Source organism: Kitasatospora sp. NEAU-69 (genome assembly GCF_057158765.1).
On sequence record NZ_JBWXUE010000004.1, the window covers coordinates 169965 to 285307 of the forward strand.

The window sequence follows — 115343 nt, forward strand, 5'->3', positions numbered from 1 at the left end:
CAACTTTTCGGGGGTGGGGGGACTGGGGGAACCAATCCAAGAAAAAAACCCCCCCCCCCCCCCCCCCGCGGCGTGCCCGGAGGTCGGTGCGCCCGGAGCCGGTCTGCCCGGAGAGTGAGACGCTCTTGTGAGACACGGTGTCAGGGCGCCAGCATGGACGGCATGACCTCGCACACGTGGCTGAGCCGTCGACTTCACGTCGACCTGGCGCTCGCGTGCTCGGCGATCTGTCTCCGCGCCCACTGAGCGCGGTGGCCCGCCCGGCTGTGCCGGGTCTCTTCTTCTCGTCCGGTGGGGCGGGGTGCACCGCTGCGTGCCGGTCTCCTTCCGCACCCTCACCTGTGAACCCTCACCCGACGGGATCCTCCATGCGCCTCGCGCTGCCATCTCGTGTCCTCGCCGCCGCGCTGCTCGCGCTCGCGGCGGCGGCACTGCCCGCACCCGAACCCGCGCACGCCGTAGCTGCGGCGGCCCCGGCGGCGGCACCCGCCCCCGTGCCGCTGCCGCCGCACAACCCGTACGCCGGGCCGGACGGCACGGCGACCATGCACGGCGACACCGGCTCCTCCGACGCGACCGAGCTGCCCGGCCCGGGGGCCGGGCAGCTGAGCTCGCACCGGGCGGCGCTGGCCTCGGCCTGCCCGACCGTGCTGGTCGGCTACGACGGCTACCCGGTCGCGCTCTGCACCGCGATCTTCGGGCTCACCCCGACCGTGCACCTGCTCGACCCCGCCACCGGCGACTCGATCGACGAGCTCCCGATCGCCAAGGGCTCGCTGCTCGGCGGTGTCTACGCGTACCTGGACGACCAGGACCGGCTGGTCGTCGTGGACGGCAACCAGCACCTGCTGCGGATCGGGCACCACGGCGGCAAGCTCACGGTGGACAGCGACCTGCCGCTGGGGATCTCCGACCCGGAGGTCGGCCTGGCCCCGGACTGGCAGGGCCGGGTCTGGTTCGCCACCGCGAACGGCACGGTCGGCACCGCCGACGACCGCACCGGCACCGTGCGCACCATCGCGCTGCCGGCCGGCGAGCAGGTCGCCAACAGCATCTCCACCGTGCCCGGCGGCACCGCGGTGGCCAGCACCGCCGCGCTCTACCTGTTCCGGGCCGGTCCCGACGGTACCCCGCAGCTCGTCTGGCGCCAGGCGTACGACCGCGGACCGGGCCGCAAGCCGGGTCAGCTGAGCTGGGGCACCGGCTCGACGCCGACCTTCTTCGGCCCGGCCACCGGCGCGGACTACGTCACGATCACCGACAACGCCGTGCCGCACGAGCACCTGCTGGTCTACCGCGCCGACACCGGCGCCCAGGTCTGCGAGGTCCCGGTGCTGCTGGCCGCCGGCAGCGAGAGCGGCACCGAGAACGCGCCGATCGGCGCCGGTGACGCGGTCTACGTGGCGAGCACCTACGGCTACCCGTACCCGAAGCTGCCGGCCGGCGCCGGGCCGAGCGTGCCCGCGTCGGCCGACTTCGCCGGCGGTCTGTCCCGGGTGGACGTGCGCCCGGACGGCTCCGGCTGCGACCTGACCTGGGACACCACCACCCGCTCGGCGGCCGTGCCGAGGCTCTCGCTCGGCGACGACCTGATCCGCACCGTGCTGCGCGAGCCGCTGATCCCGGGCACCGCGGGGACCTCGATCCTTGACCCCTACTACTACGCCGAGATCGACCCGCGCACCGGAGCCGTGCTGCGCACCCGGTTCCTGGGGGCGGGCTTCCTCTTCGACCCGCTCCAGATGGCCGCCACCGTCGCACCCGGCGGCGTCTTCTACCAGGGCACCACCACCGGTGTGGTGCGGGTCACGGCCACCGGCTGACCCGTGCGCGGGGGCGCGTGCCGTGCCGTGCCCCCGCGTGCCCGGGTGCCCGGGCGGCGCGCGGAGCGTGGCTGACGGCGTATCCGGGGAGTCGGGTGACGGGCCCTCGGGGACTCGTGCGAGACTGCGCCAATGCCGTCGCCTACACAGAAAGCCCTGGCCAAGGTGCCTGGGCCGCTGCGTCCCTTCCTGGTGCAGCACCGCAGCCTGGTGAAGTTCCTGCTGGTGGGTGGCACGTGCTTCGTGCTGACCATGGTGATCAACTACGCGCTGAAGTTCAGCGTCTGCGGGAACAAGCCGGTCGTCGCGCTGACCGTCGCGACCGCGCTGGCCACCGTGGCCTCCTACGTGCTGAACCGGCAGTGGTCGTTCCGCTCGGAGGGCAGCCACAAGGAGGCGATCCCGTTCATCGTGGTGAGCGCCATCGCGGTGGGGGTCAACGACCTGCCGCTGCTGGCCAGCCGCTACGTCTTCAACCTGCGCGAGCCGCACGTCACCCACTTCACCCAGGAGACCGCCGACTTCGTGAGCGGCATCATCCTGGGCACGCTGATCGCGATGGCGTTCCGCTACTGGGCCATGAAGAAGTTCGTCTTCACCACCCAGCGCGCGGACGAGGAGTCGCAGGCGGCCGTCGAGCCGCCGGCCCGGGTGCGCTGAACGGAGTTCCCCGACACGACGACGGCCGCCGACCCCGCTGAGCGGGGACGGCGGCCGTCGGTGCGTCAGGCCCCAGGAGTTCTTCGGGTCAGGCGTCGACCGGCTCGGGCTCGACCGGGGCGACCGCCGTCCGGCCGCCACGCGGTCGCAGGCTGACCGCGGCCATCGTCACCGCGAGCCCGGCGAGTGCCCAGCCGACCAGCACCAGCAGCGGGACGAGCACGTTCGTGCCGTTGAAGTAGTTGATCGAGCGGGCCACCTCGGTGCCGGCCCCGTTCGGCAGCCACGGGCCGATCGCGCGCCAGAACGGCGGCATCAGCGGCGGCGGGTAGACCCCGCCCGCGCTCGGGTTGCCGAGCACCACGAAGATCAGCACCGCGAGCCCGATCCCGACCACGTCGAACAGGCACTCCAGCGCCATGGTGATGGTGCCGACCGCGAAGACCACCAGGCTGCCCAGGCCCCAGAGCGGCAGCAGGCCGCCGGGCAGCGCGTTCAGGATCGGGCCGGTGATCAGCGCGCCGCCGATGCCCGCCGCGATCGAGTAGAGCGCCAGCACTCCGGTGCGGATCACCGCGCGGTTGCGGTTGGCCGGGCGCGAACCGGCGCTGATGCCCAGGATCGAGGCGACCAGGTAGCCGCCGACGCACCAGCCGACCACCAGGTAGAAGGACGAGAGGCCGTTGGCGTCGCCGGCGGCCAGCGGGACCACGTCCTGCACCTGTACGGTGCGGCCCTGCGACTGAGCGACCGCGGTGACGATGGTCTGCGCGGCGCGCGCGGCGGACGGGCCGCGGGCGTTGGCGACCAGCAGCGTGTCCTGGGTGCCGGACGGGTTGAAGACCACCGCCGCGTACAGCTTCTGGTCCTTGAGCTGCTCGATCGCGGCGGCCTGGTCGGCCACCGGCCGGGCGGCCACCGCCTCCTTGGGCACCTGGTCGAGCCCGGCCACCAGCTTCTCGCTCACCTGCGGCGGGGCGACTACGCCGATCGACAGCCGGTGCGGGGTCGGGTCGTGCAACGCGCCCACGTAACTGGCGATGAAGCCCAGCTGGAGCAGCAGGACGCCGATCACCAGGACCGCCGCGCGGCCGGTGACGGCGTCCTTGAGCTCGGCGGCGAAGCCCGGCCCGGGGGTGTGCTGATCTCGGTCGTACGCGGACATCGGCGGTCTCCTCCGACGATCGTCTGAAACGGACCAATCGGATACTTAATATCATGAAATAAATTGCCCGAGCAGGAGGCGGCACCGGCCCGCCGGATGCGCGGGGCGGGCTGCACGTGCTGGTGGATACTGATCGCGCGCCGAGGGCCGGCGCCGGACCGGCGAGCGGTGGTCGATGTGGGCGAGGACCTGATGGGCAAGGGCCTGATGGACGAGGGCGAGGGGTCGGGTTCCGCGCAGGAGCAGGTCTTCCGGGCGGTGGAGCGCGAGGTGGCCGTGATGTTCCGGCGCGGCCGGGCCCGCTCGGCGGCGATGTCCCGCCTGGTGCACCCGAAGCTGGAGGGGATGGCGTACAGCCTGCTGGCCCACCTCTACGACACCGGCCAGGTCCGGGTGACGGACGTCGGGGCGCACTTCGGCGTCGGCAAGGCCACCATCAGCCGGCAGATCAAGACGCTGGAGGAGCTCGGCCTGGTCGCCCGCGAGCCGGACCCGCTGGACGGCCGGGTCTCGCTGGTCTCGCTCACCGAGGACGGTGCGAGCCGCTACCGGCGGGCGTACGACGCCCGACTGGCCTCGTTCCGCGCGATGCTCGGCACCTGGGACTCGGCGGACCTCGCGCGCTTCGCCGAGCTGCTGGCCCGGTTCAACGACACGGTCGCGGTGGTGGAGAAGCAGCAGGCCGGCCGGGTGGAGTAGCCCGCGCGACGGCGGCCGCGGCGAGGGCGGGCCGGGCCGAGGGGCTGCGCGAAGCGTGAAAAAGGTTGCCTGGGTCAACCATCCCTGATTATAGTTGCCTGAGGCAACTAAAAATCGCTTCGAAGGACCGCCATGACCCCCAGCTCACCAGCCCGCACCCACCACGGTGCCGCCGCCGACCGCCCGATGACGCACCGGGAGATCCTCGAGGCGCTCTCCGGGCTGCTGCTCGGGCTCTTCGTGGCAGTGCTCTCCTCGACGATCGTCTCCAACGCCCTGCCGACCATCCTGGGCGACCTGCACGGTGGCGAGTCCGCCTACACCTGGGTGATCACCGCGGCGCTGCTCTCGCTCACCGCCTCCACCCCGATCTGGGGCAAGCTCTCCGACCTGGTGAGCAAGAAGCTGCTGGTGCAGCTCGCGCTGGTGATCTACATCGTCTCGTCCACACTGGCCGGGCTCTCGCAGAACACCTCCGAACTGATCGGTTGCCGGGTGCTCCAGGGCATCGGCGCCGGCGGTGTGGTCGCGCTCGGCCAGATCTGCCTGGCCGCGATGGTGCCGCCGCGCGAGCGCGGCCGCTACAGCGGCTACTTCGGCGCCGTCTTCGCCCTGGCCACCATCGGCGGGCCGCTGATCGGCGGCGTCATCGTGGACACCCACTGGCTCGGCTGGCGCTGGTGCTTCTACGTCGGCATCCCGTTCTCGGTGATCGCCATCATCGTGCTGCAGCGCACGCTGCACCTGCCGGTGGTCAAGCGGAAGGCGAAGATCGACTACCTCGGCGCGGTGCTGGTCGCCGGTGCCGTCAGCCTGCTGATGGTCTGGGTCACGCTGGCCGGCAAGAACTACGCCTGGGGCTCCTGGCAGACCGTGCTGATGGTCGGCGGCGGACTGCTGCTGGCCGTGCTGTTCGTGCTGACCGAGCGCCGGGCCGCCGAGCCGATGATCCCGATGACGCTCTTCCGACACCGCACGGTCAGCCTGGCGGCGATCGCCAGCGCGTTCGTCGGGATCGGGATGTACGGCGCGACCACCTTCCTCAGCCAGTACTTCCAGCTGGCCAAGGAGAAGACGCCGACCATGGCCGGCATCATGACGCTGCCGATGATCCTCGGGCTGGCGGTCTCCTCCGCCGTGGCCGGCCGGCTGATCACCAAGTACGGCAAGTGGAAGCGCTACCTGGTCGCCGGCACGTTCCTGCTCGCGCTCGGCTTCGTGCTGCTCGGCACCGCCCGGGTGAACACCGGCTACGGCCTGCTCGCGGTCTACATGGCCTGCACCGGCGTCGGGCTCGGCCTGACCTCGCAGAACCTGGTGCTCGCGGTGCAGAACACCGTGCCGGCCAAGGAGCTGGGCACCGCGAGCTCGGCCGTCACGTTCTTCCGCACCATGGGCGGCGCGATGGGCGTCTCCGCGCTCGGCGCGCTGCTCGGCACCAAGGTCACCCACTACCTGACGCAGAACCTCAGCGCCGCGCACATCCCGGCGGCCGGCGCCAAGGCACTGGGCGGCGGCGACCTGCCGGACCTGCACACGCTGCCCGCACCGCTGGTCCCGCTGGTCACCGACGCGTTCGGGCACGGCGTCGCGACGGTCTTCCTGGTGGCCTCGCCGTTCGCGCTGCTGGCGTTCCTGGTCGTCCTCTTCATCCGCGAGGTCCCGCTGCGCACCACCGCGCAGACCGTCCCGGCCGCCGCCGATCCGGCGGTGGAGCCGAGCGTGGCCGCCTAGGGCCTGTCCGGCGTTGATCGCTGCGGGTGCTGCGGGTGCTGCGGGTGCTGCGGGTGTGGTGGGTGTGGTGGGCCGGCGGCTCGTGATCGGGCTGCGGTGCGGGCCCGGGTCAGTTCGCGGCGTGAGCCCGGGTCAGCCCGCGATCAGGCTCAGGCCGTAGCCGACCGCCGCCACGCAGGCGGCGAAGCAGACGCCGGCGCCGGCCAGCGCGAGCGTGCCGCGGCCGCCCCCGGCCTGGCCCGCGCGGGCGGCCTCGACGGCCGCCTCGCGGCGGGAGACGGCCAGGATGCCGAGTGCGAAGGCGCTCACCACGACGACCGTGACGACGAAACTGACGCCGGCGGTGTCGGCCAGGGCGCTCCAGTTGATGTGCATGACCGGGCTCCTCAGGCGGCGACGGTAGTGGTGGGGTTGCCGGCCGCAGCGGTCGGCTCGGCCGGGGTGGCCACGGTTGCCGGGGCAGCCGGGGTGGCCGACTCGACCGGGGTGGCCGGGGCGGCCGTCACCGGGGTGACCTCGGTGACGGTCTCGACGTCGTTGACGTTGTCGGCGGTCACCGGCTCGCGGCGGGAGAGCAGCCACATCGCCGCCGAACCGCCGGCCAGCGCGATGCCGACCAGGACGACGCCCCAGGTGCCGCGGGTCGCGACGAAGGCGGCCAGGCCGGCCACCGTCGCGGCGGCGGGCATCGTCAGGCCCCAGGTGTAGACCATGCGGCGGGCCATGCTCCAGTGCACCTGGGCCTTCGGGCCGCCGAGGCCCGCGCCCATGATGCCGCCGGAGACGACCTGGGTGGTGGACAGGCCGTAGCCCATGTGCGTGGAGGTCAGGATCACCGCGGTGGTCGAGGCCTCGGCCGCGAAGCCCTGCGGCGCCTGGACGTCGGTCAGGCCCTTGCCCATGCTGCGGATGATCCGCCAGCCACCCATGTAGGTGCCGAGCGCGATCGCCAGGCCGGCGCTCGCGATCACCCAGGTGGGCGGCAGCGCGTGCTTGGGCAGCGCACCGACCGAGACCAGGGTCAGCGTGATGATGCCCATGGTCTTCTGCGCGTCGTTCGTGCCGTGCGCGAGCGAGACCAAGGAGGCGGAGAACATCTGGCCGACCTTGAAGCCCTTGGTGGTGGTCTTCTCGTTGCCGCGGCGGGTGATCAGGTACGCCATCTTGGTGGCGCCCCAGGCGGCCAGTCCGGCGACGATCGGCGAGGCGACCGCGGGGATCACGATCTTGGTGACGACGGTGCTGAAGTTCACCGCGTGCAGCCCGACACCGACGATGGTGGCGCCGATCAGGCCGCCGTACAGCGCGTGCGAGGAGCTGGACGGCAGGCCGCGCAGCCAGGTGACCAGGTTCCACAGGATGGCACCGGCCAGTGCGGCGAAGATCACCGCCGGGTGGATGCCGGCCTTCTCGCTGACGATGCCGCCGGAGATGGTGCTGGCGACCTTCACGGAGAGGAAGGCTCCGGCGAAGTTGAGGATCGCGGAGATCGTGACGGCGACCTTGGGTCGCAGGGCGCCGGTCGCGATCGAGGTGGCCATCGCGTTGGCGGTGTCGTGGAAGCCGTTGGTGAAGTCGAAGGCGAGCGCCGTGACGATCACCACCGCCACCAGGAACGTGATGTGTTCCATTAACCAAACATTCGTCGTAGTTGGTCGTAGCTGTCGGACAGGCGCGTTCCCAGCCGCCGTCAGTCGCGACGGTAGGGATGGTGAGTGAACGGGAGGTTAACTGGCCCCGTCCTCCTGGCTTCGTTCGTGTCCGAGGGCTTGATTCAAGACATACCGAAGGTTGACAGTCCCAGTCTGACCTGGCGCTCCGCCGGGATCGTCCGGATTGCTGCCGGATTCGTGAGATCTGCGTCACGACGAGCCGTCAGCTGAGAATTAATCAGCTGATCCGGGGGCGGTCTGCCGCAGGGGGGCCTACCCATGGCAGGATTCGGCGCGGGTGCGGACGAGAGTGCCTGCGTGTCGCTGCGTGTTGCTACGGATACCCACGGGCGGGACTTCTCCGGTGGGACAAGCAGATGGGACGAGGGGGAGGCGGACCGATGCCGATCGCGCTGCGCGAACGAATGGTCGGAAACCAGCCATGGCTACGGGCCGCACTGCGCTGCGGCGCGGTGCTCGCGCTGGCCGCGCTCGCGCTGCCGACCGCGGCGGGGGCCGCGCTCGCTGCGCCGTCGCCCGCCGCCACACCGTCGGCCACCGCCTCGCCCGTGCCCGGAGCCCCTGCGCCCGGGGCACCCGCGCCCGCTTCCGGAGCTCCCGGGGCCGCTTCCGGAGCCCCCGCAGCCCCGGCCGCTGACCCCAACGACCCGCTGGCGGCGGCCACCGCCACGCTCCAGCCGCTGCTGGACAAGATCCACCTGCTCTACCAGAACGCCGAGGGCGCGACCGAGCAGTACGACGCCACCGCCGCCAAGATCGCGACGCAGCAGAGCGCCGTCACGGCCGCCAATGCGAACCTGGCGCAGCAGCAGAAGGTGGTGGACACGGGTCTGGACGTCGCCGCCGAGCTGGCCGCCGACCAGTACCAGAACGGCAACCTCTCCGAGTACGGCCAGCTGCTGCTCACCCAGGACCCGTACGAGGCCGTCCACCTGGCCGACCTGCTGTCCGCCGCGAGCCGCTCGCAGGCCGCCTTCCTGAGCCAGCTCAAGACCGAGCGGGCCAAGCTGGAGCAGCTCAAGACCCAGGCGGCGGCCGCCCTGGCCGACTCCAAGGCGCTGCTCGCCCAGCAGGACAAGGCCAAGCAGGACATCGCCAACCAGCTGGCCGGCGTCGAGCAGGTGGTCTCCTCGCTCACCGGCGTCCAGCAGGCCCAGCTGGAGCAGCTGGAACAGTCCCAGGTCAACCAGGCCCAGGTGGCGTTCCTCGCCTCCGGCGCGCTCGGCCAGGGCGAGCGGACCCCCTCGGTCGCCGGCCGGGCCGCCGTCGCGTACGCGCTGGCGCAGCTCGGCAAGCCGTACGAGTGGGGGGCGACCGGCCCCGACAGCTTCGACTGCTCCGGCCTCACCTCTCAGGCGTGGCTGCACGCCGGCCTCACGATCCCGCGGACCAGCGAGGACCAGTGGGCGTCGCTCCAGCACATCCCGCTGAACCAGCTGCGCCCCGGTGACCTGGTCGTCTACTACCAGAACGCCGAGCACGTCGCGATGTACATCGGCGGTGGACTGGTCGTGCAGGCGCCGCACACCGGCGCCGTGGTCCGGGTCTCGCCGATCGACATGGCGCCGATCCTGGGCGCGGTCCGCCCGGATCCGCAGAGCCCCTCGGACAGTCAGGGCGGCGCCTGGAAGGTGCCGGACGTGCTGCAGAGCCTGCAGACCGTCACCCCGATAGCCCCCGACCTGGCCTCGGTGAGCGGCCTGCCGCCGGCCGCGCCGTTGCCCGCGGCGCCGGCTCCGCTGGCCCCGCTCTCGCCGCTCGCGCCCAGCGCGCCGGCGAACAGCCCGAGCGGGACCACCGGCGGGCCGTCGCTGCCGTGGGCGGCGCCGACGCCGTCCACCACCGGGCCGTCCGCCGGCGCCGGCTCCACCCCGCCGGGGCTGGGGACGCCGAGCGGCTCCCGCCCGCCGACGAGCGGCGCGACCCCCACCGGCTCGCCGACCGGCGGCGGTTCGCCGCAGCCGACCACCAGTGCCGCGGGCACCATCACGGTCGGCGGCGACGGTTCGACCAAGCCGACGCCGACGGGGACGGTGACCGGCACCCCCACCCCGACCGGCTCGGCGACCGGCCTGCCGGCCTGCCCGCTCCCGGGCACGCCGACCCCGGCCCCCACGGCGACGGTGACGGCCACGCCCACCCCGTCCGCCACCCCCACCTGCGCGCCGGCCCCCGACGCGACCCCGGCGGCCCCGGGCACCGGCACGCCGATCCGCTGACCGACGATCAGCCCGCGCACCTGTGCCCCGCGCCCCCGCGCCCCCGCGCTCACCCGAGCTCGGGGGCGCGGGGCTGCGGGTCAGGCTCACTCCTCGCCCGAGTCCGGTTCGAAGCGGATCACCACGGCCTTCGAGGTCGGCGTGTTGCTGATGTCCGCCGTCGAGTCGAGCGGGATCAGCACGTTCGTCTCCGGGTAGTACGCCGCCGCGCCACCCCGGGCGACCGGGTAGTGGACGATCCGGAAGTGCCGGGCCCGGCGCTCCACGCCGTCGCGCCACTCGCTGACCAGGTCCACGTAGCCGCCCTCGACCAGGCCGAGGTCCTTCGCGTCGGCGGGGTTCACCAGCACCACGCGGCGCCCGCCCTTGATGCCGCGGTAACGGTCGTCCAGGCCGTAGATCGTGGTGTTGTACTGGTCGTGCGAGCGCAGCGTCTGGAGCAGCAGGCGCCCGTCCGGGACCTCGGGCGCGGTCATCGGGTTGACGGTGAAGTTGGCCTTGCCGGTCGCGGTCGGGAAGCTGCGGCTGTCGCGCGGGCCGTGCGGCAGCGCGAAGCCGCCGGCCTTCCGCACCCGGGCGTTGAAGTCGGTGAAGCCGGGGATCACCCGGGCGATCCGGTCGCGCACGGTGTCGTAGTCGGTCTCGAAGTCCTCCCACGGCACCTGGTCGGTGGGGCCGAGGGTGGCCCGGGCGAGGCGGCAGACGATCGCGGTCTCGGAGAGCAGCTCGGGGGCCGGCGGGCGCAGCCGGCCCTGCGAGGAGTGGACGATGCCCATCGAGTCCTCGACCGTGACGAACTGGTCGCCCTTGGAGGTGCGGTCGCGGTCGGTGCGCCCGAGGGTGGGCAGGATCAGCGCGCGGGCGCCGGTGACCACGTGCGAGCGGTTGAGCTTGGTGGAGACGTGCACGGTGAGCCGGCACTTGCGCATCGCGGCCTCGGTCACCAGCGTGTCCGGGGTGGCCGCGACGAAGTTGCCGCCCATCGCGAAGAAGACCCTGACCCGGCCGTCGCGCATCGCGCGGATCGTCTCCACCGCGTCGAAACCGTGCTCGCGCGGTGACTCGAAGCCGAACTCGCGGTCCAGCGCGTCCAGGAAGGCCGCGGCGGGCCGCTCGAAGATGCCCATGGTGCGGTCGCCCTGCACGTTGCTGTGCCCGCGGACCGGGCAGACGCCCGCGCCCGGCCGCCCGACGTTGCCGCGCAGCAGCAGGAAGTTGACCACCTCGCGGATCGTCGGCACGGAGTGCTTGTGCTGGGTCAGGCCCATCGCCCAGCAGACGATGATCTTCTGCGAGCCGAGCACCAGCCGGCCCAGCTCCTCGATCTGCTCCCAGGGCAGCCCGGTCGCGGCCAGCACCTCCTCGCGGCTGGTCTTGCCGGCCTCCTCGGCGAACTCCTCGAAGCCGTGGCAGTGCTGCTCGACGAACGCCCGGTCCACGCCGCCCTCGGCGCGCAGGATCAGCTGGTTGAGCGCGCGGAACAGCGCGAGGTCGCCGCCGAGCCGGATCTGCAGGAAGAGGTCGGTCAGCTTGGTGCCCGAGCCGACCAGGCCGCGCGCGTTCTGCGGGTTCTTGAACCGCTCCAGCCCGGCCTCCGGCAGCGGGTTCACGCTGACCACGGTGGCGCCGGCCCGCTTGGCCCGCTCCAGCGCGGAGAGCATCCGCGGGTGGTTGGTGCCGGGGTTCTGACCGGCCACGATGATGAGGTCTGCCTGGTAGAGGTCCTTCAGGCTGACGCTGCCCTTGCCGACGCCGAGCGTCTCGACCAGCGCCGAGCCCGAGGACTCGTGGCACATGTTGGAGCAGTCCGGCAGGTTGTTGGTGCCCAGGCGCCGGGCGAAGAGCTGGTAGGTGAAGGCGGCCTCGTTGCTGGTGCGGCCCGAGGTGTAGAAGGCGGCGCCGTCCGGCGTCTCGAGGGCCTTGAGCTCCTCGGCGACGATCGCGAACGCGCGCTCCCAGCTGACCGGGGTGTAGTGGTCGGCGCCCTCCTCCAGCAGCATCGGCTCGGTGAGCCGGCCCTGCTGGCCGAGCCAGTAGCCGGAGCGCTCGGCCAGCCCGCTGACCGAGTGCTCGGCGAAGAACGCCCGGGTGATCCGGCGCTCGGTGGCCTCCTCGGCCACGGCCTTGGCGCCGTTCTCGCAGAACTCGGCGGTGTGCGGCTTGTCCGGCTCGGGCCAGGCGCAGCCGGGGCAGTCGAAGCCGCCGTGCTGGTTGACCTTGAGCAGCGTGGCGGCGGCGCGCAGCGGGCCCATCTGCTCGTTCGCCATCCGCAGGCTGTGCCCGACGGCGGGCAGTCCGGCGGCGGCGTTCTTCGGTGCGCCGACCGCGGGCGCGTCCTGGGCCGGGTCGCTCTGCGGGGCCTGCTTGGCCATGACTGCCACACCTCCGTGCTGGGATCAGGGCCGCGCCGTCGACAACCCGGCCACCATCCTCGCACCTGCGGCTTCCTCTTCCGCTTCTCCTGCTTCTCCCGCTTCTTCTCCCGACAGCGCCCGCAGCAGGCTGCGGGCGGCGGCGTCGTTCTGCCGGAACCCCGGGGCGTTGGTGCGCGGGCGGGAGAACGCGGTGACGGCGCGGCCGTTGGTGTGCGGGCCGAGGGCGAGGCGGCGCGGGTGCGGGGCGCCGTCGAGGGTCGGGTCGAGCAGCCGGCCGTCGGCGGGGGCGGTGCCGATCAGGCCGGAGCGGTGCGTGAAGCCGGAGTCGGCGACCACCTCCTCGCGTAGTTCGCCGGTCCGCAGCAGTGCCGCCAGCAGCTGGTCCTCGGTGCGGTCCACCACGGCGCGCGGCAGGTGGGCCTCGATCAGCGCGGTAGCGGCCACCTGGTGTCCGGGCAGGCTCGGGCTGCCGGCCAGGAAGCGGCCGCTCGCCTCGTCCTCGGTGATCAGCAGGTCGGCGCCGAGGAAGCGCAGCACGCCGGCCTCGGAGAGCGCGAGCAGTTCGCGCAGCCGGAAGCCCGGCGGACCGGAGGCCAGGCAGTTGAAGAACCCCTGCCACCAGCCGTCCAGCTCGCGCGCGGTCGAACGGGCGCTCAGCCGACCGGAGTTGGTCAGCCTTGGCAGCTGGCCGTAGAGCGAGAGCAGGGCCAGGAAGGCGCCCAGGTCGGCGCTGTACCCGGGGTCGGCGCGGCGGTCGGCATCGGCCCGGATGTAGCCGCGCAGGTGCTCCTGCAACTGCTCCGGTTCGGTGAACTCCAGCCCGGCGAGCGGGCGGTCCAGCTGTTCGAAGTCGAGCCGGTCGGCGGGCTCGGGCACCGCGCGCTCGATGAGCGCGGCCAGCTCGGGCGTGTACCAGTCGAGCCGGTCGTACGCCTCCAGGAAGGCGGGCCAGGCCAGCGCGGTCCGTTCGGGGTGGGCGTGGAAGAGCTCGTGGTAGTAGCCGAAGCCGACCTCCTTGGCCATCAACGGCCAGGCGTCGCGGCGCAGTTCCAGTGGGCCGGGGCGGGCCAGCAGCTCGTCGACGGCGGCCGGGCCGAAGTACCGGGGCAGCGGAGCGGGCGGGCCCTGCAGGCCGTAGCCGGTCTTCGAGTGGTACGGGACGCCGCGCCGCGAGCCTACGTGGATCACCGGCTCGCGGCCGGACGGGTGGTAGCGCTTGCCGCCGTCCGGCAGGTCCTCGAAGCGGCCGCCGCGGCCCTCGGTGAGCAGCGCCACCAGATCGATGAAGGCGAGTCCGAAGCCGCGCAGGACCAGCTGCTCGCCGGGCGCCACGGCGTCGAGGTCGGCCTCCGAGGAGAAGGCGGACGGCAGGTGGAAGAGTCCGTGCCGGGCGGCGAAGCGGGCGGTGGCGGTCTGGCGGTCGTCCGGCGTGGTGCCCAAGTGGCCGAGTGTCAGTACGACTTGGTCAACGGACAGCTGCGCTCCGGAGCCCAGGGTGACCAGTTGCGGCCCGTCCGGCGGGCCGTCCAGGGCGATGGCGGTGTCCCGGTGCACGGTGACCGTGATCCGCTCCGGCAGCTCGGCCAGCGTGCGGCGCAGCACCCAGTCCAGGTAGGCGCTCTGGGCGCGCCGGGTGGGGAAGTCGGTGGGCGCGAGGGCCGCCAGTTCGGCCCGCTGCGCGAGGTCCTCGGGCTCCCGGTACGGCGCGAACTCGCGCGGCGCGCGGGCCCATTCGGCGAACGAGGGGCCCGGGCGGACCGGTCCCTCGATCACCGAGCGCTCGTCGGTGAACATCGTGACGTCCTGCGCCATCGAGTTCATCCGCAGCAGCGGGGACTGCGCCTCGCGCCAGATCCGGCCGCCGCCGGGCGGGTAGGGGTCGATCAGGTGGATCCGCAACGACCGGTCGGGCGGCAGCAGTTCGGCGGCGTTTGCGGAGATCCGCTCCAGCAGCCCGGTGCCGCGCGGGCCGGCCCCGATGATCGCCAGCACACTCATGACCGGCGCACTCGTGACCGGCGTGCCCATGCCCAGCGCGCTCATGCCCAGCGCGCTCACCGGGCGGCCTGCGGGGTGCGGGGTCGCGCCGGCGCGTCCACGGCGGTGCGCAGCCGGTGCAGCGCGGCGCGGGCGCGTTGCAGCGGGGTGGGCGGTGGCGTGCCACGGGTCGAGCCGCGCGAGAAGCGCCGCTCCAGGTAGTACTGGCCGACCGAGAGCAGCGTGGTCAGCAGCAGGTACCAGAGCGTGGCGACCAGCAGCAGCGGCACCACCTGGTACGTCTGGTTGTAGACCAACTGCACGGAGTACAGCAGGTCCTGGACCGCCAGCACGCTGACGATGCTGGTGCTCTTGAGCAGTCCGACCAGCATGTTCCCGGCGGTCGGCACGATCGAGCGCATCGCCTGCGGCAGCACGATCCGGCGCAGCACGCGCAGCCGGCCCAGGCCCAGCGACTGGGCCGCCTCCAACTGGCCGTGGTCCACCGAGAGCAGGCCGCCGCGCACCACCTCGGCCGCGTAGGCGGCCTCCAGCAGGGTCAGCCCGATCACCGAGGTGAGCACCGGACCGAACAGGTTGACGGTCTTCACGGTGAGGAACTGCGGGCCGAACGGGACGCCCAGGCCCAGCGTCGGGTAGAGCGCGCCGATGTTGAACCAGAGCAGCAGCTGGACCAGCGGCGGGATCGAGCGGAACAGCCAGACGTAGGCCCAACTCAAGGTCCGCAGCAGCGGGTTGCCGCTCAGGCGGACGGCCGCCAGCAGCGTGCCGAGGGCGAAGCCGAGCAGCATGGTGGCGGCGGTCAGCCAGAGGGTGAGGGTCAGTCCGTGCAGCACGGCGGTGGTGGTGAGGTAATCGCCGACCACCCCCCACTGGAAGCGCGGATTGCGGACCACCGAGCCCAGCACCATGGCGAGGATCAGCAGGGTCAGCGCGGTGGCCAGCCACCGGCCGGGGCGCCGGCGGCGGACGATCACCGGTTCGGCCCCGGTGGGTGGGGAGGCGGCGGGCGCGGGCGGGGTGGTGGGCGGGGGAGTGGCAGCGGGCAGGACCTCGGGCGGCGTGGCCATCGAGTGGGCTCCAGGACAGGCATGCGGAAGGGGGACGGGCTCGGACGGGCCCCGAGGGCCTGTCGTCGAACCCCCTTCTGCTCGGCGACGCCATGCACGCACTCTCGGCGCACCGGGCACAGGCCCAAGTACGTCCAGTACGAGGGCCTGTGCCCGGCACGCCGAGAGCACGCGCCTGACGCCGCCAAGCCGCCCTGCGGGCGACGAAGGGGGTTCGACGACAGGCCCTGGGCCCGGAAATCGCCGTCACACGGCCGCGTCCCTCAACGCGGCGGGCACAACTGTCGCTCCGTCGGCATCGTACGCAGGCCCGGGGAGCGGCTGTCAAGGATGGCTGTGCAGTACGCCCGCCGGTGCACCCGGTTCCGGATGGTGGTTGACGAACTTCGCTCCGCGCTGTTCAACTTGGGGCATGAACGCCGCGCAGCCCCTGGTCACCCGCGACCACATCGACTTCGGTCGGGTGTGGTCCGCGGCGTGTCGCGGCTGACCCGGCAGCGGGCCGTCTGACCGGCCCTTCTCTGCCCTGCGGGGCCTCCTCCCTCGGCGCCCCGCGCTGGGCCGCAGCCTCCTTCGTCGCAGCCGCCTAGGCACCGCACCGGTACGTCACCGCGATGCCCGCCACGGCCCGACCGACGGCTGCCCGGCCGCTCGCTGCCGCCGCTCCGGCTGAACCGCCTTCACACACACCGCCGTTCTCCGCTCCTTTCTTTCTCTCCACCTACCTCCACCTACCTCTACCTGCCTCCCGTTCCGCCGCGCCGCCGGCTGCTTCGCGCTGCCCGCATGCCCGCCCGCGCGGCCGCTCCACCATTTGAGAGGTCGTCAGCCATGCCCGTCGAGTTCCCCGGTATCGCACGCGCTCCAGGCACGAGGGCGCTGAAGGCGCTCGCCGCCGCACTGCTTCCGGTCCTGGCGCTGACCGCCTGCGGCTCGGGCGGATCGACCAAGGCCGCGCAGCCCGTACCGGCCGCTCAGGGCGTGGACCCGAGCCGCGACGTGCTGGGGCAGCTGCGCAAGGTGGACGCGATCGCCGCGCTGCTGCCCGCGGACGTCCGCGCGGCCGGCGGCATCAGGGTGGGCAGCTCCGTCGGCACCCCGCCGAGCGCGTACTTCCCCGACCCGGCGAGCCGGAAGCCGGCCGGCCTCGACATCGACTTCACCGACGCGGTGGCCAAGGTGCTCGGCCTGACGGTGAACCGGGAGGACGCCGCGTTCGAGACGATCCTGCCCGCCCTCGGCAGCGGCAAGTACGACGTCGGTACCGGCAACTTCGGCGTCACCACGGCCCGGCTGAAGTCCATCGACTTCGTCACGTACATCGACGACGGTCAGGGCTTCGCGGTCCGCAAGGACAACACGAAGCTGACCGAGGTCAAAGACCTGACACAGCTCTGTGGCCTGACGATCGGCACCGGCGCCGGCACCACCTTCGAGACCACGCTGAACAGCAGCAAGAACGTCTGCACCGACGCCGGCCGGCCCGCGTACACGGTCAGGTCGTTCTCGGACAACGCGGCGATCCTCACCAGCCTCCAGCAGGGCCGGATCGACGCCGTGATGAGCACCATCAACGGGCTGCGCTTCCAGGCCGCGCAGCCGGCGGCCGGCACCAGGTTCGTCGGCGAGTTCCACCGTCTCGACGTCGGCTTCGCGTTCAAGAAGGGCTCCGCGCTGGCGCCGGCCTTCCAGGCCGCGGTCAACGAGCTGATCAAGGACGGGACGTACCAGCAGATCCTGCAGAAGTGGGGCACCAGCGGCTCCGCGATCAGCACCTCACAACTCAGCCCGCCGGAGCACACATGAGCGCCCCCACGAACTCCATGGTCGAGGTCCGAGGCCTGCACAAGAGCTTCGGCGAGCTGGAGGTGCTGCGCGGCGTGGACCTGGTCGTCCCGGCCGGTTCGGTCACCGTGATCCTCGGCCCGTCCGGCTCGGGCAAGTCCACGCTGCTGCGCAGCATCAACCACCTGGAGCGGCCCGACCGCGGCTTCGTCACGGTGGACGGCGAGCCGATCGGCTACCGGCGTGCCGGGGAGAAGCTGTACGAGCTGCGCGAACGGGAGGTGCTGCGGCAGCGGACCCAGCTCGGCTTCGTCTTCCAGAACTTCAACCTGTTCCCGCACCTGACGGTGCTGCAGAACGTCACCGAGGCGCCGATCAGCGCGCTCGGCCGCCCGAAGGCCGAGGCCGAGCGGACGGCGCTGGAGCTGCTCGGCCGGGTCGGGCTGGCCGACCGGGCCGACGTCTACCCACGCCGGCTCTCCGGCGGGCAGCAGCAGCGGGTGGCGATCGCCCGGGCGCTGGCGCTGGAGCCCAAGGTGCTGCTCTTCGACGAGCCGACCTCGGCGCTCGACCCGGAGCTGGTCGGCGAGGTGCTGGACGTGATCAAGGACCTGGCCGGCTCCGGCACCACGATGATCGTGGTCACCCACGAGATCGGCTTCGCCCGCGAGGTGGCCGACACCGTGGTCTTCATGGACGGCGGCGTGGTGGTCGAACAGGGTCCGCCGGCCGAGGTGCTGGAGCGCCCGCAGCACCCGCGCACCCGCGCCTTCCTCTCCAAGGTTCTCTAGGTCAAGGTGCTCTAGCCGCCACGTTGTTGGTCACGGGAAGTCGGCTACCCCGACTTCCCGTGATCGCTACCCTGACTCCGGGATGTGCCACGGGCCCGAGTTCCTTGGGGGAGACATGGAAAGCGGCGACACGCTGGGGGATCGGTACCGACTGATCAAGGTGCTGGGCCGGGGCGGCTTCGGTGTGGTCTGGCTCGCCGACGACCTGCGGCTCGGCCGCCGGGTCGCGGTCAAGATGCTGCGGACCGGCCGGGCCGGAGCCGGCCCCTCGGACCTGGCCCGGCTGCGTCGCGAGGTCGAGGTGCTGGCGCGGCTCGCGCACCCCAACGTCGTGGTCGTCTTCGACGTCGGTGAGGCGTCCGCCGCGGGCGAGGCGCACCACTACCTGGTGATGGAGCTGCTGAGCGGCCCGACACTGGCCGAGGTGATCGCCGGCGGCCCGGTCGAATTGGCGCAGGCACTGGACTGGGCCCGCCAGCTCTGCTCCGCGCTCGCCGCCGCGCACGCCGGGCAGGTGATCCACCGGGACATCAAGCCCGAGAACATGATGTTCACGACGCACGAGCGCGAGCTGCTCAAGGTGCTGGACTTCGGGATCGCGCAGATCGGCGACAACAAGGACAAGCTGACCACCGAGGGCTCGGTGATCGGCAGCGCCCGCTACCTGGCCCCCGAGCGCTGGCGGGGCGATCCGGGCACCGTCCGCTCCGACCTCTACGCGGTCGGCTGCGTGCTGCACGAGCTCTTCACCGGCGCCCGCCCGTTCAACGCCACCAACCAGTACAGCCTGCTCGCGCAGCACGTGGACGAGCCGGTGCGCTACCCGGCCGCGCTGCCGACCGAGCTGGCCGAGCTGGTCGTCCAGCTGCTCGCGAAGGACCCGGCCGGGCGTCCGGCCGACGCCGTCGAGGTGGGCCGGCGCCTCGCCGCGGCGGCCGAGTCGGTCCGCGGGCTGCGGAGCCGGGCGGACGCGGCGTTCCAGGCCGTCCTCGACCGCCGGCCCGAGGCGCTGCGCGAGCTGCGCGCGCTGCTGCCGGAGTTCACCCGGGCCTTCGGCCCGTCCGACGGCCGGACCCTGCGCACCTGCCACGACCTGGTGATCGCGCTGCACCGGGCCGGCGAACGGGCCGAGGCGTTCGCGCTGCTCACCGAGCTGCTGGCGGCCGCGACCGCGGCGCTCGGCGCGGGCCACCCGGACACCGAGGACCTGCGGCGCCGGCTGGACAGCCTGCCACGCCCCGAGCTGCCGTCCCCGCCGGGGCGGCTCGCCGCGGCACTCGGCGGCGCCGGCGCCGGGATCGGTGACTGAGACCGACCGGGGCGGGATCGGATCTGTCAACCGTGCGGCAACCCGAGCGGACCCCCTGCGCGATTGGACGAATTGATAGGAACTCGTCGAGACGCGGCCCCTGGTTGGCTTCTACATTTTGTTGATATACCTCGTCTGCACAGGGCGCGGCGGTGTGCGGCCGCCGTGCGAGCTGCGAGACCACAGGTGGTGATGGGCAGATGAAGCTCCTCCGTGTTGGCCCGGCGGGTGCCGAGCGTCCGGTCGTACTCGGCCCGGACGGCACCGCGTACGACCTGTCGGGGCGCACCCCCGACATCGACGGCGCGTTCCTGGCCGGGCTGGATCCGGCCGAGCTGGCGGGTGCGGTGGCCGCCGGTGAGCTGCCGGTGCTGGACATCGCCGGGCAGCGCACCGGCGCGCCGGTGGTCCGGCCGGGCAAGGTGGTCTGCGTCGGCCTCAACTACCGCGACCACGCCGCCGAGGCGGGGGCGGCGATCCCGACCGAGCCGGTGCTCTTCCTCAAGGCCAGCAACACCGTGATCGGTCCCGACGACGAGGTCCTGGTGCCGCGTGACAGCACCAAGACCGACTACGAGGTCGAGCTCGCGCTGGTGATCGGCCGGACCGCCCGCTACCTGGAGACCGACGCCGAGGCCGCGGCCTGCATCGCCGGCTACACGATCTCCAACGACGTCACCGAGCGGGCGTTCCAGCTGGAGCGCGGCGGCCAGTGGGACAAGGGCAAGTGCTGCGAGACGTTCAACCCGCTCGGCCCCTGGCTGGTCACCCCCGACGAGGTCGGCGACCCGCAGGACCTCGCGCTCAAGCTCTGGGTCAACGGCGAGCTGCGGCAGGACGGCAGCACCCAGCAGATGATCTTCCCGGTGCTGGAGACGGTCCGCTACATCAGCCGGTTCATGGTGCTGGAGCCGGGCGACGTGGTGACCACCGGCACTCCGGCAGGCGTCACGATGGGCCGCCCGGGCACCCCGTTCCTGCAGCCCGGCGACGTGCTGGAGCTGGAGGTCGACGGTCTGGGACGGCAGCGCCAGGTGCTCGGCAAGGCCTGACCGACGGTCAGCCGGTGCCGGGCGGGCTCGCGGTCAGCCGGTGCTGAGCCCGCCCAGGCGGCCCAGCAGCCGGGCGGCCGAGCCGTCCGGCGTCTCCAGCGCGAGCAGCCCGGCCAGCACCTCGGCGGTCTGCGCGTCGTGCGCCGCGGTCGTCGCGGTCATCGCGACGAACTCGTCCACCAGCCAGTCCCGCAGCTCGGTCTGCGGGATCTGCCGGCCTTCGTCCAGCCAGCTGAGCGAGGAGGCCTCGACGACCGAGATCCAGGAGCGCACCAGCAGCGTGAGCCGCGGCCCGGCCTCCCGCACGCCCATGTAGCGCAGCGTGCGCCGTAGTGCGGCCCGGCGCACCTCGTCCACGATCGCGCTGGTGCGCGCCGTCTCGACCACCGAACCGCCGCGCAGTAGCGCACCGTAACCGGCGTCGTGCTCGGCGACGAACGAGAAGTAGCCGTCCAGGACGGCGGCCAGCTGCTCGGTCGGGGTGCCGCGCTGCGGCACGCTGAAGCGGCTGGTCAGCTCCTCGGCCGCGCTGCGCAGCGCGGCCTCGTAGAGCTGCTGCTTGCCACCCGCGAAGTACCGGTAGACCAGTGGCCGGGAAGCGCCCGAAGCCTCGGCCACGTCGTCAAGACTGACCTCCTCCGGCGCTCTGGTGCTGAACAGCGCGAGGGCCACCGCGATCAGCTGCTCGCGCCGCTGCTGCACCGGCAGCCGCCGGTAGCCGGCCCGCCGCGGCCGCCCCGCCGCCGCGGGTTCATCGGTGACTGCCGGTGACGGTGCGGGCTGCTCAGGGGCTTCCATGCCGGTCAGCGTAGTGGCCCGCCGCCGAGCGGGACCCCGCTCTGTGGTCACAGATCGCACTCGGGCTTCCGGAAAGGGGCTTGCAAAGAGCGCGAGCTGCGAAAAGATGGCCGAATGGCTTCCGAACCGAATACCGCCGCCGACACGGGCACCGCCGCTGCTACGGCCAGTGCCGCCGCCACGGCCGTCGCCGACCCGGCCGCTGCCGGCAACACCCCGCGCCGGATCGCGGACGCGTACGTGATGGCGCTCGCCGAGCTCGACCCGCTGGCCGCCGTCTACCTCGGCCTCAACCCCGAGGACGACCGGCTGCCCGACCTCTCCCCAGCCGGTTACGCGGCCCAGGCCGCGCTCGGCCGTCGCACCCTCGCCGAGCTGGCCGGGGCGGAGGCGGCCGGCGTGATCGAGGCCGCCGAGAACCCGCTGGCCGAGCAGCGCTGCGCCCGGCTGCTGCGCGAGCGGCTGACCGCCGAACTGGCCGTGCACGACGCCGGTGAGGACCTGGTCGCGGTGCGCAACCTCGGCTCGCCGCTGCACAACGTGCGCGAGGTCTTCACGCTGCTGCCGACCGGCACCGAGGCGGACTGGGCGCGGCTGGGCCGCCGGCTGGCCCGGTTCCCGCTGGCCGTCCAGCAGTACCGGCAGACCCTCGAAGCCGGCATCGAGCAGGGCAAGCTCTCCGGTCCGCGGCAGGTCGAGACGGTGATCGGGCAGCTCGCCGAGTGGCTGGCCGTCGACCCGGAGGCACTCGCCGGCGCCGAGGCGGCCGGCTGGTTCGGCGCGCTGGTCGCCCCGGCCCCCGGGGCGCTGCGCGCCGAGCTGACCGGCCACGCGCTGGCCGCCGCCGAGGCGCTCGCCGAGCTGCGCGACTGGCTGGCCGCGGTCTACGCGCCGGCCGTCGCCGGTACGCCGGACGCCGTAGGCCGGGAGCGCTACGCCCGCTGGGTGCGCTACTGGACCGGCGCCGACCTGGACCTGGACGAGGCCTACCAGTGGGCCTGGACCGAGTTCCACGACATCGAGGCGCAGATGCGCGTCGAGGCCGAGAAGGTGCTGGCCGGCAGCACGCCGATGGAGGCGATGCGCTGGCTGGAGAGCGACGGGCCGTCGATCACCGGCGCCGAGGCGACCCGCGAGTACCTCCAGGGCCTGATGGACCAGGCGGTCAACGACCTGCAGGGCGTGCACTTCGACCTGGCCGAGCCGATCACCCGGGTCGAGTCCAGAATCGCGCCGGCCGGCAGCGCGGCCGCGCCGTACTACACCGCGCCCTCGCTCGACTTCACCCGCCCCGGGCGGACCTGGCTGCCGACCCTGAACCGCGAGCAGTTCCCGGTCTGGGACCTGGTCAGCACCTGGTACCACGAGGGCGTCCCCGGTCACCACCTGCAGCTCGCGCAGTGGAACTACGTGGCCGGCAGCCTCTCCACCTACCAGGTCAGCGCGGGCGGGGTCAGCGCCAACATGGAGGGCTGGGCGCTGTACGCCGAGCGCCTGATGGACGAGCTGGGCTACCTCACCGACCCCGGGCACCGGCTCGGGTACCTGAACGCGCAGATGATGCGCGCGCTGCGGGTGATCGTGGACATCGGCATGCACGTCGGCCTGGAGTTCCCGGCCGACTCGCCGTTCCACCCGGGCGAGCCGATGACGCCCGAGCTCGCCCGTGAGTTCTTCGGCGCGTACTGCGGGCTGGCGACGGCCTTCCTGGACAGTGAGCTGGTCCGCTACCTGGGCCTGCCCGGCCAGGCGATCGGCTACAAGCTCGGCGAGCGGGCCTGGCTGCTCGGCCGGGCGGCGGCGCGGGCGGCGCACGAGTCGCGCGGCGAGGAGTTCGACCTGAAGGCCTGGCACATGGCGGCGCTCTCGCAGGGCTCGCTCGGCCTGGACGACCTGGTGGCGGAGCTCTCCGCGCTCTGAGTCCGCCTATTGGGTGTGTGGGGTCCGCCGGTTCGGCGGGCCCCACGCGCGCATCGTTAAAGCTTGTATAAAATAACCACTTTTGTCCGCCTCTGACACGATTTTTGCTTGCCTCCCTCCGGGCCGCGAGCTTCCCTTGAGAGAAGTGCCGCCTGCGCACGCCGGCCGCACCCTCGTCCGGAAGGCTCCTCCCGTGTCCGCCCCATACGACGCGATGGCCGACCGCGACCCGGACCCCCGCCGCTGGCGGGCCTTGGCCGTGATCGCCCTTGCTCAGCTGATGATCGTGCTCGACATCACGATCGTGAACATCGCGCTCCCCTCCGCTCAGAAGGACCTCGGCATTTCCACCAGTGACCGCCAGTGGGTGGTCACCGCGTACACGCTGGCCTTTGGCGGCCTGCTGCTGCTCGGCGGCCGGCTCGGCGACCTGTTCGGCCGAAAGCGCACGTTCATGATCGGCCTGCTCGGCTTCGCCTTCGCCTCCGCGCTCGGCGGCTTCGCAGTCGGCCCGACGATGCTGTTCGCCGCCCGTGCGCTGCAGGGCAGCTTCGGTGCGCTGCTCGCACCGTCCGCGCTCGGACTGCTCTCCATCACGTTCAACGACGCGCGCGAACGGGCCACCGCGTTCGGCATCTTCGGCGCGATCGCGGCCGGTGGCAGTGCGATCGGGTTCATCGCTGGCGGTCTGCTGACCGAGTACCTGAGCTGGCGCTGGTGCCTGTTCGTGAACGTCCCGATCGCGCTGGTCGCGGCGATCGGTGCCTACACGCTGCTGCACACCGACCACATCGGCAAGGGCAAACGGATCAAGCTCGACCTGCCGGGCGCGCTGCTCGGCTGTGGCGGCCTGCTGGCGATCGTCTACGGCACCTCGGAGGCCGCGACCCGCGGCTGGTCGGACTGGCTGGTGCTGTCCTGCCTGGCGCTCGGCGGCGTGCTGCTGACCGTCTTCGTGTTCGCCGAGAAGCACACCTCGCATCCGCTGCTGCCGTTGCACATCGTCGCCGACCGCAACCGCGGCGGCGCCGCGCTCTCGGTCGGCCTCTCGGTGGTCGGCCTGTTCGGCCTCTTCCTCTTCCTCACCTACTACCTGCAGCAGATCAAGGGGTACTCGCCGATCCTGACCGGCGTCGCCTTCCTGCCGATGACGGTCTGCATCATCCTGAGCTCGACCGGCATCGCCGCCCGGCTGATGACCCGGGTGCCATCGCGCAACCTGATCGTGCCCGGCCTGCTGCTGGCCGCCTCCGGCATGGCCTGGCTGACCCAGCTCAAGGTGGGCAGCGCCTTCGCGACGAGCGTGCTGCCGGCCGAGATGCTGCTCGGCTTCGGCATGGGCCTGGTCTTCATGCCCTCGATGAACCTGGCCACGCTCGGCGTCGCACCACAGGAGACCGGCGCCGCCTCGGCCACCATCAACAGCGCCCAGCAGGTCGGCGGCTCGATCGGCACCGCGCTGCTCAACACGATCGCGGCCAGCGCGACGGCGACGTACCTGGTCGGAAGGGACGCGGCGAACAAACTCGTCCAGGCGACCGGCGCCGTGCACGGTTACACGGTGGCCACCACGGTCGCGCTGGGCATCCTGGTGGTCGCGGCGGGGATCGCGTTCGCGATGATCAACCACCGCCCCGCGCCGGGTGAGGCCGAAGGCCTGCCGGCGCCGGCCGACGCCGAGGGGGCCGACGCGGTCACGTCACGCTAGGAATTTCCTTCTGTCCACTACCAAGGCTCGGAAGACTCGGCCATGATGGCGCTTGCCCCGCAGACCTGACCCGGTTTGCGGGGCTTCGGCCGGGGTGATCCTCCGCTCGGAGGATTCTCAGAGTGATCTCAGCCGGGGATCACCCGCTTTCCAGCCGAGCGGGTGATATTCGGTACAGCGGATCGGCGCGGCACAGCGGCGCCGGACCGCCACCCCGGACCCGACCGACCAGACCCGACCGGACGGGCCGACCGTGGCCATCAAACGTGGGCAGGAGTGACCGACCTGATGAGCAGTCAGCGGCGCCGGCAACGCAGGTCCGACAGGTCCGACAGGTTCGCCTTTCTCGCTCGACCCGCCTACCTGCTGAGCCTGCTCGCCGCCGTGCTGGTCGCGGCCGTCGTCGGGGTCAGCGTGCTGACCTCCACCGCGAGCGCCAACCAGACCTCGTCGGCCCTGAGCACCCTGGTCAAGCACGTGAAGGGCGCGAGCGGCACGCCGTCGCCCGCGCACTCGCCGTCGCCCTCGACCGGGCCGATCGCGAGCGAGGGTGCCGCGACCGGCGCCAAGCCGTCGAGCGCGGCGCCGGTGGCCCAGCTGCCACCGCCGAACACGCCGTCGGCCTCGCCCACTCCGACGCCGAGCCCGACGCCGACCCCCTCGCCGTCGCCGTCGGACTCGCCATCGGACTCGCCCACCCCGACGCCGTCCCCCACCCCCTCGGACCCGCCGCCCTCGGCCTCTCCCGCGCCGTCCCCCACGCCGACCCCGTCGCCGTCGCCCACCGCGACGATGCCGACCACCTCGACGGCCCCCGCCGGCCCCGAGTCCAACCGGGTCGGCGCGCTCTTCACCGGCACCGCCGCCCCCGGCAACCACTTCTGCACCGCGAGCGTGGTGGACAGCCCCGGCCACAACCTGCTGGTCACCGCCGCGCACTGCGTGAGCAACACCACCGGCGTCACGTTCGTCCCGGCCTACAACAACGGCCAGGCCCCGTACGGCAGCTGGCAGGTCACCCAGCTCTACAACACCAACGGCTGGACCCAGAACCAGGACCCCGACCAGGACTTCGCCTTCCTCAAGGTCGCCCCCAACAGCGCCGGCCAGCAGATCCAGGACGTCGTCGGAGCCAACCCGCTCGGCCTGAACGAGTCGTTCACCGCCACCGTCCGCCTCTACGGCTACCCCAACAGCTCCGACGCCCCGCTGCTCTGCTCCAACGCCACCACCCAGCAGAGCACGTACCAGCGCCGCATCGACTGCCCCGCCTACACCGGCGGCACCAGCGGCGGCCCGTGGATCAACACCGCCGACGGCAACATCATCGGCGTCATCGGCGGCTTCCAGCAGGGCGGCGACCTCCCGGACACCTCCTACAGCGCCTACTTCGACTCCACCATCGGCAACCTCTACCAGCTGGCCACCTCGTCGTAGCCCTGACGGCAGGTGCGGTCAGCCGCCGAACTCAAGCCTGGCGTGAGTGCTCTCCCGGAAAACCTCGACGAGCCGCCCACCGTCCGGATCGGCCGGCGCGAACAGCCCGGTCCGATCCGCGCGAACGATCAGCACGTCGTGAGCGTCGATGACCTCGGAGATCGCGCCGCCCTCGATCGTGTCCCACCACGCGTCCAGGTTCCGCCCGAACCACTCCGGCAGGCCGCACGGCTCGGCCACCGCGTCCCAGAAGTCCGCGAGCGAGCGGATCCGCCGCCCCCTCAGGTCAACCACCAGCTCGTTCATCCCCGCCGTCCTCCCGCTCCAGCACCAGCCCGACAGAGCCCTCTTCGAGCCCGTTGCCGTCCTCGAGATGCAGATGGCTCCCGTCCGGCGTCCTGTCCTCGGCCAGCGTCAGCAGGTGCCGCGCCAGCGTCCGCAGGCCGGCGGCGTTCGCCTCGATGACGACCTCGGCGCCGTAACTCCGAACGCTGATCCGGGCATCCGGCCCCCAGCTGAACCGACGCCGCACACCGTCGGTGTCCGTGGCCATGCTCGTCCCACCAGTCACACGTTCCACCCTCACGCGTCGAAGTCGTACTCCAGTACGTAGGACGCGGCATCCAGCGTCATCTCGTTGACCTCGACCGCCCGGCCGTCCTCGGCGAACGCGGTCCGGCAGACGAGGATCACCGGCGTCCCCGCCGCCAGCCCCAGCACGTCGGCCTCCTCGGCGGACGGCATCCGCGAGCGGATCTCCTCGCGGAAATGGACGGGCTTCGCGCCGAGCTCGGTGAGGCGTGCGTAGGTGCCGCCGGGCCCGGTGTCCCGCTCCGTGATCGCGGTGCCGGCCACCAGAGCGGCGGGAAGGTACGAGCTGGCGACCATCACCGGCTTGCCGTCCAGCACGAAGCGCCGACGCCGCACGCAGACCGGGTCGCCGGGCGAGAGATCCAGAACGGTCGCGATGTGCTCAGGGGCGGGCTGCTCGGAGACGTCGATCTGATCGACTTCCAGGGCGCGGTTCTCGATGTCCGCCGACCAGATCGACCGCCCCGACCCCCACTGGCTCTCCGCCAGCCGCTGGATACCGCGCCGCCGCAGCGGCCGGAAGTCCCGGACGAACACCCCGGCCCCCTTGCGCGCTTCGGCGATGCCCTCGCTCTGCAGCACACCGAGAGCCTGACGGGCGGTCATCCGGGCGACGCCGTACGTCTCCATCAGGTCGTTCTCGCCAGGCAGCCGGTCCCCGGCCGCGTACTGGCCCGAGTCGATGGCCGCCTTGAGTGCTTCGGCGATCCGGCGGTACTTGGGCTGCTTGTCGCCAGTGTCGGCCATGGCACTCCTCTGCGATCTCCAGACATCGTAGGGCGGTCCCGCGCGGCGGTGCGTGGAATGACGCCTGACATCTCTGGACATTTCACTGCCATCGCCGTGGCTGAGACGACGAACCCCACTGGCCTCGTGCCCTACATCGCCGCCTGGAGCGTCGAGCGCGGCATTCCGTCCGACGTCGTCGCCATGTCGGGCGGAGGAGTGGGCTTCCGGGACGAGACTCCGCATGACCGCGATGCGGAGGGTGTTCTCTGGCGTCGAATGACGCTCGGCCGCGGGGCAGGCCGGAGCTCGGCCGCATCCACCCCCTGCGGCAGCGTCGTGCGATGCGCAGACTGCTCTGTCAGATCTGTGGCGGGCAGGCCGATCGCACGGCGGATGGTGTGCTGTGGCTGGTCAGGGATGACCGGGATGACTGGCCACAGTGGCCGGAGGGGATGGCCGCGACACATCCGCCGGTGTGCCTCGACTGTGCCGAAGTAGCTGTTCGGTCGTGTCCGCATCTGCGAGGCCGCTCTGTGGCGATCCGCGTGACGGACAGTCAGGCCTGCGGGATCTATGGAAGCCTCTACCGGCCGGGGCGGTACGCCCCACAGCCGGTCGGCGACGTGATCGTCGCGGTCGATGACCCACGAGTGCGCTGGATGGTCGCCGGGCAGATGGTCCGGGTGCTGCGCGGGTGTTCGTTCGTCGAACTCGGGGCGCAAATGACGAAGGCTCAGGTCGGTTGACCTGAGCCTCTGTCCGGCGCTTCTTGCGAAGTGCCCCCGGTAGGATTCGAACCTACGCACCCGCCTCCGGAGGGCGGTGCTCTATCCCCTGAGCTACGGGGGCCTGCTGGTACGTCCGCCGCATCGCTGCGACGTGGAGAACATTACCAGCTCCGTGCCGTGCTCCGTGCAGGGGTTTTGATCACGCGGGTGGGGAAGTGGGCAAAGCCCGGACGGGGCTGGGGGTGCGGTCGTAGGCTCGGCAAGGTGGCGGGTGTGTCCGGGCGGGTCCTCGTGGTGGACGACAGCGAGGTGATCCGTGAGCTGATCAGGGTCAACCTGGAGCTGGAGGGCTTCGAGGTGGTGACCGCGGCCGACGGTGCCGAGTGCCTGGAGGTGGTGCACCGGATACGGCCCGACGTCGTGACGCTCGATGTGATGATGCCGCGGCTGGACGGGCTGCGCACCGCCGCGCGGTTGCGGGCGCACGAGCGGACGGCGGGGTTGCCCATCGCGATCGTCAGTGCGTGCACGCCGGCGGATCTGCGCAAGGGGGAGTCGGTCGGGGTGGACGGGTACCTGGCGAAGCCGTTCGATCCGGTGGATCTGGTGGCGTTGGTTCGGCGGCTGGCGGAGCAGGGCAGGAGCGGCGGGGGAGTGCCGGGAGGGGGTATCGGCTTCTGAGGCCTCCGAGGACTCCGAGGCCACCGAGGTGATGTTCGCTGACGGCGAACGGTGAAACGCGAGTGCGCCGTCTCAACGGGTGGCCTCGTGGCCGCCGGGCACCGCCTCTCGCCTAGGCTTGGGCCCGTGACACCCGCAGAGCTCTCCCAGGCAGTCCAGGTCGCCGTGCGCGCCGCCGTTGAGGCGGGCGAGCTGTCCGTCGACGTTCCCGAGCAGGTGACGGTCGAGCGACCGAAGAACCGCGACCACGGCGACTACGCCACCAACATCGCGCTCCAGCTCGCGAAGCCGGCCGGCAAGCCGCCGCGCGCCGTGGCCGAGCTGGTCGCCGCCCGGCTGCAGGAGCTGCCCGGCGTGGCCAAGGTGGACATCGCCGGACCGGGCTTCCTGAACATCACGCTGGACGCCGCCACCCAGGGCGAGCTGGCCCGCACGATCGTCGCGACCGGGGCCGCGTACGGCCGCAACGAGGCGCTCAAGGGCCTGAAGATCAACCTGGAGTTCGTCTCCGCCAACCCGACCGGCCCGATCCACATCGGCGGCGTCCGCTGGGCGGCCGTCGGCGACTCGCTCGCCCGGATCCTCAAGGCGACCGGCGCGGACGTCACGACCGAGTACTACCTGAACGACGCCGGCGTCCAGATCTCCAAGTTCGCCGCCTCGCTCCAGGCCGCCGCGAACGGCCGCGAGGTCCCGGCCGACGGCTACGTCGGCGAGTACATCGGCGACATCGCCAAGGCGATCACCGAGGGCGTCCCGGGCATCCTCGACCTCCCCGAGGCGGAGCAGCTCGAAGCCTTCCGCACGCACGGTCTGGCGCTCATGGTCGCCGAGATCAAGCGCTCGATGGAGGAGTTCGGCACCCACTTCGACACCTGGTTCTCGGAGAAGTCGCTGCACGACTCCGGCGCGGTGGGGAAGGCGATGGAGCGGCTGCGCGAGCAGGGCCACGTCTTCGACCAGGACGGCGCGATCTGGCTGCGCACCACCGACTTCGGTGACGACAAGGACCGGGTCCTGATCAAGGCGGACGGCGAGACGACGTACTTCGCCGCCGACGCCGCCTACTACCTCTCCAAGCGCGACCGCGGTTCCGAGGTCAGCGTCTACATGCTGGGCGCCGACCACCACGGCTACGTCAACCGCCTGAAGGCCATCGCGGCCTGCGCGGGCGACGACATGAACCGCAACATCGAGGTCAAGATCGGCCAGTTCGTCAAGATGCTGCGCGATGGTGAGGAGGTCCGCATGTCCAAGCGGGCCGGCAACATCATCACCATCGACGACGTGGTCGAGTGGATCGGCGTGGACGCCGCGCGGTACACGCTGGCGCGCTCCTCCACCGACTCCACGATCACGCTCGACATCAACGTGCTGACCAGCCAGACCAACGAGAACCCGGTCTACTACGTCCAGTACGCGCACACCCGGATGTGCGGCGTCGCCCGCAAGGCCGCCGAGCTCGGCGTGGACAAGGGCGCCTCGGCCGACTTCAAACCCGAGCTGCTCGCCACCCAGTGGGAGAGCGACATGCTCGGCCACCTCGGCGAGTTCCCGCGCATCGTCGCCCGCGCGGGCGAGCAGCGCGAGCCGCACCACGTCGCGCGCTACCTGGAGGAGCTGGCGGGCACGTACCACCGGCTCTACGAGAACTGCCAGTTCCTGCCCAAGGGTGACGAGGAGCTGACCGACCTGCACCGGGCCCGGCTCTGGCTGGTCGAGGCGGCCCGCACGGTCGTCGCCAACGGCCTGACACTGCTCGGCGTCACCGCCCCCGAGCGGATGTAGACAGAACCCCCTTGCACCACAGGGGCGGTGACGGGCCCGCCGAGGGCCGTCATCGCCCCTACTCATAGGAGAAACCATGAGCCGCTCCGCGCACCCCGCGGGCCCCCGCCACGGCGACGTGCTGCCCGAGGGCCACTACCAGGCCCCGCCGAGCGACCTGAACGCGCTCGACCCCAAGGTCTGGTCCCGCACCGTGAGCCGCGGCGCCGACGGCGTCGTCACGGTCGGCGGCCTGAGCGTCACCGAGCTGGCCGCCGAGTTCGGCACGCCGGCGTACGTGATGGACGAGGCGGACTTCCGGGCCCGGGCCCGCGCCTGGCGCGACGCGTTCGGCAGCGAGGCCGACGTCTACTACGCCGGCAAGGCCTTCCTGTCGAAGGCGATCGTCCGCTGGCTGCACGAGGAGGGGCTCAACCTCGACGTGTGCAGCGTCGGCGAGCTCGCCGTCGCGCTCGCCGCCGGGATGCCGGCCGGGCGGCTCGCGCTGCACGGCAACAACAAGTCGGCGTACGAGCTGGAGCAGGCCGTCAAGGCGGGCGTCGGGCACATCGTGGTGGACTCCTACCAGGAGATCGACCGCCTCGCCGTGATCGCCGAGGCGCAGGGCGTCGTGCAGCCCGTGCTGATCCGGGTCACGGTCGGTGTCGAGGCGCACACCCACGAGTTCATCGCGACCGCGCACGAGGACCAGAAGTTCGGCCTGTCGCTGAGCGGCGGCGCGGCCGCCGAGGCGGTCCGCCGGGTGCTCGCCCACCGTTCGCTCGAACTGCGCGGCATCCACTCGCACATCGGCTCGCAGATCTTCGACACCGCCGGCTTCGAGGTGGCCGCCCGCCGGGTGGTCGGCCTGCTCGCCGAGATCCGCGACGAGCACGGCGTCGAGCTGCCCGAGATCGACCTGGGTGGCGGCCTGGGCATCGCCTACACCAGCGAGGACGACCCGCGCGAGCCGGCCGAGATCGCCGCCGCGCTGGCCGAGATCGTCCGCCGCGAGTGCGCCGCCGCGAGCCTGACCGCGCCGCGGCTCTCCGTCGAGCCGGGCCGCGCGATCGTCGGCCCGACCGCGTTCACGCTCTACGAGGTCGGCACCGTCAAGCCGCTCGCCGGCCTGCGCACGTACGTCAGCGTGGACGGCGGGATGTCGGACAACATCCGCACCGCGCTGTACGACGCCGAGTACTCGGTCGCGCTCGTCTCGCGCACCAGCGAGGCGGAGCCGATGCTGGTCCGGGTGGTCGGCAAGCACTGCGAGTCCGGCGACATCGTGGTCAAGGACGCGTTCCTGCCGGGCGACCTGGCGGCGGGCGACCTGATCGCGGTGCCGGCGACCGGCGCGTACTGCCGCTCGATGGCGAGCAACTACAACCACGCCCTGCGGCCCCCGGTGCTGGCCGTCCGCGAGGGCGCGGCCCGGGTGATCGTGCGACGCGAGACGGAAGAGGATCTGCTGCGTCTCGATATCGGATGACGGAAATCCTGTCTCAGATCTTGGAACACCCGTAGATCTTTACGGAATGTCCCCGAGACTGGAACAGCGGGACTGGAACCGCAAGACGGAAACCCTTGGCCGGCGGACGAGTCGAAATGCCGCCGGAACCGAATGTGAGCGGAGTCGGATGATGCGTACGCGGCCGCTGAAGGTGGCGTTGCTGGGCTGTGGTGTGGTGGGCTCCGAGGTGGCGCGCATCATGACGACAGACGCCGCCGACCTCGCCGCGCGCATCGGCGCGCCGGTCGAGCTCGCCGGCATCGCGGTCCGCCGGGCCGGCCGGGCCCGCCCGGGCGTGCCCGAGCACCTGATCACCACGGACGCCGAGGCGCTGGTCAAGCGCGGCGACATCGACGTGGTGATCGAGGTGGTCGGCGGGATCGAGCCGTCGAAGAACCTGATCCTGACGGCCTTCGCGCAGGGCGCCTCGGTGGTCAGCGCGAACAAGGCGCTGCTCGCCAAGGACGGTGCCGAGCTGCACGCGGCCGCCGCCGGGGCCGGCGTGGACCTGTACTACGAGGCCGCGGTGGCCGGCGCGATCCCGCTGATCCGCCCGCTGCGCGAGTCGCTGGCCGGCGACCGGGTGAACCGGGTGCTCGGCATCGTGAACGGGACCACGAACTTCATCCTCGACAAGATGGACTCGACCGGCGCCGGCTACTCCGAGGCGCTGGAGGAGGCGACGGCGCTCGGCTACGCCGAGGCCGACCCGACCGCCGACGTCGAGGGCTTCGACGCCGCCGCCAAGGCCGCGATCCTGGCCGGCATCGCGTTCCACACCAAGGTCACCGCCGCCGACGTCTACCGCGAGGGCCTGACCGAGGTGACCGCCGCCGACATCGCCAGCGCGAAGGCGATGGGCTGCGTGGTCAAGCTGCTGGCGATCTGCGAACGGGCCGCGGACGGCGAGTCGGTGACCGCGCGCGTGCACCCGGCGATGATCCCGCTCAGCCACCCGCTGGCCTCCGTCCGCGAGGCGTACAACGCGGTCTTCGTCGAGGCCGAGGCTGCCGGCCGGCTGATGTTCTACGGGCCGGGCGCCGGCGGCGCGCCGACCGCCTCCGCGGTGCTCGGTGACCTGGTCGCGGTCTGCCGCAACAAACTGAACGGCGCCACCGGCCCGGGGCACTCGGTCTACACCCAGCTGCCGGCCAAGCCGATGGACCAGGTGATCACCCGGTACCACGTCAGCCTCGACGTGGACGACCGGGCCGGCGTGCTGGCCCAGGTGGCCTCGACCTTCGCCGAGCACGGGGTCTCCATCGACACCGTCCGCCAGCAGGGCCGCGACGGCGACGCCTCGCTCGTCGTGGTCACCCACCGCGCCACCGACGCCGCGCTCTCGGCGACCGTGGACAAGCTCCGCGCACTGGACAGCGTGCGCGATGTGGCCAGCATCATGCGGGTCGAAGGGGAGTAGGAACGATGAACGCTGTGATCGACAGAGTCAGCGGACACACCCACCAGTGGCGCGGCCTCATCGAGGAGTACCGCGACCGGCTGCCGGTCAGCGCGAGCACGCCGGTGATCACCCTGCTCGAGGGCGGCACACCCCTGGTCCCCGCGCAGCTGCTCTCCGAGCGCACCGGCTGCGACGTCTACCTGAAGGTCGAAGGCGCCAACCCGACCGGCTCCTTCAAGGACCGCGGGATGACGATGGCGATCTCCAAGGCGAAGGAGGCCGGCGCCCAGGCGGTCATCTGCGCCTCCACCGGCAACACCTCGGCCTCGGCGGCCGCTTACGCGGTGCGGGCCGGCATGGTCTGCGCGGTGCTGGTGCCGCAGGGCAAGATCGCGCTCGGCAAGATGGGCCAGGCGCTGGTGCACGGCTCGAAGATCCTCCAGGTGGACGGGAACTTCGACGACTGCCTCACGCTCGCGCGTGAACTGTCCGAGAACTACCCCGTCGCGCTGGTGAACTCGGTCAACCCGGTGCGCATCGAGGGCCAGAAGACGGCCGCCTTCGAGATCGTGGACATGCTCGGCGACGCCCCCGACATCCACGTCCTCCCGGTCGGCAACGCGGGCAACATCACGGCCTACTGGAAGGGCTACCGCGAGTACGCCAAGGACGGGTTGGCCACCCGCACGCCGCGCATGTGGGGCTTCCAGGCGTCCGGTTCGGCACCGATCGTGGACGGCGCCCCGGTGCTCAAGCCGCAGACCATCGCGACCGCGATCCGGATCGGCAACCCGGCCTCCTGGGCCTACGCGGAGGCCGCCCGGGACGAGTCCGGCGGCCTGATCGACAAGGTGACCGATCGTCAGATCCTTTCCGCCTACCGGCTGTTGGCCGCGAGCGAGGGCGTCTTCGTGGAGCCCGCCTCGGCCGCCAGCGTGGCCGGCCTGCTGGCCAAGGCGGAGGCCGGACTGGTCGATCCGGGCCAGCGGATCGTCTGCACCGTGACCGGCAACGGCCTCAAGGACCCCGACTGGGCGGTGGCCGGAGCGCCGCAGCCGCAGGTCGTCCCGATCAGCGCGAAGGCCGCCGCCGAGCGGCTGGGCCTGCTCGGCTGATCAACTCTCGGTTGACAGTGCCTCAGTCGGGTGCCACCCGGCTGAGGCACTGTCACGTGAAGGGGACATGCTGTCGCCCGGTCCGCCGGTGCGACTCCGCCGACAGTTGGCGGGTAACGCAAGGGTGTCCCTTTCGTTGTTCTTTGCGATGCCGATTCCGCACGGATTCTGGCCATAACCTGCAACACGGCAGATCGAAGGGGAGCGGGGTGTACCGCTGTGGAACCTCTCTTCGATACGCTGAGTCCTGGCGGTGTGGCACATGCCATGGGCCGAGCCGCTGCCCACCCGGCAGCGCCTGACCCTCTTGCTGCGCACTGACACCCCCGCCGCCGTACCACCGCCGGCCCCTGACTTGCGGGCCTGCCTCACTCCCCAGGAGAGTCCACCGCATGGCCGGTCCCGCGTTCCGTGCCGCCGCCGTTCGGGTGCGGGTCCCCGCGACCAGCGCCAACCTGGGCCCCGGCTTCGACGCCTTCGGACTCGCCCTGGGTCTGTACGACGACATCGTGGTCCGGGTCGCCGACTCCGGGCTGAGCGTGGACATCGCGGGTGAGGGCGCCGAGACGCTGGCCCGCGACGAGCGCCACCTGGTGGTCCGCGCGATGCGGGCGACCTTCGAGCGGCTCGGCGGCCAGCCGCGTGGCCTCGAAGTCGTCTGCGCCAACCGGATACCGCACGGGCGCGGCCTGGGTTCGTCCTCGGCCGCGATCTGCGCGGGCATCGTCGCCGCCCGCGCCGTCACCATCGGCGGCCCGTCCGCCCTCGACGACGCCGCGATGCTGGCCCTCGCCTCCGAGCTGGAGGGTCACCCGGACAACGTCGCCGCCTGCCTCGCGGGCGGGTTCACCATCGCCTGGACCGACGATGACGGTGCCAAGGCGGTCAAGCTCGACCCCGCCGACGGGGTCGTCCCGGTCGTCTTCATCCCGAGCACCGAGGTGCTCACCGAGACCGCCCGCGGTCTGCTGCCGCGGACCGTCCCGCTGGCCGACGCGGCCACCAACGCCGGCCGTTCGGCGCTGCTCGTGGAGGCGCTGACCAGGCGCCCCGGGCTGCTGCTGCCCGCCACCGAGGACCGGCTGCACCAGGACTACCGCGCCTCCGCGATGCCGGACAGCGCCGCCCTGGTGGCCGCCCTGCGCGCGGAGGGCATCGCGGCGGTCATCTCCGGCGCCGGCCCGACCGTGCTCGCGCTGACCGACGAGGCCGGCGCCGACAAGTTGATGCATTTCGTCGGGGAGCGCAGCGACTCCGGCGACGGACGGCACGGCGCCGGAGCGGACTTCGCAGCTCACCGGCTGCGGCTGGACCGTGACGGCGCGGGCGTCCTGCCGTTGGACGGGTGACCGTTCTCACCCGATATCGGCCGCACCCCGTGCGCGGCCGATATCCGCACGGCCGTGCCCGGATCGGACCGGGTGCGGCGGTGGGTGGGGCGAACACGATTGGCAAGCGGAAGGCTGGGGAATGTGTGAGGGGGTCGGTAGTGTTAACCTCATGTCTGCATCAGGCGCCCTGCGGGGCCCGGTGCACCGCGTCCCCCTCCTCTGATCCCCCAACGGGGTCACGGCGATGTCGGGGACCACGATTCTCCGGGAGCCCACCACAGCGCGTACGCAGCCTGCCTGCGCGATTGCGGCCGCATCCCGAAGCCGTGTCGGATCCTGAACCCCACCCGCCGCCTCCGGCCTCCTGCTGAGGCCCGACGGGCGGGACCGCGGAGACCGTCACGCGACGGGGGCCCGGGATTCGCAGGCAGCGCGGTCGGCATGCGGTGCTTTCACCGGCTGCCCACCGTGCCATTTCGCACCACCGTGCCTCGTGCACCGCACTTCGCACTTCTCCCGCCGCCCCAGCACCGCCGCGGTGGCGGGACCACCGCATCGGACCTCCGCAACAGAAGAGCGCAGGTCAGACAGCACAACCGGTCGCCGAGCCAGACAGGCCGACGTCCGCTCCAGGGAAGGACCCTTAGTGAGCGACACCACCGATCTGATGGGCGCGCGCCCGGACGCCGACGCGACGGACGCGCCCGCCGCCGCGGCGCCGGCCAAGCGTCGCCGTTCCGCTGCCGCCGGCCTTGACGGTCTGGTCCTGGCCGAGCTGCAGAAGCTCGCCTCGACCCTCGGCATCAGCGGCACCGGCCGGATGCGCAAGAGCCAGCTCATCGAGGCCATCAAGGAGAAGAGCGGCGGCGACCCGCTGCTCGCCTCCGCCGCCCCCGCGGCGCCGGCCCGCGCCGCCAAGGCCAAGGACAAGGAGACGGCCCCCGAGGCCGCCGCCGAGAAGCCCGCCCGCCGTACCCGTGCGGCCGCCGCCCCGGCTGCCGCCGAGGCCCCGGCCCAGATCGAGATCCCGGGCCAGGCCGCCCCCGAGGCCGCCGCCGCTCCGGCGCGGGCCGAGCGCGGCCGTCGCCGGGCGACCTCCGCCGCCGGTGCGCCGGGCGCCGTCGAGGGTGCCGCCGCCACCGCGGTGGAGACCGCGGAGCCGGCCGCGCCCGCCGAGGCGAAGACCGAGGCCCCCGCCGAGCAGTCCCGTGGCGCCGAGGCCCGGACCGTCGAAGGCCGCGAGGACCAGCGTGAGGGCCGCCGCGACCGCCGCGACCGCCGTGACCGCCGCGAGGGCTTCGAGCAGCGCGGCACCGAGACGGCCGAGGGCGAGGGCGACAGCCGCGAGTCCCGCCGCGACCGCCGCAACCGCCGTGAGCGCACCGACCGCACGGACCGCCCGGAGCGGACCGAGCGCCAGGGCGGCCAGCAGCAGCAGGCGCAGCCGGCCCAGCAGCCGGCCGCGGCCCAGCCCGCCGCCGCCCAGCAGGGCGGTTACGACGACGACGAGTTCGGCGACGGCCGCCGCGGCCGCCGTGGCCGCTACCGCGACCGCAACCGTCGCGGCAGCCGTCGCGAGGGCTTCGAGGGCGCGGTCGCCGAGCCGCAGGTCGGCGACGACGACGTGCTGATCCCGGTCGCGGGCATTCTCGACATCCTCGACAACTACGCGTTCGTCCGCACCTCCGGCTACCTGCCGGGTTCGAACGACGTCTACGTCTCGCTCGCCCAGGTCCGCAAGAACGGCCTGCGCAAGGGTGACGCCATCACCGGTGCGGTGCGCCAGCCGCGCGACGGCGAGCGCCGCGAGAAGTTCAACGCCATGGTGCGGCTGGACTCGGTCAACGGCATGGACCCGGAGAGCGGCCGCGGCCGTCCCGAGTTCGGCAAGCTGACCCCGCTCTACCCGCAGGAGCGACTGCGCCTGGAGACCGACCCGGGCGTGCTGACCACCCGGATCATCGACCTGGTGTCGCCGATCGGCAAGGGCCAGCGCGGTCTGATCGTCGCCCCGCCGAAGACCGGCAAGACGATGATCATGCAAGCGATCGCGAACGCGATCACCCGCAACAACCCCGAGTGCCACCTGATGGTCGTCCTGGTCGACGAGCGTCCGGAAGAGGTCACCGACATGCAGCGCTCGGTCAAGGGCGAGGTCATCTCCTCGACCTTCGACCGCCCGGCCGAGGACCACACCGTGGTCGCCGAGCTGGCCATCGAGCGCGCCAAGCGCCTGGTGGAGCTGGGCCACGACGTGGTGATCCTGCTCGACTCGATCACCCGTCTGGGCCGCGCCTACAACCTGGCGGCACCGGCCTCCGGCCGCATCCTGTCCGGTGGTGTCGACTCGACCGCGCTCTACCCGCCGAAGAAGTTCTTCGGTGCCGCGCGCAACATCGAGAACGGCGGCTCGCTGACCATCCTCGCCACCGCGCTGGTGGAGACCGGCTCGCGGGCCGACGAGGTCGTCTTCGAGGAGTTCAAGGGCACCGGCAACATGGAGCTGCGCCTCGACCGCAAGCTCGCCGACAAGCGCATCTTCCCGGCGGTGGACGTGGACGCGTCCAGCACCCGCAAGGAGGAGATCCTGCTCGGCAGCGAGGAGCTGGCGATCACCTGGAAGCTGCGCCGAGTGCTGCACGCGCTCGACTCGCAGCAGGCGATCGAGCTGCTGCTGGACAAGATGAAGCAGACGAAGTCCAACGCCGAGTTCCTGATGCAGATCGCCAAGACCACACCGGGGTCGAACGACTGACGCGGGATCGACGCGTGAGGAGCCCCGGGGGCCACTGACCATCAGTGGCCCCCGGGGCTCCTTCGTGTGCCGGGCCGAGTGCCGGTTCGTGTGCCGGTTCGTGTGCCGGGGCTGGGACGGCACTGTTGCGAGAACCGGACATAACGTCGCATATGCTCAAAATATGGTTGACGATCAGCCGGATGCCCGGCCCCGCAAGGTCCGCAGCCGCCGGGCGAAGGCGCTGCGGGTGGCCGCGTTCGCCACGGCCGGCCTGGTGCTCGCCGGCGCGGGCGCGGCCGGGTACGCGTACTGGCGGCTGAACGGCAACATCAAGAGCGTGGACATCGACGCCCAGCTCGGCAGCGCCCGTCCGTCGGCCCCGACCGGCGGCGCGTTCAACGTGCTGGTGCTCGGCTCCGACTCGCGCGGCGGCGCGAACGCCTCGCTGGCCGGCGGTGACACCGGTGGCACCGCCCGCTCGGACACCGCGATGGTGCTGCACGTCAACCAGGCGCACACCGCCGCCACCGTGGTCTCGATCCCGCGCGACACCCTGGTGGACCGGCCGGTCTGCACCGCACCGGACGGCAGCACGGTGCCGGCCGTGAAGGGCGCGATGTACAACAGCGCCTTCGAGGTGGGCGGCGCGGCCTGCGCGGTGAAGACCACCGAGCAGCTCACCGGACTGCGGATGACGCACTTCGTCGAGATCGACTTTGCCGGCTTCGCGAACTTCGTCAACGCGATCGGCGGCGCGACCGTGACCACCTCGGTGAACATCAGCGACCAGGACAGCGGCCTCGTCCTCAAGGCGGGCACCAACCACCTCAACGGCGACCAGGCGCTGGCCTTCGTGCGCACCCGGCACGGCGTCGGCGACGGCAGCGACCTGGGCCGGATCGAGCTGCAGAAGCAGATGGTCCGCTCGATCATCCGGCAGACCGGCTCGATCGGGCTGTTCGGCAACCCGGCCAAGCTCTTCTCGGTCGCCGACACGCTGACGAAGTCGATCACCACCGACTCCGGGCTGGCCTCGGTGACGGCGCTGACCACGCTCGCCGAGCAGCTCAAGGGGATGGGGAACGACCAGCTGACCATGGTCACCATGCCGGTGGTCGCCGCGCCCAGCGACCCGAACCGGGTGGTCGCCGAGGTGCCGCAGGCCGGCCAGGTCTGGGGCGCGCTGCGGGCCGACCAGCCGGTGCCCGCCGCGATCCTCGACGGCCAGCCGAGCAACCCGGCGGACCCGTCGGCGAGCCCGTCCGGCCCGTCCGCGAGCGCCTCCGCGAGCTCCTCCGCGGGGCCGTCCGGCCGGCCCGTGAGCCCGTCGGCGAGCTCGCCGGGCCTGTCCGTGGGCCTGCGCTGAACCCGCCGGAATAACTCCGGCACGCCCCCGGTTTGGGAAGACACGGTCAGTCCTGGCAGACTGGTCCGTCGGTCCCGGTTCACGTGCGGCATCAAGCTGCCGACCCGGTACCCTCCCGAAACCTAGGAGATCCCTTGAAGCCCGACGTTCACCCCCAGTACGTGGTCACCCACGTGACCTGCACCTGCGGCGCCGAGTTCACCACTCGCTCCACCGAGACCTCCGGCGTGATCCGCGCCGAGGTGTGCTCGCAGTGCCACCCGTTCTACACCGGCAAGCAGAAGATCCTCGACACCGGCGGCCGCGTGGCCCGCTTCGAGGCTCGCTTCGGCAAGGGCCTCAGCGGCAACCGCGCCTAGCGCTCCCGCGGCGCCGGTCTCTGGCGTCCCCGCGTTCTCGCGGGGATGTCCGGGCCGGCGCCGTTCGCGTCTCCACCGGCGCTCGGCCACGGCAACCTGCGCCCACCCGTGCCACCGCCCGCTCGCGGCCCCGCCGCGACGCCCGTGCGCACCGTCGACTCGATCCGCATCCCACCGGAAGTAGGCCCATCCCATGTTCGAGGCAGTCGAAGAGCTCCTCGTCGAGCACGCAGCCCTCGAAGAGCGGCTGGCCGACCCGTCCGTCCACGCCGACCAGGCGAACGCCCGCAAGCTGGCCAAGCGCTACGCGGAGCTGACCCCGATCACCCGCACCTACCGGGCCTGGCGCCAGGCCGGCGAGGACATCGCCGCGGCCCGCGAGTTCGCCGCCGAGGACCCCGGCTTCATCGCCGAGGCGAAGGCCGCCGAGCAGCGCCAGGGCGAGCTGACCGAGGAGCTGCGGCTGCTGCTGGTCCCGCGCGACCCCAATGACGACAAGGACGTCATCCTGGAGGTCAAGGCGGGCGAGGGTGGCGAGGAGTCCGCGCTGTTCGCCGGCGACCTGCTGCGGATGTACCTGCGCTACGCCGAGCGGCTGGGCTGGAAGACCGAGATCATCGACGCCAACGAGTCCGACCTGGGCGGCTACAAGGACGTCTCGGTGGCCGTGAAGACCAAGGGCGTGACCGAGCCCGGCCAGGGCGTCTGGGCCCAGCTGAAGTACGAGGGCGGCGTGCACCGCGTGCAGCGCGTGCCGGCCACCGAGTCGCAGGGCCGGATCCACACCTCCGCGGCCGGCGTGCTGGTCACCCCGGAGGCCGAGGAGGTCGAGGTGGAGGTCCACGCGAACGACCTGCGGATCGACGTCTACCGTTCGTCCGGCCCCGGCGGCCAGTCCGTCAACACCACCGACTCCGCGGTCCGGATCACCCACCTGCCGACCGGTATCGTGGCCTCCTGCCAGAACGAGAAGAGCCAGCTGCAGAACAAGGAGTCCGCGATGCGCATCCTGCGTTCGCGGCTGCTCGCCGCAGCGGTGGAGGCGGCCGAGCAGGAGGCCTCGGACGCCCGGCGCAGCCAGGTCCGCACGGTCGACCGCTCGGAGCGGATCCGCACGTACAACTACCCCGAGAACCGCATCTCGGACCACCGCACGGGCTTCAAGGCGTACAACCTGGACCAGGTGCTGGACGGCGACCTCAACGCGCTGATCCAGTCGGCCGTGGACGCCGACGCGGCGGCCAAGTTGGCCGCCACGCAGGAGAACTGAGCCCCGTCACCCCACAAGCCCGAGCGTCGTCCCCAACGAAGAGGTGTGGTCGGATGAACCTGCTGCTCGCCGAGGTGGCCCAGGCCACCCAGCGGTTGGCCGCGGCCGGCGTGCCGTCGCCGCGTTTCGACGCGGAGGAACTCGCCGCACACATCCACCACGTCAAGCGCAGCCAGCTGCACACGGTGAAGGACGCCGACTTCGACGCCCGGTACTGGGAGGCCGTCTCCCGCCGCGAGGCCCGCGAGCCGCTCCAGCACATCACCGGGCGGGCGTTCTTCCGCTACCTGGAGCTGGAGGTCGGCCCCGGGGTCTTCGTGCCCCGGCCGGAGACCGAGACGGTCGTCGAGTGGGCCATAGAGGCCGTCCGCGAGATGGACGTCGCCGAGCCGCTGGTGGTCGACCTGTGCTCCGGCTCCGGCGCCATCGCGCTCGCGCTCGCCCAGGAGCTGCCGCGCTCCAGCGTGCACGCCTTCGAGCTGGACGAGGGGGCGCTGCAGTACACCCGGCGCAACATCGCGACCAGCTCCGACCGGGACCGGGTCACCCTGCACGCCGGTGACGCGACGCTGGCCTTCGCGGACGACCGCTCCTGGGACGGCCGGTTCGACCTGGTGATCAGCAACCCGCCGTACATCCCGCTCACCGAGTGGGAGTACGTGGCGCCCGAGGCCCGCGACCACGATCCGCAGATGTCGCTCTTCTCCGGCGAGGACGGGCTCGACACGATCCGCGGCATCGAGCGGGTGGCCGCCCGGCTGCTGCGCCCGGGCGGCGCCGTGGTGATCGAGCACGCGGACACCCAGGGCGGCCAGGTGCCGTGGATCTTCAACGAGGAGGGCGGCTGGACCGACACGGCCGACCACCGGGACCTGAACGGGCGGCCGCGTTTCACGACCGCCCGCAAGACGTCGCTGTGACCTGCAGAGCTGTGACTTCCAGAAGGGGACTGCACTGATGAGCCGTCGTTACGACTGCGCCGATGCCGGCGAGCGCTCGACCGGGCTGCGCGAGGCCGCCTCGGCGATCCGCCGCGGCGAGCTCGTCGTGCTGCCCACCGACACCGTCTACGGGATCGGTGCGGACGCCTTCAACCCGGAGGCCGTGGCCGGCCTGCTGGCCGCCAAGGGCCGCGGCCGCGACATGCCCTCCCCGGTGCTGGTCGGCTCGCCGACCACGCTGCACGGCCTGGTCACCGACTTCTCCGAGAAGGCCTGGGAGCTCGTCGACGCGTTCTGGCCCGGTGGGCTGACCCTGGTCGCCAAGCACCAGCCCTCGCTGCGCTGGGACCTCGGCGAGACCCGCGGCACCGTCGCGATCCGGATGCCGCTGCACCCGGTCGCCATCGAGCTGCTGAACACCACAGGGCCGCTCGCGGTCTCCAGCGCCAACAAGTCCGGCCAGCCGGCTCCCGCCGACTGCGAGGACGCCGAGTACCAGCTGGGCCAGTCGGTCGCGATCTACCTGGACGGTGGCAAGGCCGAGCACGGCCAGGGCTCCAGCATCGTCGACGTCACCGGCCGGGTGCCGAGGCTGCTGCGCGCCGGCGCGGTCAGCGTCGAGCAGCTGAGGGAGGTCGTCCCCGACCTGGAGGCCGGCAGTTGACGGCCCGACTCCAGGACGGCCTGCGTCCGCACCTCGCGCTCGTCGCGCGGCCGGCGGCCGCCGTGGCGTACCCGCCGCTCGGGTACCTGGCGGAGCCGGTGGGACACACGTTCCGGATCCTCTTCGTCTGCACCGGGAACATCTGCCGCTCGCCGATCGCCGAGCGGCTGACCCGGCACGAACTGGACGCGCGGCTCAGCAGCCGGGCGGCGGGGCGGTTCGTGGTGGAGAGCGCCGGCACCTGGGGCCACGAGGGCGCGCCGATGGAGGCGCACGCCGTCACCGTGCTCGGCGAGTACGGCGTGGACAGCGGCAACTTCGTCGGCCGTGAGCTGCTGGACGAGCACGTGGTCGAGGCCGACCTGGTGCTGACCGCGACCCTGGACCACCGCGCGCAGGTGATCTCGATGGGCCACGCGGCGGGTCTGCGCACCTTCACGCTCAAGGAGTTCACCCGCCTGGTGCGGCTGATAGACCCGGCCACGCTCCCCGACCCGCTGGCCGGCGGCGAGGTCACCGAGCGGGCCCGCGCACTGGTCCGGGCGGCCGCCGCGCTACGCGGCCGGCGGCTGGCGCCCACCCCCGAGGCGGACGAGGTCTACGACCCCTACGGCGCGCCGATCGGGATGTTCCGCAACTGCGGCGAGGAGATATTCGACGCGCTCGACCCGGTCGTCACCGCTCTGACGGGCGTACCGGGCCCGCGCCGCCAGGACGGGCACGCCACGCGGTTCTAGGCTGGTTCCCACCGCCCTACCCGCTGGGGAGCGTCGCCATGACCCTCACCGATGCCGTGCACAGCCGTGCCGGACGACGCCACTGGGAGCCGTCCGCGGCCCTGCGCACGGCCGATCCCGAACTCGCCGACCTGCTCTCGGCGGAGGCCGACCGGCGGGCCACCGGCCTGCAGCTGCTGGCGGGCGAGAACCTGGCCACCGAGGCGGTGCTGTCCGCGTTGGCCGGCCCGTTGGTGGACAAGTACGCCGAGGGGTATCCCGGCCACCGGCACCACACCGGCTGTGCGCCGGCCGACGCCACCGAGCTGCTGGCGGTCCACCGGGCGCAGACCCTGTTCGCCGCCGAACACGCCAACGTCCAGCCGCGGTCCGGGACTTCGGCGATGCTGGCGACCTACGCGGCGCTGCTGCGGCCGGGCGACGCGGTGCTCGCGATGTCGCTGGAGCACGGCGGGCACCTGTCCTGCGGATCGAAGGCGAACTTCTCCGGGCGCTGGTTCCAGTTCGTCGGCTACGGCGTGCGCGAGCGGGACGGGCTGATCGACCTCGACCAGGTCCGCGACCTCGCCAAGGCGCACCGGCCCAAGGCGATCATCGCCGGCTCGATCTCCTACCCCCGGCACCTGGACTGGGCGGCGTTCCGGGAGATCGCCGACGAGGTGGACGCGTACCTGGTCGCCTCCGCCGCGCAGACCATCGGCCTGGTGGCCGGGGGAGTGGCGCCGTCCCCGGTGCCGTATGCGGACGTCGTGGTCGCGGCCACCCACAAGCTGCTGCGCGGGCCGCGCGGCGGGCTGCTGCTCTGCACCGGCGAGCTGGCCGAGCGGATGGACCGGGCGGTCTTCCCGTTCACCCAGGGTGGTGCGGCGATGAACGAGGTGGCCGCGAAGGCGGTCGCGTTCGCCCAGGCGGCCACGCCGGAGTTCGGCGCGTACGCCCGGCGCGCGGTGGACGGCGCACGCGCCCTTGCAGCGGCCCTGGAGGCCGCCGGAGCCCGGCCGCTGACCGGCGGCACCGACACCCACCTGGTGACCGCCGACGTGAGCCCGCTGGGCGTCAGCGGGGCGCAGGCCGAGCGGCGCTGCGCCGCGGCCGGACTGATGCTCGGCAAGTGCGCGTTGCCGTTCGACCGGGCACCGGCCGCCGAAACCTCCGGAATCCGGCTCGGCACCGGCGCCTGCGCTGCGCTCGGGATGGGCGAATCCGAGCTCGCCGAGGTCGGCCGGCTGATTGCCGCCCTGCTCAGCGGGGGTGACCCGGCTCCGGTCATGGCCCGGGTGCGCGAGCTGGCCGGCGCCTTCGCCACCGGCGGCTGACCCGCGCGGCCGCCCCGGCTGCGGCTCCGGCCGCGGCCGCGGCGCGGATTCCGGGCCGCCGGAGCGAACCGCGATGCGTGGTCCGGGCGTCCGAGTCAATAAGGTGTGTGCCGTGGCGACGCACCTCGAAACCCGGACAACTGCGCCCCGGGCAATCCCGGGAGTACCTTTCGTACTCACCCGTCAGCGCAAGCGGAAGGAGACCGTCGGTGCGTGAGTACCTGATCGTGCTCTTCTCCACGGCCGCGGTGACCTACCTGCTGGTCGGCCCGGTGCGGAAGTTCGCCATCATGGCGGGCGCGATGCCGGCGGTCCGGGCGCGTGACGTGCACCGCGAGCCGACCCCGCGGCTCGGTGGCATCGCGATGTTCGGCGGGCTCTGCGCGGGCCTGCTGGTCGCCTCGCACCTGACCAACCTCGGCAAGGTGTTCACCACCAACTCCTCGGACATCCGGGCGCTGCTCTCCGGCGTCGGGATCATGTGGGTGCTCGGTGTGCTGGACGACAAGTGGGGCGTGGACGCGCTGGTGAAGCTCGGCGGTCAGATGATCGCCGCCGGCGTCATGGTCTACCAGGGCATCACGGTCATCGCGCTGCCGGTCCCCGGCGTCGGGACGGTCGCACTGACGCCGACCCAGGGCATGATCATCACGGTCACGCTGGTCGTCGTGATGGTCAACGCGGTCAACTTCATCGACGGCCTGGACGGTCTGGCCGGCGGCATGGTCTGCATCGCCGCGATGGCCTTCTTCCTGTACTCCTACCGCCTCTGGTACGGCTACTCGATCAGCGAGGTGGCGCCCGCGGTGCTGTTCAGCGCGCTGCTGATCGGCATGTGCCTGGGCTTCCTGCCGCACAACCTGCACCCGGCCCGGATCTTCATGGGCGACTCCGGCTCGATGATGCTGGGCCTGATGCTGGCGGTCTCGGCGATCTCGGTCACCGGGCGCGTGGATCCGGACCTGATCACCTCGCAGAGCGGCGGTTCGCAGACCGCCACGACCCACATCCTGGTGCCGATCTACATCCCGCTGCTGCTGCCGCTCGCGGTGATCGCGCTGCCGCTGGCCGACCTGCTGCTCGCCGTGGTGCGCCGCACCTGGGCCGGGCGCTCGCCGTTCGCCGCCGACAAGCAGCACCTGCACCACCGGCTGCTGGAGATCGGCCACTCGCACAGCCGGGCCGTGCTGATCATGTACTTCTGGGCCGCGCTGATCGCGTTCGGCACGGTGGCCATCTCGTTCACCAACACCGGCCGCACCGTCGTGCTGGCCTGCGCCGGCTTCTGCCTGATCGGCATCGTGGTGCTGCTGCTGCCGTGGTTCCGGCCGAAGGCGCCGGCCTCGGTGCAGTCCTTCGTGCCGCCGCGCTACCGGCGGGGCGGTCGTGGCCGGGGCGCGAACGTGGCGCCCGCGCCGGCGCCGGTGCTGCGCGAGCCGCTGCCGGCGATGGCCGAGCTCTCGGCGACCGACCAGGAACTGCTCGACCGGCTCGGCACCGGCGCGACGGCGGCCCGCGAGCGCCGGGGCAGCGGCGGCTGATCGGCCGTCCGGGTGGGCGGCCCGTCCGGCGGTTGGTCCGTCCGGCCGCAGGCCGTTCGCCCGTCCGGGTTCAGGACCTGCCGAACACCTGACGGAGTGACAACTTCGTTGCTCCAGAAGGGTTCACCCGTACGGCGGCACTATTGGGCCGTCGGTGTGACAGGTGCCACACGTTCATGGTAAAGCTCTCATCAAATAGTTTGTGATACCGTTCACGAGTACCGAGAACACGCCGAAAGACCCAGTGGTAGCGGACGTTCGTCCCTGCGCCACTCGGTCCGGTGTCCCCGCACCGCGCGCCACCCGTTCTCGTTGAGCCCTCCCCCGTCCTCGACATGCCGCCGGAGTTGCCGACATGCCGTCCCACGACGCCCGGATCATCCGCGGCGCCGCAATCCCCACTGCGGCCGCCGGCGTTGTCGCCACCGCGATCTCCGCAGCGGTGGTCGGGAGCAAGGGGCTGATCGGCGCCCTCTTCGCGACTCTCCTGGTGATTGCCTTCTTCGCCTTCGGCCAGGTCGCACTCGACCGGCTGACCAGGAACAACCCGCAGATGATGATGGCCGGCGGTCTGCTGGTCTACACGACGCAGATCCTGCTGGTCGGCATCGTTCTCGCGGTGTTCAGGGGGACGACACTCTTCGACACCAAGGTCTTCGGCTTCACGCTGCTCGGCTGTGTCTTCATCTGGACCGGGTTCCAGGTGCGCGCCGCGCTCAAGCAGAAGACCTACTACGTGCAGACGGACCGGTCCGAACCGGCCGACCACAAGCCTGATGAACAGTCGAAGCCAGGGCGTCAACCGTGACCGACCCTGGCTGTCCCCCTGGCGAGGGGGGCGGTGTTTATGCGGTCCTGACAGGCTGCTATCGTCCGACGCAACAACGGAGTACGGGAAGCGGCCAGGTCCCGCCGCGCAGTGCGCACGCACAGCGCGGACAGATCGCCCCCCGGCCCCGCGCAGTCAGAGAAGATCCCGCGCCAGCACCTTGTGCCGGCGCGCCGGGTCCACGAGAAACCCAACACGATCCAGTGCCGCTACGTGGCCGCAAGCCGCGCCGACACACCGAGGTTGCCGTAACCATGCGTCACGACGAAGGAGTCCGTGGTGAGTGCTGACCAGCTCACGCAGCAGCAGCTTGCCTCCGGGGGCTGCCACTTGTTCTCCGGCTGCGGCTTCCCGGCCCCCGGCCTGGGCGAGTTCCAGTTCCACCCGATCTTCACCGTGGCGGGCGTGGCCTTCAACAAGCCCATGCTGCTGTCGATGATCTGCGCGCTGCTGGTGATCGGCTTCTTCTGGGTGGCGTTCGCCCGCCCCAAGGTGATGCCGGGCAAGCTCCAGCTGGTCGGCGAGATCGCTTACGACTTCGTCAAGCGGGCGATCGTCTTCGAGAACATCGGTAAAAAGGGCGAGAAGTACGTCCCGATGATGGTCTCGCTGTTCTTCTTCATCTGGATCATGAACATCATGTCCGTGATCCCGTTCGCGCAGTACCCGGTGATGGCGACGATCGGCTTCCCGGCCGGTCTCGCGGCCGTCATCTGGATCACGTACATGACGCTGACGTTCAAGAAGCACGGCTTCGTCGGTGGTCTGAAGAACCTCTGCTGGCCGTCGGGTGTTCCCGGCTGGGTCATGTTCATCCTGGTCCCGATCGAGTTCTTCTCGAACATCTTCGTGCGGCCGTTCACGCTCGCCGTCCGTGCGTTCGCCAACATGTTCGCCGGCCACCTGCTGATCGTCGTCTTCTCCGTCGCGACCTGGTACCTGCTGAGCCCGAGCCTGGGCGCGCTGTACGGGACCACCTCCTTCGTGGTGACCCTGGGTCTGACCGCGTTCGAGCTGCTGGTCCAGTTCCTGCAGGCCTACATCTTCGTGACGCTGGCCAGCAGCTACATCGCCGGTGCGCTGGAAGAAGCGCACTGAGCCGGTTGCGGCCCCCAGCCACATCCTCCCTCTGATCGTCCGGTGGCCAACCACCACCGGCTCACCACCCTGCAAAGGACACAAAGAGATGGCACTCGTCGAGCACCTCGCTGCGGTCAACGGCTCCATCGCGTCGGTCGGCTACGGTCTCGCCGCGATCGGCCCCGGCATCGGTGTCGGTCTGATCTTCGGTAACGGTGTGCAGGCCATGGCCCGCCAGCCCGAGGCTGCCAACCTGATCCGCTCGAACATGTTCATCGGTTTCGCCCTGACCGAGGCCCTCGCCCTGATCGGCATCGTCATGCCGTTCGTCTACGGCGTCAAGTAATCCTGCCGTAGTCACACCGGACGGAAGGTCCAGATATGTCGCTCATCGCGATGCAGCTGGCATCGGAGGAGTTCAACCCTCTGATTCCCAAGACGCCTGAGCTCGTCATCGGCCTGATCTGCTTCTTCGTGGTCTTCGGTCTGCTCGGCAAGAAGCTCCTCCCCAGCATCGAGAAGGTGCTGGCGGAGCGCCGGGACCAGATCGAGGGCGGCATGGAGCGAGCCGGGGCCGCACAGGCCGAGGCTCAGGCCCTTCTTGAGCAGTACCGCGCCGAGCTCGCCGAGGCGCGTCACGAGGCCGCTCGGATCACCGAGCACGCTCGTGAGCAGGGCGCTGCCCTGATCGGCGAGATGCGCGAGGAGGGCCAGCGTCAGCGCGAGGCCATCGTCGCCGCCGGCCACGCCCAGATCGAGGCCGACAAGAAGCAGGCGACTGCCGCCCTGCGCCAGGACGTGGGTTCGCTCGCTTCGCAGCTGGCCTCCCGCATCGTGGGTGAGTCCCTGGAGGACCACGCCCGGCAGAGCGGCGTGATCGACCGCTTCCTGGACGACCTGGAGGCCAAGGCCGCCGCGTCCACGGCGGTCGCCAAGTGATCGGCGCCAGCCGCGAGGCGCTGGCTGCCGGTCGCGAGAACCTCGACAGCCTGACCGACAACACCTCGGTGGACGCGGCCAAGCTGGCGGAGGAGCTCAGCGCCGTCACCGTGCTGCTGGACCGCGAGGTCTCGCTGCGCCGCACCCTGACCGACCCCTCGCGGTCCGGCCAGGACAAGGCGCAGCTGGTGGGCGCGCTGCTCACCGGCCAGGTCAGCGGCGAAACGGTGGACCTGGTCTCCGGCCTGGTCCGCTCCCGCTGGTCCGGCGCGCGCGACCTGGTCGACGCGACGGAGCAGCTCGCCGCGTACGCCGAGGTCATCGCCGCGGACAAGGCGGGCAAGCTGGACGACCTGGAGGACGAGCTCTTCCGGTTCGGCCGCGTCGTCGCCGGTTCGCACGAGCTGCGCGCCGGGCTGACCGAGCCCAAGGCCGGTGCCGCCGCCAAGGCGGAGCTGGTCAAGAAGCTGCTCGGCGGCAAGGCCCAGCCGGGCACCGTCCGCCTGGTCACCTCGCTGGTCACCAACCCGCGTGGCCGTAGCCTGGAGCAGGGCCTGGCGACCTACGCCAAGCTCGCCGCCGATCGCCGCGACCGTGTGGTGGCCCTGGTCACCACCGCAGTCGTGCTCAACGACGGCCAGAAGCAGCGCCTCGCCGGCGCGCTGGCCAAGCTGTACGGCCGCGCCGTGCTCCTGAACATCGACGTCGACCCCGCGGTCGTCGGTGGTGTCCGGGTGCAGATCGGTGACGAGATCATCGACGGCACCATGACGAGCCGCCTCGAAGGCGCTCGTCAGGCCCTCGAAGGCTGAGCCACCCGCACAGCAACATCCGACCCTCGGTCGGGCGCCGGTCCCATCCCACGGGGCAGCCGGCAGCACATACGAACGGCCGGTCCAACAGCACCGGCCGAGGATCGAATACTTGCGGCCCTCCTTGGGCGGGCCGAGGATCGCAACCTAGGAGAGCAGGGAAGCCTGATGGCGGAGCTTACGATCCGGCCGGAGGAGATCCGGAACGCGCTGGCCGATTTCGTCCAGTCGTACCAGCCGGACGCCGCCTCGCGTGAAGAGGTCGGCACGGTCACTGACGCGGCGGACGGTATCGCACATGTCGAGGGCCTGCCCTCGGTCATGGCGAACGAGCTGCTGAAGTTCGAGGACGGTACCCTCGGCCTCGCGCTGAACCTCGACACCCGCGAGATCGGTGTCGTCATCCTCGGTGAGTTCTCGGGCATCGAGGAGGGTCAGACCGTGCAGCGCACGGGCGAGGTCCTCTCCGTCCCGGTCGGCGAGGGCTACCTCGGCCGCGTCGTGGACCCGCTGGGCAACCCGATCGACGGTCTGGGCGAGATCGCCTCCTCCGGCCGTCGCGCCCTGGAGCTGCAGGCCCCCGGCGTCATGGTCCGCAAGTCGGTCCACGAGCCGATGCAGACCGGCATCAAGGCCATCGACGCGATGACCCCGATCGGCCGCGGCCAGCGCCAGCTGATCATCGGCGACCGCCAGACCGGCAAGACTGCGGTGGCGGTTGACACGATCATCAACCAGCGCGACAACTGGCGCTCCGGCGACCCGAAGAAGCAGGTCCGCTGCATCTACGTCGCCGTCGGCCAGAAGGGCTCGACCATCGCGTCGGTCCGTGGCGCCCTGGAGGAGGCCGGCGCGCTGGAGTACACCACGATCGTGGCTGCTCCCGCTTCCGACCCCGCGGGCTTCAAGTACCTCGCCCCGTACACCGGTTCGGCCATCGGCCAGGAGTGGATGTACGACGGCAAGCACGTCCTCATCATCTTCGACGACCTGTCGAAGCAGGCCGAGGCGTACCGCTCCGTGTCGCTGCTGCTGCGCCGTCCGCCGGGCCGCGAGGCCTACCCGGGTGACGTCTTCTACCTGCACTCCCGCCTGCTGGAGCGTTGCGCGAAGCTCTCCGACGAGCTGGGCGCGGGCTCGATGACCGGTCTGCCGATCATCGAGACCAAGGCGAACGACGTCTCGGCGTACATCCCGACCAACGTCATCTCGATCACCGACGGCCAGTGCTTCCTGGAGTCCGACCTGTTCAACGCCGGCATCCGCCCGGCCGTGAACGTCGGTATCTCGGTCTCCCGCGTCGGTGGCTCGGCCCAGATCAAGGCCATGAAGTCGGTCGCCGGCCGCCTGCGCCTGGACCTGGCCCAGTACCGCGAGCTGGAGGCGTTCGCCGCCTTCGGTTCCGACCTGGACGCGGCCTCCAAGGCCCAGCTGGAGCGCGGTGCGCGCATGGTCGAGCTGCTGAAGCAGGGCCAGTACCAGCCGTTCCCGGTCGAGGAGCAGGTCGTCTCCATCTGGGCCGGCACCACCGGCAAGCTGGACGACGTCCCGGTCGCGGACATCCGCCGCTTCGAGCGCGAGTTCCTGGACATGCTGCGGATCGAGAAGAAGGACCTGCTCGCCGCGATCGTCGAGACCTCCAAGCTGGAGGACGGCACGATCGACGCGCTGACCGAGGCGATCACCGCCTTCAAGCAGGGCTTCACCACGGCCGACGGCAAGCTGCTCTCCGAGCAGGCCTGAGTCCGGTAGCGAGGGAAAGGACGTAACGACCCATGGGAGCACAGCTTCGGGTCTACAAGCGCCGGATCCGCTCTGTCACCGCGACGAAGAAGATCACCAAGGCGATGGAGATGATCTCCGCGTCGCGCATCGTCAAGGCGCAGCGCGCGGTGGCCGCCTCCACTCCGTACGCCGATGAGCTGACCCGGGCGGTGACGGCGGTGGCCACCCGGTCCAACGCCAAGCACCCGCTGACCACCGAGAACCCGCAGGCCAAGACGGCTGCGGTGCTGCTGGTGACGGCGGACCGCGGCCTGGCCGGCGGTTACTCGACCAACGCCATCAAGGCGGCGACCGTGCTCAGCGCGCGGCTGCGCGCCGAGGGCAAGGACGTGGTCACGTACATCGTCGGCCGCAAGGGTGTCCAGTACTACGGCTTCCGCAACCTGCCGGTCGCGGCGTCGTGGACGGGCTTCTCGGACAAGCCGACGTACGGCGACGCGAAGACCGTGGCCAGCGACCTCATCGAGGCGTTCACGGCGGAGACCGGCGGGGTGGACGAGCTCCACCTCATCTCCACCAGGTTCGAGTCGATGCTGACGCAGACCGCCGTCGAGGCCCGGCTGCTGCCGCTGAAGCTGGACGAGGTCCAGCTGAGCGACAACAAGCCGGCCAAGGCGGAGATCTTCCCGCTCTACGACTTCGAGCCGTCGGCGGAGGGTGTCCTGGACGCGCTGCTGCCGCGGTACGTCGAGAGCCGGATCTACAACGCGCTGCTGCAGTCGGCCGCTTCGGAGCACGCCGCCCGGCGTCGTGCGATGAAGTCCGCCACCGACAACGCGCAGGAACTCATCAAGGCGCTCACGCGGCTTGCCAACTCGGCCCGACAGGCCGAGATCACCCAGGAAATCAGCGAGATCATCGGCGGCGCCAACGCCCTCGCCGACGCTAACGCGGGGAGTGAATAGACATGACCACCACTGTTGAGCCGACCACGGCGACGGGCCGCGTCGCGCGGGTCATCGGCCCGGTCGTCGACGTGGAGTTCCCCGTCGACGCGATTCCCGGCATGTACAACGCGCTGAAGCTCGAGGTCGAGGCGACCGACGGCAGCGGCAAGAAGACGCTGACGCTCGAGGTCGCCCAGCACCTCGGCGACGGCCTGGTCCGCGGCATCTCGATGCAGCAGACCGACGGCGTCGTCCGCGGCACCGTCGTCACCGACACCGGCAAGGCCATCGAGGTCCCGGTCGGCCAGATCACCAAGGGCAAGGTCTTCAACGCCCTCGGCGAGGTCCTGAACACGGACAAGGCCGAGTTCGAGGCCCAGGTCACGACTCGCTGGCCGATCCACCGCAAGGCCCCCGAGTTCAAGGACCTCGAGTCCAAGACCGAGATGTTCGAGACCGGCATCAAGGTCATCGACCTGCTCACCCCGTACGTGACCGGTGGCAAGATCGGTCTGTTCGGTGGTGCCGGTGTCGGCAAGACCGTCCTCATCCAGGAGATGATCTACCGCGTCGCCGAGAACTTCGGTGGTGTGTCGGTCTTCGCCGGTGTCGGCGAGCGCACCCGTGAGGGCAACGACCTCATCCACGAGATGGTCGACTCGGGCGTTCTGGACAAGACCGCGCTGGTCTTCGGCCAGATGGACGAGCCGCCGGGCACCCGCCTGCGCGTCGCCCTGTCCGCTCTGACGATGGCGGAGTACTTCCGTGACGTCGAGCAGCAGGACGTTCTGCTCTTCATCGACAACATCTTCCGGTTCACCCAGGCCGGTTCCGAGGTGTCGACCCTGCTCGGCCGGATGCCCTCCGCGGTGGGTTACCAGCCGAACCTGGCCGACGAGATGGGCCTCCTGCAGGAGCGCATCACCTCGACCCGCGGTCACTCGATCACCTCGATGCAGGCGATCTACGTCCCCGCGGACGACCTGACCGACCCGGCCCCGGCCACCACCTTCGCCCACCTGGACGCGACGACCGTTCTGTCGCGCCCGATCTCGGAGAAGGGCATCTACCCGGCCGTTGACCCGCTGGACTCGACGTCCCGCATCCTGGACCCGCGCTACATCGCGCAGGACCACTACGACACGGCCATCCGCGTCAAGGGGATCCTGCAGAAGTACAAGGACCTCCAGGACATCATCGCGATCCTCGGTATCGACGAGCTGTCCGAGGACGACAAGATCACCGTCCACCGGGCCCGTCGCATCGAGCGCTTCCTCTCGCAGAACACCTACGTGGCGAAGCAGTTCACCGGTGTCGATGGTTCGACCGTGCCGCTGAGCGAGACGATCGAGGCCTTCAACCGCATCGCGGACGGCAAGTACGACTCCGTCCCGGAGCAGGCCTTCTTCATGTGCGGTGGCATCGAGGACCTCGAGAAGAACGCTGCCGAGCTCGCCAAGAAGTAATCCGGAGCCGGCTCCGTGACCGACCATGAGGGGTGGTCCCCAAACCCTGGGGGCCACCCCTCATGGCTCAGGAGCTGTGATTCCGGTCATCTCTGCGCCGCCCGTTTCATGACAGCGGCGCGAGCCCGTTATTCTTACCGAAACTCCCGAGTGATCGGGCGTTGCAAGAGCCTAGGAGCCCACGTTGGCTGAGCTGCACGTCGAGCTGGTCGCAGCCGACCGCAAGGTGTGGTCCGGTGCGGCCACCATCGTTGTCGCCCGTACGGCCTCCGGTGACACCGGCATCATGCCGGGGCACACTCCCGTGCTGAGCGTGCTGGAGTCCGGCCCGGTCACCATCCGCACGACCGATGGCGGCACCGTCATCGCCGCCGTGCACGGTGGCTTCATCTCGTTCTCCGACAACAAGCTGTCTCTGCTCGCGGAGATCGCCGAGCTGGCGGACGAGATCGATGTGAACCGCGCGGAGCGCGCGCTGGAGCTCGCCAAGGGCGAGAGCGACGCACACGCCGAGCGCCGCGCCGAGGTCCGCCTCGTCGCGGCAGGCCGCCGTCCGGCAGCCTGAACGTAGTTCGACCGACGGTCCCGGGGACGCGCGAGCGTGACCCCGGGACTGTCGTATCGGTTGGTAGGTAACAGTGCCGTTGTGTCTTTGATACGACCGGCAAAACGGGGATGCGGGTAGCGAGGAGGTCGGTGAGCATGGTCCTCGCCCTTGTGGTGTGCGCGGCGGTCGTGGCCCTGGGGGTGGTCGGCCTGGTGGCGTTCGCGGTACGCCGCCGCGTCATCCAGCGAGGCGGTGGCACCTTCGACTGCAGTTACCGGCTCAAAATGCCGGCGGACGCCTCGACGCAGCCCGATCTCGACGAGAACGGACAACCCACCTCGGCCCCGGTCCCCGCGACCGATGGCAAGGGGTGGGTTTTTGGTATCGGGCGGTACAGCGGCGACCACATCGAGTGGTTCCGGGTCTTCTCGTACGCGCCGCGCCCGCGCAGGGTGCTGCCGCGCCGCGAGATCGAGGTGCTCGGCCGCCGCTACCCCGAGGGCCAGGAGGAGCTCGCGCTGCTCTCCGGCTCGGTCGTGCTGCGCTGCCTGCACAAGGGCGCGCCGCTGGAGCTCGCGATGAGCGACGACGCGCTCACCGGCTTCCTCGCCTGGCTGGAGGCCGCCCCGCCCGGGCAGAGGGTCAACGTCGCGTAGCCATCGATCGCTCGTTCGAGCGATCGATGCTCGTTTCCGTACCGGGCGCGAGTGCTGTTGTGCACACTGATCCCGTCCGCCCAGACTGTACGGAGGAGGTGTGTTCTCGATGACCGCTATGGCCTGTGAACCGGATCTCGCAGCCGCTCAGGCGGAGGTCTCCGAACTCGACGAAGTGCTGTGGCAGGCATGGAAGGCCCTCGAACTCCCCGAGGGCTATCGTGCCGAGATCGTCGAGGGGTCCATCGAGGTGTCACCAACAGGCGGAGGCAGCCACTCGCTCGCTGCCAACAGGCTTCGCCGGAGGCTGGATGCCTTCCTGGCGGACGGCGTGTTCGCCGCCCACCAGGACACGAACGTGCTGGCCGGTCGCAAGCTCTTCATCCCGGACGTCCTGGTGACGCTGGAAGATCTGCACGAGGTGCTCGATCCCGAGGGGATCGGTGCCGTCGCCGACCATGTCGCTCTGGTGGCCGAGGTGGTATCGCCCGGAAGGGACGCGGGCGACCGCGACCTGGTCCGCAAGCGCCGCGCGTACGCCCTGGCCGGCATCCCCGTCTACGTCATCGTCAACGACCACGACGACGACGGCCACGTCACCGTGCTCACCGAGCCCAACCCCAAGAAGGCCATCTACCGCGCCGAGATCCGGGTGCCCTACGGCACCGAGGTCACCATCTCCGAGGGCCCGGCCAAGGGCTTTGTGATCGACACCACGATCACCGGGGAGCCGCGCAAGGCTGAGTAGGCTTCGCGGCATGGTCAACCTCACTCGGATTTACACCCGCACCGGTGATGACGGCACCACCGCCCTCGGTGACATGAGCCGCACCACCAAGACCGACCCCCGGCTGCTCGCCTACGCGGACAGCAACGAGGCGAACGCCGCGATCGGCGTCGCGATCGCGGCCGGCGGCCTGGACGAGGGCGTGGCGGCGGTCCTGACCCGGATCCAGAACGACCTCTTCGACGTCGGCGCCGACCTGGCCACGCCGGTCGTCGCGGACCCGAAGTACCCGCCGCTGCGGGTCGAGCAGGGCTACATCGACCGGCTGGAAGCCGACTGCGACCGGTACAACGCCGAGCTGGAGAAGCTGCGCAGCTTCATCTTGCCCGGCGGCACCCCCGGGGCCGCGTACCTGCACCTGGCCTGCACCGTGGTCCGCCGCGCCGAGCGCGCGACCTGGGCGGCGATCGAGGAGCACGGCGACACCGTCAACCCGCTGACCGCCAAGTACCTCAACCGGCTCTCCGACCTGCTCTTCATCCTGGCCAGGACCGCCAACAAGGAGCGCGGCGACGTGCTCTGGGTGCCCGGCGAGAACCGCTAGGGGCTCTCCCAGGGCCCCGGCCCGCCGGCGGACGGCAGTTCGGCTGCAACTTTCTGGGTACAGCGCCCGGGCGGTGACGGGTGGTGAGATGGCCTCGTGCTCTCGTTCGATCTCAGCCCGCGCCGCGCCGACCGGGCGATCGCCGCCGCCGGCCTGGCCGGCGGGCTGCTGCTGATCGCGTTCCGGGCGTACTCCGACCACAGCCTGCCGCGCTGGCTGCCGCTGCTGCCGCTGCTGGCGATGTCGGGGCTGGAGCTGCTGCGCCGCCGCCGGCCGATCTGGGCGGTGAGCCTGGGCGGCCTGGTCTTCACGGGCAACATGTTCTGCGGCGGGCTGCTGGCCACCGTGATCATGTACACCGACCTGCTGTTCGCGGCGGTGCTCTACGGCGGCCGCCGGGTGTCCACCGTGCTGCACGTCGTCGGCGGGATCACCACGCTGGTGCTGACCAGCCTGGTCGCGCTGTACGGCTCGATCACCGACTCGCTGCCGGTCGCGGTCTTCGCCGGGCTGACCTTCCTCGCCCCGGTGTGGACCGGCGACCTGGTCCGCAAGCACCGCGAGCAGGCCGAGACCGAGCGGCTGCGGGCCGAGCAGACCGCGCTGCTGGCCGAGCTGGACCGGCGCTCCGCGGTGGGCGCCGAGCGCGCCCGGATGGCCCGCGAACTGCACGACGTGGTCGCCAACCACCTCTCCGCGATCGCCATCCACGCCACCGGCGCTCAGTCGCTGGCGCGCCGCCAGCACCGTCCGGTCGAGGACCCGCTGCTCGCCTCGCTCGCCGTGATCCGGCAGAACAGCGTGCAGGGGCTGGCCGAGATGCGGCGGATGATCGAACTGCTGCGCACCGCGACCGGCGTCGAGGAGTCGTACCAGGCGCCGAAACTGGACGCGCTGGACACGCTGCTGGACCGGGTCCGGCTCGCCGGCCAGGATGCCGGGCTGCTCTTCGAGGCCGAGCAGGACGGTGACCGCGCCGCGCTGCCGGCGCCGGTCGAGCTGGCCGCCTACCGGATCGTCCAGGAGTCGCTGACGAATGCGCTCAAGCACGCGGCGCGCGGTACCGTACGGCTGCGGTTGCGGCACGGGCCGCAGCTCGTGGAGATCGCGGTGGACAGCCCGTACCGGGCCGATGGCGGCCGTGCGCTGCCCGGCGCGCGGGCCGGACTGGTCGGGATGGGCGAGCGGGCCCAGCTGCTCGGCGGGACCTTCGAGGCGGGGCCGCACGGGGACGTCTGGCGGGTCCGGGCGGCGCTGCCGCTGGAGCCGGCCACCGGGCGCCCAGGCAGACGGACGTGACGTGGAGACGGACGTGATGGTGGAGACCGACCTGACGGTGGAGACCGACCTGACGGTCAGGGTCCTGGTCGCCGAGGACCAGGCGGCGGTGCGGGCGGCACTGGTGATGATCCTGCAGACCGAGCCGGACATCGTGGTCGTCGGCGAGGCCGGCGACGGCGAGGAGGCGGTCCGGCTCGCGCTGGAGCTGCGCCCCGACGTGGTGCTGATGGACATCCAGATGCCCCGCCTCGACGGCGTGGCGGCGACCCGCCGGATCACCGCGGCCGGTGCCGCGCAGGTGCTGGTGCTGACCACCTTCGACCTCGACGAGTACGTGCACGGCGCGCTGCGCGCCGGCGCGGCCGGGTTCCTGCTCAAGGACGTCGAGGCGGACGCTCTGGTCGCCGGCATCCACCTGGTGGCGCGCGGCGACGGGATGCTCGCGCCCTCGGTGACCCGGCGGCTGATCAACACCTTCGCCCGCCCCGACAGCCCGGACCCGGCGGCCGCGCTGGAGGTGCTGACGCCGCGCGAGCGCGAGGTGCTGGCCGCCGTCGGCGCGGGTCTGAGCAACAGTCAGATCGCCGGCCGGCTGCGGATGGCGGAGGCCACCACGAAGACCCATGTGAGCCGGATCCTGGCCAAGTTGGACCTGCGCAGCCGGGTCCAGGCGGCGATCCTGGCGCAGGATCTCGGCCTCGCCCTGCCACCCGCCCCGACCGCCGGCGCGGGCGCCTCCGCAGTCGATCCGCAGCCGCCGCGCTGACGCAGATCACACTCGTGAATCGCCCCACGGCCGCTCGGCTAGCACTACAGTCCGAGCCGTGAGCGGCGCTGCTCCCAGGAAAGACCCCTGCCCGGAGCGCGCCTGGACGGGATCTTCGGGAGAAGCAGCCATGAGCAGTGTTTCCACGCAGCGTCAGCAGATCGCCGTGATCGGCGCGGGCCTCATGGGCGCGGGCATCGCGCAGGTGTCCGCGCAGGCCGGCCACCCGGTGGTGCTGCGCGACGTCACCGAGCAGGCGCTGCGTCGCGGCCTGGACGGCATCGAGGCCTCGTACGCGAAGTTCGTCAGCAAGGGCAAGCTGACCGAGGAGGAGGCCGGCGCAGCGCTCGGCCGGATCACCACCACCACGGACCTGGGCGCGGTCGCCGAGGCCGACATCGTGATCGAGGCGGTCTTCGAGCAGCTGGAGATCAAGGAGGCGGTCTTCCGCGAGCTGGACAAGATCGCCAAGGACGGCGCGATCCTGGGCAGCAACACCTCCGCGATCCCGATCACCCGGATCGCCGCGGTCACCGAGCGCCCGGAGTCCGTGGTCGGCGTGCACTTCTTCTCGCCGGTGCCGCTGATGCGCCTGGTCGAGCTGGTCCGCGGCTACAAGACCAGCGACGCGACGCTGGCCGCCGCCCGCAGCTTCGCCGAGGGGGTGGGCAAGGAGGTGGTCGTGGTCAACCGCGACGTCGCCGGCTTCATCACCACCCGCCTGATCACCGCGCTGGTGGTCGAGGCGGCGAGCCTGTACGAGTCGGGCGTGGCCACCGCCGAGGACATCGACACCGCCTGCCGCCTGGGCTTCGGCCACCCGATGGGTCCGCTGCAGACGGCCGACCTGACCGGCGTGGACATCCTGCTGCACGCCGCGCGCAACATCTACGCGGAGACCCAGGACGAGAAGTTCGCCGCTCCGGAGATCATGGCCCGCATGGTCACCGCCGGCGACCTCGGCCGCAAGAGCGGCCAGGGCTTCTACAACCACAAGGGCTGACGGCCCTCTCCGGCGCTCTCCGGGCTTCTCTGGCCCTCTCCGGCGCTCTCGCCGCCGAGCACCCCGTCACCGCCGCCGGCACCGGCGCGCCCTTCTGCCCAGGGCGCGCGGTGCCGGGCGGGGACTGGTGAGTTTGCTCACGACGCTGCCTCGGATGGGTGATTTGCGCCGCAATCGAGCGTGAGTACCAGGCACTACTGCGTATATTCCCTCGGACGAGTGAAGTTGCTTCAGATCCGATGGGGAGCAGCAACCTGGACCGCTGGCGCGGCGTCAGATGGTGGGGGATTCGTGACCCGGGCCGCGCCCAAGCGCGGTGATGACGGCCGGCGGAGGAGGACAGCGTGCGCATCGTGGAGATCCGGACGGCCACCGGCCGGCGCGACTCGGTGGCCGGCGGCCACCTCGTGCTGGCCCTCGAAGGCCGACTGGACGTCCGCAGCGCCGCCGACGCGCGGGCCCAGCTGCACCAGGCCGTGGACGCCCTCAGCGGCGACCTGGTGCTCGACCTCGGTGGCCTGGACTCCTGGGACGCCACCGGCCTCGGCGTGATCATGGGCACCCACCGGCGGGCCGGCCGGCTCGGCCGGCGGCTGGTGCTGCGGGCCGTTCCGCCGCAGCTCCAGCGGCTGCTGGTGGCCACCCGGCTGCACCGGATCCTGGCGGTCGAGGGCATGGTGCCGGACCCGTGCGGCGCCACCCTGCCGGGCCTGGCCGGCGCGCCCGGCGCCGCCGTGCCGTCGGTGGCAACCCCGTCGCGCTGAGCCCCTTCCGGCTCCGGAATCGACCCCGTCAGCGGCTCCGCACCGGCCGCGTGGCAGTTCGACAGGGGGACCGTGCTGCACGGCGACCCCGGAGTGTGCGAGAGTCTGCGATCGGATAGTCAGACCGCCGCCCGGTACTGCCGCATGTCGGGCACCCGCGCGGCCCGGTGTCGGTCAAGCGGCCCGGCGGCGCGCAGCCGACCGGCGGAGCACAGGCGGAGCACATCGTGGGACAGCCAACCGGGGAGTTCGGGCAGGAGAACCTGCGCGTACGGTCGGGCGATTTGGTCTCCGGACGGTACCTGGTCACCGTCGGGAGCCCGGACGGCTCGGACGTCCAGCCATGCCCGCTGGAGCGGTGGCCGCTGACCCAGCTGCGCCCGGAGCTGGACGGCCGCACCGGCGCCCGTCCGGCCAGCGGCCCGGGACCGAGCCCGGCGGTCGGCCCGCTCGCGCTGGGCACCGGCCACGACGAGCTGCCGCTGCTGGACCGCGAGGCCGAGGTCGCCCAGCTGCTCGCCAAGCTCGCCGAGGGCCGCTCGATCCGGCTGGTCGGCGAGCCCGGCTCCGGCCGCAGCGCGCTGCTCGCGGCGGTCGCCGAGGGCGCCGCCGAGCTCGCGCCGCACGGGGTGGTCCGGCTCTGCGGCCACCGGCGCGACGCCGACGACCTGCTCCAGGACCTGTTCGCCGCCACCCACCAGGCGGCCGGCTTCCGCCCCGACCGCGGCCAACTGCCCGAGCTGCTCAGCCGGGTGGGCGCGATCGTGGTGATCGACGAGGTGGTGCCGGACGGCGCCGAGCTGGAGGAGCTGCTCGCCACCGCGCCCGAGTGCGCGTTCCTGATCACGCTGGCGGTCGGCTCCGGCGGCGCGCTGCCGGTCGGCTCCCGGCTGGAGGACCACCTGGTCGCCGGCCTCTCGCGGGCCGCCTGCCTGGCGCTCACCGCCCGCCTCGCCGGCCGCGCGCTGGACGAGGCCGAGCGGGCCTGGGGCGTGGACCTCTGGTTCGAGTCGGAGGGCCTGCCGCTGCGCTTCGTCCAGGCCGCCGCGCTGCTGCGCCGGCGCGACCTCGCGGTGGACGCGCTGCTCGCCGCCGAGGAGGACCGCCGGGACGTCTTCGGCGGCCCGCAGGCCGACGGCGCCCCGGACGCCGACCCGGCGATCCGGGAGGCGGAGCTGCGCGCCTCGGTGCCGCTGCCCTCTGTGGCCGAGGCGGCCGCGCCCGCGCCGCTGCTCGCCGAGGGGCTCGGCGAGGCCGCGCAGGCCGTGCTGCGGCTCGCGGTGGCGCTCGGCGGCGAGTGCCCGACCGCGCCGCACCTGCCCGCGCTGATCAACGTGGACCACGGCGAGAGCGCGCTGCGCGAACTCGTCGACTGCGGGCTGGCCGAGGTGATCGGCGGCCACCACCGGCTCACCGCGGGCGTGCTGGCCGACCTGGCCCCGCAGTGGGGCACCGACCAGGACAGCACCCTCGGCGCGGCGCAGCACTTCTCCTGGTGGCTCGGCCACGGCTCGGTCAGCACCCCGCAGATCGCCGCCGAGGCCGAGGTGGTGCTCGGCGCGCTGCAGGCGGACCGGACGGCCGGGCGCACCGACGCGGTGCTCCGGCTGGCCCGCGCGGCCGCCCCCGCGTTCGCGCTGGCGCTGCGCTGGGGTGCCTGGCGCGAGGTGCTGGAACTCGGCCTGGAGGTCGCCCGCCAGGCCCACCGCAGCCGCGACGAGGCCTGGTTCGAGCACGAGTTGGGCGTCTACTGGCTCTGCCGGGACGATCGCGGGGCGGCGCGGGCCGCGGTGGACGCGGCCGGCGTGCTGCGGGCCGCCGACGGCGACGTGCGCGGCCTGGCCGCCACCCGGCGGATGCTGATGCTGCTCCAGGAGGCCGAGCGCCCGGCACTCGCGACCGAGGCCGAGACACAGCTGATCCGACGCCCGGTCATCCGGGTGCTGGCGCAGCGCTCCTGGCGCAAGGCCTCGGCCCCGGTCGAGCTGCTGCGCGGCCGCTCGCAGCGGAGCGTGCTGCTCGCCGCGGGCGGCCTGCTCGGGCTCTGCGTGGTGGGCGCGGCGGTGGCCCTGAGCGCCGGTGGCGGCGGTGGCGCACAGCCGGCGGGCGGTGGCTCGACGGGCGTGCCGGTGCTGACCGGCGGTACGGGTGCAGGGTCGCCGAGCGCCACGGGCTCGGCCACGGCCACGGCGTCCGCCACGGCGACGGGGTCGGCCTCCGACTCGGCCACGCCGTCCACGGCCGGTTCCGACCAGGCCTCGGCCGATTCGACGGCGACGGCCGGCCCGACCGCGACCCGGAGCCGGCGGCCGAACCCGACGGCCACCGCGACGGCGCCGCAGTCGCCGGGCACGCCGACGACCGACACCTCCACGCCGCCGCAGACCCCGAGCAGCCAGGCCCCGACCACCCAGGCCGCCCCCACCACCCCGGACGCCCCGCCGCCGACCACGACCGCGCCGGACGCCCCGCCGACGACCACCCGGCCGACCACCGCGCCGCCGACGACCCCGCCGCCGACGACGCCGCCCCCGACCACCCCGCCGCCGACGACGCCGCCCCCGACCACCCCGCCGCCCACCACCGCCCCGCCGACCAGCGCGGCTCCGCCCAGCCGCACCTGACGACTGCGCCGCCGAGGACATCGCTGACGAGCGCTGGCCCGCGCAGCCACGTCTGACGCCCGCGCTACGGTCGAGCGCTGCCCCGCGCAGCCACACCTGACGACTGTGCGCCGCCCATGAACGCGAGACCGCGCCGCCCGATGGGCGGCGCGGTCTCGCGGTGGTGCTGTCACGGGGTGCGGGTCGGGGCGCGCTTCGGGGTTCGAGCGCGGTGGCAATGCCCCAGCCGCGCTCCAGGAGCCCGTGGCACCCGCACGGGCGCTCGCCGTCCGCGCAAGCGCCCGTGTGCTCCCGGGAGGCGCCCAGGGCCCGCCCGGTGGATCTTGTCGGATCAGCGCGCGGTTCCCCCGGCCGAAGGCTCGGGGGCGGATGCCCGGCGTCGCGCACCCGGCACGACCGGCCGGCCAGGGCCCAGCTGGCCCCTGACCGGGGCCCCCGGGCCCGCCTCTCGGCCCGTCGATCAGAAGAGCTTCAGCTTGTCGTCGTCGATCCCGCGCAGGGCGTCGTAGTCCAGCACCACGCAGTCGATGCCGCGGTCGGTGGCCAGCACGCGGGCCTGGGGCTTGATCTCCTGGGCGGCGAAGATGCCCTTCACCGGGGCGAGCAGCGGGTCGCGGTTGAGCAGTTCGAGGTAGCGGGTCAGCTGCTCGACGCCGTCGATCTCGCCGCGGCGCTTGATCTCGACGGCGACCGTGCCGCCGTTCGCGTCGCGGCACAGGATGTCCACCGGGCCGATCGCGGTGGGGTACTCGCGGCGGACCAGCGACCAGCCGGTGCCGAGCACCTCCATCCGGTCGGCGAGGAGTTCCTGCAGGTGGGCCTCGACGCCGTCCTTGATCAGGCCGGGGTCCACGCCGAGTTCGTGTGAGGAGTCGTGGAGGACCTCCTCCAGCGTGATGATCAGCTTCTCGCCGGCCTTGTTCTCGACCGTCCACGAGCCGTCGGCCTCCTTGAGGCTGCACGGCGGGGACATCCAGTTGAGCGGCTTGTAGGCACGGTCGTCGGCATGGATGCTCACGCTCCCGTCGGCCTTGACCAGGATCAACCGGGTGGCGGAGGGCAGGTGGGCGGAGAGCCGACCGGCGTAGTCGACAGAGCAACGGGCGATGACAAGACGCATGGGGGCAAGCCTAGGCGTTCCCGGGGCGGGCCCTGACGCGGCCACGGAAAGTGAAACAGTGTGGACGCTCTGTGCGTCAAGGCGTTCGACCGGCGCGCGCCGAGCCCCGGGAATCCCGGCGCTCTGGGGCCTCCCGCCGAGACGCGCGGTCGGCTCACCGGCCTGCGCAGGGCCAATTGAAGCGAGTCCGTACCAGGGGTGTACCGGGGAGATGAAGGAGGCGAACCATGGGAAGCCGGGAGCCCGAGGCTTCCGCAGTCTGGCGCCTGCGCGCACAGGCCGCTACGTTGGGTGACGTCCTCGGACGCCCGCGTAGCCAACGGGGACGGAGTGTGGACATGGCGGGTCCGACGGGATCCGGTCGATACGGCCGTTCCGGCCAAGCTGGCCGGAACGGCCGCGGTGTCGAGATTTTCGACGTGAATTGCGGTAATCGCGAGTTTTGTCGCGTCTAGCCTGCCAATCTGGTCGAGGCCGTCGCCCGCCCGGCCAGGGCAGCGCAGATGCCGGCACCACGCGCGACGGCGAGAACGAGCAACGGAACCAGCGAGCAGCACGAGCCGGCAGTACCAGCGAGCAGCACCAGCGATCTCTGGCAACGAGCCGTAGCACCGACAAGCGGCACCACACAGCAGTGGCACCGCCATCACCATCAGTGGAACAAAACGGCACCAACCGCACCAAACGCACCACGGCACCAACCACTCGCGTGAGGTGCGCGGGTGGACCGCGAGAGGAGAACCCATGTCGCTCGACGTCTCACCGGCCCTCCTGGAGAAGGCCGAGCGAGGCGAGGTCGACGAGCGGGAGTTCGTCGACTGCGTCCGTACGTCCCTGCCCTATGCGTGGGACCTGATCAGTTCGCTCGTCGCCCAGATGGGCGTCGACGGCACCGGCTTCGCGGACAACCACGTCCCGCCGCCCAGCGAGCAGGAGCGCGGTCAGCTGTTGCGCGCCATGGCGAGCGACGCGATCCGCGGGGCCCTGCAGCGGCACTTCGGGGTCAGGCTGGCTTTCCAGAACTGCCACCGGGTGGCGGTCTTCGGGCCCGCGACGGACACCGAGGAGCGCTACCGGCGCTTCACCTCGGTCCGGGCCCAGTTGCTGAACCAGTCGGCCGAGCTCCGGGACTGTTGACCCGTCAGTCGGTGGACCCCGTGTGTGAGCAGCGGGCGGGGTCCACCGACTGGCCGCGATGGCCTCGATGCCCGGCCGAGCCGTACCGGCGACCTCGGCCGAGCCGGGACGGCACCTCAGCCGAGCTGGGGCAGCACCTCGGCGCCGAGCCGGGCGATGTTCTGCATGGTGGCCTCGTGGTCGCCGGAGCCCTCGGCGAGCAGTGCGAAGCGCCGGATCCCGGTCCGCTCGGCGGTGGCCAGCAGCCGGTCCGCGCACTGCCGCGGGGTGCCGACCGCGTGCAGGTCGCAGAGCAGCTCGGTGTACGCGTACGGGTCGCGCATCTTGCGCTCCCGCCCGTCCACCGTGCGGTGGGCGCCGAGGCCGTACTCGAACCAGCCGGGCATCGCCCGCAGCAGCGTGGCGCGCGCGGCGGGGGAGCGGTCCTCGACCTGTGCCACCCCGGCGGCCACGTGCTCGCGCTCGACCCGGAGCAGCTGCTCCTCGCCCCGCCCGGTGGCCCGCCAGGCGCTCCGGTAGGCGGCCAGCATCTGCTGCTTGTCCTCGTCGCCGGAGTGCATCCCGAGCAGCATCGGCAGTCCGCGCTCGGCCGCCAGTCGAACACTGGCGGGTGAGGTGCAGGCGACCACCACCGGCGGCCCGGCGGCCGCACCGGTCCCACCCCCGGCGCCCGCGGCAAGCTGCCCGTCGGTCCGCTGCCGCGGGAACCGCAGCGCCGGCTCGCTCTGCAGGCCGAGCCAGTCGGCCAGCTCCTCCCCGCTCAGCCGGGACGGCTCGACGGCCCGCGGCACCACTGCGACCTCGGGGAAGCTGAACTGCGGCCCGTCCGCCCGCACCCGCGAGCCGCGCAGCCAGCGCAGCAACAGGTCGAGCCGCTCGGCGAAGCCCTCCTCGTAGGCGGCCACGCCGTCGCCGAAGACGGTCAGGTCGATCCACGGGCCGCCGCGCCCGACCCCCAGGGTGAACCGCCCGCCGGCCGTCAGGTGCAGCAGCGCGGCCTGCTCGCCGAGCGCCACCGGGTGCGTCGTGGAGAGCACGCTGACGGCGGTGCCGAGCTGGATCCGCTTCGTCCGGCCGAGCAGCAGCGCGGCGAGCGTGACCGCGTTCGGGCAGACCCCGTACGGCACGAAGTGGTGCTCGGCCAGCCACACCGCATCCAGCCCGGCCCGCTCGGCGGCCAGGGTGGCGGCCACCGTGCGGTCCAGCGCCTGGGAGTGGCTCTGGCCGGGGAACTGGGCGGAGAGCAGGAAGGCGCCGACCCGGACGGTGTCCTGCGCCGCCGGATGGCCGCCACCGCGCTCCACCTCCACCGCAGGCATCGGCCGGGCGTCCTCGGGCGCGGTGTCGGCGCCGTCCAGCACGTCGGCGTCGGCACTGGTCTTGGTCACGGGAAGTCCTCCTTGGGCGCGCGCGGGCCGGACGGGGCGCCGCCGCTGTTCCCTCGTGAGTAACCCATGTCATGTGCCATAGGCACCCGGATCGGCCGATTTCCCCTGGGATCGGGTGGAAATTCCGGATAATCCCGCGCGTCACACCAGCCACGTGATAGGGGATACCGGGTCGTTCCGGACCTCGTCCCGGACCCTGTTACAGACTGTTCCGGACCCCCGGCCGGGCTCGTTCCCGGCCTTCGCCCCGGGCCGTCGGATCCGGACCCTTAGTCTGTTCGGAGAGCAATCGCGCCCCCACCGAAAGGTGATCACCGTGTCTCCCCGCCGCAACCGGATCAGCAGCAACGCCGATCGGGCCTCCGAGCAGCCGGCCCCGCTGGGCGGTTCGCTGCGCCGCAGCGAAACGTTCCGCGGTGAGGAGTGGGTGGTTCAGACCGTGGCCGGCTCGGCCGGCCGGCAGTACCGCTGCCCGGGCTGCGACCAGGAGATCCCGGCGGGCGTCGGACACGTGGTGGCCTGGCCCTCGTACGGCGCCGGGGTGGACGACCGGCGGCACTGGCACCGGGCCTGCTGGAACGCGCGGGAGCGCCGCGGCTCGGCCGTCCAGCGCGGCCGCGGCGCCCCGAAGTACTAGGTCGGGTCGAGCCGGCCGGTCAGGCGTCCCTGGCCTTCAGCACGATGGCGCCGCCGACCAGCGCGGCCAGGGTCCAGGCGGCGCAGAGGAAGAACCCGGCCAGCCAGCCGTACGGCTCGCCCGGCGCCTGGAAGACCGTCAGCATCTGGCGCCCGGCGTAGTCGGGGAAGTAGTGCGCGACGTTCTTCACCTTGGGCACCGCCGACAGGATCGGCGACAGCAGGAAGAAGAACGGCACCAGCACGCCGAGCGCCAGCGTCTGGTTGTGCAGCATCGCGGTGACGCCGGCCGAGAAGAGGCAGAGCAGCATCAGGTAGACCGCCGCGCCGAACACCGCGCGCAGCACGCCGTCCGAGCCGAGCGTGGTGTGGTGGCTCCCGAGCAGCGCCTGGCCGAGGAAGAACGTCACGAACGCGGTGATCAGCGAGGTGATCAGCGCCAGCACGCCGATCACCACGGACTTCGCGGTCAGCAGCCTGACGCGCTGCGGGACGGCGGCCAGCGAGAGGCGGATCATCCGGCTGCTGTACTCGTTGCCGATAGCCAGCACGCCGAAGACGATCATCGAGATCTCGCCGAGCCCGATGCCGGCGAAGCTGGTCGCGGTCGCGTCGAAGGGCGCCTTCTCGTTCTTGGTGAAGTCGGCGAAGTTGTTCTTGGTGAGCAGCGAGATCAGCGCGCCGAGCCCGGCGGTGACCACGAAGGTCAGCAGCAGCGTCCACATGGTGGAGCGGACGCTGCGGATCTTCGTCCACTCGGAGCTCAGGATCGCGGTGAAGGGCGCGGCCCCCTGGGAGGCCCGGGCCGTGCGGGCCCCGATCGCCGTCGTGTCTGCCATCTCAGTTCGCGCCCTTCTGCTGCTTGGACCGCTTGGACGACTGCTTCCTGCCCGTCTGCTGCCAGTCCGCGCCCCAGGCGAGGGTCGGGCTGTCCGGTGCGGCGCCGAACAGCGCGGCGCCGGCCGCGTCGGTGCCGGCGCCGTCGATGCCCGCGTGGTACTCCACCGAGTCGGCGGTCATCTGCATGAACGCCTCCTCCAGCGAGGCCCGCTGCGGGCTCAGCTCGTGCAGCGTGACGCCGTGCGCGGCGGCCAGCTCGCCGAGCGCGGCGGGATCGCCGCCGACCACCTCGTACGAGCCGTCAGGTCCCGGCTCCACGGGCAGCGGCTGGCCGGCGAGCGCGTCCAGCAGCTGTTCCGGCTGCGGGGTGCGCAGGCGCACCGAGGAGCGCGAGTTCTGCGCGATGAACTCGGCCATCGGCAGGTCGGCGAGCAGCCGGCCCTTGCCGATCACGACCAGGTGGTCGGCGGTCAGCGCCATCTCGCTCATCAGGTGCGAGGAGACGAAGACCGTCCGCCCCTCGGCGGCCAGTCGCTTCATCAGGTTGCGGATCCACAGGATGCCCTCGGGGTCGAGCCCGTTGACCGGCTCGTCGAACATCAGGATCTCCGGGTCGCCGAGCAGCGCGGAGGCGATGCCGAGCCGCTGGCCCATGCCGAGCGAGAAGCCGCGGGCCCGCTTGCGGGCGACCTCGGTGAGGCCGACCAGCGCCAGCACCTCGTCCACTCGGCCGACCGGGATCCGGTTGGCCTGGGCCTGCCAGAGCAGGTGGTTGTACGCCGTCCGCCCCGGGTGCACGGCCTGTGCCTCCAGTAGCGCGCCGATGTATCTGAGCGGCTCGGCAAGCTGCTCGTAGCGCTTGCCGTCGATGGTGACCCGGCCACTGGTCGGGTGGTCCAGGTCGAGGATCATCCGCATCGTCGTCGACTTGCCGGCGCCGTTCGGTCCGAGGAAGCCGGTCACCACTCCCTGCGGGACCTGGAAGGTCAGTCCGTCCACCGCGGTCTTGTCGCCGTAGCGCTTGGTCAGTTCGTGCAGTTCGATCATCGCCGCTCCCGGAACGTGGCCGCTCTCGATCGGTCAATCCCTGTCAGGCTATGACAAGTAGCACCGGGTGGCCCGCATTGTGCGCCTCTTTGGTACGCCCCCTACGGTGGGCGCCATGACCGAACTCTCCCTCTCCGTGCGCGAGACCGGCAGCGGTACGCCGCTGGTGCTGCTGCACGCCTTCCCCCTCAGCTCCGCGATGTGGCGGGCGCAGCTCGACGGCGCGCTCGGTGGTGCCCGGGTCATCGCGCCCGACCTGCGCGGCTTCGGCGGCTCGCCGTCCCCGGTCGGTGAGCCCTCGCTGGACCTCTGGGCCGACGACGTGGCCCGCCTGCTGGACGAGGTGGGGGAGGAGCGCGTGGTCCTCGGCGGGCTCTCGATGGGTGGCTACCTGGCGCTGGCCTTCGCCCGCCGCCACCCCGACCGGCTGGCCGGGCTGTTGCTCGCGAACACCAGGGCGAGTGCGGACACGCCGGCGGCGCTCGCCAACCGGGAGCGGATCGCGGCCGCGGTGGAGGCCAGGGAGAGCGTGGCGCTGCTCGCCGAGGAGAAGATGGAGAGCACGCTGCTCGGCCCGGACCCGGCGCCGGAGCTGGTGGCCGAGGTGCGGGCGATGATCGCGTCCGCGGCGCCCTCGGCGGTGGCCTGGGCGCAGCGCGCGATGGCGGCGCGGCCCGACTCGTTCGAGACGCTGGCCGGGCTGCGGGTGCCGGTCGCGGTGGTGGTCGGCGAGCACGACGGGCTGACGCCGGTGGCGGACGCCCGGGCGATGGTGGCGGCGCTGCCGGCCGCCGACCTGACGGTGATCGCGAGCGTCGGGCACCTCAGCGCGCTGGAGGCGCCGGCGGCGTTCAACGCGGCGGTGCAGGGGCTGCTGCGCAAGGCGGGGTGACCGGCGCGGGTCGGAGTGCGTGTGGCGGCGCGCGCCCCCTGTGGGCGAATGCGCCGGGTGCGTTCACGCCGGCACACCGGGCTGGTCCGCACCGGGGGAGTGCGTGAAACGGCCGCCGGCCCCCGCCCGAAGGCGGGGGCCGGCGGCCGTTCAGCGGAGCCCGGGAAGCCCGTGGCGCTCCGTCAGCGCGACTGCTGCGCCGGAACGCCCAGCGCGTCGTCGGTCGGCAGCGAAGCCGCCGCCACCGCCGCGCCGGTCAGCGTGGCGAGCATCTCGCGCACGTTGGTGAGCTGGGCGTTGATCGAGTCGCGGCGGTTGGTCAGAGCGGCCAGCTCGCGCTCGGACTCGCTGCGGATCCGGTCGGCCTTGGCGTTGGCGTCCGCGACGATGTCCTCGGACTGGCGCTGGGCGGTCTCCACCGTCTGGCGGGCCCGGCGCTCGGCGTCGGTGCGCAGCTTCTCGGCCTCCAGGCGCAGCTGCTCGGCCCGGTGCTCGATCTCGGCCAGACGCTTCTCGGCCTTGGCCTGACGGGCCGCCAGGTCGCGCTCGGACTGCTCCCGGCGCTTGGCCAGGTTGGTCTCGAACTCCAGCGCGGCCTGGGCGGCCTTGGTGCGGGTCTCCTCGAAGAGGGCGTCCGCCTCCTCACGCTTGTTCTGGGCGTCCTTGTTGGCCTCGGCGCGCAGCTGGGAGCTGTCGCTCTTCGCCTTGTCGACGATCCGCAGGCCCTCGTCCTCGGCCTTCGCCTTGCGGTCCTTGGCGTAGTTCTCCGCCTCGGAACGGACCTGCTGGGCGGCGGCCTCGGCCAGCTCGCGGTGCTGCTCGGCGGCGCGGTGCGCCTCCTCGCGCAGGTCCTTCGCCTCCTCCTCGGCCAGACGCAGGATCTTCTCGACCCGGGCACCGAGACCGGCGTACGAGGGCTCAGCCTCGGTCACCGCCGCCTGGGCGCTCTGGGTCTCCAGGTGGAGCTCCTCGATGCGCTTCTCCAGCGCGCTGATCCGGGTCAGCGCGCTGTCACGGTCGGCCACCAGCTTGGTGATCCGTTCGTCCACCTGGGCGCGCTCGTACCCACGGCGCACCAGGTCGAAGCCGTGAGGGGAGTGACTGTCGCTCATGGGGTTCTGGGCTTCCTGTCGTCAAACCGCTGATGAGGTTGAGGGAATCCTGACACGTTACCGGAGTGTCGTAGGTTAAAAACCTATGGCGGACGGACAATGTCCGCTCAATCGGGTGGTGTCCCCGTGGACCTGCCGCCACCCGATCGGGGGGCGCCCACTCCTGCGCCCGCCTTTGATCCCCCGTTGGCCCCGCTGTTCTTGCCGCCCGACGAGCCGGACGACTCACGCGCCGCGGCCTGCTGGACCGGTGACGGAGCCTCGAAGGCCTCCAGCGCCGACAGCACGTCCTGCACGCGCGAAATCTCGGTGTTGATGTCCTTGCGCCGGCGGACCAGTTCGTCCAGCTCGCGCCGGCCCTCGTCGGTCACCCGCTGGGCGTCGGCGCGGGCGGTCTCCTGGACCCGGTCCGCCTCCTCCTCGGCGAGCCGCAGCTGCTCGGCCGCGCTCTCCTCGGCGGCCCGCAGTCGCTTGGCCGCTTCGGTGGCCGCGGCCTCGATCTGCTCCTCGGCCTCGTCCTGAGCCGCCTTCAGCCGGGCCTCGGCCTCGCTGCTCTGCTGCTCGGCCTTGGCGCTGGAGTCGGCCAGCTTCTGCTCGGCCTCCTTCAGCAGGCCCTCGGCCTTGCGGACGGCGGCGATCCGGACCTTGCTGGCCTCCGCGGACGCCTCCGAGGTGAGCTCGGCGGCGCGCTCCTCGGCGGCGGCGACCAGCGAGGCCGCCCGCTCCTCGGCCTCGGCGACGGTCGCGACCGCCTGGTCCTCGGCCTCGGTGAGCTGCTCCTGAGCCGCCGTCACCAGCGCGTCGACCCGCTCGCCGGCCGACTTCATGGCCTGCGCGTTCTCCTTGCGGGCCCGCTCGTGCAGCGCCTCGATCTCCGCGTCGGTGCGCTCGCGCAGCTCCTCGGCGCGGTCGCGGATCGCGGTGGCGTCCCGGCGGGCCTCGGAGAGCAGCGCGTCGGCGTCGGCGCGGGCCCGCTCGACCTCGGCCTGGCCGGCCGCCTCGCCGGCGGCGACCAGCCGGTCGGCCTCCTTGCGGGCGGCGGCGACCATCGCGTCGGCCTGCTCCTCGGCCGCGGCGGTGGTGGCCAGCGCGGTGCTCTGGGCCTCGTCGCCGAGCGACTCGGCGTCCGCGAACGCCTTCTCCAGCACCGAGGTGGCCTGCGCCCTGGTCGCCGCGTCGTACTGCTCGGCCTGCTCGCGGGTGCCGCGGTCGTAGGCGTCGGCCCGGGTGCGGGTGTCGGTCTCGTACTCCTCGGCGAGCGTGCGGGTGGCGGCGGCGAACTCGTCGGCCTCGGTGCGGATCCGGGCGGCGTACTGCTCGGCGTCGGCGGCCAGCGCGGCTGCCCGCTCCTCGGCCTCGGCCACCGTCTGGCGACCCTGCGCCTGGGCGTCGCTGCGCAGCCGGTGCGCGTCCTCCTGGGCCTCGGCGAGGCGGTTGTCCGCCTCGGCGCGCAGCGCGGCGTCGTACTCGCCGGCCTCGGTGGTGACCCGGGCGGCCTCGGCCTCGGCGTCGGCGCGCAGGGTCGCCGCGTACTGCTCGGCGTCGGCGCGCAGCTCGTTGTCGTAGGCGTCGGCGTCGGTGCGGACCTGGGCGCTGTACGCCTCGGCCTCGACCTTCAGCCGGTCCCGGTACTCCTCGCCCTCGGTGCGCAGCGCGGCGGCGGCCTGCTCGGCCTGGGCGCGCTGCTCGGCCAGCTCGCGGCCGGTCTGCTCGCGCTGCTCGGCGGTCTCCCGCTCGGTGCGCTCGACCAGATCGGCGACCTGCTGGGCGGCGGACTCGTGCAGGCCGGCCACCGACTGGCGGACGCTCGCGGCCTCGTCCTCGGCGGCGGAGACCAGCTCGGCGGCCTGCGCGGTCGCGGTGGCGGTGGTGTCGCCGGCCTCCAGCCGGGCCCGCTCCAGCGCCTCGGCGGCCTCGGTGCGCAGCGCCTGGGCGGCGTTCTCGGCCTCGGCGGTGACCCGGGCGGCCTCGGCCTCGGCCCCGGCCCGCAGTGCGGCGCTCTCGGTCTCGGCGTCGCCGCGCAGCGTCTCGGCGGCGCTCTCGGCCTCGGCGCGGGCCTGCCGGGTGGCCTGCTCGGTCTCGGTGCGCAGTGCCTGGGCGGCGTTCTCGGCCTCGGCGGTGACCCGCTCGGCCTCCTGCCGCGCCGCGATCAGCACGTTCTGCGCGTGCGCGGCGGCCTCCGCGCGGGCGGCCTCGGCGGCCGCGGTGGCCTGCTCCAGCTGCTCGGCGGCCTGGGCGCGCTGCGCCTGGGCGGCGGCCTCGGCGTCGGCGGTGAGCCGGGCGGCCTCGGTCTCGGTCTCGGCGCGCAGCGCGGCGGTCTCGGCCGCCGTCCGCTCGGTGAGCTCGGCGGCCTGCGCGGCGGTTCGCTCGGTCAGCGCGGTGGTCTCCGCGGCCGTCCGCTCGGTGAGCTCGGCGGCCTGCGCCTCGGCCCGTTCGGTCAGCTCGGCCGCGGCGGCCTGCGCCTCGGCGTGCGCGAGCCGGGCGGCTTCCAGCTGCTCGGAGGTCTCGGTGCGCTCCTGGGCCAGTGCGGCGGCCTGCGCCTCGGCGGCCCGGCGGGCCTCCTCGCGCAGCGCGTTCGCGGTGGCCTCGGCCTCGGCGAGCACCCGGTCGGCCTCGGCCTGCGACTGGGCCTCGCGGGCCTCGGCGGCGGCCTGGGCCTCAGCCTGCAGCGCACTCGCCTCGCGCTGCGCCTCGGCCCGGACCCGCTGGTCGTAGTCGGCGGCCTCGCGGCGCAGCTCGGCGGTCTCCCGCTCGGTCGCCGCGCGGTTCTCGGCGGCGGCGGCCTTCGCGGCGGCCAGCGCGTCCCGGTGCTGCTGCTCGGCGGCGGCCGTCAGCTTCTCGGCCTCGCTGCGGGCCCGGGCGAGCGTCTGCTCGGCCCGCGCCTGGGTCTGCTGGGCCTGCTCCTTGGCCTCGGCGCGCTGGCGCTCGATCTCGGCGAGTGCACCGGCCCGCAGCTCGTCGGAGTCGCCCTTGGCCTTGGTGAGCAGTTCCTCCGCGCTCTTCGCGGACTCCTCTATCTGGACGACGGCCTGCCGGCGCGCCTCGCCGCGCACCTTCTCGGCCTCGGCGGCGGCCTGGGCGCGCAGCTCCTCGGCCTCGGCGCGCAGCCGGGCCGCCTCGTCCTGCATCTGCTCCATCCGCGCGCGGATGCCCGCGGCGTCGTCCAGCGCGGCGTTCTGCGCCTGCTCGACGGCCGCCTCGGCCTGCGCGCGCAGCCGCTCGGCCTCCGCGGCGGCGCCCGCCCGGATCCGCTCGGCCTCGGCGGCGGCCTCGGCGCGGGTGGCCTCGGCGTCCTCCTCGGCCCGGGCCAGCGCCTCCTCGGCGCTCTTGGCCGCCTTGGCCAGGTGGACGGTCGCGTCCTTGGCGCCCTCGGCCCGGCCCTGCTCGCGGGCGTCGGTGCGGATCGCGTCGGCGGCCGCCTCGGCCTGGGCGCGCAGCTCGCTCGTCTCGGCGAGCGTGCTCGCGCGCAGCTCGGCGATGGCGGCCTCGGCCTCGGAGCGCAGCTGGGTGGCGACCGTCTCGGCGGCGGCGCGCAGCCGGTCGTTCTCGTCGTCGGCGGCGGCCATGGCGGCGTCCGCCTCGGCCTGGACCGTCTGCGCCCGGGTCAGCAGCTCGGTGGCCTCGGACTTGATCCGCTCGGCCTCCTGCCGGACCCGGTCGGCCTCCTGGTTGGCCTTGGCGACCATCCGGGCCACCTCGGCCCTGGCGGTCTGCGAGCGCTGCTCGCTGGCGGCCTCGCCGTCGGCGACCTTCTGCTCGGCGAACGCGGCCGCGTCGGCCTGCAGCTGCTCGGCGGCGCGCTCGGCCTGCTCGCGCAGCGCGGCGGCCTCCTGGCGGGCCCGCTCGGCCTCGGCGGCGGCCTGCTCGCGCAGCCGCTCGATCTCGGCCTGGGCCCGGCCGGCGGCGGCTTCGGCCTGCCGCTGGTCGTCGGCGGCCTGCTCCTTGAGCCGGTTGATCTCGGCCTCGGCGGCGGCCAGCTGCTGCTCGGCGGCGGCCTGCGCGCCGGCCAGCTGCTGCTGGGCCTCGTTGGCGGCGCTGCCGCGCAGCTCCTCGGCCTGGCGGGAGGTCTGCTGGGCCTGCTCGTTGGCGGCCCGCAGCAGGCGCTCGGCGTCGCTCTGGGCGCGCAGCAGCGCGGCCTCGGCGGCGGCCTGGGCCTCGCCACGGGCGGCGTCCACGTCGGCGGCGGTCTGCGCGCGGGCCTGGTCGGAGAGGGCGGTGGCCTCGGCGCGGGCGGCGGCCATCAGCCGGTCGGCCTCGCCGCGGGCCTCCTGGAGCAGGCGCTGGGCCTCCTGCTCGGTGCCCGCGCGGGTCTGCTCGGCCCAGTTGACGTTCTCGTTGACGTGCTGCTCGGCGGCGCGGCGCAGCTCGACGAGTTCGTCCTCCAGCTGGCGGCGGCGGGCGACCAGCTCGGCCTCCAGCCGGGCGGTGCGCTCGGCCGCCTCGGCCATCAGCCGCTGGGTCGCGGCCTGCGACTCGCGCAGCTGGCGCTCGGCGTTCTCGCGCAGCTGCTGGGCCTGGAGCTCGGCGGTGCGAAGGATCTGTTCGGCCTGGCCGGAGACGGCGTCGAAGGCGCGCGGCTGCGCAAGCTGCCGACGGGATTCGTGCAGCTTGGCCCGGAGCACCTCCACCTGGTAGGCGAGGTCCTCGGCATGCTCGACGGTCTTGTCCCGCTCCTTGCGAAGCCGCTCCATCTCGGCTTCGAACTGGGAGAGGTGATCATCAACCTCGTAGCGGTCGTTGCCCCGCACTCCGCGGTCCCATCCATCTCCTGGTCGCGTCCTCGACCGCGCGGCCCGGTCCGGCCCCGGACGGGGCCGACCGCGCTGGTCCTTGCATCCGCGGCCAGTCCCGTACGGGGGCTGGGCTTCGGACGGCCCCGGCGCTGGGGACGACCGCCACGGTCGGAGTCGCGGGCCGGGCGGGCGCGGTGGACCGCGCTACGCCGACCGGGTGGACTCCTGGGCGAACTCTTGCCTATGGAGAATGGTGACAGATCCGAACTGCGACCGTTCAGCCGTGCCCATGAAACGGACTCCCCTGCGACCCTGGGCAGTGTAGTGGGCCGGGGCGCGACTGTAACCGCCGAGGTGGGCAGTCGCCCAGGTTACCGGCTGGTCAATGAGCCTCGGAGTGGTCCTCGGCGTGGCCGGCGGGGTGCTCGGCGGAGGTGACCAGCTCGGTCAGCACGCCGCCGCAGTCCTTCGGGTGCAGGAACGTGATCCGCGAGCCCATCGAGCCGATCCGCGGCTGCTCGTAGAGCACCCGGACGCCCTTGGCCTTGATGTCGGCGGCGTCGCCGTCCACGTCGGCGGTGCCGAAGGCGATGTGGTGCACGCCCTCGCCGTTCTTGGCCAGCCACTTGGCGACCGTGGAGTCCTCGCGGGTCGGCTCCAGCAGCTGGAGGTACGAGGCACCGCCGTCGCCGGTGTCGTTGATCTTGAGCATCGCCTCGCGGACGCCCTGCTCCTCGTTCACCTCGCTGTGGAACACCTCGAAGCCGTACGTGGCACGGTAGAACTCGACGGTCTTGTCGAGGTCGAAGCAGGCGATTCCGATGTGGTCGATCCTGGTCAACACAGTGGGCCTCCTGAGGGTGGGTCGGACCAGTGCAGCGCAGAGAGAGGGTGCCGCGCCACCGGGTCACGTGCGAGCCTGATCACACCGTTGCTCCGGTGACGCCCGGGTTACGGGTCAGTACATTGAGCTGCATCCCTCTCCCCGGGCCCTGTCGCCGTGCCACACCGTCGGCGGGACTCGCTGGCCAAGACGCGCGAAGGGGCTCGTTTCCGATGTCTTCCGCTTCCACCGCTACAACGTCCGTGATCGTTGCGGGCGCCCGCACCCCGATGGGCCGGCTGCTCGGCTCGCTGAAGGGATTCTCCGGCGCCGAACTGGGCGCGTTCGCCATCAAGGAGGCCCTGACGCGGGCCGGGGTGACCGGCGACCAGGTGCAGTACGTGATCATGGGGCAGGTGCTGACCGCCGGCGCCGGCCAGATCCCGGCCCGCCAGGCCGCCGTCAAGGCCGGCATCCCGATGAACGTCCCGGCGCTGACCATCAACAAGGTCTGCCTGTCCGGCCTGGACGCGATCGCGCTGGCCGACCAGCTGATCCGCGCCGGCGAGTTCGACATCGTGGTCGCCGGTGGCCAGGAGTCGATGACCAACGCGCCGCACCTGCTGCCGAAGTCCCGCGAGGGCTTCAAGTACGGCTCGATCGAGATGCTCGACGCGATGGCCTACGACGGCCTGACCGACGCCTACGAGAACATCCCGATGGGTGAGTCCACCGAGAAGCACAACACCCGCCTCGGCATCGGCCGCGAGGTGCAGGACGAGATCGCCGCCCGCTCGCACCAGCGGGCCGCCGCCGCGCAGAAGAACGGCGTCTTCGACGCCGAGATCGTGCCGGTCGAGATCCCGCAGCGCAAGGGCGACCCGGTGCTGTTCAGCCAGGACGAGGGCATCCGCGCCGAGACCACGGTCGAGGGTCTGGCCAAGCTGCGCCCGGCCTTCACCAAGGACGGCACGATCACCGCCGGCACCTCCTCGCAGATCTCCGACGGCGCCGCCGCGGTGGTCGTGATGAGCAAGGCCAAGGCCGAGGAGCTGGGCCTGAGCTGGATCGCCGAGATCGGCGCGCACGGCAACGTGGCCGGCCCGGACAACTCGCTGCAGTCGCAGCCGTCCAACGCGATCAAGCACGCGGTCGCGAAGGAGGGCATCGCGGTCGAGGACCTCGACCTGATCGAGATCAACGAGGCGTTCGCGGCGGTCGCCCACCAGTCGATGCTGGACCTCGGCGTCACGGCCGAGAAGGTCAACGTCAACGGCGGCGCGATCGCGCTCGGCCACCCGATCGGGATGTCCGGCGCGCGCGTGGTGCTGCACCTGGCGCTGGAGCTGCAGCGCCGCGGCGGCGGCGTCGGCGCGGCCGCGCTGTGCGGCGGCGGCGGCCAGGGCGACGCCCTGATCGTCCGGGTGCCGAAGGCCTGACACCCCCTTTTCAGACGGGCCGGCGACCCCGACGGGGGTCGCCGGCCCTGACCGTGGAGACGGAGTAGCCGTGATCGATGTGCCCACCCTGGTCGAACAGGCCCGCGCGGGGCGCCCGCGTGCGGTGGCCCGGCTGATCTCGCTGGTCGAGAACGCCGCGCCCGAGCTGCGCGAGGCGATGGCGGCGCTGGCGCCGCACACCGGCCACGCGTACACCGTGGGGCTGACCGGTTCGCCCGGTGTCGGCAAGTCGACCAGCACCTCGGCGCTGGTCTCCGCCTACCGGCGGCTCGGCAAGCGGGTCGGGGTGCTCGCGGTGGACCCGTCCTCGCCGTTCTCCGGCGGCGCGCTGCTCGGCGACCGGGTGCGGATGCAGGACCACGCGACCGACCCGGACGTCTTCATCCGCTCGATGGCCACCCGCGGGCACCTCGGCGGGCTCTCCTGGGCGGCGCCGCAGGCGCTGCGGGTGCTGGACGCGGCCGGCTGCGACGTGATCCTGGTCGAGACGGTCGGCGTCGGCCAGTCCGAGGTCGAGGTGGCCGCGCAGGCGGACACCACGGTGGTGCTGCTGGCGCCGGGGATGGGCGACGGGATCCAGGCCGCGAAGGCGGGCATCCTGGAGATCGGCGACGTCTTCGTCGTCAACAAGGCCGACCGGGACGGCGCGGACGCGACCGCCCGGGAGCTGAGCCACATGCTCAGCCTCGGCGAGGCCCGTGAGCCGGGGGACTGGCGCCCGCCGATCGTCAAGACGGTGGCGGCCCGCGGCGAAGGTGTGGACGAGGTCGTCGAGGCGCTGGAGAAGCACCGCGCCTGGCTGGAGGAGCACGGCGAGCTGACGGCCCGTCGGCGGCGCCGGGCGGCTCAGGAGATCGAGGCGATCGCGCTGGCCGCGCTGCGCGCGCGGATCGGCGACCTGCGTGGCGACCGGCACCTCGACGCGCTGGCCGAGCAGGTGGCGGCCGGCCGGCTGGACCCGTACGGCGCGGCCGACGAGCTGGTCGCCGGGCTGACCGACGGCCGGTAGGGCCTGTCCGGGGCCTGGGCGGCAGTACGGCTCAGGCCCGGCCGCGCAGTGCGCGCAGGTGCTCGGCGATCGGCGCGAGCGCCTCGTACATCGCGTCGAGCTGGTCCTGGTCGAACCGGTCGATGAAGTGCGCCCGGACGCTGCGGACGTGGTCCGGTGCGACCCGCTGCATGGTCTCCCAGCCGAGCTCGGTGAGGTTGGCGTAGAGGCCGCGGCGGTCGCCCGGACACTCCTGACGGAGCACCAGGCCGGCGCTCTCCATCCGGGTGATCTGGTGCGAGAGCCGGCTCTTCGACTGCAGGGTCGCGGTGGCCAGGTCGGTCATCCGCATCCGCCGGTTCGGCGACTCGGAGAGCACGACCAGGATCTCGTAGTCGTTGATGGCCAGTTCGTGCTGCGCCAGCTCACGCCCCAGCTGGTACTCCAGCAGCTTGCTGACCTCCAGGTGGGCGCGCCACAGCCGCTGCTCCCGGGCGTTCAGCCAGGGGGTGTCGCCGGCGGCCGGCTCGGCGGGGGCCGGCGCTGCCGGGGCTGCTGCCGGGGTGGGCCCCGGGGCCTCGGTCGGCTCGGTGGCGTGCGTGTCCATAGAAGAATGATACCCGGTATTGTTCAATATTCTACAAGTTTATTGATCGCTCGCCGGGCCGGCCGGGCTCAGACGCCCGCCGCCAGCCGCCCGGTCGCCTGCTCGACCTCCAGCAGCGAGGCCGAGTGGCGCTGCGCCTCGAACGCGGCATGGCCCCCGCGCAGGCCGAAGAGCCGCTTGGAGAGCAGGATCCAGAGCACCGCCGCGACGTTCAGCGCCAGCGTGGCCACCTTGAAGCCGCTCACGTGGTGGGTCAGCTCCATGCCCTCCAGCGGCAGGAACGCGGCGGTCGCGATCACCGCGAGGTACTCGGCCCAGCGCCGGTTCAGCCACAGGCCCACGCCCTCGACGAGCTCGATCAGCGAGTAGACGAGCACGCCGGCGGCGACGTACAGCAGCGTGCTGTGCTTGTAGTCGAAGGTCTTGCGGATCGTGTCGATCACCGAGGCGTGTTCGAGGTCCCAGTGGAAGTGGTCGGCCACCGGGCGCAGCGTCGTGAGGTCCTTGTCGAAGAGCTGGTGCAGCGCGTCCTGGCTGTTGGAGAACTTCCACACCGCCCAGGCGGCCAGGATGCCCAGCACCGCACGCAGCACCCGCTCGACGGCCAGGAAGCGCAGCACGAACAGGTCGCGCAGCGCCTTGCCGCGCGGCACCAGTGGCGCCTCGGCGGCCGGCCCGCTGCCGTGCGGCTCGCCGAGCGCGAAGTCGCCGCAGCGCAGGCAGCGCCAGGCGTCGCCGACCGCGGTGGCCGCGTGCAGCCGCTGCCGCAGTTCCGGCTCGGTCGGCGCGTAGGTGGTGTGGCCGCGCTTGGCGCAGGTCCTGCGGTCCCAGTCCCGTCCGAACATCTGCTGTTCCCCCGTTGCTCCGCGGGCCTTCGGTGCGGGCCGCGCGGCGCCAGGATAGCGAGGGGGCACCGTCGGTGAACTGGGCGGACGGCGCGGCGGCGTGTGACTTCGGGCACCCGAGGGGGCCCTGGGGGAGGCGGCCGAACAGAGTCTGCTCATAATGGGCAGGCGCTTGTGCGGCCGTTCACAAGCGAAGCCCCCGTCTCCCGTGAGGTACCCCGCCATGAAGAACAGCGCTGCCCACCGCCTGCGCCTCGTCTCCGGCCCCGAGGGCCTGTCCTTCATACTCCTGCTCGTCTGCTCGGTGCTGAAGCGGACCACCAGCTTCAACGGCGTGCCGGTGATGGGCATGGTCCACGGCATGCTCTTCATCGCCTACGTCGCGTTCTGGGGCCTGGCCTGGCAGAAGCAGGGCTGGGACGCCAAGCGCGCGCTGCTGCTGCTGGTCCTCTCGGTGCTGCCGACCGGCGGCTTCTTCGCCGAGCGGATGCTGGCCAAGGAGGAGCGCGGCGAGCTCGCTCCGGCCACCGCCTGAGCCGCCAGGGCCCGTCCGGGCCCGCGGTCCACGATGCGGGCTTTCCGCCGGTCGCCCGGTGGCGCGCCGGTACGGTGACAGCGTGGCCAAACCTCTCGCACTCGACTTCGACCCGATTGCCCGCGCCGACGAACTCTGGGCCCGCCGCTGGGGCGCGGTGCCGTCGATGGCGGCGATCACCTCGGTGATGCGCGCCCACCAGATCCTGCTGGCCAGAGTGGACGCGGTGGTCAAGCCGTACGGACTGACCTTCGCCCGCTACGAGGCGCTGGTGCTGCTGACCTTCAGCCGGACCGGCGAGCTGTCGCTCTCCAAGATCGGCGAGCGGCTGATGGTCCACCCGACCAGCGTGACCAACACGGTGGTCCGGCTGGAGGCGGCCGGCCTGGTCTCCCGGCGGGCCAACCCGATGGACGGCCGGGGCGTCCTGGCCGCGATCACCGAGCGCGGCCGCACCGTGGTCGAGCAGGCCACCCGCGAGCTGATGGCGATCGAGTTCGGCCTCGAGTCGTACGACGACGAGCAGTGCCGGCAGGTGTTCGAGCTGCTCAGGCCGCTGCGGATGGCGGCCGGGGATTTCGCCGAGCCCCCGGAGCAGATCACCTGACATCGGCGGTTACGCTCGGACGAGCCGAACGCCCCCACAACCCAAGCGAAAGCTGCCGAACATGAAGCCCACCCCCCTGCTGGCCTGGTACCGCGCCCTGGCCATCGCCACCGGCTGCGCGCTGCTGATCTTCTGCGGTTTCATGATCGCGAAGTACGGCTTCGGCGCCGCCAAGGACGCCACCATGTACGTGGCGATGCTGCACGGCTACCTGTACATCGGCTACTTCGTGGTGACCTTCCTGCTCGGCCAGAAGCTCAAGTGGCCGATGGGCCGGCTGCTCTTCACGCTGGCCGCGGGCTGCATCCCGTTCGCCTCGTTCATCGCCGAGCGCCGGGTGGTCCGCGAGGCCGCCGAGGCCACCGCGACCGCGCCCGCGCGGCAGCCGGTCGGCGCCTGAGCAGCACGCGCAGCCTGAGCTGACGGCTCCCGAAAGGCCCCCGCCCCGCGGCGGGGGCCTTTCGCGTCTCCCGGGCCAAAGGCTTCCGCCGGAATTCACCGGACTTCGCCGGGTCGCCGTCGACAAGTAGTAGGACGTCCGAGTAAATTGCTAGGACGTCCTACCATCTACCCGGGAGCTGAGCGTCATGGACGCCGAGGAGATCGAGCGCGGCAGGCAGCGCTGGCAGCAGCGGTACGACAAGGCCCGCAAGCGTGACGCCGACTTCACCACGCTCTCGGGCGACGAGGTGGAGCCGGTCTACGGCCCGGCGCCGGGGCAGGCGTACGAGGGCTTCGAGCGGATCGGCTGGCCGGGCGAGTACCCGTACACCCGCGGCCTGCACCCGACCGGCTACCGCGGCCGGACCTGGACGATCCGCCAGTTCGCCGGCTTCGGCAACGCCGAGCAGACCAACGAGCGCTACCGGATGATCCTGGAGGCCGGCGGCGGCGGCCTCTCGGTCGCCTTCGACATGCCGACCCTGATGGGTTACGACTCGGACGACGCCCGCTCGCTCGGCGAGGTCGGCCACTGCGGCGTCGCGATCGACTCGGCCGCCGACATGGAGGTCCTGTTCAAGGACATCCCGCTCGGCGACGTCACCACCTCGATGACGATCAGCGGCCCGGCCATCCCGATCTTCTGCATGTACCTGGTGGCCGCCGAGCGCCAGGGCGTCGATCCGGCGGTGCTCAACGGCACGCTGCAGACCGACATCTTCAAGGAGTACATCGCGCAGAAGGAGTGGCTCTTCGCCCCCGAGCCGCACCTGCGCCTGATCGGCGACCTGATGGAGTACTGCGCCGAGGGCATCCCCGCCTACAAGCCGCTCTCGGTCTCCGGCTACCACATCCGCGAGGCCGGTGCGACGGCCGCGCAGGAGCTCGCCTACACGCTCGCCGACGGCTTCGCCTACGTCGAGCTGGGCCTGTCCCGCGGCCTGGACGTGGACGTCTTCGCGCCCGGCCTGTCGTTCTTCTTCGACGCGCACCTGGACTTCTTCGAGGAGATCGCCAAGTTCCGCGCGGCCCGCCGGATCTGGGCCCGCTGGCTGCGCGACGCCTACGGCGCGAAGACGGACAAGGCGCAGTGGCTGCGCTTCCACACGCAGACCGCCGGCGTCTCGCTGACCGCGCAGCAGCCGTACAACAACGTGGTGCGCACCGCCGTCGAGGCGCTCTCCGCGGTGCTCGGCGGCACCAACTCGCTGCACACCAACGCGCTGGACGAGACGCTCGCGCTGCCGTCCGAGCAGGCCGCCGAGATCGCGCTGCGCACCCAGCAGGTGCTGATGGAGGAGACCGGCGTCGCCAACGTGGCCGACCCGCTGGGCGGTTCCTGGTACGTCGAGGCGCTGACCGACCGGATCGAGGCGCAGGCCGAGGAGATCTTCGCGAAGATCCTCGCGAAGGGCTCGCCGGACCACGAGATCGGCCCGATGACGGCCGGCATCCTGCGCGGCATCGAGGAGGGCTACTTCACCGGCGAGAGCGCCGAGGCGGCGTTCCAGTACCAGCGGGCGGTGGAGAAGGGCGACAAGCGGGTGGTCGGCGTCAACTGCTTCCCGAAGTCCGTCACCCCCGAGCTGGAGATCCTGCGGGTCAGCCACGAGGTGGAGCGCGAGCAGGTCCGGGTGCTGGGCGCGCGCAAGGCCGGGCGCGACGAGGCCGCGGTGCGGGCCGGGCTGGACGCGATGCTCGCCGCCGCGCGCGACGGGGTGAACATGATCCCGCCGATGCTCGACGCCGTGCGGGCCGAGGCGACGCTGGGCGAGATCTGCGACGCGCTGCGCGCCGAGTGGGGCGTGTACCGGGAGCCGGCCGGCTTCTGAGCAGGGGCCAGGCATAGAGCCGCCGGGCGGGATTCCCGCCCGGCGGCTCTCGCGTGTCAGCAGCCTCGGTAGAGGCCCGGGTTGAGCAGCAGGTCGGTGAAGCGGCGGATCCACTCCGGGGTGATCGGCTCGCCGATCACCAGCATCCGGTGCTCCACCGCGCCGGCGATGGTGTCGAAGATGATGTCGATCTCCTCGTCGTCCAGCACCGGTTCGACGCTGCCGGCCAGCTCGCCGCGGGCGCGGGCGTGCGCCAGGCCCTGGTGCACCAGCCGCTTCTGCGGATCGACGATGTGCTCGCGGATCCGCTGCCGCAGTTGCGGGTCGCGGCTGCCCTCGGCGAACAGCGCGAGGAGCGCGGCCTGGCTCTCCGGGCGGGCCAGCAGGGTGGCGAACTGGGTGACCACGTCCTCGATGTCGGCCTGCAGGCTGCCCTGGCCGATGACCTCCAGTTCGTCGAAGAGGCTGGCCACGGCGTCCACCACCAGCTCGTTCTTGGACGGCCAGCGGCGGTAGAGAGTGGTCTTGGCGACTCCGGCCCGGACCGCGACATGGCCCATGGTGAGCCCGCCCCAGCCGAGTTCGGCGAGGGCGGCGCGGGTGGCGTCGAGGATCGCGGTGTCGGCGGCGGCGCTGCGCGGGCGTCCCTTCGCGCGGGCGGGGGCCGGCTGCTCGGTGGCGGCCACCGGGCCTCCTTGCGTCTGTACTGGTGAGTAGCTTGGGTGGGGATGGCCACCGTACCGAGAGAACGGCGACACGGAAAGGCTGACGGCAGGCCCGAGTGTCGCCTCCGGGTCTGAGTGCCCGGCGGCGGACCGCGCCGGGAAGTGGGGCACATCACGTCCCGGCGGGCCGATGCGGGCTTGCGCCACCGGGGTCGGTGGCAGATACGCTACGACCAGTAGCGAATAGAGCGGCAACCACGCGCCGGCCCTGTGGGAGGGGTTCGGCGCGGGACGCGGGTGGGGATCCGCGTCGCAGCGACAGCGACTACCGGGGGGCGGCTGGGACCGCCCCCGCACGGCTCCCGCCGGGCTCCGGTCCGAAGTGGACTTTCCCGGCGGATGGCGCCCGGCGCGGGCGCGAACGGGGGAGGATGGTGCCATGCAGCCACGGAACACGCATCTGAACAGCTCCATCCCGCGCGGTGTGGTGGACCTCGCCGCGGTGAAGGCGGCCGGTGAGGCCGCGCAGAAGGCCGAGCAGGCCCGCGCCGAACGCGCCCGCCAGGTGGCCGACGGCGACGACGGCATCGAGACCGCCCAGGTCCTCGTCCTCGACGTCACCGAGGCCACCTTCGAGGCCGAGGTGGTCCAGCGCTCCACCGAGGTCCCGGTGGTCATCGACTTCTGGGCCGAGTGGTGTGGCCCGTGCAAGCAGCTCAGCCCGATCCTGGAGCGCCTGGCCGAGGAGTACGCCGGCCGGATCGTGCTCGCCAAGATCGACGTGGACGCCAACCAGGGCCTCGCCCAGGAGTTCGGCATCCAGGGCATCCCGGCCGTGATGGCCGTGGTCGCCGGCCAGCTGGTGCCGCTCTTCCAGGGCGCCGAGAACGAGGCCAACGTCCGCAAGATCATCGACCAGCTGATCACCGTCGCCGAACAGCGCTTCGGCATCGTCGGCGGCTCCGGCCGGCCGGCCGGCGAGGCCCCGGCCGCCGCGCAGCGCCCCGAGGACCCGGCGCTGTCGGCCGCGCACGACGCGCTGGACCGCGGCGACCTGGGCGGCGCGATCCAGGCCTACGAGAACGTGCTGGCCGACCAGCCGGGCAACACCGAGGCCCAGCTCGGCCTGGCCCAGGCGCAGTTGCTGCGCCGGGTCGAGGCGCTGGACCCGCAGGCCGTGCGGTCCGCCGCCGCGGCCGATCCGAAGAGCGTTCCGGCCCAGCTGGACGCCGCCGACCTGGATCTGGTGGGCGGTCACGTCGAGGACGCCTTCGGGCGCCTGGTGGACACTGTCGCCCGGACCGCGGGCGCGGACCGGGACACCGCGCGGCTGCGGCTGCTGGAGCTGTTCGAGGTGATCGGCCCGGAGGACCCGCGGGTGATCGCGGCTCGTACGGCGCTGGCCCGCGTCTTGTTCTGACGCGGCTTGTCCTGACGGAGCCTGTTCTGACGGGGCCTGTTCCGGCGGGCGCTGTCGCGGCGTCAGGGATGCTGTCGGTGGCTGACCGTTGGCACGGTGGGTGACCTGCGGTGTCGTCGGCGATAAGGCGACATTCAGGCTGAAGCACACAGGTTTATCAAATCTTGACAACACCCGCGCGCGATCACCTCAGGTGACCGCGCGCGGGTGTTTCCTTCCTGTTTCCTGCAGATTTCGCCGGTGCGAAGCCCGGGTTTCGTCACTCTGAGCTGATGTCATGATCAGATCATGATCGCCGAGCCGCAATATTGGATTACCCGTCAGTAAGGCACCTCTTGTGCTTCGGCCGGGATTCCAGCACGATCGGCACCGCCCGGTCCCTCACTTCATCTGTCGGCAGTCTGCCGGACATGTGCGGTGCGGGATCCCCACCGGGTGACCGCCGAAGCAGTTCGGCGGTTGAGAGGGCAGGGGGGTGTCCGCTTCCCACAGCGGTTCCTGTCCTCGTCTCGGCCGCGCGGCCCCGCGCGTCCGTTGGTTGTCGCTCGGGGGTGATCGCCCGTCGTCCGGCCTGTCCGGCGGCGGCGCTCTAGCTACCGAGGACGTAGCTCTTCTCCCATCCCAGGACGGGATCCGCCTGTCGGACCCGCCGGAGATGTACGTCCGACAAGGAGGACACTCATGTCCCAGACTTATGGCAAGACCCGCTGGAAGCGCTTCGCCCTCGTGATGGTGCCGAGCGTCATCGCCACCAGCGCCATCGGCGTCGGCATCGCGCAGAGCGCACTGGCCGCCTCGTTCAGCGTTTCGGGCCAGAGCTTCAAGGTCACCACCGACACGCTGCACGGCACCAACTTCGCGCAGTTCGGCTCGGTCGACGTCGAGGCCAACGGCGCCCCGCACGTGGTCGCCGTCTCCGCCTTCGACACCGCCACGATCCACAACCTGTGCCAGTCCGTGGTCACCGACCTCGGCCCGCTCGGCAAGTGGACCCTGGTGCTGAACGCCGGTCAGTCGGCCGACCCGACCAAGCAGGTCCAGGCCAGCAACCTGCTGATCGACCTGAACCAGTTGAACGCCAACGCGACGTTCAACAACATCAACATCGGCCAGGACGCCTCGACCCTCAAGGGCACGGCCGTCCAGGGCTGGAAGGACGCCCGTGGCGGCGGCCTGCCGACCGGTGCGACCGGCTTCGCCCAGTCCGCCAGCTCGGCCGACCTGAGCAACGTCCAGCAGACCGCGTGGGCGACCTCGGCGGGCACCTTCGCGCTGAACGGCCTGCAGCTGAACATCAAGCAGGGCTCCGGCGCGGGCGTCGAGTGCTACTGATCCGTCCCTGACGCTCCGCCGGGCCACTGAGCGGCCCGGCAGTAGCTGACGGAACGGAAACCGGCGGCCGGGGGACCACCCCGGCCCCGGCGGCCAGGGGGCGGCGCATACGGGCCGTCCCCTGGCCGCACACCGCGGCTTTCCCCCCTCGGACAGATCATCGAGGAGTTCCATCGTGACCACCGCAACTGCCCCGGTCCTGCCCGAGGGTGCCGAGCCATCCCCCCGGCTGTGGCTGAGGTTCCGTGCCTGGCGCCGCAGCCGGCCGTTCTGGGGCGGCCTCCTGGCCATGATGGCGGGTCTGCCGATCCTGTACTTCCCGTATGCGCACCTGACCCTGGGCACGCTGACCGTCGCGATGGCGACCACGGCCGGCGCCGGCTCGCTGATCATCGGCCTGCTGATGATCGTGCTCGGCTTCGCCGCCTGGTTCCAGCCGATGACGCGGATCTTCTGCGGCATCGCGGTCACCATCCTGACCCTGATCTCGATCCCGGTCTCCAACCTCGGCGGGTTCCTGATGGGCCTGGTGCTGGGCCTGATCGCGGGCGGCATGCTCTGCGCCTGGGCACCGCTGAAGCCCGAGGAGGTGGCCGCGCTGGAGGCCAAGGCGGTCGTGCTGCCCGAGCAGTTCGCGCAGAACTGGGCCGCGCGCGAGGCCGCCGAGGGTGGCGCGCCCGACGAGCACGGTGTCGCCGAGCAGGCCGACGGGGCGCAGTTCGCCACGCTGCCCGAGGCCACGCTGCCCGGGCAGGGCGCCGCGCCCGACGAGCACGGTGTCGCCGAGCAGGCCGACGGGGCGCAGTTCGCCACGCTGCCCGAGGCCACGCTGCCCGGGCAGGGCGCCGCGCCCGCCACCGAGACGGGCAGTGCCCAGCCGGCGGGAGACGAGCGGTGACCGGGCGGGACGCCCAGCCGGCCCAGCCCGCGCAGCCCGAGCGGCGCCGCACCGACGGTCCGCGGCACGCCGCGCCCCGGGTGAGCGGCCGCAACCGCGCCAAGCTGCTGGCCATCGCCGCCGTCCCCACCGCGCTGCTGGTGAGCAGCAGCGTCACGCCCGGCATGGCGAGCGCGGCCGGCACGGCGGGCACCTCCTGCACGAGCCAGGACGGGCCGGTCACGATCACCCCGGTGCCCAAGAGCCAGCTCACCCCGCTGCCCGCACCGGCCACCAAGGCCGACGCCACCAACCCGGGCAACGCCGTCAGCGCCGCGTTCCTCACGCCGAACAGCACGCCGAGCACGGTCACCAGCCGGATCGTGCAGGCGGCCGCGATCCAGCCGGACGGCAGCCAGAACCAGGGCCTGATCGGCGACATCATCAACGGCGTCTCCGGGCTCTTCGGCCCGACCGGCGCCGGCGCCGGCGCGAGCACGCCGAGCACCTCGCCGAGCAGCCCGTCGGCGCCCGCTCCGGCGGCCCCGGCGCAGCGCGCCGCCGCGCCCCGGATCGGCGCACCGGTGGTGCCGAGCGCCACCACGCCGGCCACGCCCGCCACGACGCCCGCCAACGGGCCGTCAGCGGCCCCTGGCGCCACCACGCCGTCCCCGACCGCCCCCGCCGCTCCTGCGGCCGGGCCGAGCGGCGCAGCGGGTGCGGCCACGCCGTCCGCCGCCGCGCCGTCCACGCCGGCCACGCCCGCCCCGAGCGCGAGCAGCGGGCCGAGCGCCGCCTCGGGTGCCACGCCGTCCGCCGCGCCGTCCGGGACCGCCACCGCCACCGCCACGCCCGGCACCGCCACGCCCAGCCCGGCCGCACCCACCGGGGCCGCCGCGCCTTCGGCCGAGGCCAAGGCGCTCGCGAACGGCGACACCCGCCCGCTCTGCCCGGTGGACACCAGCGCGGTGGCGGCCGCCGGCAGCGACGGCCAGGTGGTGCCGGACCAGAACTGGACGCTGCACTCCAGCAAGCTCGCGCTCTACGGCGCGATCTTCGGCGGCGTCTACGAGGTGCACACCCCGACCACCACGAAGCGGGTGCTGAAGTTCACCGTCAGCTCGGTGGACATCGGCGATCTCGACATGTCGACCATCGAGAACACCGCGGTCGGCAACTCGCCCGCCAAGACCTTCCACGTGAAGGGTGCGCCGGGCAGCACCTCGACCATGCGCCAGGGCCCGATCACGATGTACGTGGAGAGCATGAGCGGCGAGCTCTCGGCGCTCTACGGGATCCCGCTGCCGCCGCTCGGCAACATCACGATCACTCCCGACACGCTGCCGACCTGGCTCTTCAACCTGATCGGCGCGGTCGACATCATCCCGATCGACATGACGATGACCGGCGCCACGGCCGTGCAGGCCGGCCAGTTCGGCGGCACGCTGACCATCCCGGGCATGCGCATGTACAACGACGACCTCCCGTACGGCGGCTGACCGACCGTTCCGGAAGAGTACGCACGAGGGCCCCCGTCGCGGTTGCGACGGGGGCCCTCTGCGCGCTGTCCGCTACGGGGTCGGGTCAGACGCCGCGGCGGATGCCCAGGTGGTGCACCTGGACCATGTTGGTGTTGCCGGGCACGCCGGGCGGCGAGCCCGCCGTGACGATGACGGTGTCGCCCTCGTCCAGCCGCCGCATCTGCAGCAGCTCCCGGTCCACCTGCTGGACCATCTCGTCGGTGGTGGCCACCTGCTCGGTGACGTACGCCTCGACGCCCCAGCTCAGCGAGAGCTGGTTGCGGGTCGCGGCGTCCGGCGTGAAGGCGATCACCGGGATCGGCGAACGGTAGCGGGAGAGCCGGCGCGCGGTGTCACCGGACTTGGTGAACGCGACCAGCGCCTTGCCGTTCAGGAAGTCGCCGAGCTCGCAGGCGGCGCGGGCGACCGAGCCGCTCTGGGTGCGCGGCTTGCGGCCCGGGTTGAGCGGCTGCAGGCCCTGGCGGACCAGCTCCTCCTCGGCCGTCTCGCAGATCCGGCTCATGGTCTTGACCGTCTCGACCGGGAACTTGCCGACGCTGGACTCGGCGGAGAGCATCACCGCGTCCGCACCGTCCAGGATCGCGTTCGCGACGTCCGAGGCCTCGGCGCGGGTCGGCCGCGAGGCGTGGATCATCGACTCCATCATCTGGGTGGCGACGATGACCGGCTTGGCGTTGCGGCGGGCCAGCGTGATCAGCTGCTTCTGCACCAGCGGCACCCGCTCCAGCGGGTACTCGACGGCGAGGTCGCCACGGGCCACCATGATCGCGTCGAAGGCGAGGACGATCTCCTCCATCGCCTCGACGGCCTGCGGCTTCTCGATCTTCGCGATGACGGGGACGCGGATGCCGACCTCGTCCATCACCTTGTGCACGTCGGCGATGTCACCGGCGTTGCGGACGAAGGAGAGCGCGACCATGTCCACGCCGAGGCGCAGCGCGAACCGCAGGTCCTCCTTGTCCTTCTCGGACAGCGCGGGAACGTTGACGGCCGCGCCGGGGAGGTTGATGCCCTTGTTGTTCGAGAGCACACCGCCCTCGATCACCACGGTCTTCACCCGGGGGCCGTCGACGCTGACGACCTCCAGGGCGATGACGCCGTCGTTGATCAGGACCGGGTCGCCGGGCTTCACGTCGCCGGGCAGGCCCTTGTAGGTGGTGCCGCAGATGTGCTGGTCACCGGGAACGTCTTCGGTGGTGATGGTGAACGTGTCGCCGTTGTCAACGGTCACCGGGCCGTTGGCGAAGGTCGCCAGACGGATCTTGGGGCCCTGCAGGTCGGCCAGGACACCGATGGTGCGGCCGGTGTCCCCGGCCACCTGGCGGACCTTGCGGTACCGCTCCTCGTGCTCCGCGTGGGAGCCGTGGCTCATGTTCAGTCGGGCGACGTTCATGCCCGCTTCGACGATGGCCTTCAGCTGTTCGTACGAGTCCGTTGCCGGACCCAGGGTGCAGACAATTTTCGCTCGGCGCATATCGATGATCCTATCCGTAGGAGTTATTCCCGGGGATGGGGGAAACCTCCGACAGGGGGTCACTGACCCTTGTGGACCAGTGCGAACGCCTGCTGGGCGATCTCCAACTCCTCGTCGGTCGGCACCACCGCGACGGCTACTCGTGAGTAGGGCGGCGAGATGATCCGGGCGGCGCCGGAGCGGACCGAGTTCAGCTCGGGATCCACCGCGATGCCGAGCTCGTCCAGCCCCGCCGTGGCCGCCGCGCGCACCGGCGCCGCGTTCTCGCCGACGCCCGCGGTGAACGCGATCGCGTCCACCCGGCCGAGCACCGCGTAGTAGCCGCCGATGTACTTGCGCAGCCGGTGCACGTAGGCGCGGAACGCCAGTTCGGCCGCCTCGTCGCCGTCCTCGGCCCGGCGCATGATCTCGCGCATGTCGTTGTCGCCGCAGAGCCCGAGCAGACCGCTGCGGCGGTTGAGCAGGTCGTCGATCTCGTCGATCGAGAGCCCGCCGACCCGGTGCAGGTGGAAGACGACGCCCGGGTCGATGTCGCCCGACCTGGTGCCCATCACCAGGCCCTCCAGCGGGGTCAGTCCCATCGAGGTCTCCACGCAGACGCCGCCGGCCACCGCCGCGGCGGACGCGCCGTTGCCCAGGTGCAGCACGATCACGTTGACCTCGGCCGGATCCTTGCCGAGCAGCCGCGCGGTGGCCCGCGAGACGTACTGGTGCGAGGTGCCGTGGAAGCCGTAGCGGCGCACCCGGTGCTCGTCGGCGACCGCGCGGTCGATCGCGTAGCGGGCCGCGTACTCGGGGACAGTGGTGTGGAACGCGGTGTCGAAGACCGCGATCTGCGGCAGGTCGGGGCGCAGCGCGCGGGCCACCTCGATGCCGGTGATGTTGGCCGGGTTGTGCAGCGGGGCGACCGGCACCAGCCGGCGGATCTCGGTCAGCACCTCGTCGGTGATCTCGGTCGGCGCGGTGAACCGCTTGCCGCCGTGCACCACCCGGTGGCCGATCGCGGCCAGCTCGGGCGAGTCCAGGCCGAGGCCGTCCGCGGCCAGCTCCTCGGCGACCCCCTGGAGCGCGGCCGCGTGGTCGGCGAAGAGCCGGCCGATCTCGCGCCGCTCGCCGCCGTGCGGGGTGTGCACCAGGCGGCCGCTGCTCTCGCCGATCCGCTCGACCAGGCCGGCCGCCAGCCGTTCGCCGTCGAGCATGTCGATCAGCTGGTACTTCACCGACGAGGAGCCGGCGTTGAGTACGAGGACCCGGGTCGCCTCGGTCATCAGGAGTGCTCCTCGTTCGTCTGCGCGCCGGGCTGGGCTTCGATGGTGGTCTGGGCCTCGATGGCGGTCTGGGCTTCGATGGCGGTCTGGGCCTGGATCGCGGTGATCGCGACGGTGTTGACGATGTCCTCCACCAGCGCGCCGCGGGAGAGGTCGTTGACCGGCTTGCGCAGGCCCTGGAGCACCGGGCCGACCGCGACCGCGCCGGCCGAGCGCTGGACGGCCTTGTAGGTGTTGTTGCCGGTGTTCAGGTCCGGGAAGATCAGCACGGTCGCCCGGCCTGCGACCGGCGAGCCGGGCAGCTTGGTCGCCGCGACGTGCTCGTCCACCGCCGCGTCGTACTGGATCGGCCCCTCGACCAGCAGGTCCGGGCGCAGCGCGCGGACCAGCTCGGTCGCCTTGCGGACCTTCTCGACGTCCTTGCCGGAGCCCGAGGTGCCGGTCGAGTACGAGAGCATCGCGACCCGCGGCTCGACCCCGAACCGGGCGGCCGTCGCGGCGGACTGGATCGCGATGTCGGCCAGCTGCTGCGCGTCCGGGTCCGGGTTGACCGCGCAGTCGCCGTAGACCAGCACCTTGTCGGCCAGGCACATGAAGAAGACCGAGGAGACGATCGCCGCGCCCGGCGAGGTCTTGATCACCTCGAACGCGGGCCGGATCGTGGCGGCCGTGGAGTGCACGGCGCCGGAGACCATGCCGTCGGCGATCCCCTCCTGGACCATCAGCGTGCCGAAGTAGCTGACGTCGGTGACCACGTCCAGCGCCAGCTCGACGGTCATCCCCTTGTGCGCGCGCAGCCGCGCGTAGTGCTCGGCGAACTGCTGGCGCAGCGGGCTGGTGGCCGGGTCGACGATCCGCACGTGCGCCCGGTCGGGCGTCTCCTCCGGTCCCGGCAGCGTGATGCCCAGGCTCGCGGCGGTGCGGCGGACCTTCTCCACCTCGCCGAGCAGCGTCAGGTCGCAGATGTTGCGGCGCAGCAGGATCTCCGCGGAGCGCAGCACCCGCTCCTCGGCGCCCTCCGGCAGCACGATGTGCTGCCGCTTGCCGCGGGCTCGCTCCAGCAGCTCGTGCTCGAACATCATCGGGGTCACCCGCTCGGACTTGCCGAGCTCGATCCGGCTGGTCAACTCGGCTGTGTCCACGTGGAGTTCGAACAGGCCCAGGGCGATCTCGGCCTTGCGCGGGGTGGCCGGGCCGAGCTTGCCCTCCAGGTGGGTGAGCGCGGCGGCGGTCAGCCAGCTGCCCTCCGGGACGACGGCGACCGGGGTGCCCGGGGCCAGCCGGGTGGCGAGCGCCATCACGTCCGGGCTCGGGTGCTGGCCGAGCGTCAGCAGCACGCCGGCGATCGGCGGCGCACCGGCCGCGTGCGCGGCGAGCGAGCCGATCAGCAGGTCGGCGCGGTCCCCGGGGGTCACGACGAGCGCGCCCTCGGTCAGCGCCGGCAGGAAGGTGGGCAGCATCGCGCCGCCGAAGACGAAGCCGCGCACGTCCCGCGCGAGCCCCGCGGCGTCGCCCAGCAGCACCTCGGCGCCGGTCGCCTCGACCAGCTGGGAGACGGTCGGCGCGGCGAGCGCGAGCTCCTCGGGGATCACGTACGCGGGCACCGGCAGCTTGCCGGCCAGGCCGCGCAGCACCTGCTGCTTGGCGCCCGGTGCGACCCGGTTGGCGACCATCGCGAGCGTGGTGCAGCCGAGGTCGGCGTAGGCGCGGTAGGCGTTGCGCACCTCGGCGGTGACGGTCGCGCCGTCCTCGTCGTGGCCGCCGACCACCGGCAGCACCCAGGCGCCGAACTCGTTCGCGAGCCGGGCGTTGAACGCGAGCTCGTCGGGGATGTTCGTGTCGGCGAAGTCGGTGCCGAGCACCAGCACCGCCTGGCAGCTGCGCTCCAGCGCGCGGAACCGGTCGACGAGCGCCGAGACGAGCTCGTCCTGGCCCTGCGCGGCCTGGAGGGCGGCGGCCTCCTCGTAGCTGAGCCCGTACAGGTCGGCGGCCGGCAGGTCCAGCCGGTAGCGGGTGCGGAGCAGCTCGACCACGTGGTCGGTGGCGGGCTCGCCGGGCGCCCCCGCGTGCACCAGCGGGCGGAACACCCCGACTCGGTCCACCTGACGGGTGAGCAGTTCCATGACCCCGAGCTCGACCGCCTGCCGGCCGTCCCCCCGGTCGATCCCGGTCACGTACACGCTGCGCGCCACGCGAGTCTCTCCGTCCCGTCAAGGCTCCGTCCGGCCCCTGCGGGACCGGCCATCGCTTCGACCATACCTTCGCAGCTCGGGTGGGTGTTCGCATGGCAGAAGCGGCCGGGCGAGGGTAGGGACGAAGGTCCCCACCCCCGCCCGGTTGCGAGGCTGACCGGCCGTCAGTGCGGGGCCGGGATGATCCCCGAGAGCCACTTGAAGGCGGCCGGCACCAGCGGGCGCCAGACCGTCATCAGGTGCCCGCCGGTGGTCTCGGTCTGGGTGACCACGGTGGGGGCCTTCGACGCCTGCTGGAGCGCGGTCGCGTCCTCGAAGCCGTCGCCGCCCTTCTGGCCGCTGAGCCAGAGCGCGACGTTCGGCGGCGTCTGCGCGTGGGTGAGGATGTAGAGCGGGTTGGCGGTCTCGCGCAGCGTGGGGTCCTGCGCGGTGAGCGAGTCCTCCTCGTTGTGCGGGTCGTTGTAGCCGGACATGCTGATCGCGGCCTTGAAGCGGTCCGGGTGGCCGAGGACCAGGCGGGTGGCGCAGTGCGCGCCGGCGGAGTAGCCGGCCACCGCCCACTGGTCCGGCGAGGCGACGGTCCGGAAGTTGTCCAGGATCATCTGCGGGACGTCACGGTCGAACCAGGTCTCCGCGTTGATCCTGCCGGGGATGTCGGCGCAGCCGGTGTCGTTCTTCGCGAGCAGGTTGACCCGCGGCGAGACCAGGATGAACGGGGTGACCTGGCCGGACTTCATCAGCGGCGCGAGCTGGTTGGTGATGTTCATGCCGGTCGCGCCGAACCAGGTGCTGGACGAGCCGGGGTAGCCGGCCAGCAGCTCGACGACCGGGAAGTTCTTGTCCTTGTACGCCGGGTCGTCGTACTGCGGCGGGGTCCAGACCAGGACCTCGCCGTCCACGCCGGACAGTTTGCCCTTGAGGTCGGCCTGCTTCACGTCGCGCGGGACGGCGTCGGAGTCCGGCGCGTGGAAGGCCTGGACCACCTTCTGCCGGGCCGGGGCGCCGCTCGCACCGGTGCCGGCCCCGGCCTGGGCCGCGTCGGCGGCCAGACCGTTGTCCTTCGGCGGGGGCGGCACCGCCCGGACGTGGTTGGAGGTGCCGAGCAGATCGCCCCAGCTGTCGTACAGCAGGTTCTGGTTGTTGACGATCACGAAGACCAGGGCGACGGCCGTGAACTGGCAGAACAGCACGGTCGCCAGGTAGCCGGCCAGGGCCACCGGGCCGCGCCCGCCCCGGCGCGCCGTGCTGCGGGCGCGGCGGGCACTCCGGCCGCCGGCGCCGCCGCCGTCGCGCTCACCCCCGCCAGCGCCGCCACGCCACTGCACCACGGCCAACGCGATGGAGGCCACGAACAGGATGATCGTGAGGATGAAGAAGGGTGTGCCTGTCAGTTTCATCGCGCCCTGGTACCCGGATCCTTGTTCTGTCCGGGCCGAGCTGCCCGGTATGAGGAGAGACTGCAAGGAACAGGCGTTCGGTTGCCCGTTCCAGGGAGAATCCTGACGCATTGCCGGGAGTACCCGGTGAGCGGCTCCGCCCTCGGCAGCCCGGCGGCAACGGCGACGGCCCCGCAGCACGCGGGCCGGGCAGCTGGAGCAGCCCGTGCTGGCGTGCGGCGAGGCCGTCGGGAGGCCGTGCCTGGTCCCTGTCGATCAGTCGTTACCCGCGGTCGCCGCCGGTGGCGGTGGCGGTGGCGGTGGCGGGGGCGAGCCAGATCGTGGCCAGCGGCGGGACGACGAGCTCCGCGCTGTGCGGCTGCCCGTTCCACTCGATCGGCTCGGCCTTGACGGGTACGGCGTTGACGACGCCGCTGCCGCCATAGCTCTCGGCGTCGGTGTTGAGCACCTCGGTCCACGTTTGGTCACGGCCGTCCAGCGGCGGCAGGCCGATCCGGTGGCCGTGCCGGACCACCGGCGAGAAGTTGCAGACGGCCACCATCGGCGAGCCGTCGGCGGCGTAGCGGACGAAGGAGAGCAGGTTGTCCTCGGCGGCGTCGGCGTCCAGCCAGCGGAAGCCGTCGGGGGTGGTGTCCTGCTGCCAGAGCGCCGGCGAGTCGCGGTAGACCCGGTTCAGCTCGCCGACCAGGCGCCGCACGCCCCGGTGCTCCTCGGCGGCCGGCCAGCCGTCCTCCAGCACCCACCACTGCGGTCCCTCGTCGTGGCTCCACTCCGCGCCCTGGGCGAACTCCTGGCCCATGAAGAGCAGTTGCTTGCCCGGGTGGGCCCACATGTAGCCCAGGTAGGCCCGCTGGTTGGCGCGCTGCTGCCACCAGTCGCCGGGCATCTTGGCGACCAGTGCGCCCTTGCCGTGCACCACCTCGTCGTGCGAGATCGGCAGCACGTAGTTCTCGGAGTACGCGTAGACCATCGAGAAGGTCAGCTCGTTGTGGTGGTACTTGCGGTGCACCGGCTCCTTGGACATGTAGACCAGCGAGTCGTGCATCCAGCCCATGTTCCACTTCAGGCCGAAGCCGAGGCCGCCGGCGTCGGTCGGCCGGGTCACGCCCTCCCAGGCGGTGGACTCCTCGGCGATGGTGACCACGCCGGGGCAGCGGCGGTAGACGGTCGCGTTCATCTCCTGGAGGAACGCGGCCGCGTCCAGGTTCTCCCGGCCGCCGAACTGGTTGGGCGACCACTCGCCGTCCGAGCGCGAGTAGTCGAGGTAGAGCATCGAGGCGACGGCGTCCACCCGCAGGCCGTCGATGTGGAACTCCTCGCACCAGTACACCGCGTTGGCGACCAGGAAGTTGCGCACCTCGGTGCGACCGTAGTCGAACTCCAGGGTGCCCCAGTCGGGGTGCTCGGCGCGGCGCGGGTCGGCCGGCTCGTAGAGCGGCTCGCCGTCGAACCGGGCGAGCGCGAAGTCGTCCTTCGGGAAGTGCGCCGGCACCCAGTCCACGATCACGCCGATGCCGGCCCGGTGCAGCGCGTCGATCAGGAACTTGAAGTCGTCCGGCGTGCCGAACCGGGCGGACGGCGCGTAGAAGCCGGAGACCTGGTAGCCCCAGGAGCCGCCGAACGGGTGCTCCATCACCGGCAGGAACTCCACGTGCGTGAAGTTCAGCCCGCGCAGGTAGCCGGGCAGCTCCTCGGCCAGCTGCCGGTAGCTCAGGCCCGGCCGCCAGGAGCCCAGGTGCATCTCGTAGACCGACATCGGCGCCCGGTGGTGCCGGACCCTGGCCCGGCGCTCCAGCCAGTCGGCGTCGCCCCAGCGGTAGTCGGAGCCGTGCACGACCGAGGCGGTGGCCGGCGGGCACTGCGCGGCGCGGGCCAGCGGGTCGGCCTTCTGCAGCCGTCGCCCGTCGCGGGCCAGGATCTCGTACTTGTACAGCGTGCCCTCGGCCAGGCCCGGGACGAAGAGCTCCCAGACGCCGCTGGAGCCCAGCGAGCGCATCGGGAACCCGGTGCCGTCCCAGTGGTTGAAGTCGCCGACCAGCCGGACGCCGACCGCGTTCGGCGCCCAGAGCGCGAACGCCGTGCCGGTGACGCCGTCGATGGTGCGCACGTGGGAGCCGAGCGCCCGCCAGAGCTGCTCGTGGCGGCCCTCGCGGATCAGGTGCAGGTCCAACTCGCCGAGGGTGGGGGCGAATCGGTAGCCGTCCTCCTGCAGGACGGGTTCGCCGCCGGGGTAGCCGACCCGCAGCCGGTAGGCGGGGATCGCCGAGCCGGGCAGCAGGCCGGTGAAGAGGCCGCCCTGCTGGTGGGTGAGCTCGGCCGGGCCGTACGCGGTCTCGATGGTGACCCGCTCGGCGAGCGGGCGCAGCACCCGGATCGCGGTGCCGCCGGTGGTGGGGTGGGCACCGAGCAGCGCGTGCGGGTCGTGGTGGGCGCCGCCGATCAGCCGGTCGATCTCGGCGGGGGGCAGCGGCGCCTCGGCCAGCCGCAGCACCGGGGCGTCGGCGGGCGAGGGCAGCGGGGTGGCGGTCGGCTCGGTCGCGGTCGGCTCGGGGGTGATCGGTGTGAGCGTCGTCGTGCCGGTCGTCGCTGTGCTGGTCGTCGGTGAGCTGGTCGTCCGTGTGCTGGGGGTCGGGGTGGTGCGCCGCGGTGCACCCGCGCGCGGCCGTGGTCCGCTGCCCGGGAGTTTCGGCCGGCCCGGCAGGCCCGGGAGGAAGGTGGCGGGCACGGTCGGATTGGAACGGTCGAGCGGGGCCACGGTCGAGGTCCTCCTGGCGGGTGCAATGCAGTGCATGTGAGTGGTGCAGTGGCGGTGCAGGGGTCGAACGGTCCGTCAGGTGAAGAGCTAATCAGAGCCGGCCGGGCCCGGCCGGCATCAGGTGGCCGTGGCGAGCCGGTGGATCGCGGTCAGCGGGATCGGCAGCCAGCCGGGGCGGTGCCGTGCCTCGTACACCACCTCGTAGACCGCCTTGTCGATCTCCAGCGCCCGCAGCAGCTCCGGGGAGCCGGCCGGGTCGGTGCCGCCTGCCGCGGTGTACCCGGCGCAGTAGGCCGTCCGGTTGCGGGCCGCCCAGCTGGCCGCGAGGTGCGCCAGCCGCGGATCCGGTTCGGCGCCGGCCAGCAGGTGGGCGGCCGCGTAGTCGAACGAGCGCAGCATCGCCGCGACGTCCTTCAGCGCCGGCTGCGGCAGCCGCCGCTCGGCCACCGACTTGGCCGGCTCGCCCTCGAAGTCGAGCAGCACCCAGCCGTGCGGGGTACGCATCGCCTGCCCGAGGTGCAGGTCGCCGTGGATCCGCTGGACGGTCAGGCCGGTCAGCTGATCCCCGGTCAGCTGATCGAACGCGGTGTGCAGCGCCGGCCGGTAGCGGCGCAGCGCCGGGACCGCCGCCGCCGCGGCGTCGAGCCGCTCGGCCATCGCGGTGGCCAGCTGCCCGATCTGGTCGCGGTCCAGCCGGGCCACCGGCAGCGCCCGGGCCAGGACCCGGTGCACCTCCGCGGTCGCCCGGCCGAGCCGGTGCGCCTCCACCGCGAAGTTGCCGGGGCTCGGATCGCCCTTCAGTCGGGCCACCTGGTCCAGTGCCAGCTCCCAGCCGTCCTCCGCATCCGGCAGGAAGCGCTGCAGCAGCCCGAGGGTGGCCGGCTCGGCGGCCTCCATCCGGCTCTCGAACCAGGCGGCGACCCGGGGGATCCGGGTGCTGCCGGCTCGGGAGAGCGCCAGTGAGAGTTCCAGGTCCGGGTTGGTGCCCGGACTGATCCGGCGGAACAGCTTGAGGATGAACGAGGTGCCGAAGATGACCGAGGTGTTGCTCTGCTCGGCGGTGCCGGCGCGCCCTGGCAGGTCGCTGGGCAGGCCGGGGCCCGGGGTGCGGCGGAACGACAGCGGGCCGAAGCGGTCGGCGGTGGCCAGGTGGGCGAGCAGCCGCCCGGTCAGCTCCGGATCGTGCACCGCGTCGTAGAGCGCCGCGCCGTCGTACGGGCCGTGCGTGAGCCGGCCGAGCACGGACTCCGGGGGCAGCCCCGGGGAGGTCTCGGTGCGCAGGCCCAGCAGCAGTTGGTAGGTGTCCGCGCCGCCGCTGTGCTCGACGCGCAGCAGCAGGTGCAGCATCGCCGGGTCGCCGGTCACCAGCGGGGTCGCGGTGAGCGGGTGCAACCCGGTGATCGCCTGTCCCTTGCCGGCGTACCAGCGCTGGCTGGGTAGCCAGTCGGCGATCAGCGGCAGTGCGGCCTGGACCAGTTCTCCGACCGCCAGCGAACCGCTGCCGCGCGGTCTGCTGCCGTGCGTGCCCGGGGCGTGTGCCCCGGTGCCGCGGCCCGCGGCCCCGTGCGGTCCGCCCGGACCGACCGGACCCCGCGGGGCGGTGCCCGCATCCCGGTGGGCGTGGGCTTGAGAACGGGAGATTTCCGACATGACTCCCTTTCCCCGGAGACGGGCTGACGGCCCGACAGATCTGGCCGGGCCCGCCAGTCTTCCGGATTTCGGCGGCGCTGCTGCGGCGGCACGCGAGGGATCCTCGGGTGTCACGCCTGAGGGTGGGTACTCGTTGGGCTGTTCTCCGTACGTGGTGGTGCGGGGCCGGCCAGGGGGCGCGGGGCGGGCCCCGCACCACCCGAACGGAGCAGAACCGGACGGAGCTGGCGGAGCGGGTTGATCGTTACTGCGGATTCGGTCCCGGTCGCTCGCTACTGCGCGCCGGGCCTGCGCAGCTGGAACCAGTAGAAGCCGTGCCCGGCCAGCGTGAGCAGGTACGGCCACTCGCCGATCGACGGGAAGCGCACCCCGCCGATCAGCTCGACCGGATACCGCCCGCCGTACTGCCGCAGGTCCAGCTCGGTGGGCTGCGGGAAGCGGGAGAAGTTGTTCACGCACATGACCAGGTCGCCCTCGTACTCGCGCACGAACGCCAGCACAGCCGGATTGCTGGACGGGAGTTCGGTGTAACTGCCCAGGCCGAAGGCCGGGTTGAGCTTGCGGATCTCGATCATGCGACGCGTCCAGTGCAGCAGCGACGAAGAACTGCTCTGCTGCGCCTCGACGTTGGTCACCTGGTAGCCGTACACCGGATCCATGATGGGCGGCAGACTGAGCCTGCCCGGGTCGGCGGAGGAGAAACCCGCGTTGCGGTCGGGCGTCCACTGCATCGGGGTGCGCACGCCGTCACGGTCGCCGAGCCAGATGTTGTCGCCCATGCCGATCTCGTCGCCGTAGTAGAGCACCGGCGAGCCGGGCAGCGAGAGCAGCAGTGCGGTGAACAGCTCGGTCTGGTTGCGGTCGTTCTCCAGCAGCGGGGCGAGCCGGCGGCGGATGCCCACGTTGGCCCGCATCCGCGGGTCCTTCGCGTACTCCGCGTACATGTAGTCGCGCTCCTCGTCGGTGACCATCTCCAGGGTCAGCTCGTCGTGGTTGCGCAGGAAGATGCCCCACTGGCAGCCGTGCGGGATGGTCGGCGTCTTGGCGAGGATTTCCGAGACCGGGTAGCGGGACTCGCGGCGCACCGCCATGAAGATCCGCGGCATCACCGGGAAGTGGAACGCCATGTGGCACTCGTCGCCGCCGGAGGAGAAGTCGCCGAAGTAGTCGACCACGTCCTCGGGCCACTGGTTCGCCTCGGCGAGCAGCACGGTGTCCGGGTAGTCGGCGTCGATCTCCTTGCGCAGCCGCTTGAGGAACTCGTGCGTCTCCGGGAGGTTCTCGCAGTTGGTGCCCTCGCGCGCGAACAGGTACGGCACGGCGTCCAGCCGGAAGCCGTCGATGCCGAGGTCCAGCCAGAACCGCAGCCCCGCGATCATCTCCTCCTGGACCCGGGGGTTGTCGTAGTTCAGGTCCGGCTGGTGCGAGAAGAACCGGTGCCAGAAGTACTGCTTGCGGACCGGGTCGTAGGTCCAGTTGGAGGTCTCGGTGTCGATGAAGATGATCCGCGCGTCCGGGTACTGCTTGTCGTCGTCGGCCCACATGTAGAAGTCGCCGTACGGGCCCTCGGGGTCGTTGCGGGAGGCCTGGAACCACGGGTGCTGGTCGCTGGTGTGGTTCATCACGAAGTCGATGATCACCCGCATGCCGCGCTTGTGCGCGGCGTCCACGAACTCGACGAAGTCGGCCAGGTCACCGAACTCGGGGAGCACCGACTTGTAGTCGGCGACGTCGTAGCCGCCGTCACGCAGCGGCGAGGCGAAGAACGGCGGCAGCCAGAGGCAGTCCACGCCGAGCCACTGGAGGTAGTCGAGCTTCTCGGTGAGCCCCTTGAGGTCGCCGACACCATCGCCGTTGCTGTCCTGGAAGGACCGCACCAGGACCTCGTAGAAGACCGCACGCTTGAACCACTCCGGGTCCAAGTCCTTCTTCTCGGTGTCCGCGAAGGTGTCGTGGACGGGCTCGTTCACAATCACAGGGAGGTCCTCCGAACCGTGAGGAGATGGGCCGGCGTTCCCGAGGGGTCGAGCCGGACGTAGTTGTGGCGGCGCCAGGTGAAGTCGGCTCCGGTGAGTTCGTCGTGCAGGTCGAACGGGCCGTCGGCCGGGAGGGTGACCGTGGCCTCCTGGGGGTGCCACGGATCGAGGTTGACGACGGTGATCACGTGGTCGTCGCCGGTCCGCTTCGCGTACGCGATGACCTGCTCGTTGTCGCACGGCAGGAACGTCAGGTTGCGCAGCTCCTGCAACGCGGGGTGCGTGCGGCGCAGCTCGTTGAGGGTGGTGAGCAGCGGGGCGAGGGTGTCGGTGCGGCTCCAGTCGCGCGGGCGCAGCTGGTACTTCTCGCTGTTCAGGTACTCCTCGGTGTCCGGCCCGGCCGGGGTGTGCTCGGCCAGCTCGAAGCCGGCGTAGACGCCCCAGCTCGGCGACAGCGTGGCGGCCAGCACGGCGCGCACGGCGAAGGCGGCCGGGCCGGTGTGCTGCAGGTGCCTGGGCAGGATGTCCGGGGTGTTGGCGAAGAAGTTGGGCCGCATGTAGGCCGCGGCCTCGCCGGACAGCTCGGTCAGGTACTCGGTGATCTCCTGCTTGCTGTTGCGCCAGGTGAAGTACGTGTAGGACTGCTGGAAGCCGATCTTGGCCAGGGTGTGCATCATCGCCGGCCGGGTGAACGCCTCGGCCAGGAAGATGACGTCGGGATCGGTGCCGTTGATCTCGCCGATCACCTTCTCCCAGAAGTGCACCGGCTTGGTGTGCGGGTTGTCGACCCGGAAGATCCGCACGCCGTGCGACATCCAGTGCCGCAGCAGCCGCAGCGTCTCGATCACCAGGCCGTCGAAGTCCTGGTCGAAGTTGATCGGGTAGATGTCCTGGTACTTCTTCGGCGGGTTCTCGGCGTAGGCGATGGTGCCGTCGATCCGGTGGCTGAACCAGTCGGGGTGCTTGTTGACCCAGGGGTGGTCGGGGGAGACCTGGAGGGCGAAGTCCAGGGCGATCTCCAGCCCGAGTTCACTCGCGCGGGTGACGAAGGCGTCGAAGTCCTCGATGGTGCCGAGGTCCGGGTGGATCGCGTCGTGGCCGCCCTCGTGCGAGCCGATCGCCCACGGGGAGCCGACGTCGTCCGGACCCGCCGTCAGGGTGTTGTTCGGGCCCTTGCGGTACGCGAGTCCGATCGGGTGAATCGGCGGCAGGTAGAGCACGTCGAAGCCCATCGCCGCGACGGCCGGCAGCCGCTCGGCGGCGGTGCGGAAGGTGCCCGAGCGCGGGGGGTTCAGGGTGGCGCCCTCGGAGCGCGGGAAGAACTCGTACCAGGAGCCGTACAGCGCCCGGCGCCGCTCCACCTGCAGGGCCAGCGGGCGGGAGGCGGTGACCAGCTCGCGCAGCGGGTAGCGCTCCAGCAGCGCGGTGACGGTCGGGGCGAGCGCGCTGGCGAGGCGGGAGAGCGGCAGCAGCGCCGGGTCGCGCAGCGCCTCGGCCGCGGCCAGCACGTAGTCGCGCCCCTCCTTCTTCGGCACGCCGGCGGCGGCGCGCTCCAGCAGCAGTGCGCCCTCCTCCAGCACCAGGTCGACGTCCAGGCCGGCCGGGATCTTGATGGTGGCGGTGTGCCGCCAGGTCTCGACCGGGTCGCTCCAGGACTCCACCGTGTAGGTCCAGCGGCCCTGCGAGGTGGGGGTGACCTCGGCGCCCCAGCGGTCGGTGCCGGGGGCCAGTTCGCGCATCGGGGTCCACGGGCCGCTGCGGCCGCGCGGGTCGCGGAGCACCACGTTGGCGTTGACCGCGTCATGGCCCTCGCGGAAGACCGTCGCGCTGACCAGGAAGGTCTCGCCCTCGACGGCGCGGGCGGGGCGGCGGCCGCCCTCCACCTGGGGGGCGACGTCCAGCACGGGGATCCGGCCGATCATCGGGTCGCTCACTTTCGTCCGGCGCGGGGCGGGGGTCCTGCGGGGGGCGGCCGGGGGCTTGGCGGTGCTGGTCCTGGTGCTGCTGGTCTTCGCTGCGGTGGTCTTCTTCGCGGCGGTGGTCTTGGCGGCGCTGGTCTTCTTGGCAGTGGTGGTCTTGGTGGCGCCGGTCCTGGTGGTGGCGGTCTTCTTGGTGGCGCTGGTCTTCCTGGCAGCGGTGGTCTTCGCGGCGGGGGAGGCCGTGCTCGCAGCCTTGCGCGGGGCGCGGGTCGCCGCCGCCGCGGAGATCTCCGGCTCCGGTTCGCCCGTTCGGGGGGCGCGCACCGCGAACTGCTCCGTTATGGCCGGAATCGGTGCCGGAATCGACACCGGCGCGGTCGGCGGCTCCAACCCCTCGGCCATCAGTGCGGACTGATCCCGTGTGTCGCCGTACATGCCAAACTCCTGCCCGAGATCGTCGGCAGCTCCCGCGGGCTCGGCGCGCAGCGGTGTGCCGGGAGGACTACTGGGTGGGGGACTGACGAGCGACCGGAGCCTGCCCGTACCACCGCGCCCCGGAAACTGGCCGCATCCGGCGCCCGCGGCGGTCCGGAACTGCGAGACGGCGCACGTCCCGGCGCGCGGCCTCGCGGCACGCCCGAAGGGCGATTCCGACCCACCCCGGAAACGACCGGCTCGGGTTTGAGGACACGCGTTTGGCACACGCAGGGGTCGCCACGTGGACCGACTGGGCTAACGGGGTATCAGGAAAGTTTTCGGATGCGCGGAGGACCGGCCGCGCCGCACGGGGTTCGCCACCCATGCCGCACCCGCTGCGACAGCGGCCTGTGCCTATCCTCGCACTGTTCGCAGGTCCTACCACTCGGTACGGACCTAGATCTTGATGTTCAGGGGGAGCAGATCAGCCATCAGCTGCCGTGAATCTGACCGACCGTCAAGCGCCCGGCGTGCGCCTGGGCGCATGTTTGTACGTTATGCGCCCCTATGACATCGCCTCTGCGCCTGGCGCAATCTCATCCATCGCCCGAATGGCTCAGTCTTATGAGAGTTGACGCTCCATCACCCCTCCAAGGCGGTCTACGCTTCGGGCCGTGAAGGCCATCCGCAGATTCACCGTCCGCACTGTCCTGCCCGAACAGCTCCAGCCGCTGCACGAGCTGGCTCACAATCTCCGCTGGTCCTGGCATCCGGAGACCCGGGAGCTGTTCCGCTCGGTCGACCCAGGGGTCTGGGAGGCCGTCGGAGAGGACCCGGTCCGGCTGCTCGGGGAGGTGCCGGCGGCGCGGCTCGCCGCACTCGCCGCCGACCGGCGGTTCCTGCGCCGGCTCGGCGACCTCACCGACGACCTGCACGACTACCTCGGCGCCCCGCGCTGGTACCAGGGCCTGGGCGACGGGCCGACCGCGGTCGCGTACTTCTCGCCCGAGTACGGCATCGCCGCCGCGCTGCCGCAGTACTCCGGCGGCCTCGGCATCCTGGCCGGCGACCACCTGAAGGCCGCCAGCGACCTGGGCGTGCCGCTGATCGGCGTCGGGCTGTTCTACCGGCACGGCTACTTCCGCCAGTCGCTCACCCGCGAGGGGTGGCAGCAGGAGCGCTACCCGCTGCTCGACCCGGACGAGCTCGCGGTCACGCTGCTGCGCGAGCAGGACGGCGAGCCCTGCCGGGTCGAGCTGGCGCTGCCGGCCGGCCGCCGGCTGACCGCGCAGATCTGGAAGGCCCAGGTCGGGCGGGTCCCGCTGCTGCTGCTCGACTCCGACATCGACGCCAACGCGGCCGCCGAGCGCGACGTGACCGACCGGCTGTACGGCGGCGGCAGCGAGCACCGGCTGCTCCAGGAGATGCTGCTGGGCATCGGCGGCGTGCGGGCGCTGCGCACCTTCTGCCGGCTCACCGGCCACGCCGAGCCCGAGGTCTTCCACACCAACGAGGGCCACGCCGGCTTCCTCGGCATCGAGCGGATCCGCGAGCTGGTCGCCGGTCAGGACACCGACTTCGCCGCCGCGCTGGAGGCGGTCCGGGCCGGCACGCTCTTCACCACCCACACGCCGGTGCCGGCCGGCATCGACCGTTTCGACCGCGAGCTGGTCGCCCGCCACTTCAGCGGCGACGCGGCGCTGCGCGGCGTCCCGGTCGAGCAGGTGCTCGCGCTCGGCCTGGAGAGCTGGCCGGAGGGCGACCCCAAGCTCTTCAACATGGCCGCGATGGGCCTGCGGCTCGCCCAGCGCGCGAACGGCGTCAGCACGCTGCACGGCGAGGTCAGCCGGCAGATGTTCGGCGCGCTCTGGCCGGGCTTCGACTCCGCCGAGGTGCCGATCACCTCGATCACCAACGGCGTCCACGCGCCGACCTGGATCGACCCCGCGGTGGTCCGGCTCGGCGCCGCCGAGATCGGCGCGGACCGGACCGAGAGCGCGATGTCCGTCGGCTCGGCCGAGCGCTGGGGCGGGGTCGAGCTGATCGGCGACGCGGAGATCTGGGAGGTCCGCCGGGCGCTGCGCGGCCAGCTGGTCGAGGAGGCCCGCCGCCGGATCCGGGCCGCCTGGCACCAGCGCGGGGCCGGCGACGCCGAGCTCGGCTGGACCGCCACGGCGCTCGACCCCGACGTGCTCACCATCGGCTTCGCCCGCCGGGTGCCCTCGTACAAGCGGCTCACGCTGATGCTGCGCGACCAGGACCGGCTGCGCTCGCTGCTGCTGCACCCGACCCGCCCGGTGCAGATCGTGGTGGCCGGCAAGGCCCACCCGGCCGACGACGGCGGCAAGCGGCTGATCCAGCAGCTGGTCGCGTTCGCCGACGACCCGGCGGTGCGCCACCGGATCGTCTTCCTGCCGGACTACGACATGGCGATGGCCAAGCACCTCTACCCCGGCTGCGACGTCTGGCTGAACAACCCGCTGCGCCCCCTGGAGGCCTGCGGCACCTCGGGCATGAAGGCCGCGCTGAACGGCTGCCTCAACCTCTCGGTGCTCGACGGCTGGTGGGACGAGTGGTACGACGGCCGCAACGGCTGGGCGATCCCGACCGCCGACAGTCCCGGCTTCGACGAGGACCAGCGCGACGAGATCGAGGCGGCCGCGCTCTACGACCTGATCGAGCACCAGGTGGCCGCTCGCTACTACGACCGGGGCGCCGACGGCCTGCCGCACCGCTGGATCTCGATGGTCCGGCACACGCTGGTCACGCTCGGCCCCAAGGTGCTGGCCGGCCGGATGGTGCGCGAGTACGTCGAGCGGCTCTACATGCCCGCGGCGCTCGCCCAGCGCGCGCTGGCCGGGGCCGGGGCCGGCGACGGCAGCGGTGCGCGGCTGCTCGCCGACTGGAAGGCCAAGGTGCGCGCCGCCTGGCCGGCCATCCGGGTCGAGCACGTGGACGCCGCGGCGCCGGCCGAGGCGCCGGAGCTCGGCGCCGCGCTCGCGCTGCGGGTCCGGGTCGCGCTCGGCAGCCTGGCGGCGGAGGACGTCGAGGTGCAGGTCGTCTCCGGCGCGGTGGACGAGCGGGACCGGATCGAGGAGGCCGAGCTGCACACCCTCAAGCCGGTCGGCGGCCCGGACCTGGACGGCCGCCAGCGCTACGAGGGCACCCTGGAGCTGAACCGCACCGGCCCGTTCGGCTACACCGTCCGGGTGCTGCCGACGCATCCGCTGCTGGCCTCGCCGGCCGAGCTGGGGCTGGTCGCGCTGCCGGCCGAGAGCGCCGGGATGGACGCGGGCATGCTGCGCTGACCGGTGCTCATGGACCGGCGCTCATGAACTGGTGCTCAGGAAGTCGGGTGGGTCGACTTCCTGAGCACCGTTGTGTCCTGTGGCGTGCGGTCAGACCAGGCTCTCCCGCCAGGCCTGGTGCAGCCCGGCGAACCGTCCGGCGCCCGCGATCAGCTCGGCCGGGGTGCCGTCCTCGACCACCCGGCCCTGCTCCATCACGAGCACCCGGTCGGCGATCTCCACCGTGCTCAGCCGGTGCGCGATGATCACCGCGGTGCGCCCGGCCAGCACCGTGCGCATGGCGTGCTGGACGGCCTGCTCGCCGGGGACGTCCAGCGAGGAGGTCGCCTCGTCCAGGATCAGCACCGCCGGGTCGGCGAGCAGCGCCCGGGCGAACGCGACGAGCTGGCGCTGGCCGGCCGAGATCCGGCCACCGCGCTTGCGCACGTCGGTGTCGTAGCCGTCCGGCAGTGCGGCGATGAAGTCGTGCGCGCCGATCGCCTTGGCCGCCGCCTCGATCTCCGGGCGGGTGGCCTCGGGCCGGCCGACCGCGATGTTCTCGGCGACCGTGCCGGAGAAGAGGAACGACTCCTGGGTGACCATCACGACGCCGCGCCGCAGCTCGGCCGAGGCGAGCGCGCGCAGGTCCACGCCGTCCAGCGTGATCCGGCCCGCGGACGGGTCGTAGAACCGGGCGAGCAGCTTGGCCAGCGTGGACTTGCCCGCGCCGGTCGCGCCGACCACGGCGGTGGTGCTGCCGGCCGGCAGCACCAGGGAGAACTCGGGCAGCACCACGGTGCCGTTGCGGTACGCGAACTCGACCTCGTCGAAGCGGACTTCGCGGCCCCGGCCGGTCAGCTCGGGCAGCGCCGCCGCGCTGACCGGATCGGCCACCGAGGGCTCGTGGGCGAGCAGCCCGGCGATCTTCTCCAGCGCCGCGGCGGCGGACTGGTAGCTGTTCAGGAACATGCCCAGCTGGTCGATCGGGTCGTACAGCCGGCGCAGGTAGAGCACGAAGCCGGTGAGCACGCCGAGTTCGAGGCTGCCGTCGGTGACCAGGTACGCGCCGGCCAGCACCACCAGGGTGACCCACAGGTTTGCGGTGGCCCGCGAGAAGCCGACGTAACGGGCCATCTCCAGCAGCCCGTTGGCGTTCGCCCGGGAGTACTCCCCGTTCGCCGTGTCGAACGCGGCCAGGTTGGCCTGTTCGCGGCGGAACGCCTGCACCGGGCGGATGCCGTTCATCGTCTCGGTGAACCGGACGATCACCGAGGCGACGGCGGTGCGCGAGGCCCGGTAGACCCGGGTGCTGCGCCGCCGGTACATCCGCACCAGCAGGGCCATCGGCACCGCCGAGACGAGCGCCAGCAGGCCGAGCCGCCAGTCCATCACGAGCAGCACGACCGCGATGTAGCAGACCGAGAGGAAGACCGAGAGCAGCTCCTGCAGGCCCTCGTTGAGCAGCTCGCGCAGCGCGTCCACGTCGCTGGTGGCGCGGGAGATGATCCGGCCCGAGGTGTAGCGCTCGTGGAAGTCCAGGCCGAGCCGCTGCGCGTGCCGGAAGATCCGGGTGCGCAGCTCCAGCAGGACGTCCTGGTTGAGCCGCCCGGAGATCCGGATGAAGGAGCGCTGCAGCAGCGTGCTGACCGCCGCGCAGCCGAGGTACGCGGCGGTGACCGCGATCAGCGGGCCGCTGTCGTGCCGGCGCAGCGCCGGGATGCCCTGGTCGATGGCGATCGCGACCAGCAGCGGGCCGGCCTGCAGCGCGGCCTGCTGGATCATGATCATCAGCATCGCCAGCACCACCCGCCGCCGGTGCGGTGCGAGCAGCGAGCGCAGCAGCGCCGAGGGGGCACCGGGCGGGACGGGGATCTCCTCGTCCTCGACGGCGGCGGGGGCCTCCAGCACGGTCATCGCGTCACACTGCCTTCCAGAGCATCGCCTTCCAGCGCATCGCCCTCCAGGGAATCGTCGCTGCCCGGTGCGCCGCTCATCAGGTCCCGGTAGTCGGGGCAGCTCTCCAGCAGTTCGGTGTGGGTGCCGACGGCCAGGATCCGGCCCTCTGACAGCACCGCGACCCGGTCGGCGAGCAGCACGGTGCTCGGCCGGTGCGCGACCACGAGCGCGGTGCTGCCGCTGAGCACCTCGCGCAGCGCCTGCTCGACGAGTGCCTCGGTGTGCACGTCGAGCGCCGAGAGCGGGTCGTCCAGCACCAGGAACTCGGGGGCGCCGACCACCGCGCGGGCCAGCGCCAGGCGCTGTCGCTGGCCGCCGGACAGGCTCAGGCCCTGCTCGCCGACCTCGGTGTCGACGCCCTGCGGCAGCTGGTGGACGAACCCGGCCTGCGCCGTCTCCAGCGCCTGCCGCAGCTCCTGCGGGGTGGCGTCCGGCGCGCCCATCAGCACGTTCTCGCGCACCGTGGCGGAGAACAGCGTGGGCTCCTCGAAGGCGACCGCGACCAGCGTGCGCAGCTGCGGCAACGGCAGCTCCCGGACGTCGCGGCCGTCCAGCGTGATCCGGCCCGCGGTGGCCTCGTAGAGCCGGGGGAGCAGCGTGGTCAGCGTGGTCTTGCCGCTGCCGGTCGCGCCGACCAGGGCCAGCGTCTCGCCGTGCGCGATGTGCAGGTCGATGCCGCGCAGCAGGTCGGGGCTGTCGGCGGGGGCGTCGGGGTAGCGGAACCGGACCCCGGAGAAGCGGATGCCGTCGCCGTCGGGCGCGGTCGCCGCGGCGCCGGTGTGATCCGGATCCTCCGGCGTGTCGAGCACGTCGAAGAGACGGTCGGCGGCGGTGCCGGCCTCGTTGCTGTACGCGAGCAGCCAGCCCATCGACTCGACCGGCCAGCGCAGCGCCAGCGCGGTGGAGAGGAAGGCGACCAGCGTGCCCGCGGTCAGCTCGTCGTGCGCGACCAGCAGCACGCCGACGGCCAGCGCGCTGCCGAGCGCGAGTTCGGGCAGGCCGACGATGACCGCCCAGAGGTCGGCCAGCATCCCGACCTTGCGCAGCTCGGTGCCGCGCAGCCGCTCGGCCCGCTCGCGGAAGTGCCGGGTCATGGTGCGCTGGCGGCCGAAGGACTTGAGGATCCGGATGCCGAGCACCGACTCCTCCAGCACCGTGGCGAGATCGCCGTTCTGGTCCTGCGCGGTGCGCGCGGCCAGTGAGTAGCGCTTCTCGAAGTGGACGCAGAGCACGATCAGCGGGATGGCCGGCAGCAGCGCGATCAGGCCGAGCCGCCAGTCCAGCACCAGCATCAGCACGCTGCCGGTGACGAACATCAGCGAGTTGACCACCAGGAAGACCAGCGCGAAGGCGAGGAAGAGCCGCAGCGTGTACAGGTCCGAGGTGGCCCGGGAGAGCAGCTGCCCGGACGGCCAGCGGTCGTGGAACGCGACCGGCAGCCGCTGCAGCTTGGCGTACAGGTCGCGGCGGATCGCCGTCTCGACCCGGGCCAGCGGCTTGGCCAGCAGCACCCGGCGCAGGCCGAAGAGGCCGGCCTCGGTCATGCCGAGCAGCAGGAGCAGCCCGATCAGCGGCCAGAGCGCGCCCTGGTCGCGGTGCGCGATCGGCCCGTCCACGATCCGGCCGAGCACCAGCGGCACCACCAGGACGGCGGCGGAGGCGAGCAGCGCGGAGGTGATCGCGGCGATCAGCTGGAAGCGGATCGGGCGCACGTAGGGCACGAGTCGGAGCAGCGAGCGCACCGTGGACCTGGTGGGTTCGTCGGCGGGCTGCTGGAGCGGGGTGGCAGCGTTCTCGGACATCCCGGCGAGCGTAGGCCGGGTGTCCGACATTTCTCATCAGGTTTTTCGCCGCTGGTCGCAGGCTTGGCCGAGAACCGGCCACCCGGTTTTCACCCGTTCGGCGCCACCGGTCGCTCCTCGCCCTCTGCCCGCTCCAGCCGCAGCAGTCGCAGCGAGCGAGGGGCGAGCGGGCCGCCGTCCTTGTCGGCGCTCGTCTGATCCGAGGTGTCCAGCAGCAGCCGGTACGGACCGCCGGGCGGCAGCACGAACTCGACCGGCTGCGCGGAGGCGTTGAGCAGCAGCAGGAAGCTGTCGTCGTGCAACGGGCAGCCGTGCTGGTCGCGTTCGGACATCGCGTCGCCGGAGAGCAGCATGCCGAGCACCGCGGTCGGGGTGAACCAGTCGGCCTCGGTCATCTCGGTGCCGCGCGGGGTGTACCAGCTCAGGTCGCGCGGCCCGCCGGGGCCCGCGGACCGGCCGGAGAAGAACGCGCGCTGGCGCAGCACCGGGTGCGCGCGGCGCAGGCGGATCAGCCGCCTGGTCAGCTCGTGCAGTGCGCGCCACTCGGGCTGCTCCAGCAGCGACCAGTCCACCCAACTGGTCTCGTTGTCCTGACAGTAGGCGTTGTTGTTGCCGCCCTGGGTGCGGCCGAACTCGTCGCCGGCGGTGAGCATCGGGACGCCGGTGGCCAGCAGCAACGTCGCGGTCAGATTGCTAAGTTGACGCAGTCTCAGGCGGCGCACTGCCGGATCCGCGCTCTCCCCCTCGGCGCCGCAGTTCCAGGACCGGTTGTCGTCGGTGCCGTCCCGGCCGTCCTCGCCGTTGGCCAGGTTGCGCTTGTGGTTGTACGAGACCAGGTCGCGCATGGTGAAACCGTCGTGCGCGGTCACGTAGTTGACCGAGGCGTACGGGCGGCGCCCGCCGCGCTGGTAGAGGTCGGAGGAGCCGGAGAGCCGGTAGCCGAGCTCGCGCACGTCCGGCCGGGCGCCGCGCCAGAAGTCGCGCACGGTGTCGCGGAACTTGTCGTTCCACTCGGCCCACAGCGGTGGGAAGTTGCCGACCTGGTAGCCGCCGGGGCCGACGTCCCACGGCTCGGCGATCAGCTTCACCCGGCTGAGGAACGGGTCCTGGGAGAGCGCGGTCAGGAACGGGTGGTTCATCTCGACCCCGTCGCCGCCGCGGGCCAGTGCCGCGGCCAGGTCGAACCGGAAGCCGTCCACGCCCATCTCGCCGGCCCAGTACCGCAGCGAGTCGGTGACCAGCCGCAGCGCCTGCGGCTGCCGGGTGTCCAGGGTGTTGCCGCAGCCGGTGTAGTCGGCGTAGCCACGGCTGCCCCGGCCGCCGTGGCCCAGCCGGTAGTAGCCGGCGTTGTCCAGGCCGCGCAGCGAGAGCGTCGGTCCGAGTTCGCCGCCCTCGGCGGTGTGGTTGTAGACCACGTCGAGGATCACCTCGATGCCGGCCCGGTGCAGCGCGCGCACCATCCGCTTGAACTCGCCGACCTGCTGGCCGCGGGTGCCGGAGGCGGAGTAGCCGCCGTGCGGGGCGAACCAGCCGATCGAGTTGTAGCCCCAGTAGTTGCGCATGCCGCGCCGCAGCAGGTGGTCCTCGCTGGCGAACTGGTGCACCGGCAGCAGCTCGACGGCGGTGACGCCCAGGTCGGTGAGGTACTCAAGGGCGGCCGGGTGCGCCAACCCGGCGTACGTGCCGCGCAGTTCGGGCGGGATGCCGGGGTGGCGCATGGTGAAGCCGCGCACGTGCAGCTCGTAGAGCACGGTCTCGGCCCACGGGGTCTTCGGGCGGCGGTCGTCGGACCAGTCGTCGTCGTCGTGCACGACGACGGCCTTGGCGGCGAACGGCGCGGAGTCGCGGTTGTCCCGCACGGTGTCGGCGACGCCGGGCTCGGGCCAGTCGCGGACCGAGCCGCAGAGCGCCGCGTCGCCGGTGAACTCGCCGTCCACCGCGCGGGCGTAGGGATCGAGCAGCAGCTTGGCCGGGTTCCAGCGGGCGCCGGTCCACGGGTCCCAGCGGCCGTGCACCCGGTAGCCGTAGCGCTGGCCCGGGCGCACGCCGGGCAGGTAGCCGTGCCAGGTCTGGAAGGTCTGCTCGGTCAGCTGGTGCCGGGTCTCGACGCCGTCCTCGTCGAACAGGCAGAGCTCGACGGCCTCCGCGCCGCCGGCCCAGAGCGCGAAGTTGGTGCCGTGCCCGCCGCTCTCGTCCTGCCGGTAGCGGGCGCCGAGCGGCTGCCAGCTGCCCGGCCAGGGGGTCTCGGGCCGCAGCCGGGCGGCGGCGCCGGCGGTCGGGCGGCCCGCGCCGGTTGCCAGGTCCTGCCATGCCGTCATGACCGCATCCTCCGAAGGCCGGCGCCCGCATCGTTACGGGCTGATGTCCGCTGAGTGGAATCGTTCCCTCGTGTCCCAGGGGGAATCCGATCGGCCGGGCCCGGGACTGGATCGTTGCAGGCCGCGCCGGTGGGTCCGGGACGCTGGGGGAGGCCTTGCCCGACCGGCGGCGAACGCCGGGCGCGGGCGGCCCGGCTTCACCGCACCGGCACGGCCCTCCCGCCGAAGATTCACTCGGAAGGCCCAGTTATCCTCGTCCACGCGCAGGCCCGTGCGAGGCCTG

91 protein-coding genes and 1 tRNA gene are annotated in these 115343 nt (G+C 72.2%); 59 read left to right on the forward strand and 33 right to left on the reverse strand.

The window, feature by feature from the left end; all coding sequences use genetic code 11:
- The first annotated feature begins 368 nt into the window (after nt 1-368).
- Complete coding sequence (locus AC060L_RS06720; protein ID WP_483797605.1) at nt 369-1823, forward strand: NHL repeat-containing protein; 1455 nt, start codon at nt 369-371, stop codon at nt 1821-1823.
- 132 nt (nt 1824-1955) lie between these two features.
- On the forward strand, nt 1956-2483 hold the full coding sequence (locus AC060L_RS06725) for a GtrA family protein (RefSeq protein ID WP_483797606.1): 528 nt from the start codon (nt 1956-1958) through the stop codon (nt 2481-2483).
- Nucleotides 2484-2571: 88 nt separating this feature from the next.
- Here AC060L_RS06725 and AC060L_RS06730 read toward each other — a convergent pair whose 3' ends face one another.
- On the reverse strand, nt 2572-3648 hold the full coding sequence (locus AC060L_RS06730; protein WP_483797607.1) for an ABC transporter permease: 1077 nt from the start codon (nt 3646-3648) through the stop codon (nt 2572-2574).
- Nucleotides 3649-3711: 63 nt separating this feature from the next.
- Between AC060L_RS06730 and AC060L_RS06735 the strand changes: the two genes are divergently transcribed.
- Both AC060L_RS06735 and AC060L_RS06740 read left to right on the forward strand, forming a co-directional pair.
- The gene (locus AC060L_RS06735; protein WP_483797608.1) at nt 3712-4347 is read left to right on the forward strand and encodes a MarR family winged helix-turn-helix transcriptional regulator; all 636 of its coding nucleotides are present in this window, start codon (nt 3712-3714) and stop codon (nt 4345-4347) included.
- A 186-nt stretch (nt 4348-4533) separates the two neighbouring features.
- On the forward strand, nt 4534-6081 hold the full coding sequence (locus AC060L_RS06740) for an MDR family MFS transporter (RefSeq protein ID WP_483797751.1): 1548 nt from the start codon (nt 4534-4536) through the stop codon (nt 6079-6081).
- Nucleotides 6082-6213: 132 nt separating this feature from the next.
- Here the strand turns inward: AC060L_RS06740 and AC060L_RS06745 are convergent, their stop codons facing one another.
- Entirely contained in the window at nt 6214-6456 is a 243-nt protein-coding gene (locus AC060L_RS06745; RefSeq protein WP_483797609.1) for a hypothetical protein, read from the reverse strand.
- Between the two features lie 11 nt (nt 6457-6467).
- Nucleotides 6468-7712, reverse strand: coding sequence for an anion permease (locus tag AC060L_RS06750; RefSeq protein ID WP_483797610.1), 1245 nt, complete (start codon nt 7710-7712; stop codon nt 6468-6470).
- A 422-nt stretch (nt 7713-8134) separates the two neighbouring features.
- On the opposite strand from AC060L_RS06750, the gene AC060L_RS06755 reads away from it, so the two are divergent.
- Nucleotides 8135-9973: an NlpC/P60 family protein gene (locus AC060L_RS06755; RefSeq protein ID WP_483797611.1), complete on the forward strand. Its 1839-nt coding sequence runs from the start codon at nt 8135-8137 to the stop codon at nt 9971-9973.
- A gap of 86 nt (nt 9974-10059) precedes the next feature.
- Here AC060L_RS06755 and AC060L_RS06760 read toward each other — a convergent pair whose 3' ends face one another.
- Genes AC060L_RS06760 through AC060L_RS06770 form a run of 3 tightly spaced genes read right to left on the reverse strand, consistent with a single transcriptional unit; the run spans nt 10060 to nt 15416 of the window.
- A complete protein-coding gene (locus AC060L_RS06760) occupies nt 10060-12345 on the reverse strand; it encodes an FdhF/YdeP family oxidoreductase (protein ID WP_483797612.1) in 2286 nt (761 codons plus the stop codon).
- A 24-nt stretch (nt 12346-12369) separates the two neighbouring features.
- Complete coding sequence (locus AC060L_RS06765) at nt 12370-14391, reverse strand: FAD/NAD(P)-binding protein (protein WP_483797613.1); 2022 nt, start codon at nt 14389-14391, stop codon at nt 12370-12372.
- An 11-nt stretch (nt 14392-14402) separates the two neighbouring features.
- Nucleotides 14403-15416, reverse strand: coding sequence for an amino acid ABC transporter permease (locus AC060L_RS06770; protein ID WP_483797614.1), 1014 nt, complete (start codon nt 15414-15416; stop codon nt 14403-14405).
- Between the two features lie 831 nt (nt 15417-16247).
- Here AC060L_RS06770 and AC060L_RS06775 point away from each other — a divergent pair.
- The 4 genes from AC060L_RS06775 to AC060L_RS06790 all read left to right on the forward strand — a co-directional run bounded on the left by AC060L_RS06775 (nt 16248) and on the right by AC060L_RS06790 (nt 20353).
- Nucleotides 16248-17222 (forward strand): ABC transporter substrate-binding protein, encoded by a 975-nt coding sequence (locus AC060L_RS06775; RefSeq protein ID WP_483797615.1) that lies wholly within the window; start codon nt 16248-16250, stop codon nt 17220-17222.
- On the forward strand, nt 17219-17992 hold the full coding sequence (locus AC060L_RS06780) for an amino acid ABC transporter ATP-binding protein (protein WP_483797616.1): 774 nt from the start codon (nt 17219-17221) through the stop codon (nt 17990-17992). Before AC060L_RS06775 ends, AC060L_RS06780 begins: the two co-directional genes overlap by 4 nt.
- Nucleotides 17993-18107: 115 nt before the next feature.
- Nucleotides 18108-19301, forward strand: a complete 1194-nt coding sequence (locus tag AC060L_RS06785; protein ID WP_483797617.1) for a serine/threonine-protein kinase — start codon at nt 18108-18110, stop codon at nt 19299-19301.
- A gap of 200 nt (nt 19302-19501) precedes the next feature.
- Nucleotides 19502-20353 (forward strand): fumarylacetoacetate hydrolase family protein, encoded by an 852-nt coding sequence (locus AC060L_RS06790; RefSeq protein ID WP_483797618.1) that lies wholly within the window; start codon nt 19502-19504, stop codon nt 20351-20353.
- Between the two features lie 33 nt (nt 20354-20386).
- Here AC060L_RS06790 and AC060L_RS06795 read toward each other — a convergent pair whose 3' ends face one another.
- The gene (locus AC060L_RS06795; protein ID WP_483797619.1) at nt 20387-21151 is read right to left on the reverse strand and encodes a TetR/AcrR family transcriptional regulator; all 765 of its coding nucleotides are present in this window, start codon (nt 21149-21151) and stop codon (nt 20387-20389) included.
- A gap of 243 nt (nt 21152-21394) precedes the next feature.
- Between AC060L_RS06795 and AC060L_RS06800 the strand changes: the two genes are divergently transcribed.
- Complete coding sequence (locus AC060L_RS06800) at nt 21395-23071, forward strand: DUF885 domain-containing protein (RefSeq protein ID WP_483797752.1); 1677 nt, start codon at nt 21395-21397, stop codon at nt 23069-23071.
- A 214-nt stretch (nt 23072-23285) separates the two neighbouring features.
- Nucleotides 23286-24779, forward strand: a complete 1494-nt coding sequence (locus tag AC060L_RS06805) for an MFS transporter (protein WP_483797753.1) — start codon at nt 23286-23288, stop codon at nt 24777-24779.
- Between the two features lie 359 nt (nt 24780-25138).
- Here the strand turns inward: AC060L_RS06805 and AC060L_RS06810 are convergent, their stop codons facing one another.
- On the reverse strand, nt 25139-25582 hold the full coding sequence (locus AC060L_RS06810) for a hypothetical protein (protein WP_483797620.1): 444 nt from the start codon (nt 25580-25582) through the stop codon (nt 25139-25141).
- Between AC060L_RS06810 and AC060L_RS06815 the strand changes: the two genes are divergently transcribed.
- Nucleotides 25572-26216 carry a trypsin-like serine peptidase gene (locus AC060L_RS06815; protein ID WP_483797621.1) on the forward strand — a complete coding sequence of 215 codons (645 nt, stop codon included), beginning with the start codon at nt 25572-25574 and terminating at the stop codon, nt 26214-26216. The genes AC060L_RS06810 and AC060L_RS06815 overlap by 11 nt on opposite strands.
- Nucleotides 26217-26234: 18 nt before the next feature.
- Here the strand turns inward: AC060L_RS06815 and AC060L_RS06820 are convergent, their stop codons facing one another.
- Genes AC060L_RS06820 through AC060L_RS06830 form a run of 3 tightly spaced genes read right to left on the reverse strand, consistent with a single transcriptional unit; the run spans nt 26235 to nt 27554 of the window.
- On the reverse strand, nt 26235-26522 hold the full coding sequence (locus AC060L_RS06820) for a barstar family protein (RefSeq protein WP_483797622.1): 288 nt from the start codon (nt 26520-26522) through the stop codon (nt 26235-26237).
- Nucleotides 26503-26769 (reverse strand): Imm32 family immunity protein, encoded by a 267-nt coding sequence (locus AC060L_RS06825; protein WP_483797623.1) that lies wholly within the window; start codon nt 26767-26769, stop codon nt 26503-26505. The genes AC060L_RS06820 and AC060L_RS06825 overlap by 20 nt, the downstream gene beginning before the upstream one ends.
- A 29-nt stretch (nt 26770-26798) precedes the next feature.
- Complete coding sequence (locus tag AC060L_RS06830; protein WP_483797624.1) at nt 26799-27554, reverse strand: GntR family transcriptional regulator; 756 nt, start codon at nt 27552-27554, stop codon at nt 26799-26801.
- 323 nt (nt 27555-27877) lie between these two features.
- Between AC060L_RS06830 and AC060L_RS06835 the strand changes: the two genes are divergently transcribed.
- Entirely contained in the window at nt 27878-28282 is a 405-nt protein-coding gene (locus tag AC060L_RS06835; protein WP_483797625.1) for a hypothetical protein, read from the forward strand.
- Nucleotides 28283-28313: 31 nt separating this feature from the next.
- Here the strand turns inward: AC060L_RS06835 and AC060L_RS06840 are convergent.
- Nucleotides 28314-28385: transfer RNA gene (locus AC060L_RS06840), tRNA-Arg, on the reverse strand.
- A gap of 143 nt (nt 28386-28528) precedes the next feature.
- Here AC060L_RS06840 and AC060L_RS06845 point away from each other — a divergent pair.
- The 32 genes from AC060L_RS06845 (at nt 28529) to AC060L_RS07000 (ending at nt 63771) form a co-directional block, all read left to right on the forward strand.
- The gene (locus AC060L_RS06845; protein ID WP_483797626.1) at nt 28529-28945 is read left to right on the forward strand and encodes a response regulator; all 417 of its coding nucleotides are present in this window, start codon (nt 28529-28531) and stop codon (nt 28943-28945) included.
- 126 nt (nt 28946-29071) lie between these two features.
- The gene (gene argS / locus AC060L_RS06850) at nt 29072-30733 is read left to right on the forward strand and encodes an arginine--tRNA ligase (RefSeq protein ID WP_483797627.1); all 1662 of its coding nucleotides are present in this window, start codon (nt 29072-29074) and stop codon (nt 30731-30733) included.
- A 76-nt stretch (nt 30734-30809) separates the two neighbouring features.
- Nucleotides 30810-32201, forward strand: a complete 1392-nt coding sequence (gene lysA / locus AC060L_RS06855; protein ID WP_483797628.1) for a diaminopimelate decarboxylase — start codon at nt 30810-30812, stop codon at nt 32199-32201.
- Nucleotides 32202-32349: 148 nt separating this feature from the next.
- Nucleotides 32350-33642 (forward strand): homoserine dehydrogenase, encoded by a 1293-nt coding sequence (locus tag AC060L_RS06860; protein ID WP_483797629.1) that lies wholly within the window; start codon nt 32350-32352, stop codon nt 33640-33642.
- A gap of 5 nt (nt 33643-33647) precedes the next feature.
- Nucleotides 33648-34739 carry a threonine synthase gene (gene thrC, locus AC060L_RS06865; RefSeq protein WP_483797630.1) on the forward strand — a complete coding sequence of 364 codons (1092 nt, stop codon included), beginning with the start codon at nt 33648-33650 and terminating at the stop codon, nt 34737-34739.
- A 392-nt stretch (nt 34740-35131) separates the two neighbouring features.
- Nucleotides 35132-36088 (forward strand): homoserine kinase, encoded by a 957-nt coding sequence (gene thrB / locus AC060L_RS06870; protein ID WP_483797631.1) that lies wholly within the window; start codon nt 35132-35134, stop codon nt 36086-36088.
- Between the two features lie 628 nt (nt 36089-36716).
- Nucleotides 36717-38825, forward strand: coding sequence for a transcription termination factor Rho (gene rho / locus AC060L_RS06875; RefSeq protein WP_483797632.1), 2109 nt, complete (start codon nt 36717-36719; stop codon nt 38823-38825).
- 163 nt (nt 38826-38988) lie between these two features.
- Nucleotides 38989-40173 carry an LCP family protein gene (locus AC060L_RS06880; protein ID WP_483797633.1) on the forward strand — a complete coding sequence of 395 codons (1185 nt, stop codon included), beginning with the start codon at nt 38989-38991 and terminating at the stop codon, nt 40171-40173.
- 134 nt (nt 40174-40307) lie between these two features.
- Entirely contained in the window at nt 40308-40532 is a 225-nt protein-coding gene (gene rpmE, locus AC060L_RS06885; RefSeq protein ID WP_483797634.1) for a 50S ribosomal protein L31, read from the forward strand.
- Between the two features lie 193 nt (nt 40533-40725).
- Complete coding sequence (prfA, locus tag AC060L_RS06890) at nt 40726-41802, forward strand: peptide chain release factor 1 (protein WP_483797635.1); 1077 nt, start codon at nt 40726-40728, stop codon at nt 41800-41802.
- Between the two features lie 53 nt (nt 41803-41855).
- Nucleotides 41856-42722, forward strand: a complete 867-nt coding sequence (gene prmC / locus AC060L_RS06895; RefSeq protein WP_483797636.1) for a peptide chain release factor N(5)-glutamine methyltransferase — start codon at nt 41856-41858, stop codon at nt 42720-42722.
- Between the two features lie 37 nt (nt 42723-42759).
- Complete coding sequence (locus tag AC060L_RS06900; protein ID WP_483797637.1) at nt 42760-43407, forward strand: L-threonylcarbamoyladenylate synthase; 648 nt, start codon at nt 42760-42762, stop codon at nt 43405-43407.
- Between the two features lie 62 nt (nt 43408-43469).
- Nucleotides 43470-44144 (forward strand): arsenate reductase/protein-tyrosine-phosphatase family protein, encoded by a 675-nt coding sequence (locus tag AC060L_RS06905; protein ID WP_483797754.1) that lies wholly within the window; start codon nt 43470-43472, stop codon nt 44142-44144.
- Nucleotides 44145-44182: 38 nt separating this feature from the next.
- Nucleotides 44183-45460, forward strand: a complete 1278-nt coding sequence (locus AC060L_RS06910; RefSeq protein ID WP_483797638.1) for a serine hydroxymethyltransferase — start codon at nt 44183-44185, stop codon at nt 45458-45460.
- A gap of 209 nt (nt 45461-45669) precedes the next feature.
- Complete coding sequence (locus AC060L_RS06915) at nt 45670-47001, forward strand: MraY family glycosyltransferase (protein ID WP_483797639.1); 1332 nt, start codon at nt 45670-45672, stop codon at nt 46999-47001.
- Between the two features lie 355 nt (nt 47002-47356).
- The gene (locus tag AC060L_RS06920; RefSeq protein ID WP_483797640.1) at nt 47357-47809 is read left to right on the forward strand and encodes a Cg1360 family ATP-synthase-associated protein; all 453 of its coding nucleotides are present in this window, start codon (nt 47357-47359) and stop codon (nt 47807-47809) included.
- A gap of 300 nt (nt 47810-48109) precedes the next feature.
- Complete coding sequence (gene atpB, locus AC060L_RS06925) at nt 48110-48928, forward strand: F0F1 ATP synthase subunit A (protein WP_483797641.1); 819 nt, start codon at nt 48110-48112, stop codon at nt 48926-48928.
- A gap of 88 nt (nt 48929-49016) precedes the next feature.
- On the forward strand, nt 49017-49256 hold the full coding sequence (gene atpE, locus AC060L_RS06930) for an ATP synthase F0 subunit C (RefSeq protein ID WP_483797642.1): 240 nt from the start codon (nt 49017-49019) through the stop codon (nt 49254-49256).
- 35 nt (nt 49257-49291) lie between these two features.
- Nucleotides 49292-49849 (forward strand): F0F1 ATP synthase subunit B, encoded by a 558-nt coding sequence (locus tag AC060L_RS06935; protein WP_483797643.1) that lies wholly within the window; start codon nt 49292-49294, stop codon nt 49847-49849.
- Nucleotides 49846-50661 carry a F0F1 ATP synthase subunit delta gene (locus AC060L_RS06940; protein WP_483797644.1) on the forward strand — a complete coding sequence of 272 codons (816 nt, stop codon included), beginning with the start codon at nt 49846-49848 and terminating at the stop codon, nt 50659-50661. The genes AC060L_RS06935 and AC060L_RS06940 overlap by 4 nt, the downstream gene beginning before the upstream one ends.
- Nucleotides 50662-50829: 168 nt before the next feature.
- Nucleotides 50830-52404 (forward strand): F0F1 ATP synthase subunit alpha, encoded by a 1575-nt coding sequence (atpA, locus tag AC060L_RS06945; RefSeq protein WP_483797645.1) that lies wholly within the window; start codon nt 50830-50832, stop codon nt 52402-52404.
- Nucleotides 52405-52436: 32 nt separating this feature from the next.
- The gene (locus tag AC060L_RS06950) at nt 52437-53351 is read left to right on the forward strand and encodes a F0F1 ATP synthase subunit gamma (protein ID WP_483797646.1); all 915 of its coding nucleotides are present in this window, start codon (nt 52437-52439) and stop codon (nt 53349-53351) included.
- A gap of 2 nt (nt 53352-53353) precedes the next feature.
- Nucleotides 53354-54799 (forward strand): F0F1 ATP synthase subunit beta, encoded by a 1446-nt coding sequence (gene atpD / locus AC060L_RS06955; RefSeq protein ID WP_483797647.1) that lies wholly within the window; start codon nt 53354-53356, stop codon nt 54797-54799.
- A gap of 184 nt (nt 54800-54983) precedes the next feature.
- Nucleotides 54984-55364 (forward strand): F0F1 ATP synthase subunit epsilon, encoded by a 381-nt coding sequence (locus AC060L_RS06960; RefSeq protein WP_483797648.1) that lies wholly within the window; start codon nt 54984-54986, stop codon nt 55362-55364.
- Between the two features lie 137 nt (nt 55365-55501).
- Nucleotides 55502-56002, forward strand: a complete 501-nt coding sequence (locus AC060L_RS06965) for a DUF2550 domain-containing protein (protein WP_483797649.1) — start codon at nt 55502-55504, stop codon at nt 56000-56002.
- Nucleotides 56003-56111: 109 nt separating this feature from the next.
- Nucleotides 56112-56750: a Uma2 family endonuclease gene (locus AC060L_RS06970; protein ID WP_483797755.1), complete on the forward strand. Its 639-nt coding sequence runs from the start codon at nt 56112-56114 to the stop codon at nt 56748-56750.
- A gap of 10 nt (nt 56751-56760) precedes the next feature.
- Nucleotides 56761-57333 (forward strand): cob(I)yrinic acid a,c-diamide adenosyltransferase, encoded by a 573-nt coding sequence (locus tag AC060L_RS06975; protein ID WP_483797650.1) that lies wholly within the window; start codon nt 56761-56763, stop codon nt 57331-57333.
- Between the two features lie 96 nt (nt 57334-57429).
- Nucleotides 57430-58632 (forward strand): sensor histidine kinase, encoded by a 1203-nt coding sequence (locus AC060L_RS06980; protein ID WP_483797651.1) that lies wholly within the window; start codon nt 57430-57432, stop codon nt 58630-58632.
- 16 nt (nt 58633-58648) lie between these two features.
- Nucleotides 58649-59380 carry a response regulator gene (locus AC060L_RS06985; protein ID WP_483797756.1) on the forward strand — a complete coding sequence of 244 codons (732 nt, stop codon included), beginning with the start codon at nt 58649-58651 and terminating at the stop codon, nt 59378-59380.
- 130 nt (nt 59381-59510) lie between these two features.
- On the forward strand, nt 59511-60383 hold the full coding sequence (locus AC060L_RS06990) for a 3-hydroxyacyl-CoA dehydrogenase family protein (protein ID WP_483797652.1): 873 nt from the start codon (nt 59511-59513) through the stop codon (nt 60381-60383).
- 389 nt (nt 60384-60772) lie between these two features.
- A complete protein-coding gene (locus tag AC060L_RS06995; protein WP_483797757.1) occupies nt 60773-61147 on the forward strand; it encodes an STAS domain-containing protein in 375 nt (124 codons plus the stop codon).
- A 227-nt stretch (nt 61148-61374) separates the two neighbouring features.
- Complete coding sequence (locus tag AC060L_RS07000; RefSeq protein WP_483797653.1) at nt 61375-63771, forward strand: ATP-binding protein; 2397 nt, start codon at nt 61375-61377, stop codon at nt 63769-63771.
- A gap of 460 nt (nt 63772-64231) precedes the next feature.
- On the opposite strand, the gene nucS is transcribed toward AC060L_RS07000, so the two are convergent.
- A complete protein-coding gene (gene nucS, locus AC060L_RS07005) occupies nt 64232-64891 on the reverse strand; it encodes an endonuclease NucS (RefSeq protein ID WP_483797654.1) in 660 nt (219 codons plus the stop codon).
- Between the two features lie 744 nt (nt 64892-65635).
- Between nucS and AC060L_RS07010 the strand changes: the two genes are divergently transcribed.
- The gene (locus tag AC060L_RS07010; protein WP_483797655.1) at nt 65636-66028 is read left to right on the forward strand and encodes an SCO5389 family protein; all 393 of its coding nucleotides are present in this window, start codon (nt 65636-65638) and stop codon (nt 66026-66028) included.
- A 116-nt stretch (nt 66029-66144) separates the two neighbouring features.
- Here AC060L_RS07010 and AC060L_RS07015 read toward each other — a convergent pair whose 3' ends face one another.
- Complete coding sequence (locus AC060L_RS07015) at nt 66145-67347, reverse strand: LLM class flavin-dependent oxidoreductase (RefSeq protein WP_483797758.1); 1203 nt, start codon at nt 67345-67347, stop codon at nt 66145-66147.
- A 385-nt stretch (nt 67348-67732) separates the two neighbouring features.
- Between AC060L_RS07015 and AC060L_RS07020 the strand changes: the two genes are divergently transcribed.
- Nucleotides 67733-68053, forward strand: coding sequence for an ATP/GTP-binding protein (locus AC060L_RS07020; RefSeq protein WP_483797656.1), 321 nt, complete (start codon nt 67733-67735; stop codon nt 68051-68053).
- 19 nt (nt 68054-68072) lie between these two features.
- Here AC060L_RS07020 and AC060L_RS07025 read toward each other — a convergent pair whose 3' ends face one another.
- Nucleotides 68073-68891, reverse strand: coding sequence for an ABC transporter permease (locus tag AC060L_RS07025; protein ID WP_483797657.1), 819 nt, complete (start codon nt 68889-68891; stop codon nt 68073-68075).
- Between the two features lies 1 nt (nt 68892).
- Nucleotides 68893-69939 (reverse strand): ABC transporter ATP-binding protein, encoded by a 1047-nt coding sequence (locus tag AC060L_RS07030; protein WP_483797658.1) that lies wholly within the window; start codon nt 69937-69939, stop codon nt 68893-68895.
- A gap of 115 nt (nt 69940-70054) precedes the next feature.
- Here AC060L_RS07030 and AC060L_RS07035 point away from each other — a divergent pair, with 115 nt between their 5' ends.
- Nucleotides 70055-70831, forward strand: coding sequence for an alpha/beta fold hydrolase (locus tag AC060L_RS07035; RefSeq protein ID WP_483797659.1), 777 nt, complete (start codon nt 70055-70057; stop codon nt 70829-70831).
- Between the two features lie 182 nt (nt 70832-71013).
- Here the strand turns inward: AC060L_RS07035 and AC060L_RS07040 are convergent, their stop codons facing one another.
- The 3 genes from AC060L_RS07040 to mce form a co-directional block, all read right to left on the reverse strand.
- Nucleotides 71014-71943: a cellulose-binding protein gene (locus tag AC060L_RS07040; RefSeq protein ID WP_483797660.1), complete on the reverse strand. Its 930-nt coding sequence runs from the start codon at nt 71941-71943 to the stop codon at nt 71014-71016.
- A 107-nt stretch (nt 71944-72050) separates the two neighbouring features.
- A complete protein-coding gene (locus AC060L_RS07045) occupies nt 72051-76691 on the reverse strand; it encodes a hypothetical protein (RefSeq protein WP_483797661.1) in 4641 nt (1546 codons plus the stop codon).
- Nucleotides 76692-77058: 367 nt separating this feature from the next.
- Nucleotides 77059-77520, reverse strand: a complete 462-nt coding sequence (mce, locus tag AC060L_RS07050; protein WP_483797662.1) for a methylmalonyl-CoA epimerase — start codon at nt 77518-77520, stop codon at nt 77059-77061.
- A 212-nt stretch (nt 77521-77732) separates the two neighbouring features.
- On the opposite strand from mce, the gene AC060L_RS07055 reads away from it, so the two are divergent.
- Nucleotides 77733-78938, forward strand: coding sequence for an acetyl-CoA C-acetyltransferase (locus AC060L_RS07055; RefSeq protein WP_483797663.1), 1206 nt, complete (start codon nt 77733-77735; stop codon nt 78936-78938).
- 70 nt (nt 78939-79008) lie between these two features.
- Nucleotides 79009-79968 (forward strand): methylmalonyl Co-A mutase-associated GTPase MeaB, encoded by a 960-nt coding sequence (gene meaB / locus AC060L_RS07060; RefSeq protein WP_483797664.1) that lies wholly within the window; start codon nt 79009-79011, stop codon nt 79966-79968.
- A 31-nt stretch (nt 79969-79999) separates the two neighbouring features.
- On the opposite strand, the gene AC060L_RS07065 is transcribed toward meaB, so the two are convergent.
- Complete coding sequence (locus tag AC060L_RS07065; protein WP_483797665.1) at nt 80000-80554, reverse strand: MarR family winged helix-turn-helix transcriptional regulator; 555 nt, start codon at nt 80552-80554, stop codon at nt 80000-80002.
- A 68-nt stretch (nt 80555-80622) separates the two neighbouring features.
- Nucleotides 80623-81399, reverse strand: coding sequence for a DUF2127 domain-containing protein (locus AC060L_RS07070; protein WP_483797666.1), 777 nt, complete (start codon nt 81397-81399; stop codon nt 80623-80625).
- A gap of 223 nt (nt 81400-81622) precedes the next feature.
- Between AC060L_RS07070 and AC060L_RS07075 the strand changes: the two genes are divergently transcribed.
- The 4 genes from AC060L_RS07075 (at nt 81623) to icmA (ending at nt 84814) form a co-directional block, all read left to right on the forward strand.
- The gene (locus AC060L_RS07075; protein WP_483797667.1) at nt 81623-81934 is read left to right on the forward strand and encodes a DUF3817 domain-containing protein; all 312 of its coding nucleotides are present in this window, start codon (nt 81623-81625) and stop codon (nt 81932-81934) included.
- Between the two features lie 82 nt (nt 81935-82016).
- Nucleotides 82017-82541: a MarR family winged helix-turn-helix transcriptional regulator gene (locus tag AC060L_RS07080; RefSeq protein ID WP_483797668.1), complete on the forward strand. Its 525-nt coding sequence runs from the start codon at nt 82017-82019 to the stop codon at nt 82539-82541.
- 61 nt (nt 82542-82602) lie between these two features.
- The gene (locus AC060L_RS07085) at nt 82603-82941 is read left to right on the forward strand and encodes a DUF3817 domain-containing protein (RefSeq protein ID WP_483797669.1); all 339 of its coding nucleotides are present in this window, start codon (nt 82603-82605) and stop codon (nt 82939-82941) included.
- Nucleotides 82942-83128: 187 nt separating this feature from the next.
- Nucleotides 83129-84814 (forward strand): coenzyme B12-dependent isobutyryl-CoA mutase large subunit, encoded by a 1686-nt coding sequence (gene icmA / locus AC060L_RS07090; RefSeq protein ID WP_483797670.1) that lies wholly within the window; start codon nt 83129-83131, stop codon nt 84812-84814.
- Nucleotides 84815-84870: 56 nt separating this feature from the next.
- On the opposite strand, the gene AC060L_RS07095 is transcribed toward icmA, so the two are convergent.
- Complete coding sequence (locus tag AC060L_RS07095; RefSeq protein ID WP_483797671.1) at nt 84871-85500, reverse strand: TetR/AcrR family transcriptional regulator; 630 nt, start codon at nt 85498-85500, stop codon at nt 84871-84873.
- 418 nt (nt 85501-85918) lie between these two features.
- Between AC060L_RS07095 and trxA the strand changes: the two genes are divergently transcribed.
- The 4 genes from trxA (at nt 85919) to AC060L_RS07115 (ending at nt 90607) form a co-directional block, all read left to right on the forward strand.
- Nucleotides 85919-86899, forward strand: a complete 981-nt coding sequence (gene trxA, locus AC060L_RS07100) for a thioredoxin (RefSeq protein ID WP_483797672.1) — start codon at nt 85919-85921, stop codon at nt 86897-86899.
- Nucleotides 86900-87580: 681 nt separating this feature from the next.
- Nucleotides 87581-88231 carry a DUF6230 family protein gene (locus tag AC060L_RS07105; RefSeq protein WP_483797673.1) on the forward strand — a complete coding sequence of 217 codons (651 nt, stop codon included), beginning with the start codon at nt 87581-87583 and terminating at the stop codon, nt 88229-88231.
- A gap of 175 nt (nt 88232-88406) precedes the next feature.
- Nucleotides 88407-89129: a DUF6114 domain-containing protein gene (locus AC060L_RS07110; protein WP_483797674.1), complete on the forward strand. Its 723-nt coding sequence runs from the start codon at nt 88407-88409 to the stop codon at nt 89127-89129.
- Entirely contained in the window at nt 89126-90607 is a 1482-nt protein-coding gene (locus tag AC060L_RS07115) for a hypothetical protein (RefSeq protein ID WP_483797675.1), read from the forward strand. The genes AC060L_RS07110 and AC060L_RS07115 overlap by 4 nt, the downstream gene beginning before the upstream one ends.
- A gap of 85 nt (nt 90608-90692) precedes the next feature.
- Here the strand turns inward: AC060L_RS07115 and pyk are convergent, their stop codons facing one another.
- The 8 genes from pyk to AC060L_RS07155 form a co-directional block, all read right to left on the reverse strand.
- Nucleotides 90693-92123, reverse strand: coding sequence for a pyruvate kinase (gene pyk, locus AC060L_RS07120; protein ID WP_483797676.1), 1431 nt, complete (start codon nt 92121-92123; stop codon nt 90693-90695).
- Between the two features lie 59 nt (nt 92124-92182).
- Nucleotides 92183-93391 carry an acetate kinase gene (locus AC060L_RS07125; RefSeq protein WP_483797677.1) on the reverse strand — a complete coding sequence of 403 codons (1209 nt, stop codon included), beginning with the start codon at nt 93389-93391 and terminating at the stop codon, nt 92183-92185.
- Complete coding sequence (pta, locus tag AC060L_RS07130; RefSeq protein WP_483797678.1) at nt 93391-95583, reverse strand: phosphate acetyltransferase; 2193 nt, start codon at nt 95581-95583, stop codon at nt 93391-93393. The genes AC060L_RS07125 and pta overlap by 1 nt, the downstream gene beginning before the upstream one ends.
- A gap of 164 nt (nt 95584-95747) precedes the next feature.
- Complete coding sequence (locus AC060L_RS07135) at nt 95748-96980, reverse strand: alpha/beta hydrolase (protein ID WP_483797679.1); 1233 nt, start codon at nt 96978-96980, stop codon at nt 95748-95750.
- Between the two features lie 262 nt (nt 96981-97242).
- Nucleotides 97243-99771, reverse strand: a complete 2529-nt coding sequence (glgB, locus tag AC060L_RS07140) for a 1,4-alpha-glucan branching enzyme (protein ID WP_483797680.1) — start codon at nt 99769-99771, stop codon at nt 97243-97245.
- An 81-nt stretch (nt 99772-99852) separates the two neighbouring features.
- Nucleotides 99853-101385 (reverse strand): maltokinase N-terminal cap-like domain-containing protein, encoded by a 1533-nt coding sequence (locus tag AC060L_RS07145; RefSeq protein WP_483797681.1) that lies wholly within the window; start codon nt 101383-101385, stop codon nt 99853-99855.
- 272 nt (nt 101386-101657) lie between these two features.
- Nucleotides 101658-103361, reverse strand: coding sequence for a maltose alpha-D-glucosyltransferase (treS, locus tag AC060L_RS07150; protein WP_483797682.1), 1704 nt, complete (start codon nt 103359-103361; stop codon nt 101658-101660).
- The gene (locus AC060L_RS07155) at nt 103358-105283 is read right to left on the reverse strand and encodes an alpha-1,4-glucan--maltose-1-phosphate maltosyltransferase (protein ID WP_483797759.1); all 1926 of its coding nucleotides are present in this window, start codon (nt 105281-105283) and stop codon (nt 103358-103360) included. The genes treS and AC060L_RS07155 overlap by 4 nt, the downstream gene beginning before the upstream one ends.
- 1088 nt (nt 105284-106371) lie before the next feature.
- Here AC060L_RS07155 and glgP point away from each other — a divergent pair.
- Nucleotides 106372-109005, forward strand: coding sequence for an alpha-glucan family phosphorylase (gene glgP, locus AC060L_RS07160; protein ID WP_483797683.1), 2634 nt, complete (start codon nt 106372-106374; stop codon nt 109003-109005).
- A 90-nt stretch (nt 109006-109095) separates the two neighbouring features.
- Here the strand turns inward: glgP and AC060L_RS07165 are convergent, their stop codons facing one another.
- From AC060L_RS07165 to glgX, 3 genes are all read right to left on the reverse strand, one after another.
- On the reverse strand, nt 109096-110898 hold the full coding sequence (locus tag AC060L_RS07165; RefSeq protein ID WP_483797684.1) for an ABC transporter ATP-binding protein: 1803 nt from the start codon (nt 110896-110898) through the stop codon (nt 109096-109098).
- Complete coding sequence (locus AC060L_RS07170; protein ID WP_483797685.1) at nt 110895-112742, reverse strand: ABC transporter ATP-binding protein; 1848 nt, start codon at nt 112740-112742, stop codon at nt 110895-110897. Before AC060L_RS07170 ends, AC060L_RS07165 begins: the two co-directional genes overlap by 4 nt.
- Before the next feature lie 89 nt (nt 112743-112831).
- Complete coding sequence (glgX, locus tag AC060L_RS07175) at nt 112832-115060, reverse strand: glycogen debranching protein GlgX (RefSeq protein WP_483797686.1); 2229 nt, start codon at nt 115058-115060, stop codon at nt 112832-112834.
- Nucleotides 115061-115343: the final 283 nt, after the last annotated feature.

Bases quoted from the DNA above. Each gene is read 5' to 3' on its own strand.
- AC060L_RS06965 (WP_483797649.1), top strand. From the start codon at position 55,502: ATGGTCCTCGCCCTTGTGGTGTGCGCGGCGGTCGTGGCCCTGGGGGTG.
- AC060L_RS06760 (WP_483797612.1), bottom strand. From the start codon at position 12,345: ATGGCCAAGCAGGCCCCGCAGAGCGACCCGGCCCAGGACGCGCCCGCG.
- AC060L_RS07165 (WP_483797684.1), bottom strand. From the start codon at position 110,898: ATGACCGTGCTGGAGGCCCCCGCCGCCGTCGAGGACGAGGAGATCCCC.
- AC060L_RS06770 (WP_483797614.1), bottom strand. From the start codon at position 15,416: ATGGCCACGCCGCCCGAGGTCCTGCCCGCTGCCACTCCCCCGCCCACC.
- AC060L_RS06830 (WP_483797624.1), bottom strand. From the start codon at position 27,554: ATGGCCGACACTGGCGACAAGCAGCCCAAGTACCGCCGGATCGCCGAA.
- AC060L_RS06740 (WP_483797751.1), top strand. From the start codon at position 4,534: ATGACGCACCGGGAGATCCTCGAGGCGCTCTCCGGGCTGCTGCTCGGG.
- AC060L_RS06950 (WP_483797646.1), top strand. From the start codon at position 52,437: ATGGGAGCACAGCTTCGGGTCTACAAGCGCCGGATCCGCTCTGTCACC.
- AC060L_RS07135 (WP_483797679.1), bottom strand. From the start codon at position 96,980: ATGAAACTGACAGGCACACCCTTCTTCATCCTCACGATCATCCTGTTC.
- AC060L_RS07065 (WP_483797665.1), bottom strand. From the start codon at position 80,554: ATGGACACGCACGCCACCGAGCCGACCGAGGCCCCGGGGCCCACCCCG.
- AC060L_RS06920 (WP_483797640.1), top strand. From the start codon at position 47,357: ATGCCGTCCCACGACGCCCGGATCATCCGCGGCGCCGCAATCCCCACT.
- AC060L_RS07170 (WP_483797685.1), bottom strand. From the start codon at position 112,742: ATGTCCGAGAACGCTGCCACCCCGCTCCAGCAGCCCGCCGACGAACCC.
- AC060L_RS07145 (WP_483797681.1), bottom strand. From the start codon at position 101,385: ATGTCGGAAATCTCCCGTTCTCAAGCCCACGCCCACCGGGATGCGGGC.
- AC060L_RS06910 (WP_483797638.1), top strand. From the start codon at position 44,183: ATGACCCTCACCGATGCCGTGCACAGCCGTGCCGGACGACGCCACTGG.
- AC060L_RS07035 (WP_483797659.1), top strand. From the start codon at position 70,055: ATGACCGAACTCTCCCTCTCCGTGCGCGAGACCGGCAGCGGTACGCCG.
- AC060L_RS06720 (WP_483797605.1), top strand. From the start codon at position 369: ATGCGCCTCGCGCTGCCATCTCGTGTCCTCGCCGCCGCGCTGCTCGCG.
- lysA (WP_483797628.1), top strand. From the start codon at position 30,810: ATGAGCCGCTCCGCGCACCCCGCGGGCCCCCGCCACGGCGACGTGCTG.
- AC060L_RS06800 (WP_483797752.1), top strand. From the start codon at position 21,395: ATGGCGCTCGCCGAGCTCGACCCGCTGGCCGCCGTCTACCTCGGCCTC.
- AC060L_RS06745 (WP_483797609.1), bottom strand. From the start codon at position 6,456: ATGCACATCAACTGGAGCGCCCTGGCCGACACCGCCGGCGTCAGTTTC.
- AC060L_RS07125 (WP_483797677.1), bottom strand. From the start codon at position 93,391: ATGACCGAGGCGACCCGGGTCCTCGTACTCAACGCCGGCTCCTCGTCG.
- AC060L_RS06795 (WP_483797619.1), bottom strand. From the start codon at position 21,151: ATGGAAGCCCCTGAGCAGCCCGCACCGTCACCGGCAGTCACCGATGAA.
- AC060L_RS06835 (WP_483797625.1), top strand. From the start codon at position 27,878: ATGCGCAGACTGCTCTGTCAGATCTGTGGCGGGCAGGCCGATCGCACG.
- AC060L_RS06805 (WP_483797753.1), top strand. From the start codon at position 23,286: ATGGCCGACCGCGACCCGGACCCCCGCCGCTGGCGGGCCTTGGCCGTG.
- atpD (WP_483797647.1), top strand. From the start codon at position 53,354: ATGACCACCACTGTTGAGCCGACCACGGCGACGGGCCGCGTCGCGCGG.
- AC060L_RS07070 (WP_483797666.1), bottom strand. From the start codon at position 81,399: ATGTTCGGACGGGACTGGGACCGCAGGACCTGCGCCAAGCGCGGCCAC.
- thrB (WP_483797631.1), top strand. From the start codon at position 35,132: ATGGCCGGTCCCGCGTTCCGTGCCGCCGCCGTTCGGGTGCGGGTCCCC.
- AC060L_RS07030 (WP_483797658.1), bottom strand. From the start codon at position 69,939: ATGATCGAACTGCACGAACTGACCAAGCGCTACGGCGACAAGACCGCG.
- AC060L_RS06970 (WP_483797755.1), top strand. From the start codon at position 56,112: ATGACCGCTATGGCCTGTGAACCGGATCTCGCAGCCGCTCAGGCGGAG.
- AC060L_RS07040 (WP_483797660.1), bottom strand. From the start codon at position 71,943: ATGAGCGACAGTCACTCCCCTCACGGCTTCGACCTGGTGCGCCGTGGG.
- AC060L_RS06775 (WP_483797615.1), top strand. From the start codon at position 16,248: ATGCCCGTCGAGTTCCCCGGTATCGCACGCGCTCCAGGCACGAGGGCG.
- AC060L_RS06975 (WP_483797650.1), top strand. From the start codon at position 56,761: ATGGTCAACCTCACTCGGATTTACACCCGCACCGGTGATGACGGCACC.
- AC060L_RS07105 (WP_483797673.1), top strand. From the start codon at position 87,581: ATGTCCCAGACTTATGGCAAGACCCGCTGGAAGCGCTTCGCCCTCGTG.
- AC060L_RS06780 (WP_483797616.1), top strand. From the start codon at position 17,219: ATGAGCGCCCCCACGAACTCCATGGTCGAGGTCCGAGGCCTGCACAAG.
- AC060L_RS07010 (WP_483797655.1), top strand. From the start codon at position 65,636: ATGTCGCTCGACGTCTCACCGGCCCTCCTGGAGAAGGCCGAGCGAGGC.
- AC060L_RS06860 (WP_483797629.1), top strand. From the start codon at position 32,350: ATGATGCGTACGCGGCCGCTGAAGGTGGCGTTGCTGGGCTGTGGTGTG.
- AC060L_RS07015 (WP_483797758.1), bottom strand. From the start codon at position 67,347: ATGCCTGCGGTGGAGGTGGAGCGCGGTGGCGGCCATCCGGCGGCGCAG.
- atpE (WP_483797642.1), top strand. From the start codon at position 49,017: ATGGCACTCGTCGAGCACCTCGCTGCGGTCAACGGCTCCATCGCGTCG.
- AC060L_RS06725 (WP_483797606.1), top strand. From the start codon at position 1,956: ATGCCGTCGCCTACACAGAAAGCCCTGGCCAAGGTGCCTGGGCCGCTG.
- icmA (WP_483797670.1), top strand. From the start codon at position 83,129: ATGGACGCCGAGGAGATCGAGCGCGGCAGGCAGCGCTGGCAGCAGCGG.
- AC060L_RS07085 (WP_483797669.1), top strand. From the start codon at position 82,603: ATGAAGCCCACCCCCCTGCTGGCCTGGTACCGCGCCCTGGCCATCGCC.
- AC060L_RS06880 (WP_483797633.1), top strand. From the start codon at position 38,989: ATGGTTGACGATCAGCCGGATGCCCGGCCCCGCAAGGTCCGCAGCCGC.
- AC060L_RS07055 (WP_483797663.1), top strand. From the start codon at position 77,733: ATGTCTTCCGCTTCCACCGCTACAACGTCCGTGATCGTTGCGGGCGCC.
- AC060L_RS06935 (WP_483797643.1), top strand. From the start codon at position 49,292: ATGTCGCTCATCGCGATGCAGCTGGCATCGGAGGAGTTCAACCCTCTG.
- AC060L_RS06755 (WP_483797611.1), top strand. From the start codon at position 8,135: ATGCCGATCGCGCTGCGCGAACGAATGGTCGGAAACCAGCCATGGCTA.
- AC060L_RS06750 (WP_483797610.1), bottom strand. From the start codon at position 7,712: ATGGAACACATCACGTTCCTGGTGGCGGTGGTGATCGTCACGGCGCTC.
- nucS (WP_483797654.1), bottom strand. From the start codon at position 64,891: ATGCGTCTTGTCATCGCCCGTTGCTCTGTCGACTACGCCGGTCGGCTC.
- AC060L_RS06825 (WP_483797623.1), bottom strand. From the start codon at position 26,769: ATGGCCACGGACACCGACGGTGTGCGGCGTCGGTTCAGCTGGGGGCCG.
- pyk (WP_483797676.1), bottom strand. From the start codon at position 92,123: ATGCGCCGAGCGAAAATTGTCTGCACCCTGGGTCCGGCAACGGACTCG.
- prmC (WP_483797636.1), top strand. From the start codon at position 41,856: ATGAACCTGCTGCTCGCCGAGGTGGCCCAGGCCACCCAGCGGTTGGCC.
- AC060L_RS06815 (WP_483797621.1), top strand. From the start codon at position 25,572: ATGCCGACCACCTCGACGGCCCCCGCCGGCCCCGAGTCCAACCGGGTC.
- AC060L_RS07075 (WP_483797667.1), top strand. From the start codon at position 81,623: ATGAAGAACAGCGCTGCCCACCGCCTGCGCCTCGTCTCCGGCCCCGAG.
- AC060L_RS07155 (WP_483797759.1), bottom strand. From the start codon at position 105,283: ATGATCGGCCGGATCCCCGTGCTGGACGTCGCCCCCCAGGTGGAGGGC.
- AC060L_RS06790 (WP_483797618.1), top strand. From the start codon at position 19,502: ATGAAGCTCCTCCGTGTTGGCCCGGCGGGTGCCGAGCGTCCGGTCGTA.
- trxA (WP_483797672.1), top strand. From the start codon at position 85,919: ATGCAGCCACGGAACACGCATCTGAACAGCTCCATCCCGCGCGGTGTG.
- AC060L_RS06765 (WP_483797613.1), bottom strand. From the start codon at position 14,391: ATGAGCGCGCTGGGCATGGGCACGCCGGTCACGAGTGCGCCGGTCATG.
- thrC (WP_483797630.1), top strand. From the start codon at position 33,648: ATGAACGCTGTGATCGACAGAGTCAGCGGACACACCCACCAGTGGCGC.
- AC060L_RS06900 (WP_483797637.1), top strand. From the start codon at position 42,760: ATGAGCCGTCGTTACGACTGCGCCGATGCCGGCGAGCGCTCGACCGGG.
- AC060L_RS06985 (WP_483797756.1), top strand. From the start codon at position 58,649: ATGGTGGAGACCGACCTGACGGTGGAGACCGACCTGACGGTCAGGGTC.
- glgX (WP_483797686.1), bottom strand. From the start codon at position 115,060: ATGACGGCATGGCAGGACCTGGCAACCGGCGCGGGCCGCCCGACCGCC.
- AC060L_RS06820 (WP_483797622.1), bottom strand. From the start codon at position 26,522: ATGAACGAGCTGGTGGTTGACCTGAGGGGGCGGCGGATCCGCTCGCTC.
- AC060L_RS07025 (WP_483797657.1), bottom strand. From the start codon at position 68,891: ATGGCAGACACGACGGCGATCGGGGCCCGCACGGCCCGGGCCTCCCAG.
- prfA (WP_483797635.1), top strand. From the start codon at position 40,726: ATGTTCGAGGCAGTCGAAGAGCTCCTCGTCGAGCACGCAGCCCTCGAA.
- AC060L_RS06785 (WP_483797617.1), top strand. From the start codon at position 18,108: ATGGAAAGCGGCGACACGCTGGGGGATCGGTACCGACTGATCAAGGTG.
- AC060L_RS06730 (WP_483797607.1), bottom strand. From the start codon at position 3,648: ATGTCCGCGTACGACCGAGATCAGCACACCCCCGGGCCGGGCTTCGCC.
- AC060L_RS06990 (WP_483797652.1), top strand. From the start codon at position 59,511: ATGAGCAGTGTTTCCACGCAGCGTCAGCAGATCGCCGTGATCGGCGCG.
- glgB (WP_483797680.1), bottom strand. From the start codon at position 99,771: ATGCACTGCATTGCACCCGCCAGGAGGACCTCGACCGTGGCCCCGCTC.
- atpA (WP_483797645.1), top strand. From the start codon at position 50,830: ATGGCGGAGCTTACGATCCGGCCGGAGGAGATCCGGAACGCGCTGGCC.